General features: G+C 68.8%; 108 protein-coding genes, 3 tRNA genes, 1 other RNA gene and 1 pseudogene (1 of these 113 running past the window's edge). 56 read left to right on the top strand and 57 right to left on the bottom strand.

Going from position 1 to position 111,344, the window contains the following annotated elements; genetic code table 11:
- The 3 genes in view from ACFXJ8_RS29250 to ACFXJ8_RS29240 are tightly spaced (each overlapping or abutting the next) and all read right to left on the bottom strand, a layout consistent with a single transcriptional unit that may run on beyond the window.
- Positions 1 to 870 carry the 5' portion of a VWA domain-containing protein gene (locus tag ACFXJ8_RS29250; protein ID WP_379647180.1) on the bottom strand. Its footprint begins 357 nt before the window's first position, so 870 of the gene's 1,227 nt are visible here — the first part of the coding sequence; it begins with the start codon at positions 868 to 870; the stop codon falls past the left edge of the window.
- The gene (locus ACFXJ8_RS29245; RefSeq protein WP_379647179.1) at positions 867 to 2,135 is read right to left on the bottom strand and encodes a hypothetical protein; all 1,269 of its coding nucleotides are present in this window, start codon (positions 2,133 to 2,135) and stop codon (positions 867 to 869) included. Before ACFXJ8_RS29245 ends, ACFXJ8_RS29250 begins: the two co-directional genes overlap by 4 nt.
- Entirely contained in the window at positions 2,135 to 2,527 is a 393-nt protein-coding gene (locus tag ACFXJ8_RS29240) for a hypothetical protein (RefSeq protein ID WP_379647178.1), read from the bottom strand. Before ACFXJ8_RS29240 ends, ACFXJ8_RS29245 begins: the two co-directional genes overlap by 1 nt.
- Before the next feature lie 202 nt (positions 2,528 to 2,729).
- Between ACFXJ8_RS29240 and ACFXJ8_RS29235 the strand changes: the two genes are divergently transcribed.
- Positions 2,730 to 3,971 (top strand): aminotransferase class V-fold PLP-dependent enzyme, encoded by a 1,242-nt coding sequence (locus ACFXJ8_RS29235; protein ID WP_379647177.1) that lies wholly within the window; start codon positions 2,730 to 2,732, stop codon positions 3,969 to 3,971.
- On the opposite strand, the gene ACFXJ8_RS29230 is transcribed toward ACFXJ8_RS29235, so the two are convergent.
- The 6 genes from ACFXJ8_RS29230 to ACFXJ8_RS29205 all read right to left on the bottom strand — a co-directional run bounded on the left by ACFXJ8_RS29230 (position 3,941) and on the right by ACFXJ8_RS29205 (position 11,145).
- A complete protein-coding gene (locus ACFXJ8_RS29230; RefSeq protein ID WP_379647176.1) occupies positions 3,941 to 4,567 on the bottom strand; it encodes a class I SAM-dependent methyltransferase in 627 nt (208 codons plus the stop codon). The two genes, ACFXJ8_RS29235 and ACFXJ8_RS29230, sit on opposite strands and share 31 nt — an antisense overlap.
- 12 nt (positions 4,568 to 4,579) lie before the next feature.
- On the bottom strand, positions 4,580 to 5,701 hold the full coding sequence (locus tag ACFXJ8_RS29225; protein WP_379647175.1) for a PP2C family protein-serine/threonine phosphatase: 1,122 nt from the start codon (positions 5,699 to 5,701) through the stop codon (positions 4,580 to 4,582).
- Between the two features lie 182 nt (positions 5,702 to 5,883).
- On the bottom strand, positions 5,884 to 7,413 hold the full coding sequence (locus ACFXJ8_RS29220) for a M28 family peptidase (protein WP_379647174.1): 1,530 nt from the start codon (positions 7,411 to 7,413) through the stop codon (positions 5,884 to 5,886).
- A 141-nt stretch (positions 7,414 to 7,554) separates the two neighbouring features.
- The gene (locus ACFXJ8_RS29215) at positions 7,555 to 9,057 is read right to left on the bottom strand and encodes a M28 family metallopeptidase (protein WP_379647173.1); all 1,503 of its coding nucleotides are present in this window, start codon (positions 9,055 to 9,057) and stop codon (positions 7,555 to 7,557) included.
- Between the two features lie 93 nt (positions 9,058 to 9,150).
- A complete protein-coding gene (locus tag ACFXJ8_RS29210) occupies positions 9,151 to 10,590 on the bottom strand; it encodes a basic amino acid/polyamine antiporter (RefSeq protein ID WP_379647172.1) in 1,440 nt (479 codons plus the stop codon).
- An 87-nt stretch (positions 10,591 to 10,677) separates the two neighbouring features.
- The gene (locus ACFXJ8_RS29205) at positions 10,678 to 11,145 is read right to left on the bottom strand and encodes a hypothetical protein (RefSeq protein ID WP_379647171.1); all 468 of its coding nucleotides are present in this window, start codon (positions 11,143 to 11,145) and stop codon (positions 10,678 to 10,680) included.
- Positions 11,146 to 11,409: 264 nt separating this feature from the next.
- On the opposite strand from ACFXJ8_RS29205, the gene ACFXJ8_RS29200 reads away from it, so the two are divergent.
- Positions 11,410 to 12,639, top strand: coding sequence for a PP2C family protein-serine/threonine phosphatase (locus tag ACFXJ8_RS29200; RefSeq protein ID WP_379647170.1), 1,230 nt, complete (start codon positions 11,410 to 11,412; stop codon positions 12,637 to 12,639).
- Positions 12,640 to 12,674: 35 nt separating this feature from the next.
- Here the strand turns inward: ACFXJ8_RS29200 and ACFXJ8_RS29195 are convergent, their stop codons facing one another.
- Both ACFXJ8_RS29195 and ACFXJ8_RS29190 read right to left on the bottom strand, forming a co-directional pair.
- Positions 12,675 to 13,163, bottom strand: a complete 489-nt coding sequence (locus ACFXJ8_RS29195; RefSeq protein WP_379647169.1) for a hypothetical protein — start codon at positions 13,161 to 13,163, stop codon at positions 12,675 to 12,677.
- 23 nt (positions 13,164 to 13,186) lie between these two features.
- Positions 13,187 to 14,047, bottom strand: a complete 861-nt coding sequence (locus ACFXJ8_RS29190; RefSeq protein ID WP_379647168.1) for a serine/threonine-protein kinase — start codon at positions 14,045 to 14,047, stop codon at positions 13,187 to 13,189.
- Between the two features lie 118 nt (positions 14,048 to 14,165).
- On the opposite strand from ACFXJ8_RS29190, the gene ACFXJ8_RS29185 reads away from it, so the two are divergent.
- Genes ACFXJ8_RS29185 through ACFXJ8_RS29175 form a run of 3 tightly spaced genes read left to right on the top strand, consistent with a single transcriptional unit; the run spans position 14,166 to position 16,754 of the window.
- A complete protein-coding gene (locus ACFXJ8_RS29185) occupies positions 14,166 to 15,227 on the top strand; it encodes a hypothetical protein (RefSeq protein WP_379647167.1) in 1,062 nt (353 codons plus the stop codon).
- A complete protein-coding gene (locus tag ACFXJ8_RS29180) occupies positions 15,211 to 16,389 on the top strand; it encodes a hypothetical protein (RefSeq protein WP_379647166.1) in 1,179 nt (392 codons plus the stop codon). The genes ACFXJ8_RS29185 and ACFXJ8_RS29180 overlap by 17 nt, the downstream gene beginning before the upstream one ends.
- The gene (locus ACFXJ8_RS29175) at positions 16,386 to 16,754 is read left to right on the top strand and encodes a hypothetical protein (protein ID WP_379647165.1); all 369 of its coding nucleotides are present in this window, start codon (positions 16,386 to 16,388) and stop codon (positions 16,752 to 16,754) included. Before ACFXJ8_RS29180 ends, ACFXJ8_RS29175 begins: the two co-directional genes overlap by 4 nt.
- 98 nt (positions 16,755 to 16,852) lie before the next feature.
- On the opposite strand, the gene ACFXJ8_RS29170 is transcribed toward ACFXJ8_RS29175, so the two are convergent.
- The 9 genes from ACFXJ8_RS29170 to dnaA form a co-directional block, all read right to left on the bottom strand.
- Positions 16,853 to 16,926 (bottom strand) — tRNA-Ile (locus tag ACFXJ8_RS29170).
- 115 nt (positions 16,927 to 17,041) lie between these two features.
- Positions 17,042 to 17,650, bottom strand: coding sequence for a DUF3566 domain-containing protein (locus ACFXJ8_RS29165; protein WP_379647164.1), 609 nt, complete (start codon positions 17,648 to 17,650; stop codon positions 17,042 to 17,044).
- A gap of 3 nt (positions 17,651 to 17,653) precedes the next feature.
- Complete coding sequence (gyrA, locus tag ACFXJ8_RS29160) at positions 17,654 to 20,155, bottom strand: DNA gyrase subunit A (RefSeq protein ID WP_379647163.1); 2,502 nt, start codon at positions 20,153 to 20,155, stop codon at positions 17,654 to 17,656.
- 33 nt (positions 20,156 to 20,188) lie between these two features.
- A complete protein-coding gene (gyrB, locus tag ACFXJ8_RS29155; RefSeq protein WP_379647195.1) occupies positions 20,189 to 22,111 on the bottom strand; it encodes a DNA topoisomerase (ATP-hydrolyzing) subunit B in 1,923 nt (640 codons plus the stop codon).
- A 326-nt stretch (positions 22,112 to 22,437) separates the two neighbouring features.
- A complete protein-coding gene (locus ACFXJ8_RS29150) occupies positions 22,438 to 22,935 on the bottom strand; it encodes a DUF721 domain-containing protein (protein ID WP_379647162.1) in 498 nt (165 codons plus the stop codon).
- Entirely contained in the window at positions 22,925 to 24,157 is a 1,233-nt protein-coding gene (gene recF / locus ACFXJ8_RS29145) for a DNA replication/repair protein RecF (RefSeq protein WP_379647161.1), read from the bottom strand. The genes ACFXJ8_RS29150 and recF overlap by 11 nt, the downstream gene beginning before the upstream one ends.
- Positions 24,158 to 24,292: 135 nt before the next feature.
- A complete protein-coding gene (gnd, locus tag ACFXJ8_RS29140) occupies positions 24,293 to 25,234 on the bottom strand; it encodes a phosphogluconate dehydrogenase (NAD(+)-dependent, decarboxylating) (protein WP_379647160.1) in 942 nt (313 codons plus the stop codon).
- Positions 25,235 to 25,279: 45 nt separating this feature from the next.
- On the bottom strand, positions 25,280 to 26,419 hold the full coding sequence (gene dnaN / locus ACFXJ8_RS29135) for a DNA polymerase III subunit beta (RefSeq protein ID WP_379647159.1): 1,140 nt from the start codon (positions 26,417 to 26,419) through the stop codon (positions 25,280 to 25,282).
- A gap of 521 nt (positions 26,420 to 26,940) precedes the next feature.
- A complete protein-coding gene (gene dnaA / locus ACFXJ8_RS29130; RefSeq protein ID WP_379647158.1) occupies positions 26,941 to 28,458 on the bottom strand; it encodes a chromosomal replication initiator protein DnaA in 1,518 nt (505 codons plus the stop codon).
- A 435-nt stretch (positions 28,459 to 28,893) separates the two neighbouring features.
- Between dnaA and rpmH the strand changes: the two genes are divergently transcribed.
- The 8 genes from rpmH to ACFXJ8_RS29090 all read left to right on the top strand — a co-directional run bounded on the left by rpmH (position 28,894) and on the right by ACFXJ8_RS29090 (position 35,432).
- Positions 28,894 to 29,031 (top strand): 50S ribosomal protein L34, encoded by a 138-nt coding sequence (gene rpmH, locus ACFXJ8_RS29125; RefSeq protein WP_043614899.1) that lies wholly within the window; start codon positions 28,894 to 28,896, stop codon positions 29,029 to 29,031.
- A 65-nt stretch (positions 29,032 to 29,096) separates the two neighbouring features.
- Positions 29,097 to 29,444: a ribonuclease P protein component gene (rnpA, locus tag ACFXJ8_RS29120; protein WP_379647157.1), complete on the top strand. Its 348-nt coding sequence runs from the start codon at positions 29,097 to 29,099 to the stop codon at positions 29,442 to 29,444.
- Positions 29,441 to 29,719: a membrane protein insertion efficiency factor YidD gene (gene yidD, locus ACFXJ8_RS29115; RefSeq protein ID WP_358132836.1), complete on the top strand. Its 279-nt coding sequence runs from the start codon at positions 29,441 to 29,443 to the stop codon at positions 29,717 to 29,719. Before rnpA ends, yidD begins: the two co-directional genes overlap by 4 nt.
- A 4-nt stretch (positions 29,720 to 29,723) precedes the next feature.
- Positions 29,724 to 30,680 carry a membrane protein insertase YidC gene (gene yidC / locus ACFXJ8_RS29110; RefSeq protein ID WP_379647156.1) on the top strand — a complete coding sequence of 319 codons (957 nt, stop codon included), beginning with the start codon at positions 29,724 to 29,726 and terminating at the stop codon, positions 30,678 to 30,680.
- Positions 30,681 to 30,712: 32 nt separating this feature from the next.
- Complete coding sequence (locus ACFXJ8_RS29105) at positions 30,713 to 31,201, top strand: protein jag (protein ID WP_379647194.1); 489 nt, start codon at positions 30,713 to 30,715, stop codon at positions 31,199 to 31,201.
- 220 nt (positions 31,202 to 31,421) lie between these two features.
- On the top strand, positions 31,422 to 32,096 hold the full coding sequence (rsmG, locus tag ACFXJ8_RS29100; protein WP_379647155.1) for a 16S rRNA (guanine(527)-N(7))-methyltransferase RsmG: 675 nt from the start codon (positions 31,422 to 31,424) through the stop codon (positions 32,094 to 32,096).
- A gap of 137 nt (positions 32,097 to 32,233) precedes the next feature.
- Complete coding sequence (locus ACFXJ8_RS29095) at positions 32,234 to 33,157, top strand: ParA family protein (RefSeq protein WP_379647154.1); 924 nt, start codon at positions 32,234 to 32,236, stop codon at positions 33,155 to 33,157.
- A gap of 1,303 nt (positions 33,158 to 34,460) precedes the next feature.
- Positions 34,461 to 35,432 (top strand): ParB/RepB/Spo0J family partition protein, encoded by a 972-nt coding sequence (locus tag ACFXJ8_RS29090; RefSeq protein WP_379647153.1) that lies wholly within the window; start codon positions 34,461 to 34,463, stop codon positions 35,430 to 35,432.
- Between the two features lie 752 nt (positions 35,433 to 36,184).
- On the opposite strand, the gene ACFXJ8_RS29085 is transcribed toward ACFXJ8_RS29090, so the two are convergent.
- Positions 36,185 to 37,147 (bottom strand): D-alanine--D-alanine ligase, encoded by a 963-nt coding sequence (locus ACFXJ8_RS29085; protein WP_379647152.1) that lies wholly within the window; start codon positions 37,145 to 37,147, stop codon positions 36,185 to 36,187.
- Between the two features lie 920 nt (positions 37,148 to 38,067).
- Positions 38,068 to 39,300 carry a PLP-dependent aminotransferase family protein gene (locus tag ACFXJ8_RS29080; protein WP_379647193.1) on the bottom strand — a complete coding sequence of 411 codons (1,233 nt, stop codon included), beginning with the start codon at positions 39,298 to 39,300 and terminating at the stop codon, positions 38,068 to 38,070.
- Between the two features lie 262 nt (positions 39,301 to 39,562).
- Between ACFXJ8_RS29080 and ACFXJ8_RS29075 the strand changes: the two genes are divergently transcribed.
- Entirely contained in the window at positions 39,563 to 40,180 is a 618-nt protein-coding gene (locus ACFXJ8_RS29075) for a GNAT family N-acetyltransferase (RefSeq protein ID WP_379647151.1), read from the top strand.
- A gap of 534 nt (positions 40,181 to 40,714) precedes the next feature.
- Here the strand turns inward: ACFXJ8_RS29075 and trxA are convergent.
- The 8 genes from trxA to ACFXJ8_RS29035 all read right to left on the bottom strand — a co-directional run bounded on the left by trxA (position 40,715) and on the right by ACFXJ8_RS29035 (position 49,463).
- Positions 40,715 to 41,029, bottom strand: coding sequence for a thioredoxin (gene trxA / locus ACFXJ8_RS29070; protein WP_312895737.1), 315 nt, complete (start codon positions 41,027 to 41,029; stop codon positions 40,715 to 40,717).
- Positions 41,030 to 41,043: 14 nt separating this feature from the next.
- On the bottom strand, positions 41,044 to 41,976 hold the full coding sequence (gene trxB, locus ACFXJ8_RS29065) for a thioredoxin-disulfide reductase (protein ID WP_379647150.1): 933 nt from the start codon (positions 41,974 to 41,976) through the stop codon (positions 41,044 to 41,046).
- 114 nt (positions 41,977 to 42,090) lie between these two features.
- Entirely contained in the window at positions 42,091 to 42,927 is an 837-nt protein-coding gene (locus ACFXJ8_RS29060) for an anti-sigma factor family protein (RefSeq protein ID WP_379647149.1), read from the bottom strand.
- Positions 42,917 to 43,528, bottom strand: a complete 612-nt coding sequence (gene sigM, locus ACFXJ8_RS29055) for an RNA polymerase sigma factor SigM (protein WP_354919254.1) — start codon at positions 43,526 to 43,528, stop codon at positions 42,917 to 42,919. Before sigM ends, ACFXJ8_RS29060 begins: the two co-directional genes overlap by 11 nt.
- 5 nt (positions 43,529 to 43,533) lie before the next feature.
- Positions 43,534 to 45,018 carry a protein kinase family protein gene (locus ACFXJ8_RS29050; protein WP_379647148.1) on the bottom strand — a complete coding sequence of 495 codons (1,485 nt, stop codon included), beginning with the start codon at positions 45,016 to 45,018 and terminating at the stop codon, positions 43,534 to 43,536.
- Between the two features lie 152 nt (positions 45,019 to 45,170).
- Positions 45,171 to 46,778 (bottom strand): murein biosynthesis integral membrane protein MurJ, encoded by a 1,608-nt coding sequence (murJ, locus tag ACFXJ8_RS29045; protein WP_379647147.1) that lies wholly within the window; start codon positions 46,776 to 46,778, stop codon positions 45,171 to 45,173.
- A complete protein-coding gene (locus tag ACFXJ8_RS29040) occupies positions 46,775 to 48,895 on the bottom strand; it encodes a DUF6049 family protein (RefSeq protein ID WP_379647146.1) in 2,121 nt (706 codons plus the stop codon). Before ACFXJ8_RS29040 ends, murJ begins: the two co-directional genes overlap by 4 nt.
- A 46-nt stretch (positions 48,896 to 48,941) precedes the next feature.
- On the bottom strand, positions 48,942 to 49,463 hold the full coding sequence (locus ACFXJ8_RS29035) for a YbaK/EbsC family protein (RefSeq protein ID WP_379647145.1): 522 nt from the start codon (positions 49,461 to 49,463) through the stop codon (positions 48,942 to 48,944).
- Positions 49,464 to 49,573: 110 nt separating this feature from the next.
- On the opposite strand from ACFXJ8_RS29035, the gene ACFXJ8_RS29030 reads away from it, so the two are divergent.
- On the top strand, positions 49,574 to 50,977 hold the full coding sequence (locus tag ACFXJ8_RS29030) for a CCA tRNA nucleotidyltransferase (RefSeq protein ID WP_379647144.1): 1,404 nt from the start codon (positions 49,574 to 49,576) through the stop codon (positions 50,975 to 50,977).
- Here the strand turns inward: ACFXJ8_RS29030 and ACFXJ8_RS29025 are convergent.
- Positions 50,974 to 52,260, bottom strand: a complete 1,287-nt coding sequence (locus ACFXJ8_RS29025) for an MFS transporter (RefSeq protein WP_379647143.1) — start codon at positions 52,258 to 52,260, stop codon at positions 50,974 to 50,976. The genes ACFXJ8_RS29030 and ACFXJ8_RS29025 overlap by 4 nt on opposite strands.
- Positions 52,261 to 52,358: 98 nt before the next feature.
- Between ACFXJ8_RS29025 and idi the strand changes: the two genes are divergently transcribed.
- On the top strand, positions 52,359 to 52,970 hold the full coding sequence (gene idi, locus ACFXJ8_RS29020; protein ID WP_379647142.1) for an isopentenyl-diphosphate Delta-isomerase: 612 nt from the start codon (positions 52,359 to 52,361) through the stop codon (positions 52,968 to 52,970).
- A 275-nt stretch (positions 52,971 to 53,245) separates the two neighbouring features.
- Here idi and ACFXJ8_RS29015 read toward each other — a convergent pair whose 3' ends face one another.
- Both ACFXJ8_RS29015 and ACFXJ8_RS29010 read right to left on the bottom strand, forming a co-directional pair.
- Positions 53,246 to 54,325 (bottom strand): inositol-3-phosphate synthase, encoded by a 1,080-nt coding sequence (locus ACFXJ8_RS29015; RefSeq protein WP_379647141.1) that lies wholly within the window; start codon positions 54,323 to 54,325, stop codon positions 53,246 to 53,248.
- Between the two features lie 13 nt (positions 54,326 to 54,338).
- The gene (locus tag ACFXJ8_RS29010) at positions 54,339 to 54,914 is read right to left on the bottom strand and encodes a helix-turn-helix transcriptional regulator (RefSeq protein WP_379647140.1); all 576 of its coding nucleotides are present in this window, start codon (positions 54,912 to 54,914) and stop codon (positions 54,339 to 54,341) included.
- A gap of 133 nt (positions 54,915 to 55,047) precedes the next feature.
- On the opposite strand from ACFXJ8_RS29010, the gene ACFXJ8_RS29005 reads away from it, so the two are divergent.
- The 4 genes from ACFXJ8_RS29005 (at position 55,048) to ACFXJ8_RS28990 (ending at position 60,463) form a co-directional block, all read left to right on the top strand.
- A complete protein-coding gene (locus tag ACFXJ8_RS29005) occupies positions 55,048 to 55,434 on the top strand; it encodes a DUF5318 family protein (RefSeq protein WP_379647139.1) in 387 nt (128 codons plus the stop codon).
- 141 nt (positions 55,435 to 55,575) lie between these two features.
- Positions 55,576 to 58,122: a transglycosylase domain-containing protein gene (locus tag ACFXJ8_RS29000; RefSeq protein WP_379647138.1), complete on the top strand. Its 2,547-nt coding sequence runs from the start codon at positions 55,576 to 55,578 to the stop codon at positions 58,120 to 58,122.
- Entirely contained in the window at positions 58,119 to 59,420 is a 1,302-nt protein-coding gene (locus ACFXJ8_RS28995) for a glycosyltransferase family 87 protein (protein ID WP_379647137.1), read from the top strand. The genes ACFXJ8_RS29000 and ACFXJ8_RS28995 overlap by 4 nt, the downstream gene beginning before the upstream one ends.
- The gene (locus ACFXJ8_RS28990; RefSeq protein WP_379647136.1) at positions 59,417 to 60,463 is read left to right on the top strand and encodes a mannosyltransferase family protein; all 1,047 of its coding nucleotides are present in this window, start codon (positions 59,417 to 59,419) and stop codon (positions 60,461 to 60,463) included. Before ACFXJ8_RS28995 ends, ACFXJ8_RS28990 begins: the two co-directional genes overlap by 4 nt.
- A 63-nt stretch (positions 60,464 to 60,526) precedes the next feature.
- On the opposite strand, the gene ACFXJ8_RS28985 is transcribed toward ACFXJ8_RS28990, so the two are convergent.
- A complete protein-coding gene (locus tag ACFXJ8_RS28985) occupies positions 60,527 to 61,270 on the bottom strand; it encodes a deoxyribonuclease IV (RefSeq protein ID WP_379647135.1) in 744 nt (247 codons plus the stop codon).
- 76 nt (positions 61,271 to 61,346) lie between these two features.
- Between ACFXJ8_RS28985 and ACFXJ8_RS28980 the strand changes: the two genes are divergently transcribed.
- Positions 61,347 to 61,523: a hypothetical protein gene (locus tag ACFXJ8_RS28980; RefSeq protein WP_379647134.1), complete on the top strand. Its 177-nt coding sequence runs from the start codon at positions 61,347 to 61,349 to the stop codon at positions 61,521 to 61,523.
- Between the two features lie 115 nt (positions 61,524 to 61,638).
- On the opposite strand, the gene ACFXJ8_RS28975 is transcribed toward ACFXJ8_RS28980, so the two are convergent.
- Positions 61,639 to 61,950: a hypothetical protein gene (locus tag ACFXJ8_RS28975; protein WP_379647133.1), complete on the bottom strand. Its 312-nt coding sequence runs from the start codon at positions 61,948 to 61,950 to the stop codon at positions 61,639 to 61,641.
- A gap of 187 nt (positions 61,951 to 62,137) precedes the next feature.
- On the opposite strand from ACFXJ8_RS28975, the gene rpsF reads away from it, so the two are divergent.
- The 7 genes from rpsF to ACFXJ8_RS28940 all read left to right on the top strand — a co-directional run bounded on the left by rpsF (position 62,138) and on the right by ACFXJ8_RS28940 (position 66,596).
- On the top strand, positions 62,138 to 62,428 hold the full coding sequence (gene rpsF / locus ACFXJ8_RS28970) for a 30S ribosomal protein S6 (protein WP_379572850.1): 291 nt from the start codon (positions 62,138 to 62,140) through the stop codon (positions 62,426 to 62,428).
- An 80-nt stretch (positions 62,429 to 62,508) separates the two neighbouring features.
- Positions 62,509 to 63,075 (top strand): single-stranded DNA-binding protein, encoded by a 567-nt coding sequence (locus tag ACFXJ8_RS28965; protein WP_379647132.1) that lies wholly within the window; start codon positions 62,509 to 62,511, stop codon positions 63,073 to 63,075.
- Between the two features lie 112 nt (positions 63,076 to 63,187).
- Complete coding sequence (gene rpsR, locus ACFXJ8_RS28960) at positions 63,188 to 63,424, top strand: 30S ribosomal protein S18 (RefSeq protein WP_020543048.1); 237 nt, start codon at positions 63,188 to 63,190, stop codon at positions 63,422 to 63,424.
- A 13-nt stretch (positions 63,425 to 63,437) separates the two neighbouring features.
- Positions 63,438 to 63,884, top strand: a complete 447-nt coding sequence (gene rplI, locus ACFXJ8_RS28955; RefSeq protein ID WP_379647131.1) for a 50S ribosomal protein L9 — start codon at positions 63,438 to 63,440, stop codon at positions 63,882 to 63,884.
- A 260-nt stretch (positions 63,885 to 64,144) separates the two neighbouring features.
- Complete coding sequence (locus tag ACFXJ8_RS28950) at positions 64,145 to 65,011, top strand: ABC transporter substrate-binding protein (protein ID WP_379647130.1); 867 nt, start codon at positions 64,145 to 64,147, stop codon at positions 65,009 to 65,011.
- Positions 65,011 to 65,856: an amino acid ABC transporter permease gene (locus ACFXJ8_RS28945; RefSeq protein WP_379647129.1), complete on the top strand. Its 846-nt coding sequence runs from the start codon at positions 65,011 to 65,013 to the stop codon at positions 65,854 to 65,856. Before ACFXJ8_RS28950 ends, ACFXJ8_RS28945 begins: the two co-directional genes overlap by 1 nt.
- Positions 65,853 to 66,596 carry an amino acid ABC transporter ATP-binding protein gene (locus ACFXJ8_RS28940; RefSeq protein WP_379647128.1) on the top strand — a complete coding sequence of 248 codons (744 nt, stop codon included), beginning with the start codon at positions 65,853 to 65,855 and terminating at the stop codon, positions 66,594 to 66,596. Before ACFXJ8_RS28945 ends, ACFXJ8_RS28940 begins: the two co-directional genes overlap by 4 nt.
- 17 nt (positions 66,597 to 66,613) lie before the next feature.
- Here ACFXJ8_RS28940 and ACFXJ8_RS28935 read toward each other — a convergent pair whose 3' ends face one another.
- Together ACFXJ8_RS28935 and ACFXJ8_RS28930 are read right to left on the bottom strand one after the other, a co-directional pair.
- Positions 66,614 to 68,062, bottom strand: coding sequence for an amino acid permease (locus tag ACFXJ8_RS28935; protein ID WP_379647127.1), 1,449 nt, complete (start codon positions 68,060 to 68,062; stop codon positions 66,614 to 66,616).
- An 85-nt stretch (positions 68,063 to 68,147) separates the two neighbouring features.
- Complete coding sequence (locus tag ACFXJ8_RS28930; RefSeq protein ID WP_379647126.1) at positions 68,148 to 69,443, bottom strand: MATE family efflux transporter; 1,296 nt, start codon at positions 69,441 to 69,443, stop codon at positions 68,148 to 68,150.
- Between the two features lie 302 nt (positions 69,444 to 69,745).
- Here ACFXJ8_RS28930 and dnaB point away from each other — a divergent pair, with 302 nt between their 5' ends.
- Positions 69,746 to 72,256, top strand: a complete 2,511-nt coding sequence (gene dnaB / locus ACFXJ8_RS28925; RefSeq protein WP_379647192.1) for a replicative DNA helicase — start codon at positions 69,746 to 69,748, stop codon at positions 72,254 to 72,256.
- Between the two features lie 508 nt (positions 72,257 to 72,764).
- On the opposite strand, the gene ACFXJ8_RS28920 is transcribed toward dnaB, so the two are convergent.
- The gene (locus ACFXJ8_RS28920; protein WP_379647125.1) at positions 72,765 to 73,661 is read right to left on the bottom strand and encodes a family 16 glycosylhydrolase; all 897 of its coding nucleotides are present in this window, start codon (positions 73,659 to 73,661) and stop codon (positions 72,765 to 72,767) included.
- Positions 73,662 to 74,120: 459 nt separating this feature from the next.
- On the opposite strand from ACFXJ8_RS28920, the gene ACFXJ8_RS28915 reads away from it, so the two are divergent.
- Complete coding sequence (locus ACFXJ8_RS28915; RefSeq protein WP_379647124.1) at positions 74,121 to 74,846, top strand: HAD family hydrolase; 726 nt, start codon at positions 74,121 to 74,123, stop codon at positions 74,844 to 74,846.
- A 33-nt stretch (positions 74,847 to 74,879) separates the two neighbouring features.
- Here ACFXJ8_RS28915 and soxR read toward each other — a convergent pair whose 3' ends face one another.
- Both soxR and ACFXJ8_RS28905 read right to left on the bottom strand, forming a co-directional pair.
- Positions 74,880 to 75,356 carry a redox-sensitive transcriptional activator SoxR gene (gene soxR / locus ACFXJ8_RS28910; protein WP_379647123.1) on the bottom strand — a complete coding sequence of 159 codons (477 nt, stop codon included), beginning with the start codon at positions 75,354 to 75,356 and terminating at the stop codon, positions 74,880 to 74,882.
- Positions 75,353 to 76,069, bottom strand: coding sequence for a metallophosphoesterase (locus tag ACFXJ8_RS28905; protein WP_379647122.1), 717 nt, complete (start codon positions 76,067 to 76,069; stop codon positions 75,353 to 75,355). Before ACFXJ8_RS28905 ends, soxR begins: the two co-directional genes overlap by 4 nt.
- A 27-nt stretch (positions 76,070 to 76,096) precedes the next feature.
- On the opposite strand from ACFXJ8_RS28905, the gene ACFXJ8_RS28900 reads away from it, so the two are divergent.
- Entirely contained in the window at positions 76,097 to 76,993 is an 897-nt protein-coding gene (locus ACFXJ8_RS28900) for an SMP-30/gluconolactonase/LRE family protein (protein WP_379647121.1), read from the top strand.
- On the opposite strand, the gene ACFXJ8_RS28895 is transcribed toward ACFXJ8_RS28900, so the two are convergent.
- Both ACFXJ8_RS28895 and ACFXJ8_RS28890 read right to left on the bottom strand, forming a co-directional pair.
- Entirely contained in the window at positions 76,971 to 77,645 is a 675-nt protein-coding gene (locus ACFXJ8_RS28895) for an ABC transporter permease (RefSeq protein ID WP_379647120.1), read from the bottom strand. The two genes, ACFXJ8_RS28900 and ACFXJ8_RS28895, sit on opposite strands and share 23 nt — an antisense overlap.
- Positions 77,642 to 78,547, bottom strand: coding sequence for an ABC transporter ATP-binding protein (locus ACFXJ8_RS28890; RefSeq protein ID WP_379647119.1), 906 nt, complete (start codon positions 78,545 to 78,547; stop codon positions 77,642 to 77,644). The genes ACFXJ8_RS28895 and ACFXJ8_RS28890 overlap by 4 nt, the downstream gene beginning before the upstream one ends.
- A 109-nt stretch (positions 78,548 to 78,656) precedes the next feature.
- On the opposite strand from ACFXJ8_RS28890, the gene ACFXJ8_RS28885 reads away from it, so the two are divergent.
- Together ACFXJ8_RS28885 and ACFXJ8_RS28880 are read left to right on the top strand one after the other, a co-directional pair.
- Positions 78,657 to 80,066, top strand: coding sequence for a sensor histidine kinase (locus ACFXJ8_RS28885; RefSeq protein WP_379647118.1), 1,410 nt, complete (start codon positions 78,657 to 78,659; stop codon positions 80,064 to 80,066).
- Positions 80,060 to 80,719 (top strand): response regulator, encoded by a 660-nt coding sequence (locus tag ACFXJ8_RS28880; RefSeq protein WP_379647117.1) that lies wholly within the window; start codon positions 80,060 to 80,062, stop codon positions 80,717 to 80,719. Before ACFXJ8_RS28885 ends, ACFXJ8_RS28880 begins: the two co-directional genes overlap by 7 nt.
- On the opposite strand, the gene ACFXJ8_RS28875 is transcribed toward ACFXJ8_RS28880, so the two are convergent.
- Positions 80,716 to 81,180, bottom strand: coding sequence for a hypothetical protein (locus ACFXJ8_RS28875; RefSeq protein WP_379647116.1), 465 nt, complete (start codon positions 81,178 to 81,180; stop codon positions 80,716 to 80,718). The two genes, ACFXJ8_RS28880 and ACFXJ8_RS28875, sit on opposite strands and share 4 nt — an antisense overlap.
- Before the next feature lie 219 nt (positions 81,181 to 81,399).
- Between ACFXJ8_RS28875 and dnaN (ACFXJ8_RS28870) the strand changes: the two genes are divergently transcribed.
- A complete protein-coding gene (dnaN, locus tag ACFXJ8_RS28870; protein WP_379647115.1) occupies positions 81,400 to 82,497 on the top strand; it encodes a DNA polymerase III subunit beta in 1,098 nt (365 codons plus the stop codon).
- Between the two features lie 534 nt (positions 82,498 to 83,031).
- Here the strand turns inward: dnaN (ACFXJ8_RS28870) and ACFXJ8_RS28865 are convergent.
- The 7 genes from ACFXJ8_RS28865 to upp all read right to left on the bottom strand — a co-directional run bounded on the left by ACFXJ8_RS28865 (position 83,032) and on the right by upp (position 88,397).
- On the bottom strand, positions 83,032 to 84,084 hold the full coding sequence (locus ACFXJ8_RS28865; RefSeq protein ID WP_379647114.1) for an IS110 family transposase: 1,053 nt from the start codon (positions 84,082 to 84,084) through the stop codon (positions 83,032 to 83,034).
- Between the two features lie 322 nt (positions 84,085 to 84,406).
- A complete protein-coding gene (locus tag ACFXJ8_RS28860; protein ID WP_379647113.1) occupies positions 84,407 to 85,090 on the bottom strand; it encodes a FadR/GntR family transcriptional regulator in 684 nt (227 codons plus the stop codon).
- A 104-nt stretch (positions 85,091 to 85,194) separates the two neighbouring features.
- Positions 85,195 to 86,529: a helix-turn-helix domain-containing protein gene (locus tag ACFXJ8_RS28855; protein WP_379647112.1), complete on the bottom strand. Its 1,335-nt coding sequence runs from the start codon at positions 86,527 to 86,529 to the stop codon at positions 85,195 to 85,197.
- A gap of 96 nt (positions 86,530 to 86,625) precedes the next feature.
- Positions 86,626 to 87,156 carry a PH domain-containing protein gene (locus tag ACFXJ8_RS28850; protein ID WP_192778731.1) on the bottom strand — a complete coding sequence of 177 codons (531 nt, stop codon included), beginning with the start codon at positions 87,154 to 87,156 and terminating at the stop codon, positions 86,626 to 86,628.
- Positions 87,153 to 87,311, bottom strand: a complete 159-nt coding sequence (locus tag ACFXJ8_RS28845; protein WP_354919137.1) for a hypothetical protein — start codon at positions 87,309 to 87,311, stop codon at positions 87,153 to 87,155. The genes ACFXJ8_RS28850 and ACFXJ8_RS28845 overlap by 4 nt, the downstream gene beginning before the upstream one ends.
- Before the next feature lie 111 nt (positions 87,312 to 87,422).
- A complete protein-coding gene (locus ACFXJ8_RS28840) occupies positions 87,423 to 87,638 on the bottom strand; it encodes a hypothetical protein (protein ID WP_379572881.1) in 216 nt (71 codons plus the stop codon).
- A gap of 120 nt (positions 87,639 to 87,758) precedes the next feature.
- Positions 87,759 to 88,397, bottom strand: coding sequence for a uracil phosphoribosyltransferase (upp, locus tag ACFXJ8_RS28835; protein ID WP_379647111.1), 639 nt, complete (start codon positions 88,395 to 88,397; stop codon positions 87,759 to 87,761).
- A 152-nt stretch (positions 88,398 to 88,549) separates the two neighbouring features.
- Between upp and ACFXJ8_RS28830 the strand changes: the two genes are divergently transcribed.
- From ACFXJ8_RS28830 to ACFXJ8_RS28810, 5 genes are all read left to right on the top strand, one after another.
- Positions 88,550 to 89,059 (top strand): tRNA adenosine deaminase-associated protein, encoded by a 510-nt coding sequence (locus ACFXJ8_RS28830; protein WP_379647110.1) that lies wholly within the window; start codon positions 88,550 to 88,552, stop codon positions 89,057 to 89,059.
- Positions 89,060 to 89,076: 17 nt separating this feature from the next.
- Positions 89,077 to 89,556 carry a tRNA adenosine deaminase-associated protein gene (locus ACFXJ8_RS28825; RefSeq protein WP_379647109.1) on the top strand — a complete coding sequence of 160 codons (480 nt, stop codon included), beginning with the start codon at positions 89,077 to 89,079 and terminating at the stop codon, positions 89,554 to 89,556.
- Between the two features lie 17 nt (positions 89,557 to 89,573).
- A complete protein-coding gene (tadA, locus tag ACFXJ8_RS28820) occupies positions 89,574 to 90,011 on the top strand; it encodes a tRNA adenosine(34) deaminase TadA (RefSeq protein ID WP_379647191.1) in 438 nt (145 codons plus the stop codon).
- A gap of 10 nt (positions 90,012 to 90,021) precedes the next feature.
- Positions 90,022 to 90,111: transfer RNA gene (locus tag ACFXJ8_RS28815), tRNA-Ser, on the top strand.
- A gap of 72 nt (positions 90,112 to 90,183) precedes the next feature.
- Positions 90,184 to 90,411 carry a hypothetical protein gene (locus tag ACFXJ8_RS28810; protein ID WP_379647108.1) on the top strand — a complete coding sequence of 76 codons (228 nt, stop codon included), beginning with the start codon at positions 90,184 to 90,186 and terminating at the stop codon, positions 90,409 to 90,411.
- 60 nt (positions 90,412 to 90,471) lie between these two features.
- Here ACFXJ8_RS28810 and ACFXJ8_RS28805 read toward each other — a convergent pair whose 3' ends face one another.
- From ACFXJ8_RS28805 to ACFXJ8_RS28795, 3 genes are read right to left on the bottom strand one after another with little or no spacing between them, the layout of a single operon-like run.
- A complete protein-coding gene (locus tag ACFXJ8_RS28805) occupies positions 90,472 to 90,768 on the bottom strand; it encodes a type II toxin-antitoxin system VapB family antitoxin (protein WP_354919110.1) in 297 nt (98 codons plus the stop codon).
- Between the two features lie 46 nt (positions 90,769 to 90,814).
- Positions 90,815 to 91,678 carry a neutral zinc metallopeptidase gene (locus tag ACFXJ8_RS28800; protein ID WP_379647107.1) on the bottom strand — a complete coding sequence of 288 codons (864 nt, stop codon included), beginning with the start codon at positions 91,676 to 91,678 and terminating at the stop codon, positions 90,815 to 90,817.
- A 32-nt stretch (positions 91,679 to 91,710) separates the two neighbouring features.
- Positions 91,711 to 92,655 (bottom strand): neutral zinc metallopeptidase, encoded by a 945-nt coding sequence (locus ACFXJ8_RS28795; RefSeq protein ID WP_379647106.1) that lies wholly within the window; start codon positions 92,653 to 92,655, stop codon positions 91,711 to 91,713.
- A gap of 60 nt (positions 92,656 to 92,715) precedes the next feature.
- Here ACFXJ8_RS28795 and ACFXJ8_RS28790 point away from each other — a divergent pair, with 60 nt between their 5' ends.
- Positions 92,716 to 93,357 carry a LysE family translocator gene (locus ACFXJ8_RS28790; RefSeq protein ID WP_379647105.1) on the top strand — a complete coding sequence of 214 codons (642 nt, stop codon included), beginning with the start codon at positions 92,716 to 92,718 and terminating at the stop codon, positions 93,355 to 93,357.
- Positions 93,358 to 93,360: 3 nt separating this feature from the next.
- Here the strand turns inward: ACFXJ8_RS28790 and ACFXJ8_RS28785 are convergent, their stop codons facing one another.
- Positions 93,361 to 93,849, bottom strand: coding sequence for a hypothetical protein (locus tag ACFXJ8_RS28785; RefSeq protein WP_379647104.1), 489 nt, complete (start codon positions 93,847 to 93,849; stop codon positions 93,361 to 93,363).
- A 104-nt stretch (positions 93,850 to 93,953) separates the two neighbouring features.
- Here ACFXJ8_RS28785 and ACFXJ8_RS28780 point away from each other — a divergent pair, with 104 nt between their 5' ends.
- The 4 genes from ACFXJ8_RS28780 (at position 93,954) to ACFXJ8_RS28765 (ending at position 96,034) form a co-directional block, all read left to right on the top strand.
- Positions 93,954 to 94,724, top strand: coding sequence for a DUF6461 domain-containing protein (locus ACFXJ8_RS28780; RefSeq protein WP_379647103.1), 771 nt, complete (start codon positions 93,954 to 93,956; stop codon positions 94,722 to 94,724).
- 245 nt (positions 94,725 to 94,969) lie between these two features.
- Complete coding sequence (locus tag ACFXJ8_RS28775) at positions 94,970 to 95,428, top strand: hypothetical protein (protein WP_379647102.1); 459 nt, start codon at positions 94,970 to 94,972, stop codon at positions 95,426 to 95,428.
- Between the two features lie 40 nt (positions 95,429 to 95,468).
- On the top strand, positions 95,469 to 95,750 hold the full coding sequence (locus ACFXJ8_RS28770; protein WP_379647101.1) for a type II toxin-antitoxin system Phd/YefM family antitoxin: 282 nt from the start codon (positions 95,469 to 95,471) through the stop codon (positions 95,748 to 95,750).
- 5 nt (positions 95,751 to 95,755) lie between these two features.
- Positions 95,756 to 96,034, top strand: a complete 279-nt coding sequence (locus ACFXJ8_RS28765) for a type II toxin-antitoxin system RelE/ParE family toxin (protein ID WP_379647100.1) — start codon at positions 95,756 to 95,758, stop codon at positions 96,032 to 96,034.
- 119 nt (positions 96,035 to 96,153) lie between these two features.
- Here ACFXJ8_RS28765 and ACFXJ8_RS28760 read toward each other — a convergent pair.
- Positions 96,154 to 96,241, bottom strand: a tRNA-Ser gene (locus ACFXJ8_RS28760).
- A gap of 83 nt (positions 96,242 to 96,324) precedes the next feature.
- On the opposite strand from ACFXJ8_RS28760, the gene ffs reads away from it, so the two are divergent.
- Together ffs and ACFXJ8_RS28750 are read left to right on the top strand one after the other, a co-directional pair.
- Positions 96,325 to 96,420: signal recognition particle sRNA small type (ffs, locus tag ACFXJ8_RS28755), an RNA gene on the top strand.
- A gap of 31 nt (positions 96,421 to 96,451) precedes the next feature.
- Positions 96,452 to 98,584 (top strand): annotated as a pseudogene (locus tag ACFXJ8_RS28750) (DNA polymerase III subunit gamma and tau); the annotation flags it as partial.
- A gap of 1,267 nt (positions 98,585 to 99,851) precedes the next feature.
- Here ACFXJ8_RS28750 and ACFXJ8_RS28745 read toward each other — a convergent pair.
- Positions 99,852 to 101,231 (bottom strand): GAF domain-containing protein, encoded by a 1,380-nt coding sequence (locus ACFXJ8_RS28745; RefSeq protein ID WP_379647099.1) that lies wholly within the window; start codon positions 101,229 to 101,231, stop codon positions 99,852 to 99,854.
- A 376-nt stretch (positions 101,232 to 101,607) separates the two neighbouring features.
- Between ACFXJ8_RS28745 and ACFXJ8_RS28740 the strand changes: the two genes are divergently transcribed.
- The 5 genes from ACFXJ8_RS28740 to ACFXJ8_RS28720 all read left to right on the top strand — a co-directional run bounded on the left by ACFXJ8_RS28740 (position 101,608) and on the right by ACFXJ8_RS28720 (position 105,508).
- Positions 101,608 to 101,958, top strand: coding sequence for a YbaB/EbfC family nucleoid-associated protein (locus ACFXJ8_RS28740; RefSeq protein ID WP_379572898.1), 351 nt, complete (start codon positions 101,608 to 101,610; stop codon positions 101,956 to 101,958).
- Positions 101,959 to 101,961: 3 nt separating this feature from the next.
- Positions 101,962 to 102,561, top strand: a complete 600-nt coding sequence (recR, locus tag ACFXJ8_RS28735) for a recombination mediator RecR (RefSeq protein ID WP_379647098.1) — start codon at positions 101,962 to 101,964, stop codon at positions 102,559 to 102,561.
- Positions 102,554 to 103,084 (top strand): DUF5063 domain-containing protein, encoded by a 531-nt coding sequence (locus ACFXJ8_RS28730; protein ID WP_379647097.1) that lies wholly within the window; start codon positions 102,554 to 102,556, stop codon positions 103,082 to 103,084. Before recR ends, ACFXJ8_RS28730 begins: the two co-directional genes overlap by 8 nt.
- Before the next feature lie 94 nt (positions 103,085 to 103,178).
- Entirely contained in the window at positions 103,179 to 104,453 is a 1,275-nt protein-coding gene (locus ACFXJ8_RS28725) for an aspartate kinase (RefSeq protein ID WP_379647096.1), read from the top strand.
- A complete protein-coding gene (locus ACFXJ8_RS28720) occupies positions 104,450 to 105,508 on the top strand; it encodes an aspartate-semialdehyde dehydrogenase (RefSeq protein ID WP_379647095.1) in 1,059 nt (352 codons plus the stop codon). The genes ACFXJ8_RS28725 and ACFXJ8_RS28720 overlap by 4 nt, the downstream gene beginning before the upstream one ends.
- 473 nt (positions 105,509 to 105,981) lie before the next feature.
- Here the strand turns inward: ACFXJ8_RS28720 and ACFXJ8_RS28715 are convergent, their stop codons facing one another.
- Positions 105,982 to 106,455 (bottom strand): hypothetical protein, encoded by a 474-nt coding sequence (locus tag ACFXJ8_RS28715; RefSeq protein ID WP_379647094.1) that lies wholly within the window; start codon positions 106,453 to 106,455, stop codon positions 105,982 to 105,984.
- Between the two features lie 16 nt (positions 106,456 to 106,471).
- Between ACFXJ8_RS28715 and ACFXJ8_RS28710 the strand changes: the two genes are divergently transcribed.
- From ACFXJ8_RS28710 to ACFXJ8_RS28690, 5 genes are all read left to right on the top strand, one after another.
- A complete protein-coding gene (locus ACFXJ8_RS28710; RefSeq protein WP_379647093.1) occupies positions 106,472 to 106,633 on the top strand; it encodes a hypothetical protein in 162 nt (53 codons plus the stop codon).
- Positions 106,634 to 106,845: 212 nt separating this feature from the next.
- Positions 106,846 to 107,514, top strand: a complete 669-nt coding sequence (locus ACFXJ8_RS28705) for a TetR family transcriptional regulator (RefSeq protein ID WP_379647092.1) — start codon at positions 106,846 to 106,848, stop codon at positions 107,512 to 107,514.
- A 930-nt stretch (positions 107,515 to 108,444) separates the two neighbouring features.
- Positions 108,445 to 109,395: an LLM class F420-dependent oxidoreductase gene (locus tag ACFXJ8_RS28700; protein WP_379647091.1), complete on the top strand. Its 951-nt coding sequence runs from the start codon at positions 108,445 to 108,447 to the stop codon at positions 109,393 to 109,395.
- A 282-nt stretch (positions 109,396 to 109,677) separates the two neighbouring features.
- On the top strand, positions 109,678 to 110,820 hold the full coding sequence (locus tag ACFXJ8_RS28695) for an amidase (RefSeq protein ID WP_379647090.1): 1,143 nt from the start codon (positions 109,678 to 109,680) through the stop codon (positions 110,818 to 110,820).
- Between the two features lie 67 nt (positions 110,821 to 110,887).
- Positions 110,888 to 111,232 carry a YkvA family protein gene (locus ACFXJ8_RS28690; protein WP_379647089.1) on the top strand — a complete coding sequence of 115 codons (345 nt, stop codon included), beginning with the start codon at positions 110,888 to 110,890 and terminating at the stop codon, positions 111,230 to 111,232.
- Positions 111,233 to 111,344 lie beyond the last annotated feature (112 nt).

Genomic DNA, 111,344 nt, shown 5'->3' with positions numbered 1-111,344 from the left:
GGTGTCGTAGGCGACCAGGTGGACGTCCACCTTCGGCAGCCCGGCGAAGATCGAGGCGAGGATCGTGCAGTTGACCATCGCGTCGACCATCGAGCCCGACTGGTCGACCACCACGATCATCTTCGCGGGTGTCGTCCTCTTGGCCGTGTGCTTGTAGAACAGGCGGTCGACGTACAGCCGCTCGTCGTCCGGGCTCCAGTTGGTGAGGTTCTTCCAGATCGTGCGCTCGATGTCGAGGTTGCGGAAGACGCGCTTGGGCGGCACCGACCTGTCGATCGTGCCCGTGCTGGTCTTCTCGACCTGGGTGCGCAGCACCTGCGCCACCTCGTCGACGAACCTGCGGATCAGCGCCTTGGCGTTGGCGAGCGCGACCCCCGACAGGTTGGCCTTGTCGCGCAGCAGCTGCTCGATGAGCGACATGCTCGGCGTGAGCTGCTTGGCCAGGTTGGGGTCGTTCAGCACCTCCCTGAGGTGCATGCGCTTGACCAGGTCGGCTTCGATCTGGCCGAGCTGGCCCGCCTCGTCGCCGATCACCTGCTGGTAGCAGGCCGCGTCCTTCTTCCACGAGGCGAGCTGGGTGGCGGTGACCGTACCGGAGCCGGTGTTGAAGACGTTGAGCAGCAGCTTGCTGACCAGGGCCGCCTTGCGGACGCTGTCCAGGTCGTGGAGGTTGTCGAGCTGGTCGCGCAGCTCGGGGAAGCGCTGCACGAGGTTGTCGATCGAGATCGACGGGTCGAGCAGCGCGGTGGGCAGCCCGAGGTCGTCCACGATGGCGACGCTCGACGACTCGAGCGAGGGCTGCTCCTCGGGCTCGAACACCCTCGCGAGCAGCCGCCAGTAGAGGACCTGCCTTCTGTTCTCGTCGCTCATTTGCGCAGCAGCCGTCCCGCTCGTTCCCTGAGCACGGTCACGGCGTCGCCCGCCTTGACGGCCTTGGGGCTGAGCGCCAGCTCGGCGTTGTGCGGGAACTTCTTGCCCTTCTGCACCGCGAGCGGCTGCAGGATCCAGCGCCCGCCGTCCCAGCGCATGAGCCCGACGCACGCCGTGGCGCCCGCGGCCAGCTCGGCGGTGACCGGTCCGGCGGTGGTCACGCCCTCGATGACGTAGTCGGTGAGATTGCCCTCGACCAGCACCGGCTCGGCGATGCGCACGGGATGCCGCTCCAGCGGCGCCACACCGGGCGCGACCGCCTCCGGCAGCACCACCCTGGCCGTCACGAACGGGTCGGCGACCTCCCCCAGGGTGACCCTGTCCTCCTGCCACACCAGGTCGCCGCCGCTCAGCAGCGTCAGGTCCCTGACCTCGACGGCACGCTGCTCGGCCAGCGCCTTCAGCAGCATCGGGTACCCGCTGAGCAGCGGCCAGAGCGCGAGCCCGACGATCGTGTCGACCTTGGCGACGACCACGCTGGTGCGTACCAGCAGGTTGCGCCCCTGCGTCTCGAGCACCCCGTGGACCTGCACCTGTACGGCGGTGCCGTGCTCCTGCACCTCGACGCCGAGGATCAGCAGCCGCCCCGACACCTCCTCGGCCGCGGCCTCGGGCCAGCCGCCCTGCGACAGCAGCAGGGCCCGCGACCACAGGTCGGCCCACCGCCGCGCGGGCACGCGATCCATCGCCGCGACGGGAGAGGAGGCGCTCAGCTCGGCGGCCAGCCCGTCGAGCAGGACGGCCAGGCGGCGCGTGGCGGAATCGCCGAGCAGGCCCTCGACGAGCTGGGAGGAGGCGGAGACCAGGTCGTGGTCGACACCGCGCCATCCGGTGATCGCCAGCTCGCTCAGCCACGACCGGCAGCTCTCGTTCGCCTTCGAGGCGCCCTCGCCGGCGACATAAGGGGCGCGCGTACGGCCCAGCGCGGTGTCGAGCTGGTCGAGCAGCGCGTCGTGGACCGCGCCGAGCAGCGCGGACCTGCCGCCTGCCAGCGCCGCCAGGTGCTCCTCGGCGACGGAGCCGGCGGCGATCTTCTCACTCGCCTCGGCCACGCGCGGGCCGATCGGCGTCGTGGCGAGCGCGCCCGCCAGCGCCTTCAGCCGCTCTCCTCCTGACCGCGCGAGCCCGTGCGTCAGGGCCTCGTCGAGCCCGGTCACGACCTCGAGGGTCTCTTCGACTCCCTGCGGGGGAGCGTCCAGTCGCATCAACGGAACCAATGCATCTCGGGGACGGGCGTGACGGACTCCGGCACTTCCAGGTAGGCCAGGTGGCGCAGGAAGCGGCTGAAGACCATGGCCGCCGGAGCGGGCTCGTGCTGGCCGTCCAGCTTGTTGATCAGGCGCTCACCCTCGGCGACCTCGACGCGCAGGTATCTGGCGACCCGGTCGAGGCCGTACTGCACGATCGCCTCGTCGACGAGTGCGTTCAGGTGCTTGCAGGGCGAGCCGTAGAGGCCGCCGCAAGGGCGGTTGTTGTTGGTGCTGCAGTTGAAGTGGTGGGTCGTCGCCGCGATCGACGAGACGTACACCCGCGCGATGTCGGACCCGCTCGACACCACGCCCTGCAGCCGCCCGTCCGCCAGTTCGACGAAGGGCACCTTGGCTAGTTTGCGCGGTTGGACGGGCGGAACCACTCGTACCGCGCTGCGTTCTTCCCACGCGGGACTGTCCGCGTTCACGACCTCGACCTCCGGCCTTGTCGGCTTGTGGGCGATCAGTGATCCGAGAACCTACCCCATCCGTCCGACATTTCCGGACAAGATCACAAAAGCGGTAATGCTACTCTAGAACATGAGAGATATGGAAAGCGCTTCTGTGCGAGCCGGAGAATCGCTTCTCGACCTCGCGGCGCTGAGAGCCGACACGCCGGGGTGCGAGAAGGTCGTCCACTTCAACAACGCCGGCTGCGGCCTGCTGGCCCGCCCCGTCCTCCAGGCCATGCTGGACCACCTGCACCTGGAGGCGACGATCGGCGGCTACGAGGCGTCGGCCGCCATGGCCGAGCAGGTCCGCGACTTCTACGCGGCCATCGCCGACCTCATCGGCTGCCGCCCGGAGAACATCGCCTTCGCCGGAAGCGCCACGCACGCCTACACCAAGGCGCTGTCGGCGATCCCCTTCGTTGCAGACGACGTCATCCTCACCACCCGCAACGACTTCATCTCCAACCAGATCGCCTTCATGGCGCTGCGCAGGCGCTTCGGCGTCACGGTCGTGCACGCCCCCGACCACGCCGACGGCAGCGGCGTCGATGTCGAGGCGATGGCCGCGCTCATGCGGCAGCACCGTCCCAGGCTGGTGGCCGTCACCCACGTGCCCACCAACTCCGGTCTCGTCCAGCCGATCGCCGAGATCGGCCGCCACTGCCGCGAGCTCGGCCTGCTCTACCTCGTCGACGCCTGCCAGTCGGTCGGCCAGTACCCGATCGACGTCGAGGAGATCGGCTGCGACGTGCTCACCGCCACCTGCCGCAAGTTCCTGCGCGGGCCGCGCGGCTCGGGCTTCCTCTACGTCTCTGACCGGGTCCTGCGCGAGGGCTACGAGCCGCTGTTCATCGACATGTACGGCGCGCGCTGGGTCGAGGCCGACCGCTACCAGCCGGTCGACACCGCCGCCCGCTTCGAGGAATGGGAGTTCCCGTACTCCACCCTGCTCGGGTGCGCGGCCGCCGCCCGCTACGCGCTGGCCGTCGGCCTCGAACCCATCTCCCTGCGCACGCCCACCCTCGGCGCGCGGCTGCGCGAACGCCTGGCCGCCATCCCCGGCGTCCGCACCCTCGACGGCGGGCCGAGCCCCGCCGCGCTGGTCACCTTCGAGATCAAGGGGTGGCGGCCGCAGCCGTTCAAGCAGGCGATGGACGCGCGCGGCATCAACTCGGCGCTCAGCTTCCGCGAGTTCGCCCAGTACGACTTCGTGGACAAGGACGTCGAGTGGGCGCTGCGCCTGTCGCCCCACTACTACAACACCGAGGAGGAGGTCGACACCGTGGCGGCGGCGGTCGCCGAGCTGGCTCACTCCGGTTTCAGCACGGCTCTGACGTAGTACAGCAGGGGCGGCAGCGTGCCCCTGGCGTCGATGTCGAAGCCCGCCTGGGGGATCAGCTCGTCGAGCAGTTCCTCCGGCCGGTGCACCACGCCGTGGCGCGCGCAGAACCTGGCGACCAGGTCGCCGAGGCGGCCGGTCGGCGGGCGGAACTCGACGATGAGCAGCCTGCCGCCCGGCCGCAGCACCCTTGCCATCTCCCGTACGGCCTCGCCGCGCGCGTCGACGGGCATGTGGTGCACGGCCAGGCTGGAGACGACGATGTCGAAGGAGGCGTCGGGCAGATCGAGCGCCTGGCCCTCGCCCACCACGTAGGAGCAGTTGCCGGGCGCGCGCTCCATGGCGTACCCGATCATCTGCGGCGACGGGTCGACGCCCGTCACCTGACCGGTGGGGCCGATCAGCGGGGAGAGGATCCGGCTCAGGTAGCCGGTGCCGCAGCCGACGTCCAGCACCCTGTCGCCCGGACGAGCGCCCGACAGCGCCCCGATCCGCGTGAAGATCTCCCTGCGCCGCCCCAGGAAGGCGACGGACGACAGCAGCTCGTAGGAACGGGGGTGGTCGATCGTTCCCCCTGCGTGGGCGTGCTTCAGCATATGGACTCCCCGTCATCCCAGTAGTGGGGCCGCGGTCCGGCCCAACCTCATGAGGTCCCTTCCCCCGGACTGGCGCAGCAGCAGCATGGCCGCGTCATCGTGCAGCGGGGCGGCGACGTGCGCGACCAGGTCGAGGCGCAGCGCCTCGAGCGCCGCCTCCGGGTTGTCGTTCTTCAGCAGGAAGGCCCGCTCGGCCAGCGGGTAGAACCTGCCCTCGGGGTCGCGCGCCTCGATGACCCCGTCGGTGTAGAGCAGCATCTGGTCGCCAGGGCGGAACCGGATCCGGTGCGGCACGGGGCCCTCGACGTCGAGCGTCCCCATGCCGAGCGGCGGCGCGGTCTCCTCGGGTTCGGCGAAGCTGACCCGGCCGTCGGCGTGCAGGATCAGCGGCGCCGGATGACCGTAGTTCAGCAGCGTCATCGCGCCCACACCCGTGGCCTCCAGCAGGACGGCGGTGACGAAGTCCTCGCCTTCGAGCCGCCTGTTGAGCGCCTTCTCCAGCCGGCTGCTGACCCCCAGCAGGTCGGGCTCGTCATGGGCGGCCTCACGGAAGACCGACAGCACCAGGGCCGCGGTGTCCACCGCCTCCAGGCCCTTGCCCTGCACGTCGCCGACGATGACCCTGACGCCCGCCGACCCCGTCACGACGTCGTACAGATCGCCGCCGATGTGCGCGTCGGCCGCGGCCGAGGTGTAGGAGACCGCGATGCGCAGGTGTCCCGCCCGGCGTGGCACCGGACGCATCAGCACCCGCTGCGCCACCTCGGCCACCGAGCGCACGTTGGCCAGTTCGCGTTCGCGCCGCTGCCTGCCCACCGTGGCGACCAGGCTCGCCGCGGTGACACCCGTGATGACCAGCAGGCTCTGGAAGCTCTGGCGGGTTCCGATGAGGTCGTCGTAGGCGCCCAGCACCAGGGAGAGCATCAGCGCGATCGCGCCGATGACCGCGGTGCGCCTGACGGTTCCCACGAGGCTGGCGAAGGCGGGGCCGAGCGCCAGCAGCGAAAGGAAGCCGAGCTCGGTGCCCGGCATCAGCTCGACCGCCGTCACCATCGCGATCATGACGTACGGCAGCGCGGCCATGATCAGGTGTGCTGTGCGATTGCTCGCCGCACCTTCCCCTGGTCCTGCCATTCCGCGCCTCCCGAACCCCTGGCCACCCTCCACTCAACCGCCGACCGTTGCAACAAGCGACAAAGAGAGCGGAAAGCCCACCGCGTATCAAGCAGGAACTACCCGGTCAGAATGGCGATACGCCGGTGTCGATTTCCGACGCCGCCCCCGTTGAGGCAGGGGCGGCGCCGGGTCGGGTCGGGTTACTGCTGGGTTACCTTGACGTCGTCGACGCCCGCCTCCACCAGGCTCGCCCCCGAGGCGTCGGCCGCCTCGAACACCACGCGCACGGTCTGCCCCGCGAACGCCGAGATGTCCGCGGTGGACGCCCCCCACCCGCCGTCACGGTCCGAAGCGGCTCCGAGCTGCTGGAACACCGTGCTGGTCGTGTCGCCCACGATCTTCACCCGGAAGAAGTCGGCGTTGGAGGCGTTGCTGCCGTGCGCCAGGTACCACGAGAACGACAGCCGCAGCACGCCGCTGGACGGCATCGTGACCGGAGGCGACTGGATCGAGGTGACGCCCCCGTCGATGTCGTAAGCGCCCGCGCTCGAGCCCGCCAGCCGTCCGGTGACCAGGTCGTTGACGCCGCTGACCGTGGTGCCGACCTGCTTGGTCCCGCTGGAGGTGGTGGCCTGCGGGTCACCGCGCTCCCAGAGGCCGGTGGTGGCGGTGTCGGTGCCGTTCGGGTTGGCGGTCCAGCCCGTGTCCGTCTCGAAGTCGTCGGACCACACGGTCACCGGGGGTACGGCCGTGGCGATCGTCCACACGGCGTAGGCCACCGCGTCGGCGTTGCGGTCCAGCGCCGTGTCGTTGATGTTCGCCGTGGTGTCGCACGAGCGGTGGTAGCAGGGATCGAAGGCCTGCCCCGCCGTACCGCCCCACAGCTGGGCCTGGGAGCTGGACTTGATGCCCTCGGCGCCGGTGAAGGTGCCGCCGGCGGGGATGCCGCGGGAGATGAACGGCCCGTAGTCCGAGCGGCCGTCGAAGTCGGTGCCTCTGGTGGGCACGCCGATCGAGGCGAAGTAGTCCTGCAGCGTCCGCTCCAGCTCGGCCGAGCCCGTCGGACCAGGGCCAGAGCCGACGCCGTCGGAGTTGTCGCCGTCGTAGACGAAGTAGCCGGCGTTGGACGAGCCGACCATGTCGAAGTTCAGGTACCCCTTGATCTTGGCTCGGTCGGCGGTCGACAGGTTGGTGACGTAGTGCTGCGAGCCGCGCAGCCCGAGCTCCTCGGCGCCCCACCAGGCGAACCGCAGGTGCTTGGCCGGCTGTAACGCCTGCCGCGACACCTCAAGCGCCGCCTCCAGGATCGAGGCGCTGCCCGAGCCGTTGTCGTTGATGCCGGGGCCCGCCGTCACGCTGTCGAGGTGCGCGCCGACCATGAGGATGTCGTCGGGGTTGCCGCCCGGCCAGTCGGCGATGACGTTGTAGCCGGTCGCCCCGTTGTAGGTGAACGACTGCAGGACGGTCTGGAACCCGGCCGCGTCGAGCTGGGCCTTGACGTAGTTGGCCGAGGCCAGGTAGCCGGGCCGGCCGTGGGCGCGGTTGCCGCCGTTGCTGGAGGCGATGGACTGCAGCTGGCTGAGGTGGGCCTTCACGTTGGCCAGCGAGAGGTTCGGCGGCGCCAGCCGTACGGCCTGGGCCGAGGTGAGGGAGGCGGCTGAGGCGGGCGAGGTGAGAGGAGCGGCGGCCAGCGCGAGCGCGGCGGCCACGACCAGGATGCGGGATTTCATCGGTTCCTCCGTGGGGGGCGGACAGAGGGTGCGATGGAGGAAGGGCGGTCCTGTGGGAGACCGCCCTTCCCCACGGGCGAGGCCAGCTCGTCCTCACGGTGAGGTCAGCTCGTGGTGAGGTCAGCCCGCCTCACGGTTCGGTCAGCTCGCGGAGCTGCCCGTGGCCACCTGTACGGCGGCGCGGGCCGACACGGCCGCCGCCCTGTCAGGGATGTCACGCGTGTCGAAGGCGTAACGTGCGACGGAGTCGGCGATCGCGTCGGCGTTGACGTCCAGCGCGGTCAGGTTGATGTTGCCGATGCCGTCGCAGGCCGCGTGGTAGCAGACGTCGTAGGCGACGCCCGCCGTACCGCCGAACATGGCCGCCTCCTCGGCGGTCTTGAGGCCCTCGGCGCCGGTGAAGATGCCGCCGGACGGGATGCCGACCGCGATGAACGGGCCGTAGTCGGAGCGGCCGTCGAAGTCCGTGCCGACGGTGGACAGGCTGCGGCTGGTGAAGAAGGCCTTCAGCTGCTGCTCGATCTCGGCCGATCCCGGCGGGCCCGCGGGGGAGCCGGTGTTGTCGGAGTCGTCACCGTCGTACAGCTTGTAGGCGTAGTTGGGCGAGCCGACCATGTCGAAGTTCAGGTAGAGCTTGATCCGGTCGCGCTGCTCCTGAGACAGCTTCTCGACGTACTGGTCGGAGCCGAGCAGACCGATCTCCTCCGCGGCCCAGAAGGCGAAACGCACCTTGTTGCGCACGGGGAAGTACTTCATCCGCAGGGCGGTCTCCAGGATGGCGGCCGATCCGGAGCCGTTGTCGTTGATGCCGGGGCCCTCGGGCACGCCGTCGAGGTGCGCGCCGACCATGACGACGTCGTCGGGGTCGCCGAACCTGGACTCGGCGATCACGTTCTCGTCGGTGCCGAGGACGAGGTTGGAGTCGACCTTGAGGCGGACGCTGGCGTCGGGCGTAGCGGCCAGGGCGTTACCGACGGCGAAGTCGGCGAAGACCATCGGCACCCCCGCCCGCCATTCGCCGATGTCGAGGGGGAAGGCCTCGGTCCTGCCCGGCTGGCCCTCGTTGAAGACGATGATCCCGGAGGCGCCCGCGACGCCCGCGTTGCGGATCTTGGTGGCGAACGCGCAGGTGCCGCGCTGGATGAGCGCGATCCGGCCGGCGACGAAGCCCGAGAAGTCGGACATCTCGCAGCCGCTCGTCGAGGTCGGCGTCGGGGTGGGCGGCAGCGTCAGGTCCACGCCCTGGACCTGCGCGGTGACGTCGCCCGCAGGCGAGGGCTGGAAGGTGTAGAAGTCCTCGTTCGGCACGTAGGAGCCCAGCACCGGCGGAGTGTTCTCCGACCAGCTCTCGACGTAGTTGATCGGCTGGAGCGTGACCTTGTAGCCGGCCTTGCGGAGCTTGTCGGCCACGTAGTCGCGGGAGGCGTCGTAGCCGGCGCTTCCGGCGGCGCGGTTGCCGCCGTTGGCGGTGGCGATGGCCTGGAAGGCGTCCAGGTGCTTCTTGACGTTGGCGCCCTTGACCTGCTTGACCAGCAGCTTGGCGAAGGCGTCGGACACCGGGCTTGCTTCGGCGGGGGTGGCGAAAGAAAGGGGTAAGGCGAGGACGGCGGCCACGGTGATGGCCTTGCGGAAGGGTACGCGCATCGAGGCTCCTTTTGGGGACCAGACGTGAGCAAGATCCCCCGAGCTCACGCTTTCTGGAACGTACCTCTTTTCCCGATACGCGCCTAGAGTCCCTCAGATGGTGATCAAGCCCGAGGCGAGCCCGGCGACGCCGACGACCGCGCCCACCAGGACCACGACGAACAGCACCAGTTCGGCAGGAGAGAAGACCCGCCTGCCGTGCTCGCGCCGCGTGATGACGAACAGGATCATTCCGGGCGCGTAGATGATGCACGACAGCAGCAGGAACGTCAGCCCCGCCGCGAAGATCAGAAAAGCCGTGTAGACGACGGCGAGCGCCGCCACCAGCAGGTCCTTGCCCGGCCCTCTGCTCGCCTCGCCTTCCCACCCGCCGGCGAGCCTGAGCGCGTACCCCGCCGCCAGCAGGTACGGCACCAGCGACAGCGAGCTGCACAGCTTGAGCGTGAAGGCGAAGGCGTCGTCGGAGAACAGCGTCACGGCCAGCACGGCGGTGATGAGCACGCTGGTCATCACCAGCGCGGCCACCGGCACCCCCTCGCGGTTCTCGCGCTTGAGGAAGGCCGGCATGTCGTCGTCCCGCGCGGCGACGAACAGCACCTCGGCCGCCATGAGTGTCCAGGCCAGGTAGGCGCCCAGAACCGAGACGATGAGCCCGACGCCGATGAACACCGAACCCCACGGCCCGACCACCGCTTCCAGCACCCCGGCCATGGACGGCTGGCGCAGCTCGGCCAACTCCGCCTTGGGCAGCACGCCGTACGACAGGACGGAGACCGAGGCGAACAGCGCGAGCACGCTGAGGAAGCCGAGCACGGTCGCCCTTCCCACGTCCTCCCTCCGACGCGCGTACCGGGAGTAGACGCTGGCGCCCTCGACCCCGAGGAAGACGAAGACGGTGACCAGCATGGTCGCCTTGACCTGCCCGAACAGCGCACCGGCCGACGGCGCGTCGCCGCCCCACAGGTTGGCCGAGAACACCCCGCCGCGCAGGGCCACCGCGATGATCACGACGAACAGCAGGATCGGCACCAGCTTCGCGACCGTCACGATCCTGTTGATCGCGGCGGCCTCTTTCACACCGCGCATGATCATGAAATGGAACGCCCAGACGCCGACCACCGAGGCGGCCACCGCCAGGAGCGTGTTGCCCTCGCCGAAGCCTGGCACGACCGTGCCGAGCGTCGACTTGATCAGCACCCAGTAGGAGACGTTGCCCACGCAGGCGCTGGCCCAGTAGCCGAAGGCGGAGAAGAATCCGGGGAACTCGCCGAAGCCCGCCTTGGCGTACGCGTAGACGCCCGCGTTGAGGTCGGGTTTGCGGATGGCGAGCGTCTGGAAGACGAAGGCGAGCATGAGCATGCCCACGCCCGCGATCGTCCAGGCGATGACCGCCCCCCACACGCCTGTGGCCTGGGCGAAGTTGCGCGGCAGCGAGAAGACGCCCGCGCCGACCATGGAGCCGACCACCATCGCGGTCAGCGTCGGCAACGGCAGCTTGCGTGCGGCCGCGGTGGTCGCGGTATCAGTAGTCACCGTGGAATCCCCCGATTGGCCTCAAGAGGGGAGAAAAGCCGCAGTTCGCATCATTCCCACTGCGGTCGGCGCGTCAAACGTCGCAGGTCAGCGCCGCGTTGACGCCATGATCCAGTTGGTGATCCAGGTCTCGCCGCCGTCGACCGAGAACGCCTGCTCCCAGCGGGCGGACCGCTCGGTGATGTCCGACCAGATGAAGCGCACCCTGATGTCCCGGCCCGCGTGGGTGTCGTCCCCGTAGAACTCTCCCCTGCCGCCGGAGAACCTGCCGACGACCGGCGGGGTCAGCTTGCCCGTACGGCTGCTGGCCCAGTAGAGGGACCACTCCTCGGTCTCGGGGTCGAACAGCCGCAGGGTGAGGCCGCTGGAGCCCTTCGTCGGGAACTCGATCTCGTCGAAGTTCGCTCCGCCGCCGAAGTGCCTGGAGGCGTGGCTGACGGCGGGGAACTCCTCCCACTCGGTCGCCTCCTTCAACAGGCACGACTCCTCGAGGAAGTCCGTCCTGCGCCTGTTGACGATGTCCCATGTGCCGGTGTGGAAGTCGAAGTCGTTCATGCGATGGACGGTAGGGCGAGTCCACTGTCACCTCATGTCAGTGGAAATCCAGAAGTTCGGCACCCTCGCCGCCCCCGCAGCCCGACTCGCGGGTCTCAGCTCGCGTGGCCCGGGTGCGCATGAACTCGGCCCGCGGCCCCCAGCGCACGCGGTCCCCGGCTCGCGTGGACCCACCCCGCCTGCCGGGACCGGGCTCGGGGGCCTGGGCTCGCGGCGAGGCCACAATGGGTATGTGGCAGATGACTGCCGAGCGAAGGTGCCGCCATGAACGATTCCACCGGAATCGAGGACATGCTGACCGGATTGCTCCAGGCCAGCCACCTGACGGCGCTGGAGCAACTGCCCTCTCTCGTGAGCCTGCACGCCGCCCGCGCCGGGCTGGACCCCGTGCTGATCTACCTGGCCGATCTGCAGCAGAGCGTGATGCGCCTGCTGACCGGACACGGCGAGAGCGCGGGCGAGCACGCCGGGCCGTACCCGGCCGAGCTCGCCATCGACGCCACGCTGGCGGGGCGAGCCTTCCAGGAGGTCCGCATCCTGGCCAGGGCCGCTCCCGACCACGGCACGACCGAGTGGTGGGTGCCCATCCTGGACGGCACCGAGCGGTTGGGCGTCCTGCGGATCGGCATCCCCGAAGGCCGCAAGGAGGCCCAGGAGGCCATGCGGCCCCTGGCGTCACTGGTGGCGCTCCTGGTGGTCAGCCATCGCGCGCACAGCGACTCCTTCTCCCGGCTGGTGCGCTCGCGCCCGATGAACGTCGCCGCCGAGATGCAGTGGCGGCTCATGCCGCCGCTGACGTTCGCCACCCACCGGGTGACCGTGAGCGCCGTGATGGAGCCCGCCTACGAGGTCGGCGGTGACGCCTTCGACTACGCCATCGCCGGCGACACCCTCCACCTGGCCGTCTTCGACGCCATGGGCCACGACGTCTCGGCCGGGTTGACCGCCAACCTGGCCATGGCCGCCTGCCGTAACCACCGCCGCCACGACCTGCCGCCGACCGCCAACACCGAGGCGATCGAGCGCGTCCTGATCGAGGAGTTCGGGCGCAGCACCCGCTTCGTGACCGCGATCATCGCCGACCTGAACCTCATCACCGGCGCGCTCCGCTGGGTCAACCGCGGCCACCACCCGCCCATCATCATCCGCGGCGGACGCTGGGCTGTCACGCTCGACTGCCCGCCAGCCCACCCCATGGGCCTCGACCTCGGGCTTCCCATCGTCGTGTGCCGTGGACAGCTCGAACCGGGCGACCGGCTGCTGCTGTACACCGACGGCATCATCGAGGCGGGCGCCCGCGAGGGACGGGAGTTCGGCATGGAGAGGTTCGTGGACTTCATCATCCGCCACAACAGCGCCGACCTCCCGGTGCCCGAGACTCTCCGTCGCCTGATCAAGAGCATCCTGACCTACCGGGACGGCCGGCTCGACGACGACGCCACGGTCCTGCTCGCCGAGTGGTACGGCCCCGCCGACCGCCGCCTCAACCTCTAGCGACCGGCCGTAGGCCCCAGGGCGGATCTCCACGCTCATCTTCTCGTGAGATGGAGTGACACGTCGCGAAACTCGGCCGTGGGTCCTTCCGCCAGCGTCCGTACAGCTCTGCCGTTCAGATCCAGCATCATCACCTTGGTCGTGGAGCCCTCGGTAACGGTGGCCATGACGTGACGCCGGTCCAGCCAGCCGTTGAAGACGGAGTTGCCGGGAAGGCGGACGGTGCCCTTCTGCACGCCGGTCGTCGCGTCCCAGAAGCAGATCTCGCGCGCGGCGGCGGGACAGGTCGTGCTGAGCACCGTGCCGAGCGCGGTGTGCGCGGCGTCGGTCCCGGTCAGGTCGCCGATAGCGGTGAAAGTCCGCAGCAGACTGCCGTCCAGATCGTGCGTCCGGACCGAACCGTCAGGTCCTTGCCCCACCACGGTCTTGCCATCAGCACCCCACACAAAGGTGGCGGAACCATCGCCGCTCACCCTCGTGACCTTGGCTGATTTGGTGGATGGGCCCACGATCACGAAGCCCACAACGCGGTCTCGCTCGAAGGCGGTCAGCAATAGGCCGCGCCCGTCAGGCGACCAGCGGGGGTCAAGGGTGGTTGTCGGACCGGGGGCGTGGCGGGCGCGATCAGCCCGCTCAGGTACGACGTCTGCCCCACCAGACGGAGCAGGACCTCGCTCGCCGTCGGCCGCATGTGGGGGTCCTTGGCCAGGCACGCCGCGAGCAGGCCGTGCAACTCGCCCAGATCGGGCAGGTCGGGATCGCCGCCGGTGATGCGGTCGACCGTCGCGGGCAACGACCCGCCGTCGAAAGGCGACCGGCCCGACGCCGCGAACACCAGGGTCGCCGCCCAGGAGAAGACATCCGCGGGCGGCTCGGCCGCTCCTCCGCGCAGCCGCTCCGGTGCGGTGTAGGCGGGGCTGACCACCTTGAGGGTGGCGGTCGTCGCCTGCGACAGCGCCCGCGCCACGCCCACATTGATCACGCGAGGCCCATCGGGGCCGAGCACCACGTTGCCGGGCCTGATGTCGCCGTGCACGAATCCCGCCTGGTGGAGGGCGACCAGCGACGTGATCGTGCCTGCTGCGAGCCGGTACAGCGTCACCCCGTCGAACGTCCCGCCGACCTGCTCCAGCGTCGGTCCTTCGACGAACTCGCTGACGACGTAGGCCCGATCGTCCAGCACACCGGTCTCGAGGATCTGCGCGGTACTGACCGCGGACACCGCCCGGAGGGGTTCGACCTCGCTCAGGAACCGGTCCCGATCCAGTTCTGCCGGAAGCAGACTGACCACCACGGTCTGCGCGGAAGCGGACTGCCCGACGAGCACGTTCTCGCTGAGCCGTCCGGTCAGACGGAACCCGCCTACCTCGACAGGATCGCCACGCTGTAACCCCGTGATCTTCGGCATGCCATTGATCTACCCCTCTGACCGGCGCCCGCACAAGGTTTCGGCACGGCTTGCTTCAGGGTCCCATGGGGGAGGTCCCCGATTCCCCTGGAGATCATCATCACGTACTGTCCCATGCGTGCTTACGACGAATAGAGGAATCAGCGGATTACTCGCCGACTCCGGGGAAGCGCGCCCTCGGGTCAGTTACCGCACCGATCTGGTCACCGCGCTCCTGGGGGTCTGGTTCGGCATCGGACTGATGATCGACGCCTGGGCGCACAGCAACCTCGCGGAGTTGGAGACCTTCTTCACTCCGTGGCATGCGGCCTTCTACTCCGGCTTCGCCGCGGTCTCCGGCTGGATCATGTGGCAGGTCCTGCGCAATGTCCGCACCGGACGCAGGGGTGTGGCCGCGGTGCCGGTGGGCTACCTGGCCGGGCTGCTGGCCATCCCCGGCTTCGCCCTCTTCGGCCTGGCCGACATGACCTGGCACACCGTCCTGGGCATCGAGCAGAACATCGACATCCTGTTCAGCCCGTCACACCTGGGCCTGGTGGCCACGATGGCGCTGATCATCTCCACTCCGGTGCGTTCCGCGTGGTCCGGGTTGGGCACGCGGCCCACGCTGGGACAACTGGTCCCCGCGCTGATCTCGCTGGCCTTCGCCACCACGCTGGTCTCGCTCTTCCTTTCGTACGGCGACGCCCTCCAGTGGTCCGCCGAGGGGATCGTGCGGGTCTTCTCCGACGTCGAAGGAGGCGCTGCCGGCGATCTGGCCAGTTCCATGGTGATCACCAACGTGGTGCTGCTCGCCCCGGCGCTGCTGCTGGCTCGCCGCTGGGAGCTGCCCTTCGGCGCGATCACCCTGCTGTACGCCGTGATCGTGCTGATGCCGGGCGCCCAGGAGCAGTTCGAGAACGTGTCCACGCTGCTGTCGATCGTGGCCGGCGGCCTGGTCGCCGATCTGCTGATCCGCTGGCTGCGGCCCTCGGCCTCGCGGCGGGGTGCGTTCTGGGCCTTCGCCGCGCTGTCCGCCCTGGCCACCTGGACGATCTACGTCCTGACGGCCTCGGCGATTTCGGGCCTGCCTGCCGTACCGGAGCTCTGGACGGGCGCGCCCATCGTGGCCGGGCTGATCGGACTGCTGCTGGGCGTGCTGTTCCTCCCCAACAACGTGCGGCATGAAGCGGCTGCTTAGTCTCGTCGTCGTCCTGCTGGTCATCCTCGCTGCCCCCGCCTCCGCGCACACCGTCATGGCCGGGTCGGACATGCGCTTCGCCCAGAGCATCGGCGGCAGCGAGCTGACCGTGGTGATCAAGGCGACCAAGCGGGTGCCGGGAACGCTGGCGATCTCCGCCGAGCGCTACGACGGGCCGGGGGTGCCGCTGGCCCTTGAGCTGCGCTCGGCCGAGGACGGCAGCACGGTACGCGGCGACCTTTCCGTCGGCGGTACGGCGCGGCTCCGCGTCACGCGGGCCGGGCCGTACGAGCTGACCCTGCGTGCCGGGGACGAGATCAGCGTGGTGCCCTTCCGCGTGCTGGTCGCGCGAGGCGCCGCGTGGGAGCTGCTGATCTACGGCGGACTCTTCGTGGCGGCGGTACTGCTGGTCGGCGGGCTGCTCACCGGGCGGCTGGGGCGCGGGCTGACGTTCGCCGCGGCGTTGGCCGTGGGCATGGCGGCGACGCTCGTGGTCGCCGAGCCGTACCTGCCGCAGCCGCAGCCGGACGGGGCCGCGCCCACCGCCGACGGCCTCGGCCGGCCGTACGTCCAGGCCCGCGTCACCACCACCCCGCCGCAGCCGATCGCCGGACGCGACTTCACTCTCCGGCTCCAACTCGTCGACGGGTCCACCGGCCGGCCGGTGGACGATCTGGTGGTCCATCACGAGGCGCTCGCCCACGTGGTGGTGACCAGTCAGGACGCGAGGTATTTCCGCCATGTCCACCCCCGGCGGGTCGCACCCGGCCTGCTCGAGGTACGGCTGCGCGCCGACATAGCGGGCAGAATGCTGGTCTGGGCGGAGCTCGAACGCGTCGACTCCGGCGGTCAACTCGTCCCTGCCACCTTCGAGGTGAGCGGGCGCGAGGTGAGCGGGCAAACCCCCACACCGGCCACCAACCTGACAGCGGTCGCCGGACGACCCACCACGATCAAGCTGGAGGAGCAGACCCGGCCCTGGCTGGGCATGCCCGGCCATCTGATCGTCAGGGACGCCGCCGGATCCTTCCTCGGCCACGTCCACGCCACCGGGCGACAGTTCACCTTCACCTTCCCGGAGCCCGGCCGCTACCACGCCTGGGTGCAGTACGCCACCAGTGAGGACATCGTGACCCGCCCCTACCTTGTCAACGTCTCATGAAATATCGGGTCATCGCCTTCGTTGCCCTGGTCGCGGCGGTCATCGCCTTCTTCGTGATCAACCGCTCGACAGGCGGTACGGCGACCGCGACCGCCGCCGGACACCACTACACGGTCACCGTGACCGCCGGGCCCACCGTCGAGGTCACCGTCGGGACGAACCAGGCCACCAGCGTGGTCCTGACCGCCGCCATGCCCTCCATGGGCCACGCCCTCCCCGAAGCCGCCCTGACCCGGGTCGGCCCCGGCGTCTACCGCGCCGCCGAGGACCTGTTCCCCATGGCCGGGATATGGGAACTCACGCTCCGCCTGACCGGCGAGGCAGGCGATGAGACCTTGACCGTGGCTCTGCCGATCATCAACTGATCGACAACAGGTCGACCCGCTCCCGGGGCCGCCCACAAAGTCCCCACAAATGACCAAAAGGCCAGTTCCACGATGGTGGAATCTGGCCTTCGTATGTGTGGGGCTACCAGGACTTGAACCTGGGACCTCTTCCTTATCAGGGAAGCGCTCTAACCGTCTGAGCTATAGCCCCGCGCACAAAGAACGTTATCGCATCCGCCAGGCGGAGGCGAACCGGTCGTTCGCACGAAGAAAGCTTACCGTGTCCCGGGCGCTGCTCGCGCCGCGTCCGGGACACGGCAAGGAAACTACTCGGCCTCGCTGAACGTCACTTCGACGCCGCCCACCAGGTCGGCGGCGATGTTGTAGATGACGGCACCCAACGTCGACAGCGCCGTGATCAGCACGACGTTGACCGCGCCGATCAGCGCGGTGTAGCCGAGGATCCGCACCGGCTCGAACCAGGAGGAGATGTCGAAGCTCCCCGAGGTCTGCCCGTCGGCCTGGGTCAACTGGTTGACCGTCTGGACGATCGAGTCGAAGACCCCGATGGCCGACAGCACGCCGTACAGGACGGCGACCGCGACGAACAGGACCACGAAGCAGACCAGGGAGACGACGAAGCTGAACTTCATCGCCGACCACGGTTCGACGCGCCGCAGCACCAGGTGCGCCTTGCGCGGCAGCCTGGAGGCCGCGGCCGCCTTCTTCTTCGGCAGTTCGACGGCCGGCGGCGGGGCCTCGGAGGTCAGCGACGACGGACGGATGCGGACCGTCTCGTTGTGCTGCTGCTCCTCCTCGGCCTGGGTCTCGTCCTTGGTGAGGTCAAGGACTTCTGTCTCGTTGGGCTTGGCGGGCTTCTTCTGCCCGTTCTCCCGAGACGACGTCGTCTTCGCGGAACCGCCCTGGGCGTTCATGGACTACTCTCCTCCCCCGTCTTCCTCAGCTTCCACCGAAGTCTCCATCGACTCGGCGTTCCGAGCGAGGGCCACGACGCTGTCGCCTTCGGCGAGATTCATCAGGCGAACTCCCATGGTCTGACGGCCAGACTGCTTGATCTCCCCGGCACTCGTCCGGATCACTCCGCCGTTGGACGTGATCGCGAAGACCTCGTCCTCCGGGTTGACCATGGCGGCTCCGACCAGCTTGCCACGAGAGGTGACAATCTTCGCAGTCAGCACGCCCTTGCCGCCACGTCCCTGTACCGGGTATTGCTCAACGGGTGTCCGTTTCGCGTACCCGCCCTCGGTGGCGATAAGCACGTCCTCACCATCCGCCATGCGATTCATGGCGAGAAGTTCGTCACCTTCTAGGAATCTCATGCCGATAACACCACTGGTGGCCCTCCCCATGGGCCGCAGCGCGTCGTCGGTCGCGGTGAAGCGGATGGACTGCGCGCCCTTGGAGACGAGCAGCAGGTCGTCCTCCTCGGAGACCAGGCGGGCGGCGATCACCTCGTCGTCCTCGCGGAGGTTGATCGCGATCAGGCCGCCGGACCTGGGGGAGTCGTACTCGGCCAGCCTGGTCTTCTTGACCAGGCCGCTGCGGGTGGCCAGCACGAGGTACGGCGCGACGGCGTAGTCACGCAGGTCGAGGACCTCCATGACCGTCTCGTCCGGCTGCATGGCCAGCAGGTTGGCCAGGTGCAGCCCGCGCGCGTCGCGCCCCGACTCGGGCAGCTCGTAGGCCTTGACCCGGTAGACGCGGCCCTTGTTGGTGAAGAACAGCAGCCAGTGGTGGGTCGTGGTGACGAAGAAGTGGTCGACGATGTCGTCCTGGCGCAGCTGCGCCCCCCGCACGCCCTTGCCGCCGCGCTTCTGCGCCCGGTATAGGTCGGTCTTGGTGCGCTTGGCGTAGCCGCCGCGGGTGATCGTCACGACGATCTCGTCCTCGGCGATGAGGTCCTCGATCGACATGTCGCCGTCGTAGGCGATGATCTCGGTGCGCCGGTCGTCGCCGTACTTCGCGACGATCTCCGACAGCTCCTCGTTGATGATCTCCCGCTGCCGGGCCTGGCTGGCCAGGATCGCGTTGTACTCGGCGATCTGGGTCATCAGGTGGTCGAACTCGTCCTGGATCGCCTGGCGCTCCAGGGCGGCCAGCTTGCGCAGCTGCATGTCGAGGATGGCCTGGGCCTGGACCTCGTCGATGTCGAGCAGCGCCATCAGGCCGCCCTGCGCCTCGGCGGCCGAGGGCGAGCGCCTGATCAGCGCGATGACCTCGTCCATCCGCTCCAGGGCCTTGAGCAGGCCGCGCAGGACGTGGGCGCGCTCCTCGGCCTTGCGCAGCAGGTAGCGGGTCCTGCGGACGATGACCTCGATCTGGTGCGCCACGTAGTAGCGGATGAACTGGTCGAGGCGCAGCGTGCGCGGCACGCCGTCGACCAGCGCCAGCATGTTGGCGCCGAAGGTGTCCTGCAGCTGGGTGTGCTTGTAGAGGTTGTTCAGCACGACCTTGGCGACGGCGTCGCGCTTGAGCACGATCACCAGTCGCTGGCCGACACGCGAGGAGGACTCGTCGCGGACGTCGGCGATGCCGGTGAGCTTGCCCTCACGGACCAGCTCGGCGATCTTGAGCGCCAGGTTGTCCGGGTTGACCTGGTAGGGCAGCTCGGTGACCACCAGCGACTGGCGGCCCTTGCCGTCCTCCTCTACCTCGACGACGGCCCGCATGGTGATGGAGCCGCGGCCGGTGCGGTAGGCGTCCTCGATGCCGCGGCGGCCGACGATCAGCCCGCGGGTCGGGAAGTCGGGACCCTTGACCAGGCCGATGGACGCCTCGAGCAGCTCCTCGTCGGTGGCCTCGGGGTTCTCCAGGTACCACTTGACCGCCGAGGCGACCTCGCGCAGGTTGTGCGGCGGGATGTTGGTGGCCATGCCCACCGCGATGCCGCCCGAGCCGTTGACGAGCAGCTGCGGGATGCGCGCGGGCAGGACGTCGGGCTCCTGCGACTTGCCGTCGTAGTTGGGTCTGAAGTCGACGGTGTCCTTGTCGATGTCGCGCAGCATCTCCATGGCGATGGGCGCGAGCTTGCACTCGGTGTAGCGCATCGCCGCCGCGGGGTCGTTACCGGGCGAGCCGAAGTTGCCCTGCCCGTCGACCATCGGGTAGCGCAGCGACCAGGGCTGCGCCAGCCGTACGAGCGCGTCGTAGATGGAGGTGTCGCCGTGCGGGTGGTAGGTGCCCATGACGTCACCGACGACGCGGGCGCACTTGAAGTAGCCGCGGTCGGGACGGTAGCCACCGTCGTACATGGCGTAGAGCACCCGGCGGTGCACGGGCTTGAATCCGTCGCGGACGTCGGGCAGCGCACGGGACACGATGACGGACATCGCGTAGTCCATGTAGCTGCGCTGCATCTCGGACTGGATGTCCACGGGCTCGATGCGCTCAGCCGGGGGAGTGGTGTTCACTTCCGTCACAGGTGATGATCCTTTTTTCTGGTACGGCTGCCGCTATACGTCGAGGAAGCGGACGTCACGCGCGTTGCGGATGATGAAGTCGCGCCTCGCCTCGACGTCTTCGCCCATGAGCACGCTGAACAGGTCGTCGGCCTGCGCGGCGTCGTCGAGAGTGACCAGGCGCAGCAGCCGCGTCGCGGGGTTCATCGTGGTCTCCCACAGCTGGCCGGCGTTCATCTCGCCCAGACCCTTGAAGCGCTGGACGTTGTCGCGCGGGCGCGGGTCGGGCTTACCGGCCGCGATCCCCTCGGCGATGACCGCGTCACGCTCGGAGTCGGAGTAGGCGTAGGAGGCGTCGTCGCCCTTGCGGTCCCACTTGATCTTGTAGAGCGGCGGGCACGACAGGTAGACGTGGCCCGCCTCGATCAGCGGCCGCATGAAGCGGAACAGCAGCGTCAGCAGCAGCGTGTTGATGTGCTGGCCGTCGACGTCGGCGTCGGCCATCAGGATCACCTTGTGGTAGCGCAGCTTGGCGATGTCGAACTCGTCGTGCACGCCGGTGCCGAGCGCGGTGATCAGCGCCTGGACCTCGTTGTTCTTCAGGACCTTGTCGATCCTGGCCTTCTCCACGTTGAGGATCTTGCCGCGGATGGGCAGGATCGCCTGGAAGCGGGAGTCGCGGCCGCCCTTGGCCGAGCCGCCGGCCGAGTCGCCCTCGACGATGAACAGCTCGCACTTGTCCGGCTCGTTCCACTGGCAGTCGGCCAACTTGCCGGGAAGGCCGCTGCCGGACTCCAGCAGCGACTTGCGCCTGGTCAGGTCGCGGGCCTGGCGGGCGGCGAGGCGCGCGCGTGAGGCCTGCAGCGACTTGTTGATGATGTCCTTGGCCTCGCCGGGGTTGCGCTCGAACCAGTCGCGCAAGTGGTCGTTGCAGGCCTTCTGCACGAAGGACTTGGCCTCGGTGTTGCCCAGCTTGGTCTTGGTCTGGCCCTCGAACTGCGGGTCGGCCAGCTTCACCGAGACGATCGCGGTCAGGCCCTCGCGGACGTCCTCGCCGGAGAGGTTGTCGTCCTTGCCCTCCTTGAGGAACTTCTGCTCGCGCGCGTAGCGGTTGACGATGGACGTCAGGGCCGCGCGGAAGCCCTCCTCGTGGGTGCCGCCCTCGGCCGTGTTGATCGTGTTGGCGAAGGTGTAGACCGACTCGGAGTAGGAGTTGTTCCACTGCATGGCGATCTCGACGGAGATGCCCGCACCGTGGGCCTCGAAGTCGATGACCGACGCGTGGGCCGGCTCCTTCTTGGAGTTGAGGTGCGTGACGAAGTCGGACAGGCCGCCCTCGTAGTGGTAGTGGACCTTGTGGACCTCGCCGTTGATGTGGTCGGGCCGCTCGTCGGTCAGCGTGATCGTCAGGCCCTTGTTGAGGAAGGCCATCTCCTGGAAGCGGCGCGAGAGCGTCTCGAAGTTCCACGTCGTGGTCTCGAAGATCCCCGGGTCGGCCCAGAAGGTGATCGACGTGCCGGTCTCGTCGGTGCCCTCGCCCTGGGCCAGCGGGGCCACGGGCTTGGACATCTCGAAGCGCTGGCGGTGGACGTGACCGTTCTGCTTGACGACGACGTCCATGGCTGTGGACAACGCGTTGACCACCGCGGAGCCGACGCCGTGCAGGCCGCCGGAGACCGCGTAGGACTTGCCGTCGAACTTGCCGCCCGCGTGGAGCGTGGTCAGCACCAGCTCGACCGCGGAGACCTTTTCCACAGGGTGGATGCCGGTGGGGATGCCCCGCCCGTTGTCGACGACGCGCACGCCGTTGTCGGCGAGCAGGGTGACGTCGATGCGGTCGGCGTGGCCTGCCAGGGCCTCGTCGACGGAGTTGTCCACGATCTCGTAGACAAGATGGTGCAGACCGCGCTCACCGGTCGATCCGATATACATACCCGGGCGCTTGCGGACCGCCTCAAGCCCTTCGAGTACGGTGATTGAGCTAGCGTCGTAGGACAAGTGCGAAATCCTCCTGCCGCGGACACGCGGCGGGGAAGGCGACAACCGCCAGCTGCCCCTACCGTGCCCGTCACCGTCGTGAGTGCCCCGATGCGCGGTCACCCAGGGGAGTCGGCTCGCATGCCGCGGGTGACACGCAAGCGGACGTGTCCGGAATCCGCTTTCAGTCTACCGGCTCTGGCGGCCGAAGGTGGCATTGAACGCGCCTGTGATGCCCTGTCGCTCGTTTTCCCCCCTGGCAAGCATCCCCCCTCTTGGATGCGGGCCTCTCGCTTCTATGGCCCTCTGATCGCCTGGCGGGGGATTTACCCGTACGTGTCGCCGGGCCCGCGACTGCCGGTCACCCGCAGCCCTCCGGACGGCCTCGGCGCGTTCTGCGGCCCTCTGACCTTGACCTTCTTGACCGTGCCCTCGCCGAGCTCCTCGTTCATCCTGCGGATCAGCGTGCGGGCCAGCAGCCGGACCTGGGTCGCCCACGCCGTCGAGTCGGCGGCGATGAGCACCTCTCCGTCCTCGAAGTGCTCCGGTTTGGTGTGCGCGGCCAGATCGGTGCCGACGATTTCCGGCCACCGGCCGAAGACGCCGCCCACCGCCGCCGAGCGCTCCCAGCCGCGCGCGGCCAGCAGATCGTTGATCGCCCTGCCGAACAGCTGCGGGTCGCTCGCGTCGCGCTGCGCCGCCGCCCTGCGCCGCGGCTCGCGGCGCGGCAGCTGCCCCCTCCTGGCCGCGTCGGCCTTGGCCTGGGCGAGCTTCTCCCTGGCCAGCGCCGCCCCACGGGCGGTCGGGTTGTCGTCATCTGACACGGGTCACGCTCCCCCCTGCTACGTCGAATCTGGAACCGGTCAGCTCACTCGGCACGTCGTCGGCCACCGCGGCGGTGATCAGCACCTGCTCGGCGGGCGCGACGATCTCGGCCAGCCTGCGCCTGCGCTGGCTGTCGAGCTCGGCGAAGACGTCGTCGAGGATCAGGACGGGATCGCCGCCGTCGGCGCGCAGCAGGTCGTAGGCGGCCAGCCGGAGCGACAGCGCGAACGACCACGACTCGCCGTGGCTGGCGTAGCCGCGCGCGGGCAGGTCGCCGAGACCGAGAACGAGGTCGTCGCGGTGCGGGCCGACGAGGGTGACGCCGCGATCGAGCTCCGCCTGCCGGACTTCGAGCAGCCGCTCTCTCAACCTCGACTCGAGACTTATCCCCAGGCCTGTGGATAACGTCTGGGCATCGGAAGATCCGGCCCCACCGGCGTCTTCGTCCTCCACGCCATCCCCGCCTGTGGACAACGTGCTCCGATAAGCGAGCTTCGCGGGAGCGCTTGTGGGCGCCAGCGAAGCATAGGCGGAGGCGACCAGTGGCCGCAGCGCTTCGATCAGATCGAGTCTGGCTCGCAGGAGCTCCGCGCCGTGCCGCGCGAGGTGGGCGTCCCACACCTCCAGCGTGCTGAGCACGTCTCCGGCGCCCGCCGCGGCGAAGGAGGCCTCACTGTCGGCCCTGCGCGCCCCACCGCGCCCACGGCGCGCCTGAGCGGCCGTACGCAGCAGGGCGCCGCGCTGCTTCAGCACCCGGTCGTAGTCGGCCCTGACGCCCGCGTAGCGCGGCGCACGGGCCACCAGGAGGTCGTCGAGGAAGCGCCGGCGCTCGGACGGGTCGCCCTTGACGAGCGCGAGGTCTTCGGGAGCGAACAGCACCGTGCGCAGCAAGCCGAGGACGTCGCGGGGGCGGGAGACGGGAGAGCGGTTGAGCCTGGCCCTGTTGGCCCTGCCAGGGTTGATCTCCAGCTCGATCAGCGCGCGCCTGTCATCCCTGTGGACGGCGCAGCGGATGATCGCCCTGGAGGCGCCCTGCCGTACGAGAGGGGCATCGTTGGCGACCCGGTGGCTGGAGTGCGTCGCCACGTAGCCCATGGCCTCGACGAGGTTGGTCTTGCCCTGGCCGTTGGGCCCCACGAACGCCGTGACGCCCGGCTCGAGGCCGAGCTCCACGGAGGCGTAGGACCGGAAGTCGGTCAGCGACAGATGGGCGACATGCACCCCACGAAGGTTAGTGGGCCACACCGACCGCTGGGGTCACCGCCGTGAACCCCTGTGGAAAACCGGTATGGCCCGTCCGCACCCTGTGGACGGCGGGCCGCCAGCGCCCGCGAGCACCCTGTGGACAACCGCAGGCTACTGAGCTTCCTTCGGCGGGACGACGTCGGCGCCGGGGGAGTCGGCACCCTTCTCGTGCGCGCCCGCCGCCGAGGTGACCGCGTGGCCGCCGAACTGGTTGCGCAGCGCCGCGACCATCTTCATCGCCGGCGAGTCGTCCTGCCGTGAGGCGAACCTCGCGTAGAGCGCGGCCGTGATCACTGGCAGCGGGACCGCGTGGTCCACCGCCGCCTGGACGGTCCACCGGCCCTCGCCCGAGTCCTGTGCGTAACCCTTGAGCTTGTCGAGGTGCTCGTCGTCGTCGAGCGCCCGCACCAGCAGGTCGAGCAGCCACGACCTGATCACCGTGCCGGTGCGCCAGCTGGCGAAGGAGCCGGGGACGTCCTTGACGATGTCGGAGGCCTCCAGCAGCTCCCAGCCCTCGGCGTAGGCCTGCATCATGCCGTACTCGATGCCGTTGTGGACCATCTTCGCGAAGTGGCCCGCGCCGACGTCGCCCGCGTGGACGAAGCCGTCCTCGCCCTCGGGCTTGAGCGTCTGGAAGACCGGCATCAGCCGGTCGACGTGGGCCTTGTCGCCGCCGCACATGAGCGCGTAGCCGTTCTCCAGGCCCCACACGCCGCCGCTGACGCCGCAGTCGACGAAGCCGATGTCGTGCGCCTTGAGCTCCTCGGCATGGCGCTGGTCGTCCACATAGTGTGAATTACCGCCGTCGATGACGATGTCGTCCGGCTCGAGCAGCTCGCCGAGCGCGTTGACGGTCTGCTGGGTGGGGCCACCCGCAGGCACCATGACCCACACCGCGCGGGGCGCTTCGAGGCGCTCGACGAGCTCCTTGAGGCTGGCGACGTCGCTCACCTCAGGGTCGCGGTCGTAGCCGACCACCTCGTGGCCGCCGCGGCGCAGGCGCTCGGCCATGTTGCCGCCCATCTTGCCGAGCCCGACCATGCCGATCTGCATGTTGATAACCCCCTAGTCAGGCTTCCATCATCGCCGATGGCTTGGTCAGCTGGACAAGCGGATGGGCATGATCAGGTAACGGTAGTCAGGCGTGCCACCGTCGTCCACAGGCTTGCCGCCAGTGAGGATAGCGGGCTTGGTCGAGGTGGTCATCTGCAGCCTGGCCACGTCCGAGTCGATCGCGCCGAGGCCCTCCAGCAAAAACTGGTGGTTGAAGGCGATGTTCATCTCCTCGCCCTCGTAGTCGACCGGCAGCACCTCGACGGCCTGCGCCTCGTCGCCGCTGCCCGCCTCCAGGACGACCTCGCCGCCGCGGAATGCCAGCCGTACCGGCGTGTTGCGCTCGGCGACCAGCGCCACGCGCTTGACGGCCTCGACGAACGGGCCTGTGGACAGATCCGCCTTCGCCGAGAACTCCGTCGGCAGCAGCGAGCGGTACTTGGGGAACTCGGGGTCGAGCAGGCGCGTGGTGGTGCGCCGGCCCGCGCTGGAGAAGCCGATCATGCCCTCGCCGGTGCCGCCGGCGGAGCTGAGCGCGATCTCGACCTCGGCGCCGGTGGATCCCAGCGCCTTGGCGGTGTCGGCGAGCGTCTTTCCGGGGATCATCGCGATCGCCGAGAAGTCGGGCTGCCCCGGCTGCCACTTCAGCTCCCGTACGGCCAGGCGGTACCTGTCGGTGGCCGCGAGGGTCACCGTGTCGCCCTCGATCTCCATCCGCACACCCGTGAGCATCGGCAGCGTGTCGTCCCTGCCCGCGGCGACGGCGACCTGGCCGACGGCGGAGGCGAACACGTCGCTGCCCACCCGGCCGGCCGCCGGCGGCATCGCGGGCAGGGACGGGTAGTCCTCCACAGGCATGGTCAGCAGTGTGAATCGAGCACTGCCACAGGTGACGACCGCCTTGGCGCCGTCCACCACGAAGTCCACAGGCTGTGCGGGAAGCGCGCGGGTGATCTCGGCGAGCAGCTTGCCCGAGACGAGCACCACCCCCGCCTCACCGGTCTGCGGCTCCAGCGTCACCTCCGCCGAGACCTCGTAGTCGAAGCCCGAGAGCTTCAACTGGCCCGCGTCGGTGACTTCCATGCGCATGCCTGCCAGGACGGGCACGGACGGGCGCGCAGGGAGGCTGCGCGCCGTCCATGCGACCGCCTCAGCGAGCACATCGCGCTCGATCCGGAACATCACGGAGATCAGCCTCCTGCTTGGTCGTCGCTGCTTGTCGAGTGTCACTCTCCCGCACCTGAGCTCCGGGAGAACCCCTCTATGGGTCTTTGAATTTCTTAGTTAGAACTAGAGGAAGTCATCTTCATAGGGGCTGTGGATACTGTGGATAACCAGTGTTTCCGCAGCTCATCACAGGAATCTTTATCCACTTGTCCTGTGGGCGAAGCCTGGGGACAACTTCGCCGGCTGTGGACGACGATCCGTTGCCCACAGGCCGTCCACAGATCGGGGGGTGTTCATCCACCGGTTATCCACAAGGTTTCAACAGGTTATCCACGGGTCAGGAGGGGCGATCTGGAGCTCCCGTTTCCATTGTTCACAGGGCGTCCACAGGTTACCCACAAGTTGTCCCCAGGTTGTCCCCAACATGTCCCCAGCTTTGTCCACAAGCGTTCCGGGCGGTGTGCCCGGGTTTGTAGCTTCCATTTTTCGTCGAGAGGCCGTCTGAGCTGGTCCACAGGGTTATCCACAGGCTGTGCAAATCAAATGGTGGATGTCTGCTTGATGCGCATTGTCAGCTCGTTGACCTGGTTGTACATAGATCGGCGCTCGGCGATAAGCGACCGTATCTTGCGTTCTGCGTGCATCACCGTGGTGTGGTCGCGGCCGCCGAACTGCTGACCGATCTTGGGCAGCGACAGGTCGGTCAGCTCCCTGGCGAGGTACATCGCGATCTGGCGAGCGCTCACCAGCGCCCTGCTGCGCGAGCTTCCACACAGGTCGTCGATCGAGATGCCGAAGTACTCGGCCGTCTTCGCCATGATCGTCGCGATCGTGATCTCCGAGCTCGCGTCGGTGGTGATCAGGTCCTTCAGCACCACCTCGGCCAGCTGGAGATCCACACCCTGCCGGTTGAGGCTGGCGAACGCGGTGACCCTGATCAGCGCCCCCTCGAGCTCACGGATGTTGGTGGAGATCCGGCTGGCGATGTACTCGAGCACCTCGGGCGGCGCGGCCAGGCCCTCCTGTATGGCCTTCTTCCTGAGGATCGCGATGCGCGTCTCCAGCTCGGGCGGCTGGACGTCGGTGATCAGCCCCCACTCGAACCTGTTGCGCAGCCGGTCCTCCAGGGTGATCAGCTGCTTGGGCGCCCGGTCGCTGGAGATGACGATCTGCTTGTTGGCGTTGTGGAGGGTGTTGAAGGTGTGGAAGAACTCCTCCTGCGTCTGCTCCTTGCCCTCCAGGAACTGGATGTCGTCCACAAGCAGGATGTCGATCGCGCGATAGCGGCTGCGGAAGCCGTCGGCCTTGTGGTCGCGGATGCTGTTGATGAAGTCGTTGGTGAACTCCTCGGAGCTCACGTACCTCACCCGCGCGCCGTCGTAGAGCGACTGGGCGTAGTGGCCGATCGCGTGCAGCAGGTGGGTTTTCCCCAGGCCCGAGTCGCCGTAGATGAACAGCGGGTTGTACGCCTTGGCGGGCGCCTCGGCCACCGCGACCGCCGCGGCGTGCGCGAAGCGGTTGCTGGCGCCGATGACGAACGTCTCGAAGGTGTACTTCTGGTTCAGCCGCGCAGGCTCGCTCGGCTTGGTGCTCTTGGCCTCCCACCTGTTCTGTGGAGGCTCGGGCTGCTCCTGTGGATAATCGGTGGATATCTGCGAGGCCTCGGGCGGCGCGGCGAAGAAGAGAGAGGGCTCCGAGCCCTGGTAGGCGGGCTGTGCGTAACCTTGCACAGGCTCGGAAGCCTGGGGAAAACTCGGTGCCGCAGCCTGTGGATGAGTCTCGCCCATCGGCTGGTCGGGGGTGGTCGTGTCGATCATCACGGCCACGCGCACCGGCCTGCCGAGCTCGTGGGAGAGCGCGTGGCTCACCGGCGTGCGCAGCTTGCCCTCGATCAGGTCCTTGAGGAACTCGTTGGGGACGCCGAGCACGATCGTGTCGCCCGCCATGGCGATCGGCCGGACCATCGCCAGCCAGGTTCGCTGCTGGATCGGCAGGTTGTCGTTGAGGAAGTTGGCCAGCGCCTGGGCCCATACCGTCCCGAGCTCGTCCCCGTCCATGGTGTGGCTTCCCCTTCGTCGTTCATCCACAGGCGGCGACCGCCACGGCCGCGGATCGCGCGTTCTGTCCACAGGGTGTGGCTCGTGCGATCTCCCGGGGTCATCCACAGGAGATCCACAAGTTATGCACAGAGTGATCCCGCTGTCACGGCGGGATTCTTGGAGTTGTGCACACCTGTGGGTAAGTCGTTGTCCACAGCCTAGTGGCACCCGGGAGCACTGACTGTGGACCTGTGGATGCCTGTGGAAAAGTCCCCTGTGGATACGTGGAAAACTCCGCCGGTTTGACCTGGAGAGCGCCTGGCCCGTAACGTACGACGGTCGGCTTGTCACGTGACGGCTTTTGCATGCCCTCGCGAGCTCGGCAGGCCAGCCATGTGTGTCACGCGCTCTCGCTTCCAGGCGGGGGCGCACTTTCAAGCCTGGAGCCCACTCGTGAGCAAGCGTACTTTCCAGCCGAACAACCGTCGCCGCGCGAAGACCCACGGCTTCCGGCTGCGTATGCGCACCCGGGCCGGCCGCGCGATCCTCGCCGCTCGTCGCCGCAAGGGCCGCGAGAAGCTGTCGGCCTGACGGTCGTCCTGTCCCAGCTTGTTCGCCCGCCGGCGCTGTTCGTCGGCGGGCGATAGGCGTCTGACGTGTTGTCACGAGAGTCCCGCATGCGGCGGGGTGAAGATTTCTCAGCCGCGGTCAAACGAGGGGCCCGCGCCGGCCGTCCCACCCTCGTCCTGCATCTGAAGGTCGCGGGCGACGGACCACCGCTGGTCGGTTTCGTGGTCAGCAAGGCCGTGGGCGGCGCTGTCGTGCGCAACAAGGTCAAGCGGCGGCTTCGACACCTGATGCGGGACCGTATAGTGCGGCTGCCGCGAGGTAGCCTGCTTGTGGTACGCGCTAATCCACCTGCCGCGTCCGTGCGACACGAGCGCCTTGCCGCCGAACTCGATGCCGCGCTGGATCGTTTGTCAAGGCGAGAACAACAACGATGACGGAGCAGACGCAAGGGGTGCCGAGCCTCCCAGCTCGGATTCTCATCGCCCCGATCCGGTTCTATCGGGCGTTCATCAGCCCGATGCTGGGTCCGCGTTGCCGTTTCTACCCCTCATGCAGTGCTTATGGGCTTGAGGCGATAGCCGTACATGGTGCTCTGCGCGGCATATGGCTGACTGTCCGGCGTATCGGGCGTTGCCACCCATTCCATCCCGGAGGTTTTGACCCGGTGCCCCCACGCCCGGTTCCGTCCGACGAAACGCAAGGGAGCTAGCTCGGTGGAGCTGTCCTGGCTTAACTGGCTCTACACAGCCATCGCCCAAGTCCTCACCTGGATTCACCAGGCCTACAGCACCGTGCTCGACCCGAACAGCGGGCTGACCTGGGCGCTGACCCTCATCACGATCACGGTCTTCATGCGACTGCTGATCTTCCCCCTCTTCCTCAAGCAGATGCGTTCCTCGCGCAAGATGCAGGAGCTCGCGCCGAAGGTGCAGGAGCTGCGCAAGCGCTACAAGAACGACAAGCAGCGCATGAACGAAGAGGTCATGAACCTCTACCGGGGCCAGGGCGCCAACCCCCTCGGCGGCTGCCTGCCCGTCGTCGCGCAGTTCCCCATCTTCATCTCCATGTTCACCGTGCTCAACGCCATGGCCCACGGTGAGATCAAGTTCGGGATGACGAAGGAGTTCGTCGACAGCGCCCGAGCCGCCCACATCTTCGGCGCGCCGCTGCCCGCCAACTTCTGGATGAGCTCGGAGCAGATCGCGTCGTTCGACGCGGGCGTCGTCCAGACCAAGATCGTGCTGGCGATCTTCGTGGCGATCAGCTCCCTCACCACGTTCCTCACCGTCAGGCAGAGCGTCACCCGCTCCATCCAGCAGATGCCCGACAACCCCATGGCGTCGCAGCAGAAGATCCTGATGTACATCTCTCCGCTGTTCGCCTTCTTCAGCCTCAACTTCCCGCTGGGCCTGATCTTCTACTGGGTCACCACCAACGTGTGGACGCTCGGCCAGCAGCACTGGTTCTACGCGCGCCACCCCATGCCCGAGTACGACGCCAAGGGCAACGTGATCCCCGTCAAGCCCAAGCCCGGCCTGCTGTCCAAGGTGCGCAAGAGCTCGGCCGTCGCCGAGGAAGAGGCGCCGCCCGCGCCCCCGGAGCCCAAGGTCATTCGACGGCAGCCGACCAAGCAGACCCGCAGCAAGCGCACGGGTAGCAAGAAGTCTTGATCCTCAACCACGAGCACGAAAGAGAGGCCGACGTGACCGAGGCCGAGCAGGAGAAGGCTCCGGATCTTGCCGCGCTTGAGCAGGAAGGCGAGATCGCGGCCGACTACGTCGAGGGGCTGCTCGACATCGCCGACATCGACGGCGACATCGACATGGACGTCGAAGGCGACCGCGCGCTGGTCTCCGTCGTCGGCGTGAAGGGCACCGACCTCGTCGGCCCCGGCGGCGAGATCCTCGAGGCGCTCCAGGAGCTCACCAGGCTGGCCGTCCACCGGCAGACGGGGGAGCGCTCGCGGCTCATGCTCGACGTCTCCGGCTACCGGGAGAAGCGCAGGGCCGAGCTCAGCAAGCTTGGCACCGAGGTCGCCGAAACCGTCAGGCGCAACGGCGAGCCGAAGTCGCTCCACCCGATGACGCCTTTCGAGCGCAAGATCGTGCACGACGCGGTGGCGGCGGCCGGGCTGCGCAGCGAGTCCGAGGGCGAGGAGCCCAACCGTTTCGTCGTGGTCCTGCCCGCCTGACCCTTCATCGGGTACGGCAGCCTTGGGTACGGCATGTGCCAACGTCAGGCCGTCGGCTCCTTCGGGGCTGGCGGCCTTTCGTTTGAGATCACGCCTCCCGCTGAGATCACGGCTTCGACGCCCAGGCCGGAGAAACCGCTGAGGACGGCTAGTCTTCGTGCATGTCGGCCCTCCGCCGTACCACCAAGAACACGCACATTCAGGAAAGGCCACCGGATCAGTGAGCGACGAGCTGACGGCTCCACCGCAGATAGCGCGCGAGGTGTTCGCCGGCGACGCCTGGGACAGGGCGCGGCAGTTCGCGGAGCTGCTGGCCGGCCCAGGAGTCGTGCGCGGCCTGCTCGGCCCGCGCGAGGTGCCTAGGATCTGGGACCGGCACCTGCTCAACTGCGCGGTGGTCGCCGAGGCCGTCCCCGAGAACGTCCGCCTGGTCGACATCGGCTCGGGTGCCGGGCTGCCGGGCCTGGTCCTGGCGATCGTACGGCAGGACCTCTCGGTCACCCTGCTGGAGCCGCTGCTCCGCCGTACCGTCTTCCTTGAGGAGTGCGTCGCCGCGCTCAAGCTCGACAACGTCGAGGTGCTGCGCGGACGCGCCGAGGAGCTGGTCGGCAAGCGCGAGTTCGACGTCGCCTGCGCCCGCGCGGTGGCCCCGCTCGACCGGCTGCTCAAGTGGTCGATGCCGCTCCTGCGTGAGGGCGGCGAGCTGATCGCGATGAAGGGGGAGCGGGCCGCGGAGGAACTCGCCGAGGCCGAAGCCCAATTGCGGGTCAGCGGGGCCCGGACGGCCGAACTGATCTCGGTCGGGCACGGTAAGGTCGAGCCGCCTGCAACTTTGGTCCGCGTGGTCGCGGGTCCCGCACCAGAGCCAGCGGGTCGCCGCCGACGAAAGAGGTGACGGTTGTGCCAGGCACGACCAGTGGACTCGGTTGGCCGGGTGAACCCGGTCCCGAAAGCCCAGCGGGTGTCGGCTGGCCGGAATTGGGCGTGTCGCGGCACCGGATGACGGGCAGCACCCGGCCGCTGGTTGAAAGGATGGCCATCGTGACCCAGACCCCCCTTAACCCCGGCGATTCGCCGCTGGTACGAGAGGCACTCAGCTCCGTGGTTTCACGTGAAACATCTGCGACCCAGACGGCGGACGCCTCCACATCGGGCGAGGGCTCCTGGCCGCGCCCGGCCAAGTGCCGCATCATCGCCGTCGCCAACCAGAAGGGTGGCGTCGGCAAGACCACGACGTCGGTGAACCTCGCCGCTGCTCTTTCGATGAACGGCGAGCGCGTTCTTGTCGTCGACCTCGACCCCCAGGGCAACGCGTCCACCGCCCTTGCCACCGAGCACCGCGGTGATGTCCCTGACGTGTACCAGGTGCTCGTCGACGACCTTCCGATGGCGGACATCGTCAAGGAAGTGCCCGACATGCCGGGCCTGTATTGCGCTCCAGCGACCATTGATTTGGCGGGGGCGGAGATCGAGCTCGTCTCGCTGGTGGCCCGCGAGGCGCGGCTACGGCGGGCGCTGATGGCCTTTGACGCGGTGGAGCTCGACTACATCATCATCGACTGCCCGCCGTCGCTGGGACTGCTGACGGTCAACGCGCTCGTGGCGGCGGATGAGGTGCTGATCCCGATCCAGTGCGAGTACTACGCGCTCGAGGGGTTGGGGCAACTGCTCAGGAACGTCGACCTGATCAAGGCGCATCTGAACCCGACGCTCAACCTGTCGACGATCGTGCTCACGATGTACGACGGGCGGACCCGGTTGGCTTCGCAGGTGGCGGACGAAGTGCGGGCGCATTTCGGGGACACGGTGCTGAACACGGTGATCCCCCGGAGCGTGCGACTGTCGGAGGCGCCCAGCTATGGGCAGTCGGTGATGACGTACGACCCGGGGTCCAGCGGGGCGATGGCTTACATGGACGCTGCGCGAGAGATCGCTTTTCGCGCTGTGAGCGTCTGACGGATTGAGCCGACAGGGGAGTCCTCCACCACCGGGGCTCTCCTCACCGTCCCACCCGCGCACCCACTGCCTCCATTTACCCCGCCTCCACCCATCGCCCCACCACTCGCCGCGCCTCCACTCGCCGCGCCTCCACCCGGCCCGCCTCACTCCACCCGATCCGCCTCCACCCATGCCCCACCGCCCATGCCCCACCGTCCATCGCCAGTGCGGTGCCCACGAACCTTCGCCGGGCCGGTGTGGGTCGTCAACCTCGGCACTCCCCAAGCCCGGCGCCGGCGCACGTCAGCGGACACCGCACCAGGCGCCCGCAACACCGGCCCGCACTGCGCGCCGTTCACGGCCCCCATCGTCGGGGCCCGTGACACCGGTCCTCATCTCCCATGACCCGCCGCTGCGGAGCCCCACCGCCCAAGGCCCGCACCGCCCACCGGCCACGGTCCGCACCGGCCACGGTCCGCACCGCCCTCGGTCCGCACCGCCCTCGGTCCGCACCGCCTACGGTCCACGGCCGCACGCGGTCCACACCGCCCACGGTCCACACCGCCCACGGTCCACACCGCCTACGGTCCACGGCCCGCACGCGAGGTACCGCCCCACCTGCCGTTGGTATCACCGCCCCGGCGCTCCGGCTCATGACGTCCCCAGGGCGCTGGGACCCCTCCTGCCCGCCATCCTTCTTCGACCGGCCATCGGACATCGCATTCCCCAGCAGCACCACCCAGCCATGACCCACGACCGACCCTGCGGGCACGGCCCACCGCCAACCCTGACTCTGGGGGACCGGTCCTCCGCCAGCCCATGGCCGGTTCGCCCATGACCCGCCGCCAGCCCATGGCTCTCGGCTGACGGGCCGCACCCCTAGCCCCTCGCCCCTCGGCTCACCGCCAGCCCATGGCAGTTCCGACGGGCTCACCGTCACCCACCCACGGTGGCCGCCGCCCGACTCGGCTGCGCCTCATGGCGCCCGGCATCGGCTCGGCCGTGGCTCCGATGCCCAGCCGGATATGGGTGCTGGTACGGGGATCGGCGCTAGAACGGGCATCGCCCCCGCACGCCGATTGCGCGCGCCGACCCGCGAAGAGGAAAGAACGACGACCCCATTCCGCCTGATCGCCCCAATCGCGCCTTCGCCCCGGCCAATTCTTCACCCGCGCCACATCTTTGTGGCTTTCCGGTTCCGGTTCGGGCGGGATGTGGCAAACCCGACCGAACTGCGTGTGGCGAGCGGGCACCCCGATGCGCTCTCGACGGTAACCTCTCCAGAAGTAACAGGGAGCGGCCGGGTGGATGAGGAGACGCAGTGAGTCAGCAGCGGCGGGGACTGGGAAAGGGACTCGGGGCGCTCATCCCGACCGGCCCGATCGTTGACGGCACTGGGGCGGTGTCTCCAGCGGCTGGTGCCGGTTCACCTCAGGAAGGAGGCCTTCAGCCCATCGCCGGCGCGTACTTCAAGGAGATCGCCCTCAAGGCCATCACCCCGAACCCTCGCCAGCCTCGCGAGGTGTTCGACGAGGACCGCCTGGACGAGCTTGCCGCGTCGATCAAGGAGGTCGGCCTCCTCCAGCCGATCGTGGTGCGGTCCGTAGGCGGCGGTGCCTACGAGCTCATCATGGGTGAGCGCAGATGGCGTGCCTGCCACCTTGCCGGGCTCGACCCCGTCCCTGCGATCGTGCGCAACACCCAGGACGACGACCTCCTCCGCGACGCGCTCATCGAGAACCTCCAGCGCGAGCAACTCAACCCCCTGGAAGAGGCGGCCGCCTACCAGCAGCTCCTCGACGACTTCGGTGCCACCCACGAGCAGCTCGCTCAGCGCGTCGGCCGTTCCCGCCCTCACATCACCAATACCCTCCGCCTCCTCAACCTTCCTACCGACGTCCAGGTGAGGGTTGCCGCCGGACTCATCAGCGCCGGACATGCTCGCGCCCTGCTCACCCTGGATGACCCGCGTGCCATGGAGTACCTCGCGAAGCGCATCGTCGCCGAGGGTCTCTCCGTCAGGACGGTGGAAGAGATCGTCGCAACCGGCGGCGCAAAGGCGGCCGGTGCCGAACCCCGTGCCCGTACGGCGAAGCGCCCCTCGATGCCGGGACTCGTTCGCCTGGCGGACCGCCTTTCCGACCACTTCGAGACCAAGGTGAAGGTGGACCAGGGCCGCAGGAAGGGCCGGATCATCGTGGAGTTCGCCACGATCGACGACCTGGAGCGCATCATCAGCGCGATGGCCCCCGAGGCGGCACACGCCATGAGAGAGGGAGACGCGGAGAGCTAATCCGCTCTCGCGTTTCACGTGAAACACGGAAGGCCCTTCAGAAGGCGGGACGCCGGGCTGCCCGAGCTCAACGCGATGATGGCGGGCCCCCGTTCCACGTAAAACCACAGAAGGCTCGCTGCAGCGCCCCCCGTTTCACGTGAAACCGAAGCCGGCCTGCGGAAGACCCCCTCTTGTTTCACGTGAAACGGGGGAGCGAGGTTGAGCGGCCTCCCGTTCGCGTGAAACGGGAGAGCGAGGGCGAGCGGCCTCCCGTTCGCATGAAGACCACCGGAGGTTCGCTGCGCTTCCGGTTTCACGTGAAACCGGAAGCGGCCTGCGGGAGCACCCTCCCGTTTCACGTGAAACGAGAGAGCTGGGGAACGGTCTGCTGAGTGGGTGTCCTCCTGGCCGCCTACCTCCGCACCAGAGCACCTCCCTCGACGACGGCCACTACCCCCAAGGCCGCCCCAGTTCATGGACGCCCGCAGTGGCCACCACATGAGGCCCCTCGTGCCCGGGTCTCCCGCGCTGGCGCCAATCTCGACGCATGCCGTTTCACGTGAAACAGGGCCCAGCGGCGCGGCGGCGCGGCGGCAGAGGTGGCGGCGGTGCGGGTAGCGGTGGCCAAGGGAGGTCGGACAAGCGAAGAACGTGTGAGCCGGTTGCCCGATCGTGAGTGCGTCGGGCGGTGCGGCTGCTGAGCCTCCTCGGTCGCCTACTGGACGACGGCCATCTGCTTAGTCGTCAGCAGGAGGCCCGGGAGAGAGGGCTCAGGAGTTGGGAGTGGCGCGGTGGGCGGCGCGTTCGAGGAGGGTTCGGCAGAGCACGCCGAGGTCCTGTCCCGCGGCCTCGACCGCCATCGGGAGCAGTGATGTCTCCGTCATGCCGGGCGCGACGTTCACTTCCAGGAAGTGGGGGAGTCCGTCGGCATCGACAATGAGATCCGTGCGGGACACGTCTCGCAGGCCGAGTGCCGTGTGCGCGGTGACCGCCATTTCGGCGCAGGCGGCCGCGGCCTCAGGGGAGAGGCGGGCGGGGGCGAAGAACTCGGTGTGTCCGGCGGTGTAGCGGGCGGCGTAGTCGTACACACCCTCGTCCGGGACGATCTCGACCGGAGGGAGCGCCACGGGTCCATCGCCGAGGTCGACGACGGAGACGGACACCTCGACGCCGTCGATGTAGCGTTCGATCAGCGCCGTGTCACCGTAGGCGAAGCAGCCGACCATCGCGGCGGGAAGCTCCTCGGCGGTGCGCACGAACGACGCGCCCAGAGCGGAGCCGCCTCGTGCGGGCTTGACGAACAGCGGAAGGCCCAGATGATCGACGATGCGTGCCAGGACGGCTGAGGCGCCGAGGTCGTGGAACGTCTCCTTGGGGAGAGTGACCGATTCTGGCGTGCGCAGCCCTACCGAACGGACGACCGCCTTCGCCGTCGGCTTGTCGAAGGCGACGCGGCAGGCGTCGGGGTCCGCGCCGACGTAGGGGACGCCGAGGAGTTCGAGCACCGAACGGATCGCGCCGTCCTCGCCCGCGCCGCCGTGAAGCGTGACGAACACCGCGTCGGGACGGTCGGCCAGCACGGCGGGGACGAGGGAAGCGTCGGTGTCTCGGGTTTCGACGTCGATGCCCGTCGAACGGAGGACCTCGCTCACCCGCCGCCCGGAGCGGAGCGAGACCTCCCGCTCGTAGGACAGTCCGCCGGCAAGCACGAGCACGTGACTCAGGTCGCTCATCAAAATCCCTCCGCAGATCGCCGGCGTCGCACGATGTTCCACCGTACCCGCCCGGCCTGCCTCCCACCGACCCAGCTCACCACCTTCCCCGGCGCGCCGCCGGTGTGTGCGCGGCGGCGGGGCCGGGGCGAAGGCTCGGGGTCCCGAGTCCGGGGTGGCAGGTCCGGGTGCCGCGGGGCGGCGGGTCCGGGGTGGCAGGTTTAGAGGGGTGCCGGGTCCGGGGTGGTGCGGGGCGGCGGGTTCGGGGTTCAGTCTGTACGGCACGCCGTTCCACGCGCCTCCGTGGTCACCGGTGGCCGCCCGTCCAAGGGACGCTCCTCGTGCGCAGGTGGCAGGCCGCCGCAACGGCGAAGGAGATCGGGGGAGCTGCCAAGCGTGATGCGTTCAAGGCGATGTGCCCAGGAAGGAAGTGCATGGGGAGAAGGCGCCTTGGGAGGGTGCGGTCGGCCGTCGGGAGCCGGGAACGCGTTTCCGTGAGGGGTCGTGAGCGGGATCGGCGCATCGGGAGCCCTGAGGTCGCCCTCGGGAGAATGGCTCTCCTGGAAGAATGTGAAACGGCCGACACACCAATCGGAGTGCCGGCCGTTCGTCATCCAGGCGTGGCGCGAGCCGTCCCAAGTTCGGGAGTGGTGCATGCAGGCCGGTCCAAGCTAAGGCGTGGTGCAGGCTGATCCAAGCTCAGGCGCGGCCCAGGCTGATCCAAGCTCGGGCGCGGCCCAGACCGTATCCAAACCCGTGCCGTCCCAGGCTCAGGCGTGGCGTGGTGCATGTCGACCCGACCCATGCCGTCCCAAGCTCGGGTGTGGCGCAGGCCGTTCCAAGCTCAGGCGCGACCCAGGCCGTATCCAAACCGTGCCGTCCCAGGCTCAGGTGTGGCGCGAGCCGGTCCGACCGCGGGCCGTACCACATTGGAAGGGGCCTCAGGCCAGGTCGGGGCCTGGGGTGTCGACGCCGTGGAGGGTGGGGCCGGAGCCGGTGCCGAACGTGTCGCGCAGCTGGATCTCCTGCTCGATCACCCCGGCGAGCCGTCGCACGCCCTCCCTGATCCGGTTCGGCTTCGGGTAGCAGAACGACAGGCGCATGTGCCTGGCCCCGCTCCCGTCCGAGAAGAACCCGGTGCCGGGCACGAACGCCACCCGTTCGGCCACCGCGCGCGGCAGGATCGCCTTGGAGTCGAGCCCTTCGGGAAGGGTCGCCCAGACGAAGAACCCGCCTCCCGGGCGGGTCCAGGTGACGCCGGGCGGCATCAGCGATTCCAGCGACGTGAGCATGGCGTCGCGGCGCTCCCTGTAGAGCTCGCGGAACGCCTTGATCTGCTCGCGCCACGGCTGGGTCGCGAGGTACTGGCCGACGGCGAGTTGGGTGAACGCCGAGTGGGACAGGACGGCCGACTCCATCGCCAGCACGAGCTTGTCGCGGATGGCGTGGGGGGCCAGGGCCCAGCCGACGCGGAAGCCGGGGGCGAGCGTCTTGGAGAACGAGCCGAGGTACACGACGCCGTCGGGGTGGTCGGCGCGGAGGGTCCGCATGGGTTCGCCGTCGAACCCGAGCAGGCCGTACGGGTTGTCCTCGACGATCAGGATTCCGGCCCGCTGGCAGATGTCGAGCACCTGCTGGCGGCGGGCCACGTTGAGGGTGACGCCGCCCGGGTTGTGGAAGGTCGGGATCGTGTAAAGGAACTTGATGCGGCTTCCCGCGGCGCGCAACGCGTAGATGGTCTGCGCGAGCGATTCGGGGATGAGCCCCTGGTCATCCATAGCGATATGGACAACTTTCGCCTGATATGCGGCAAATGTCCCGAGGGCGCCGACGTACGAGGGACCCTCGGCGAGCACGACGTCGCCCGGATCGATGAAGATACGCGTGATCAGGTCGAGCGCCTGCTGCGAGCCGACGGTGGCCACGACGTCGTCGGGGCTGGCCTCGATGCCTTCGAGCCGCATGACCTCGCAGATCTGCTCGCGCAGGTGCGGGTCGCCCTGGGCCGAGCCGTACTGGAGAGCGACGGGCCCGCGGCGGGCGACCAGGTCGGAGACCAGCTCGCCCACGACGTCGAGGGGAAGGGCCGTGACGTACGGCATGCCGCCGGCGAGCGAGACCACCTCGGGCCTCGACGCGACGGCGAAGAGAGCTCGAATCTCGGAGGCGACCATCCCGGTAGCTCGTGCCGCGTACCGATCGACATAGGCGTCGATGCGCGACCCTTGGGTCACGGGCGTCCGACCGTGATCCGTCTCTTCTTCCGTCACGGTCCACCTCCTAGGTGTCAAATGGGGGCTGAGAGACCAGAGTACGTCAAAGGCATGACCCGCCCGCGACCGGGAGAGCCCTCTGGAGAATGCGCCTCTGAGCTACGATGCCAGCTGGGGACGCGGTATTCGCGGGCTTTTCCGCCGAGCAACGATTGGGGCAGAGTTGTCGCGTCGGCTGGCCAACATCACTCTGGACAACCTGGACGATCTGCCGCGCCGGTGCCGGCAGTGCGTCTTCTGGGAGCTCGATCCTGTCAGCGGCGAGCGGGCGGTGAAGACGGGCGACCCGGGGCTGGAGAAAGAGGCCTGGATCTCCGGCACGCTGCTCGAATGGGGCGGCTGCGGCAAGATCGTCTATGTCGACGGGGTGCCTGCCGGATTCGTCGTCTACAGCCCGCCGCTGTACAGCCCGCGGTCGGTGGCCTTCCCGACGTCGCCGGTCAGCGCGGACGCCGTGCTGTTGATGACCGCGCACATCATCCCCGAGTTCTCGGGCGGCGGGCTGGGGCGGATGCTCATCCAGGGGGTCGCCAAGGACCTGACGCGGCGCGGTGTGCGGGCGATCGAGGCGTTCGGCGACCTGAAGTGGGAGGAGCCGAGCTGCGTGGTGCCCGCCGAGTACCTGCTGTCGGTGGGGTTCAAGACGGTTCGGCCGCATCTGCGGTATCCGCGGCTGCGGCTGGAGCTGAAGACGGCCGTCTCGTGGCGTGAGGACGTCGAGGTGGCCCTCGAACGCCTCCTCGGCTCCATGACCCCCGAGCGTGCCCTCCGCCCCGTCTAGGCCCCTTCTCGTACGGCACAGCGAGGGTTGCCGTCCAGACCCGTCAAGAGCCTTCTCCTGTACGGCACAGCGAGGCCAAGCGCCACCCATGGCGCGGGGCCGGGGGCTATCCAGGGATACGCGTCACCGAGCGCGCGGGGCTGGGGTGCGTAACGGCGAAACGCCGGGCGACGGCTTCGGCACCTGGCCCTGACCGTCTGAGCGAGGTTCTCCCACAAAAGCCCGGCCCTGACCGTCTGAGCGGGGTTCTCCCACAATGGCGCGGCCCCGACCGTCCGAACGCGTTCTCCGGAAAGGCGCGCCCCCGACCGTCCGCGCGAGTTCTCCAGGAAAGCGCAACCGCGACCATCCGATGCGGGCTGAGGTTCTCCAGGAAGGGGCGGCCCCGACCGCAACCGTGGTTCCGGTCGTCGGATGCGGGCTGGTGTTCTTCCGGAACGGCGCGGCCCCGCCGTACCCGAAGGTCCGGGGGATCCCACAGGAAAGCGCAAGGCCCCAAGGGCGGAGCCCCCGGGGCCTGGTGAAGAGCGGCGGTTAGATGATGCCGTCGAGCTCGCGCAGCAGCATGGCCTTCGGCTTGGCGCCGATGATCTGCTTGACGACCTCTCCGCCCTTGTAGACGTTCATCGTTGGGATCTGGAGCACACCGTAGTCGCGCGGAACGTTCGGGTTCTCGTCGATGTTCAGCTTGACGATCTCCAGCTTGTCCCCGTACTCCTTCGAGATCTCCTCGAGGATCGGCGCGACCTGGCGGCACGGGCCGCACCACTCCGCCCAGAAGTCGACAAGGACAGGCTTGTCGTTCTTGAGGACGTCCGCCTCGAACGAGGCGTCGGTGACTGCCTTCACAGTGGGCTCCTTCGTTAGTTCTCGTTGCTTGCGAGCCAGCGCTCGGAGTCGAGCGACGCCGAGCACCCGGTGCCCGCCGCCGTGATGGCCTGCCGGTAGGTGTGGTCGACCACGTCTCCGGCGGCGAACACGCCGGCGATGTTGGTCGCGGTCGACGGCGAGGCGACCTGGATGTACCCCTCGTCGTCGAGGTCGATCTGACCCTTGACCAGGTCGGTGCGCGGGTCGTGGCCGATCGCGATGAACAGGCCGTCGGTGGCCAGCTCGCATTCCTCGCCCGTCTTGAGGTTGCGCAGCGTGACCGCGGTCACCTTGTCGTCGCCGAGCACGTCGGTGACCTCGGAGTCCCAGACGAAGCGGATCTTCTCGTTGGCGAAGGCGCGCTCCTGCATGATCTTGCTGGCGCGCAGCTCGTCGCGGCGGTGGACGACCGTCACCATGCGCGCGAAGCGGGTGAGGAAGGTGGCCTCCTCCATGGCGGTGTCGCCGCCGCCGACGACCACGATGTCCTTGTTGCGGAAGAAGAACCCGTCGCAGGTCGCGCACCAGGAGACGCCGTGTCCCGACAGCCGCTTCTCGTTCACCAGGCCGAGCTCGCGGTAGCCGGAGCCCATGGAGAGGATGACCGACTTGGCGTAGTAGGTGTCGGTGTGGGTCTTGACGACCTTGGGGTTGGCCTCCAGGTCGACCTCGACCACGTCGTCGGCCACCAGCTCGGCGCCGAAGCGCTCGGCCTGCTTGCGCAGGTTGTCCATCAGGTCGGGGCCCATGATGCCGTCGGGGAAGCCGGGGAAGTTCTCCACGTCGGTGGTGTTCATGAGGGCGCCGCCGGCGGTGACCGATCCCTCGAAGACCAGCGGCTTGAGTTCGGCGCGCGCGGAGTAGACGGCCGCGGTATACCCGGCGGGACCCGAACCGATGATGATGACATTCCGGACGTCGCTCAACGCTCCACGCCTTCCTAATCTGTTTGCCAGTGGCGTCAACAGATACTAGGCGTCTGTGATTCCCGCTCGTTCACATAGCAGAAGGGCCCGCCGTAGCGGGCCCTTCTCTTGGAGCTAGTTCCAGCTGCCCAATGTGGGCTTGACGATGTTCTTGCACTTGAACGGGTCGACCACGTCGACCCTGACGCGCTGGTCGACCTTGTCCTTCCAGGAGGCGATGATCAGCGCCTCCTGGCCGTTGAACTCGCTCTGGTCGACCATGAAGGGCTTGAGCTTGCTCCGGTTGGAGACCTTGCTGACGCAGGCGGTCACCTTGGAGTCAACGCCGCCGCCCTCAGCAGCGGGCGCGGGGGCGAAGAAGACCCGAAGCGGCTGCTTGAGGTCGTCGGCGCTCCAGTTGTAGTCCGTGTCCGTCACGACGTAGCCGAGGCTCGACTTGGACGGCTGCGGCTGGGCCATGACGTTCTTCTCCACCGGCGCCGCCGGAGATCCGCCGCCCGTCAGGAGGCTCGTCCCGACCGCTGCCGTGCCGACCACGACGGCCGCCGCCGCCGCGGCCACAGCGGGCATCGCCCATCTGCGCCGCCGCGTGGAGCGCCGCTGTCGCGCCGGGACGACGCTGCCGTCGTCGGCGACGACGCCCAGCCGTACGGGCTCGGGCTGCACCTCCCGGGTCAGCTCATCCCAGTCGGGACTTTCCACGAGGCCGACACGGCCTCCGGAAGCCTCACGAGCAAGGGCCTGGTCGATTCGCATCGCGACACCCATCGGCATGGCCGGGGTGGGAGTCGCCGCGAGCACCTCGCGAACCGCGGCCAGGTCGGCCAGGAGCTCCCCGCAGGGGTCGCATAGCGCGAGATGCGCGCGTACCTGTTCGGCCGTGGCAGCGTCCAAGAGACCCTCGGCCAGCTCTGCCAAGATCTCAAGATCGTAGTGCGTGTCACCCGTCACGAAGTTCTGCTCCCTTCGCGGATGAGACGCGAGTCAGGTCGGTTCGGTTCCGCAGATGCGAAAGAATAGGGGCAAGTTTCGCGCGACCGCGCGCGCAGCGGCTCTTGACCGTGCCGCTGGGCACGGACAGCACCTGAGCTGCGTCTTCGACGGAGTAGCCCATCATGTCGACGAGGACGAGCGCGGCTCGCTGGTCGGCGGGCAGGAGTTTGAGGGCAGCCGAAACCTCCATGGAGACTTCGCGTTCGCCGGTCTGGTCGGGCATCGGGGTGTCGCGTTCGGCCGCCTCGATCAGCTCGTCGTCGGCGACGGGCCGGACCGACTTTCGGCGCATCCGGTCGAGGCAGGCGTTGACCACGATGCGGTGCAGCCAGGTGGTGACGGCCGCCTCGCCGCGGAAGCTGTGGGCTTTGCGGTAGGCGGAGACGAACGCGTCCTGTACGGCGTCAGCCGCCTCGTCAGGGTCGCCGAGCGTGCGCAGCGCGACCGCCCACATGCGATCTCTGTGCCTTTTGACTATTTCGCTGAACGCATGCTGATCCCCGTCGAGGTGCCGGGTGAGCAGCTCGGCGTCAGAGGGTGGCTCGGGTGGGGAATTCACAAGGTTTATGCCGTTCCGGGGGAATACACCACTACGTCATAGATGGTGCCATGAAACTTCCCGCCGTCCGCGGGAAGTCTCGTAAACCAGATCAAAACGTACTGACCGGTTGCGGGTTTGTCCGGCGTCAGCGTCACCTTGCCGGAGGCGTCCTTCTGCTTGCCGACTGTCTTGAGCGCGCTCAGGTCGGCGGAGTCGCCGACCTTCAGCTCGATGTCGGCTCCAGGGGTGTCGGGAAGCGTCGCGATCACGTCGGCGATCTTCGTCGGCTTGCCCATGTCGAGCAGCAGCCCCACGCCCGGCTTGAGGTTGCCCAGCGTCGCGCTGACGTAGTTGGTGGTCTTCCAGAAGGTGTCGGGCTTGCCGTCGATGGCGTCCTTGGCCAGTTCGGGGTGCTCGGCGCGGTCGTCGCCGAGCGGGTCGAAGCCCGTGGCCGCCGACGGCTTGACGATCTGCGGCTCCGCGGTCGCCGACGGCGGCGCCGAGCTCTCCGCGACCGGCTGCTGGCCGGGGTTGCCGAGCTTGCGGCCGAGCGTCCACGCGCCGACGCCGACCGCCGCGATCACCAGGAGCACCACGAACGTCATCAGCGCCCTGTTGAGGGTGCTCGGCGGCTTCGGCTGCGGCGGGATGTAGAGGTGCTGCCGGGTGTCGAGCCCCTCGGAGCGGGAGGCCACGGCGGGGGCGGGCGGGGGCGGGGGAGCCGGGGTGTAGGGGATGGGCAGCGGCCTGGCGACGTCGCCGAGCGCCTCGGCCACCTCGGCGGGGGTGGCCAGCGCGCTCTGGCCCCTGCGCGACTCGGGCAGCACGGCCCGGCAGGTGATGGTGTCGAGGTAGCCGGGCACGCCCGCGGTCACCTGGCGCGGGGTGCAGAAGTGGCCGTCGTCCATGGGAGCGGCGGGCAGGCCGCCCTCCTCCTCGTCGCCCGGCCAGTGTCCGGTCAGGCCGGCGTAGAGCAGGCGGCCGAGCCCCTCGGCGTCGTCGAGCGCGGGATCGTCGGTGGTGAGCCCGGCGAGCGCGGCGTCGACGGCGACACCGAGGACCTTGACCGTGTTGCCGGTGGTCCAGATCAGGTTGCCGGGGCGCAGGCACAGGTGGTGGAGGTCGTGCTCGTGGGCGTGGGCCAGCGCCTCGGCCGCCTCGGCGACCAGCGCCGCGGCGCGTTCGGGCTCCAGCGGGCCGCCGGCCAGCAGGTCGGCGAGGGAGTCGCCGGTGACCCACTCGCTCACCACGTAGGCGAGGTCGTCGTCTTCGGCCGCGTCGAAGACCTGGGTCAGCCGGGGGTCGGTGAGCCTGCTCGCGGCGCGCGCGGCCGTCACCACTTCGGTGACACGGGGAAAGTCGGAGTCGAAGGTGTGCACCGCGACAGGGCGAGCGAGGATCTCGTCGATGGCCTTCCAGAGAGTGGCGCCCTCCGACTCGCTGACACGGTCTTCAAGGCGGAAACGCTCCGCGAGGCGGGTGCCTGGCTCTACCGCTGAGGCGCTCATGACTCGATCACCTGCGTGGCGTCACACCACGCGGGCACGCAATGCCGGGTGGATCCGCCCACGCCCCTCCTGCTTCCACTTTGCCGCCTGTTGCCACGTGTTGCACGTGTCGGGGCACCATGGTAGTGCCGCGCCCGTTCCTCCCGCGCTCCTTAACGGCCTACCCGCCCCGCCACCATTCCAACGATCGAGTTGACCTCGGGGATACGCATCTTGTGCGCGACCACCAGATACAGGGCGCCGCCAAGACCGCCGCCGACGGCCAGAATGATCAGCGAAGTGATCACCCCGAGGGCGCCGAAGGCCTGCTGGACCCCCCAGACGGCTGCGAGCGCGAGCACCGCCGTCGGCAGCGCGGCGACGTACATCCTGGTCAGCGCCGAACCGACGGCCCAGCCGCCCAGCCCCTGCACGCGCCGGCTGGCCATCATCCAGGCCGCCGTCGCGCCGACCGTGTACGCCACAGCGTAGGCGAAGGCCAGCCCCATGACGACGTACGCCGGGGGGAGCACGAAGGCGGCCACGAGCATGAGCACCGCGTTGACCGCCGTGGTGCCCGCACCCACGAACACCGGCGTGCGGGTGTCGCCGAAGCTGTAGAACACCCGCAGCAGCAGTTGGAAGACCGCGAACGGCACCAGCGCCAGGCCGAAGACCTGCAGCACGTTGCCGATGTAGATGGCGTTCTCCGGTGAGGAGGCGCCGTGGCCGAAGATCAGCACGGTGATCGCGGGGCCGAGCACCATGAGCAGGAGCGAGATCGGCACCATGACGGAGGCGACCAGCCGTACCCCCGAGCCGAACTCGGCGCGCACCTCGTCGAGCCTGCCTTCGCCCGCCGACCTGCTCATCCTCGGCAGCATGGCGGTGATGACCGAGACGCCGATGATGCCGTAGGGCAGCTGGAAGAGCTGGAAGGCGAAGTTGTACGGCGCGAGCCCGTGGTCCCTGACCGCCGCCCCCGCCGCGGTGGCCAGGTTCGTGGTGAGGACGAGGCCGAGCTGGGTGACCACGACGTAGCCGATCGTCCAGATGCCGGCTCTGCCCATCTCGCCGAGCCTGGCGTTGCGCAGGTCGAAGCGCGGGCGGAAGGTGAACCCGGCCCGCCTGAGCGCGACGATCAGCACGACGGCCTGGGCCACGATGCCCGCCGTGGTGCCGAGGCCGAGCAGCGCCAGGTCGGTTTCGGTGACCTTCGAGATGTCGCCCTTGCCGGTGCTGACCCCGATGTAGGCCAGCAGGACGCCGATGACGACCACGTTGTTCAGGACGGGCGCCCACATCGGGGCGGCGAACCTGTCCCTGGTGTTGAGGATGGCGCCCGCGATGGCGCCGACGCCGAAGAAGGCGAGCTGCGGCAGGATGAACCTGGCCAGCGAGACCGCGACCGCGAACTCCTGGGAGCCCGGCCGCCAGTCGGTGTAGAGGTCGATGAGCTGCGGGGCGATCAGCACGGCGATCACCGCCACGACCACGAGCGCGACCGTCGACAGCGTGAGCAGCCGCTGCTCGTAGGCCCGGCCGCCGTCGGGGTCCTGCTGCTGGGCTCGCACGATCATCGGCACGACCACGCTGCTCAGCACGCCGAGGATGAGCAGGTCGAGGATGCTGTAGGGGATGGTGTAGGCGGCCTGGTAGGCGTCGCCCATCAGGCCGAGGCCGATCGCGGCGGCCAGGATGATCGTACGGACGAAGCCCGTGACCCTGGACACCATCGTGCCCGCGGCCATGATCGCGCTGGCTCGCAGAATGCGGCTCATACGTGCTCGTTCTCCCTAGGCTTGGCCGTCTTCGCCATCCGCCGCTGCGACCTGCGCCGCAGCAGGCGCATCACCACGGCCGCCAGCATCACCGACAGCGCCGCCCCGACGATCACCAGCGCGATGCCCGTGTAGCCGGTGGCCTGGATCGTCAGCTTGGTGGGCTTCTGGTACTTCCTGCCGTCCAGGGTGCGCAGCTGGATGGTCACCAGCGAGTCGCCGCTGGCCTTGACCCGCATCTGCACCGGGATCGTGCCGCTCTGCAGCGGCCCGATGTCGAGCCGCTGGGGCTTGCCGTCGCCGACGATCTCCAGCTTGTCGCGGGAGTCGGAGGTGACCTGCACGGTCAGCGAGACGGCCTCGTCGCGCTCGTTCTTCACGCTGACCGGGATCTGGCCCTCCTCACCGGCCAGCGGGCGCGGCCGCGACGCCGAACCGGTGATGTAGACGTCGGCCAGGCTCTCGCCGACCTTGGCGTCGACCTGCTTGACCGCCCTGGCGCCGGTGCCCGTCTTCTTTCGCCAGGCCGACGAGGTCAGCCGCAGCACCGCCGTGTCGAAGACGGAGCGCAGGTGCTCGGCGGTGACGGCCGAGGTGAGCTCAGCCTTGGCGGCGACCCGCTTCACCGACCCGAGGTACTTCTTGCTCAGCTCGGCCTTGCGGTCGTCGTCGGTGTAGACGAGCCCCGCGTGCGGCACCGACGCCTTGCTCGGCTTGATCGAGTCGAGCGGCACGCTGGTGAGCCACGGCAGGCCCGCGGCCGTCTTCAGCAGGTTGGTGACGTGCGTCGGGTTGGGGTTCCAGCGGCGGGCGGGCGCGACGACGAGCGACTTGGGTACGGTGACCCCCGGCTCACCGGCGATCATCGCCGTCTCGGCCACGAACCGCTGCTTCTGCAGGGTGGACGAGCCCGGCACACCCTTCTCGAGCTCCAGCGTACGGCTCAGCACCGGTTCGGCGACGAGCGCCTTGACCGGGCCGGAGACGCTGTCGATCGTCGTGGCGGCGTCGGGCGTGGCGGTCATGAACGTGGCGCCGGCCGGGTTCGTGGTCGAGGTCGCGCCGGGGGACAGGCTGCCGGCGTCGAGCAGGACGGTGGTGACCTTGCCGACCGTCAGCAGGTCGAGCGCGTCGTCGTCGATCTTGCCTTCGGCGGGCCAGGCCATCGTGATCGGCAGGTCGCGCTTGAGCAGTTCCTTGGCCTTGGCGGCGCCGATCGAGATCGCCTTGGCGGTTGCCTCGTCGAGCCCCTGGTGGGCCAGCGCGGTGACGTCGGGGTCCGCGTACGGCGTGGCCACCACCTGCTGATTGGCCAGGGCCGTACGGAGGAGGTCGAGCCACTGGCCCGCGCTGACGTCGGCGGGACGCTTGATCTTGCCGCCGGACTTGGGGTCGACCCAGTACTCGGCCCTGCTCATCGCCCGGACGTCGTCGAGCAGCGCCGGGTCGACGAACCACGTGACGTTCTTCGGCTGGGACCTGGCGATGCGCAGCAGGTCGGCGAGGCGGCCGTTGCCCAGCAGGGAGGTGCGCAGGTTGTCGTCGACGAAGGTGCCGTCGTCGCCGCGGCGCGGCTGGTCGATGATGGGCAGCGCGAACGCGATCTTGTTCTTGGTCAGCTTGGCGTCGGGCGGCGCGTAGGTCAGGAAGGTGCGGACGTTGGCGACGGGCACGCCGAGGTTCAGCACCTCGACGCCCAGCGGGTAGACGCCGAACCTGGACAGGTTCAGCGCCATGGGCGTGGTGGTCAGCTCGAAGGTGGCGGAGGCGCCGGCGGCCACCGGGGGCAGGGGTCTCTGGGAGTGGTTGGCGGCGTAGTCGGAGACGAAGCCGCCCGCCACGTACTCCTCCATGGCCGCCCTGCTGGTCAGCTGCTGCCTGGACGGGCGCAGCCGCATGAGCACGTTGCCGAGGGGCGTCGCGCCGGCGTTGGTCAGCTTGCCGGTGACCTTGATCTGGTCGGTGGGCTTGCGCGGCACATCCGGCGTGATCGACTCGATCGTCAGCCTGACCTGCTGCGCCGTGACGGTGACGGCAGCCGTGCTCGCCGGTGTCACGACCATGGCGGTGAGCAACGCGGCGATGAGGACGGAGAGCAGCGTGGCCTTACGGATCACGCGTCTGCCCGTGGAGGAGTTCGACGCACGCCGCCATGGTACGGGCTCAGTGCCCGAGCGCGACCGCCTCACGAGTTCCCCTGCGCCGGATCAGGCCAAGGTCCACGGTCTTCCCGCGGACGAGTCGTAGCAGGTCGAGGGCGTGCAGCCGGAGGGCCGTATGCCGCTCGCCCGTCGGTGTGAAGACGAGGCCGCCATCGGTGGGCATTCGCCTGTCGACAAGGACAAACAATTCGAGAGGGAGCAGAAGCGGACAGACCAACCCGGCCGCGTAGTCGGTGGCCGCGTTGACCGCGAAGGCGGGGGCGGGAACGACGGTCCCCGACCCGAGGAGCAGGCTGACCGCATGCGCGGTGGGAAGGTCGGCGACCGTGGAGACCACGGCGACCGCCTCGCGGTCCCGCCTGGCCTGGCGCTCGAACACCGTCACGGCCACGCACCGCTCGGGGGCGGCCGAGATCGTCGCAGGCAGTTCCTCCGCGCACGTCATGGGGCGCGGAAGGCGTACGATCTCATGATGGACCTGGTGTGCGAGGAGCCAGCGGTGGATCGCGAGGGCGTCCTTCATATATACGCTCCTTGCCTCGTTCCATGGGCCCCCGACGGTCTCTGACCGACGGTAACCCGGACCCGGTGTGGCTCGGGGGATATGTTCCGCAATAGAAGGACCTACCCAGCTTGTCCGACTCAATAGAGATCTCCCGCAAAATCGCTCCGGTCGCCAACGAACTCGGCGAACTCTTCGCCGCTCGCGGGCACGAGCTCGCCCTGGTGGGCGGGTCGGTCCGCGACATCCTGCTGGGCCGTAACGGCAACGACCTCGACCTGACGACCGACGCTCGCCCCGAACGGGTGCTGGAGATCGTCAGAGACTGGGCCGACTCGGTCTGGACGATCGGCATCGACTTCGGCACCGTCGGCGTGCGCAAGGGCGGCTGGCTGCTGGAGATCACCACCTACCGCAGCGAGTCCTACGACCCGAAGTCGCGCAAGCCCGAGGTCATGTACGGCGACACGCTCGAGGCCGACTTGGAGCGCCGCGACTTCGCCATCAACGCGATGGCGGTACGGCTGCCCGGCCACGAGTTCGTCGACCCCTACGGCGGCAGGCGCGACCTGGCGGCCAGGACACTGCGCACGCCCGGCACGCCCGAGCAGTCCTTCGACGACGACCCGCTGCGCATGCTGCGCGCCGCCCGCTTCGCCGCCCAGCTCGGCTTCGCTGTGGCGCCCGAGGCCGTGGCGGCGATGACCGCGATGAGCGAGCGCATCGAGATCGTCTCGGCCGAGCGCATCCGCGACGAGCTCGACAAGCTGGTCTGCGGCACCTACCCGCGCGAGGGCCTGCGCCTGCTCGTCGAGACGGGCCTGGCCGCCCACGTGCTGCCCGAGTTGCCCAAGCTCCGCCTGGAGATCGACGAGCACCACCGCCACAAGGACGTCTACGAGCACTCGCTGATCGTGCTGGAGCAAGCCATCGCCCAGGAGGAGGACGGCAAGGCCGACCGCATCCTGCGCTGGTCGGCGCTCATGCACGACATCGGCAAGCCCAAGACGCGCCGCCACGAGCCTGGCGGCAGGGTCTCCTTCCACCACCACGAGGTGGTCGGCGCCCAGCTGACCAAGAAGCGGATGGCGGAGCTGAAGTTCCCCAAGGACGTCGTCTCCGACGTCTCCCGCCTGGTCGAGCTGCACCTGCGCTTCCACGGGTACGGCACCGGCGAGTGGACCGACAGCGCGGTGCGCCGCTACGTGCGCGACGCCGGCCCCCTGCTCGACCGCCTCCACAAGCTGACCAGGGCCGACTGCACCACGCGCAACAGGCGCAAGGCGCAGATCCTCTCGCGCACCTACGACCAGCTCGAGGAGCGCATCGAGCGGCTCGCCGAGGAAGAGGAGCTGGCCAAGATCAGGCCCGAGCTCGACGGCAACGAGATCCAGCGCATCCTCGGCGTCGGCCCTGGCCCGATGGTCGGCAAGGCCTACAAGTTCCTGCTGGAGCTGCGCCTCGACAAGGGCGTCATCGGCAAGGAGGCCGCCACCGAGGCGCTGCTGGAGTGGGTCGGCGAGAGCGGAGCCTAGAGGGAGGAGGGGGCGCGCGTCGGCGTGACGGCCCGGTAGACCACCGCGCCGAGCACGTAGCCGATCGCGATGATCGCGACGGCGACGAACGACTTGCCGTTCGCCGGCAGGATCGCCGCCGACAGCGCCGCCGCCAGCACGTACATGCCGTTGAACAGCATGTCGTAGATCGAGAAGGCCCGGCCGAGGTAGGCGTCCTCGACGTCGCGCTGGACGCTGGTGTCGGCGCAGATCTTGACGCTCTGGCCGGTCACGCCCAGCACGAAGCCGCCGATCCACAGCCCCCACGGCTGGAACGGGATGATCAGGATCGCGCTCAGCACGCCCGCGGTGACCAGCATGATCGGCACCCAGCGCTCGATGGGGAAGCGCTCGGTCGCCCACGGGGTGATGATCACCGCGAGGAAGTAGCCGAAGCCCGAGGTCACCAGCACGATGCTGATGCCCTTCAGCGCGGCGTCGGCGTCGCCGTCGGTGAAGTAGTAGCGGTAGAGGATGATGCCCATCGCCGTCGCCATGCCGTACATGAAGCGGTGGGTGGCCATCGCGCCCATCGCGGCGGCGGCGGCGCGGTGGTGGATCAGGTGCCTGGCGCCGTCGACCAGACCGCTGACCACGTTGCGCAGGGCCTCGCGGGCCTGCGGGCGGTCGGGGTCGTAGGAGGGGCCGAGCAGGTCGCGGTACATGGTGCGGGCGATCAGCGCGCTCAGCCCGAACACCACGCCCGAGGTGACGAGCAGCAGCGCGGTGCCGCCGGGGCCCGCGCCGAACCCCCAGCGCAGCACGATGCCGAAGCCCGCGCCGATGAAGGTGACCACCGTGCCGGAGGTCGGCGTGACCGCGTTGGCCATCATCAGCTGGTCCCTCGGCACCACGTGCGGCAGCGAGGCGCCCAGTGCGGCCAGGAAGAACCTGTTGACGCCGAGCACGCCGAGCGCCGCCGCGTAGAAGTACTCGTCGGGCAGGCCGGCCGCGACGAACCCCGCCGCGACCAGCAGCAGCCCGGCGCGCACGATCGGCGCGACGACCAGGATCTGCCGTCGCGACCAGCGGTCGATGAAGACGCCCACGAACGGGCCGAGCACGCTGTACGGCAGCAGCAGCACCGCCAGGCCGACGGCCACCTGGAAGGCGGTGGTCTGCTTCTCCGGGCTGAAGAACGCGAAACCCGCGACGCCGAACTGGAAGATCCCGTCGGAGAACTGCGAGACCAGCCGGGTGCAGAACAACCGTCTGAAGTCGCGACCCTTCAGGACCGTACGGAGATCGGCGGCATAAGACACGACGCCAGCCTAGCCGTCACCCCACGTGCCTGAGATGGGTGCGATGACATGCGCAAAAGTGTTCCAGGGGACCGTCATGATCACGTACGCTACAGTCTGTGACTCCTGACGAACTCGTGGTGTTGGTCGACGGCGACGGCAACGCGATCGGCGCCGCGCCCAAGACGTCGGTGCACGGCCCCGACACGCCACTTCACCTGGCCTTCTCCAGCTACGTCTTCGACGAGGCCGGCAGGGTGCTGCTGTCCAGGCGTGCCTCGCACAAGGTCACCTGGCCTGACGTGTGGACCAACAGCTGCTGCGGCCACCCGCTGCCGGGCGAGCCGCTCGGCGACGCGGTGGTGCGCAGGCTCTCCTACGAGCTCGGTCTGACAGTCGACCGCGTCGACCTGATGCTGCCCCACTTCTCCTACCGGGCGGTCATGGGCAACGGCATCGTGGAGCACGAGCTGTGCCCGGTCTACCGGGTGCTGGTCACGGCTCCCGTCCGCCCGAACCCCGACGAGGTGGGGGAGGTGCTGTGGATGCCGTGGAAGGAGTTCACGGCGGGCGTCATGTCGGGGCTGCTGGCGATCTCACCGTGGTGCCGCGACCAGGTGCCCCAGCTCGACGACCTCGGCGCCGACCCGTTGTCGTGGACCCCGGCCAGCGTCGCCGACCTGCCTCCCGCCGCGCGCGGGCCCTTCCAGGACCCGCCAGATCTTTGGTGAGGCTTATGTGGGCGCGCGTCAATCATCCTGTACGGCAAGCCAACGTAAGCACCACCCGAGGCGCGTGGTGGGCCTCCCTCCAGGGAAACGCTCACCGAGCGCGCATGGCCGGGCGCCGTTACGGCGCGGCGTCGGAGTGATTCACGTGAAACCACGGAAGAACGCCGACGTCTCGCCGTTGGAGAGGGGACCCCGTGCCGCTGGAGTAGCGCACGGAGACAGACCTCAGCCACGACGAGACGTCGGCGCTTACGTCGGCTTGCCGTACCGGATGACTAGCGGTCGACTTCGCCGCGGATGAACTTCTCGACGTAGTCGCGCGCCTCGTCGTCGGAGTACTGCTCCGGCGGCGACTTCATGAAGTAGGAGCTCGCCGACAGGATCGGCCCCGCGATCCCCCGGTCGAGGGCGATCTTCGCCGCGCGGACCGCGTCGATGATGATGCCGGCCGAGTTGGGCGAGTCCCACACCTCGAGCTTGTACTCCAGGTTCAGCGGGGTGTCGCCGAACGAGCGGCCCTCCAGGCGGACGTAGGCCCACTTGCGGTCGTCGAGCCACGGCACGTGGTCGGACGGGCCGATGTGCACGTCGGCCTTGGCCATCTCGTGCGGGATCTGCGAGGTGACGGACTGCGTCTTGGAGATCTTCTTCGACTGGAGTCGCTTGCGCTCCAGCATGTTCATGAAGTCCATGTTGCCGCCGAAGTTGAGCTGGTACGTGCGCAGCAGCTCGACCCCGCGGTCCTCGAACAGCTTGGCCATCACGCGGTGCGTGATAGTGGCGCCGACCTGCGACTTGATGTCGTCGCCGACGATCGGCACGCCCGCCTCGGTGAACTTCTCCGCCCACTCGGGGTCGGAGGCGATGAAGACCGGCAGCGCGTTCACGAAGCCCACCTTGGCGTCGATCGCGCACTGGGCGTAGAAGCGGTCGGCCTCCTCCGAGCCCACCGGCAGGTAGGACACCAGGACGTCGACCTGGGCGTCCTTCAGCACCTGCACGACGTCGACGGGCTTCTCGTCGGACTCCTCGATGATCTCACGGTAGAACTCGCCGAGACCGTCGAAGGTGTGGCCGCGCTGGACGATGACTCCCGTCGGCGGCACATCGGTGATCTTGATGGTGTTGTTCTCGCTGGCGACGATCGCCTCGGACAGGTCGCGGCCGACCTTCTTGGCGTCCACGTCGAAAGCGGCGACGAACTCGATGTCGCCCACGTGGTAGTCACCGAACGTGACGTGCATCAGACCCGGCACTCGTGTGTCCGGGTCGGCGTCCTTGTAGTAGTGAACGCCCTGAATCAGCGACGTCGCGCAGTTGCCGACACCGACAACGGCTACGCGTACCGAACCCATCGCACTCGCTCCCTTACTCATCTGATGACGTATCTTTCGAGGGCTCTTGCGAGGCCCTGCGTTCTGTTGCGATCAGCTCATTGAGCCAGCGCACCTCGCGTTCGACCCCTTCGAGGCCGTGACGCTGAAGCTCCAGCGTGTAGCTGTCCAAGCGCTCCCTCGTGCGGGCCAGCGCGGTGCGGACGCTGTCGAGACGTTCTTCCAGGCGGCTGCGGCGCCCTTCGAGGATGCGCAGCCGTACCTCGGCCTCGGTGTGCCTGAAGAAGGCGAAGTGGACGCCGAAGCTCTCGTCCTCCCACGCCGACGGGCCGGCCTGGGTGAGCAGATCCTGCAGCCGCTCCTTGCCGTCTGCTGTGAGTTTGTAGACGATCTTCGATCGTCCGCCCACCGCTTCCGTCGGGTGTTCCTCCGCGATGAGCCCCTGCTCCAGCAGTGACTTCAGGCACGGGTACAGCGAGCCGTAGGAGAAGGCCCTGAACATTCCCAGCAGCGCGTTGAGCCGTTTGCGCAGCTCGTAGCCGTGGAGCGGGGTCTCGTGCAGCGACCCGAGCACGGCGAGTTCCAGGACTCTGCCCTGTCCGCTGGCCACGGGAACCGCCTCCTCTCGCGTCGATGTATCGACTCGATACATCCCGAGGATACGTCGTATCGCTATATCGCTGCAATTAACGGATTCTTCAAGAGGTTGGGGGCAATCGGTAAAAAGCCGTAGTCTGGCGCGCATGTGGTCACAGCGAGGGGTGGTGGACTACGGACTTGCGAAGCGGGCGGCGGTGCGCTCGCTTCGTTCCGGGCGTGCCTCCACCCGTGATGTCTGTGACGCACAGCCGTATCTCCTTCGCGCGGCACGGCACTTCGGCGAGCCGACCGAACGCCCCTGCCCGGTGTGCGAGCGAGAGAACGTCACCAACGTGACCTATGTCTACGGGGATTCGTTGGGGCGACATGCCGGTCGTGCAAAGGCCACGTCAGAGATCCTCGAGATGGCCCATGATTACGAGGAGTTCCGGGTCTACGTGGTCGAGGTCTGTCAAGGTTGTTCCTGGAACCACCTGACCGTCTCCTATGTCCTTGGCAACGGGCCACCCGACACCGTCGGCACCACCTGAAACGAGGACGGCGCCCGCCGTGCTAGACGACGACGATGCGAGGACGTGTTGAGTAACAGCAGCTACAGCCCTGAGCCGACCGGACGCGGACAGCGCTCGGAAGGGGCGGCTCGCCAGGGAAGGCGCCGTCGCTCGAGTTCTGTGCCCGCTTCGCAGCCGCCGCAAACCGGTTGGGCCGCCGACCGCCGCCCCGAGGCGGCCTTCGAGCAGACCGGCGCCATGGACGCCCAGCCGCCGGCTCCCTCCAGGCCGTCGGGGCCGCAGCAGATGCCACAGCGGACCGCGCAGTACCCGACCGGCGGACCGCCGACGTCGACGCGCAGGCGCAGCGCTGAGGAGACGATGGTGGGCGGGGCGGGGCCCCGCCGTTCCCGTGGCGGCCGCGGCCCGGGCGGCCCCGAGGGCCCCGGCCGTGGCGGTGGCGGCGGCGGCGAAGGCTCCGGCAAGGGCGGCCGCGGGTGGAAGCGGTTCATCCCGAACTGGAAGATCGTCATGGCCGGCATGGTCGTGGTGGCGGCCGGCCTGTTCGGCATGGTCTGGGTCGCCTACGCGAACATGCCGTTGCCCACGGTTGCGCAGAACGACGCGACGGCGCAGGCGAGCGTCATCTACTACAACGACAGCAAGACCGAGATCGCCCGCTGGGGCACCCCCAGGAAGATCGTCGACCTCGCCGAGGTCAACGACGCGGTGAAGGACGCGACGATCGCCATCGAGAACCCGGAGTTCTACGAAGACTCCGGCATCTCCATCCGCGGCATGTTCCGTTCCGTGTACATGACCGTGACGGGGCAGCAGGTCCAGGGCGCCTCCACCATCACCCAGCAGATGGCCCGTAACTACTACGAGGGCCTCAGCCAGGAGCAGACGGTCCAGCGGAAGATCAAGGAGATCTTCGTCGCCGTAAAGATCAACAAGAGTTATCCGAAGGAGCGGATCCTCAAGGACTACCTCAACACGATCAACTATGGACGGGCGTACGGTATCGAGGCGGCGGCCGACGCCTACTTCAGCACCAGGAAAAAGCCGAAGAACGCCAAGAACCTCACCGTGTCGGAGGCCGCCTACCTGGCGGCGCGTATCCAGCAGCCCAACTGGAAGATCGACGACCCCGCGCTGAAGTACCGGTGGAACGACGTCATCAAGAAGATGGCGGAGCACTTCCCGGAGAAGTACGGCAACCTGCCCTCGACCGCCAAGTTCCCCAAGGTGCAGCCGGACAGCGAGAAGAACGATCTGGCGGGGCTCAAGGGCTACATGGTCGAGGAGGTGCTGAAGGAGCTCGGGAAGCACGGCTACACCAAGGACATGATCGGCTCCGGCGGCTACGAGATCGTCTCGACCTTCGACAGAAGGCTGATGCTGGAGGCCAAGAAGGCCGCCGAGGGTGTCCTGTCCCGGATGAACAGCGAATTCCACGCGGGTCTCGCCACCGTCGACAACAAGACCGGCAGGGTGCTGGCCTTCTACGGCGGCAAGGACTTCGTGACCGACCCGTGGAACGAGGCGTTCGACTCCTACAAGCAGGCGGCCTCGGCGTTCAAGCCCTACGTGCTGGCCGCCTGGCTCGACGCGGGTTACAGCCTCAGCAGTCTCGTTCCGGGAAACGAGACCGTGCCCAAGGAGATCCCCGGTCAGCAGGACGGCGGTTACCGCAACAGCCACAACGTCGGCGTGGCCGTGGACGTCGTCAAGGCCACTGCCCAATCTGTCAACACCGCCTACGTCTCCATGGCCTACAAGCTTCCCGGCAAACTCGAGGACGTGCAGCGGATCGTCGAGGAGGCCGGTCTCGGCGCGAAGCGGATGCAAGCCGACATCAACGACCACTCGTACGGTTTCTCGATCGGCTCGGCGCTCGTGTCGCCCGTCGAGCAGGCGGCGGGTTACTCCATCTTCGCCAACGCCGGCCAGCACATCGACTACCACGTGGTCCAGAAGATGACCGACCCCAACAAACTGGTCGTCGTGCGTGAGACGCAGCCGCCCAGGAAGGTGATCTCGGCTGAGGCGGCCGCCGACGCCACCTACGCCATGGAAGCCGTGCTCAAGAACGGCACCGCCGGAGGAAAGGGCCTCGGCAGCCGCCCCGCCGCCGGCAAGACCGGCACCAACAACAACGAGAAGGAAGCCTGGTTCGTCGGCTACACCCCGCAGATCACCACGGCGGTCGGCTTCTACCGCGAGGTGTGCAAGACCAAGTCAGGCAAGGTCGTCCCGCCCAAGCATTCCCACTGCCCGGCGACCGACGGCAAGAAGAACAGCAAGTACGACGGGATCAAGAGGGTCTACAGCACGGCCTTCGAGGCGCCGCTCGGCTTCGAGGGCGCGGGCCCGCCCACCGAGATGTGGCGCGCGTTCATGCTCGCGGCGCACGAGGGCAAGCCGGTTGTGCCGTTCCCCGGCCGTGCCAACATCGGCCAGCCGGAGAACATCGTCGAGAAGCCCAAGCCCACCCCCACGCCGACGCCCGACAACCCGTTCGGCACGCCTGAAGACCCGTGGGGCGACGAGACCGGTAACGACTGCGGTCTGCTCGGCTGCGGCGAAGAGGACAACGACGGGCTGCCCGAGGACGGCACCACCGAGGCCGACAGGCTCGGCGACGTCGGCACCGGCGAGGACCCGATGGGCGGCGGCGCCATGGTGCCTGATCCCATGGGATCCACCAGGCGCGACGACGAATGACCCGGCTGTTCGCCACGGCACGGGCGGCCGTGCCGTACCTGCCCCTGGGGTTGTTCGCGGCCCTGGGGGCGATCCTCGCCTACGTCTGGAAGCTGCCCTGCAGGACGGGCGGCTGGAACAACTCCATCCAGACGTATGCGAACGCCTGCTACACCGACATCTACCCGCTCTTCTTCGACCGGCAGCTGCACACGCAGAACCCCTACTTCGCGGACGTGCCGTTCGACAAGCAGGTGGAGTACCCCGTCGTGCTCGGCGAGGTCATGCAGGTCATCACCTGGCTGGTGCGCTGGATGTCGCCCCATGAGGCGACGCAGGCGGTGCGCTTCTACGACATCACGGTGATCCTGCTCGGCGTCTCCCTCGTGGTCGGCGTGCTGCTGATGGCCGCCGTGGCCGGGCCCACGCGCAGGTGGGACGCGGCCTGGTACGCGCTGGCCCCCGCCGTGATCCTCGCCGCCTACGTCAACTGGGACCTCATCGCCGGCGCCCTGTCCATGGGCTTCCTGCTGGCGTGGGCGCGCGGCCGTCAGGTGCTCGCGGGCGTGCTGCTCGGCCTGGCGATCGCGACCAAGTTCTACCCGCTGATGTTCGTCGGCGCGCTGTTCCTGCTGACGGTGCGCACGTGGAAGTGGCGGCCGTTCCTCGTCTCGATGGGGTCGGCGGCGGCCGCCTGGCTCGTCGTCAACGTGCCCTTCATGGTGCTGGCCTGGGAAGGCTGGCGGCGCTTCTACGTCTTCTCGCAGGAGCGCGGCGTCGACTGGGGCTCGCCCTGGCTGTTCTTCGAGCGCAAGGGCTGGCCCATCCTCGGCGACATGGACCCGAGCCTGCTCGGCATGATCTCGCTCGCCCTGCTGTGCCTGGGCATCGCGGTGCTGACCGTGCTGGCGCCGCAGCGGCCCCGCCTGGCGCAGATCTGCTTCCTGGCACTGGCCGCGTTCATGATGACGAACAAGGTGTGGTCGCCGCAGTTCGTGCTGTGGCTGGTGCCGTTCGCCGTGCTGGCCAGGCCGAACTGGAAGCCGATCGCGCTGTGGCAGGTCGCCGAGGTGTGGTACTTCTTCGCGATCTGGCTCTACCTGCTCTACCAGGACGAGTCGAGCAAACATCTGGGCATCGGAGACAACGTCTACTTCACCGCCGTCTGGGGCCGCGTCATCACGATCCTCATCATGATGGCGTTCGTGGTGCGCGACATCCTCCGTCCCGACAAGGACCTGGTACGGCAGGCGGGCGTCGACGACCAGATCGGCGGCGTCTTCGACCGGGCCCCTGACAGGTTCTCGCTCGCCCGATGAAGGCGCTGGGGATCTGGGTCGCCTCCCGTCTCGGACTCCTGCTCGTCACCCTGATGGGCGCGTCGTGGCTGGTCGGCGCGGGCAGCTACCTCAGCAGGTGGAAGCAGTGGGACGCGGGCCTGTTCGTGACCATCGCCAGGTACGGCTACGCCGGCGACCCCTCGGTCCCGCCCGATCCAGGGCTGCCCGCGTTCTTTCCCGGAATGCCCGCCATGCTCAGGCTCGTCCACCTGGTGGTGTCCGACTGGGCGCTGTGCGGGCTGCTGATCTCGCTGGTCGCGGGCGGCGTGGCGGCGATGGCGCTGGCGCGGCTGGCGGAGTTCGAGGGCGGCTCGGGCAGCGCGGCGGTGCTGGCGATGGTGCTGTTCCCGACGGCGGTCTTCCTGGCCGCGGGCTACAGCGAGGCGCTGTTCCTCGCGCTGGCGATCCCCGCGTGGCTGGCGGCGCGCAGGAGACAGTGGGCCGCGGCGGCACTGCTGGCCGCGGGGGCGTCTGCCGTACGCATCACCGGGTTGTTCCTGGCGATCGCGCTGATCGTCGAGTTCGCGCTCAGTAGGCCGCGGTGGCGGGAACTGCCGTGGCTGGCCGTTCCGTTCGTGCCGCTGATCGCCTACTCGTGGTACCTGCACGGCCGTACCGGCGACTGGCTCGCCTGGAAGCACGCGCAGGAGGCGGGGTGGGGCAGGGAGATGGTGTGGCCGTGGGAGGCGTGGCGGACCACGTGGAACTCGGCGATGGGCGCCGACGACTTCGCCGTCGCCTTCCGCATGGAGATCGTAGGCGCCGTGGTCGCCGTGGCGGTGCTGGTGTGGCTGCTCGTGCGGCGCCGGTGGAGCGAGTTCGTCTACTGCGGGCTGCAGGCGGGCGCGCTGCTGCTGTCGGCCTACTACCTGTCGGTGCCGCGCTCGCTGCTGCTGTGGTTCCCGCTGTGGGTGCTGCTCTCCCGGCTGTCGACCCAGTGGATCATCGCGTACGGCCTGCTCCTCGGCCCGCTGATGGTGCTGAACGCCCTGCGGTTCCTCACCGGCGCCTGGGCGGGCTGAAATCTTTACCCGCTTCCGTCGGAAAGTAATCCATGGAAGTTATCCACAGGCTGTGGGCAACCTTCACAGGTTCTTGCGGAGGAAGGCGATGTCCTCGGCCTGACCTGCGAACGGCGTCTCCACGATGATCGGCGCCGCCGCCTTGCGGCACACCTCGAGAATCAGCTCGGAGTCGATCTGACCCTGCCCGAGGTTGGCGTGCCGGTCGGCGCCCGAGTCGAACGGGTCGCGCGAGTCGTTGCAGTGGACCAGGTCGATGCGGCCGGTGATGGCCTTGACCCGCTCCACGACGTCGATCAGTTCCTCGCCGCCTGCGTGGGCGTGGCAGGTGTCGAGGCAGAAGCCCACGTCGAACCCGTCGAGCGCCTCCCACAGCCGGGCGATGCGGTCGAGCCTGCGGGCGATGGCGTTGCCGCCGCCCGCGGTGTTCTCGATGAGCACGGGGATGGGGCACTCCATCCGCTCGAACACCTTGCGCCAGTTGTCGAACCCGATCTGCGGGTCCTCGTCCTTGTTGAGGTGGCCGCCGTGGACGATCAGGCCCTTGGCGCCGAGGCCCGCGGCCGCCTTGAGGTGCTGCTCCAGCAGCTTGCGGCTGGGGATCCTGATCCGGTTGTTGGTCGTCGCCACGTTGATCAGGTAGGGCGCGTGGATGTAGATGTCGACGCCCTCGACGGGCTTGTCCGGCAGCACCGGGGCCTTGTAGCCCTGCGGGTCGCCGAGGAAGAACTGCACGATCTCCGCGTCGCGTTCGGCCGCGTGGGCGGCGGGATCGTCCTGGTCGACATGAGCTCCGATGCGCACCATGCCCCCCAGGTTATCTGTTTGGCGTGGACGCATCCGGGCAGTTGGGGCGCAGCCCCCCGATCGCAAGGAGCGCGAGATGACTCGCTACCGCTTAGGCAGTTTCGTCTTCCTGATCTATGTCCTCGTCGGGCTCTACGTCGCCTGGATCTACGACTACATCACCCCCGCCCTGTTGAAGGACGTCGCCGAGGCGCTGCTGGCCACGTTCCTGTGGTTCGTCCTCCTGCTGGGCGGCGACCTCCACCTGGGCTGACACGCCGCGTGGGCGGCCGTTTCGCGGCTCCAGGCTCCACGACGACGGCCGCCCCCTCGTCGGCGGGCGACCACAGAAGGTGTCTTTAGGGATGAATCGCGCTGCCCAGCGCCGCTTATGGGATGAATCCGCCGCGCGCGATGCCCAGCGCCGCGCCCACGAAGGACGCCACGATCCCCACGATGTTCAGCGCCCGCTCGGGCGTCGTCGCCGAGATGTACTGCGAGTAGAGGCCGACCCCGAACCCGAGCGCACCCGCCCACGACGAGACCACGTGACCGCCGGGGAAGAAGGTCGCCCCGAACGCGACGAGGCCCAACACCACCGTCACTACGGACATCATGTTCTCGATCGGATGCGAGCGGCCGTCGCTGTTGAGCGTCAGCCTGAACCTGTCGTTCTCGCCGGGACGAAGCACGTGTGGCATGGCTACCACCCCCTCATCAGTAAAGGGGTTCCCATCCGTGAGCGGCTGGTAACCTGAACAGGCTGCGTTGTGCTGGGTCACCCGCCGCCGGATCGCCGAAAGGGGCGATTCCGGTGAAAACGTCAGCGTCCTCCTGTCACGGCAGAGTGTCGTGACCGCAAAAGTCCAGAGGAGGTTGGAGTCCATCATGCGTCGTTACGAAGTAATGGTGATCCTGGACCCTTCGCTCGATGAGCGCACTGTGGCGCCGTCCCTCGACCAGTTCCTCGCCGTCGTCCGCAACGACGGTGGCACCGTGGAGAAGGTCGACGTGTGGGGCCGCCGTCGTCTCGCCTACGACATCGACAAGAAGTCGGAAGGCATCTACGCCGTCATCGACCTGTCCGCCGAGCCGGCCACGGTCAAGGAGCTCGACCGCCAGATGAACCTCAACGAGGGCATCATGCGGACCAAGGTTCTCCGCCCGGACGTGCACTAAGCAGCTCGCACTCCCGATTTTCTGTCGGGGGCGAGCCGTAGTCTGAGCCGTAACCCAAGAGTTGAGGAAGGGCTCCAGCCATGGCAGCAGGCGACACCGTCATCACCATCGTCGGCAACCTTGTCAACGATCCTGAGCTGCGCTTCACCCCTACGGGGCAAGCCGTGGCCCAGTTCCGCGTCGCGTCCACTCCGCGGTTCATGGACCGCCAGACCAACGAGTGGAAGGACGGCGAAAGCCTCTTCCTGACCTGCAACGTGTGGCGTCAGGCGGCCGAAAACGTCGCCGAGTCGCTGCAGCGCGGCATGCGGGTCATCGTTCAGGGGCGGCTCAAGCAACGGTCTTACGAGACCAAGGAAGGCGAGAAGCGCACGGTCTACGAGGTCGAGGTCGACGAGATCGGCCCGTCTCTCCGTAACGCCACCGCCAAGGTCAACCGCACCTCCCGTCAGGGCGGTGGCGGCGGCTTCGGCGGCGGTCCCGCCGATGACCCGTGGGCCTCGGCCACGCCCGCCCCGCCCCAGGGCGGCGGCGGCTTCGGCGGTGGCGGTGGCGGCGGCAACCAGGGTGGCGGCTTCGGCGGCCAGCAGGGTGGCGGCGGCTTCGGCGGCGGCGGCGGCGACTTCAGCGACGAGCCTCCCTTCTAATCCGAAGAGCCCGTTCGCGGGCTCTTCACGGTCGGGCCGCGAGGCCTGACCACCTGTCAACAAGCCCGAGTCCATTCCCGCTTCACGGCGGGGCTCTGAAAGGAGCACCACGATGGCTAAGCCGGCACTGCGCAAGCCCAAGAAGAAGGTTTGCCTGTTCTGCCACGACAAGATCTCCTACGTCGACTACAAGGACACGGCGCTGCTTCGGAAGTTCATCTCCGACCGCGGCAAGATCCGTGCGCGCCGGGTGACGGGCAACTGCACCCAGCACCAGCGCGACGTGGCGACCGCGATCAAGAACGCCCGTGAGGTGGCTCTGCTGCCCTACACGAGCACCGCGCGCTAAGGAGGCTTGCGACATGAAGCTCATCCTCACCACCGAGGTCTCCGGCCTCGGCGCCCCCGGCGACATCGTCGAGGTCAAGGACGGCTACGGCCGCAACTACCTCGTGCCCCGCGGCTACGCGCTCCTGTGGACGCGCGGCGGCGAGAAGCAGATCGCTTCGATCAAGAAGGCGCGCGACGCCCGCGAGATCCGCGACCTGGGCACCGCCAAGGAGATCGCCGGCCAGCTCGGCGCCCTCAAGGTCAAGCTGACCACGCGCGCCGGCGAGTCCGGCCGCCTGTTCGGCTCGATCACCACCGGTGACATCGCCGACGCGGTCAAGAAGGCCGGGGGCCCGACCCTCGACCGCCGCCGCATCGAGATCGTCAACGCGATCAAGAGCGTCGGCTCCCACAAGGTCAGCGTCAAGCTGCACCCCGAGGTTTCCGCCTCCGTCGACGTCGAGGTCGTCGCCGGCTAAGCGGCCACTTCACGACCGAAGCCCCCGCAGGGTTCTCCCCGCGGGGGCTTCGCCGTTCCACGGCCCTTTGCACGGCCCTTTGCACGGCCCAGCCACCGCCCCCAGACCTCCGCCCGCCGGACCGCTCCCGCCGGATCACGCCGCCGGGCCGTCAAGCGCCCGGCCGGTGCGCTGAGAGCCGCACATATGGGGCCGAACTGATCCTCCATTAGGGCCGCGTACAATTTGCACGTTCATTCAAATGACGTGGAGGCTCACCCATGGTCCGCCCTTCGATGCTGCTCGCGCTCGGTGCGCTGGCGACGGCCGCTGTGGCGTGCGCGCCCGCCGACAACACCGCGAGTACGGCCGCGCCGACCGCCGCCGCCTCCACCGCCTGCACGAAGGACCAGCTCAAGCTGATCAACGCAGGCAAGCTGACCATCGGCACCGACAAGCCCGCCTACGAGCCGTGGTTCAAGGGCGACGACCCCGCCAACGGCCAGGGCTTCGAGAGCGCGGTCGCCTACGCCGTCGCCGGCGAGATGGGCTTCGACCGCGACGAGGTGCAGTGGTCGACGATCAAGTTCGACACGGCTTTCGCCCCCGGCGCGAAGAAGTTCGACTTCGACATCAACCAGGTCTCGATCACTCCGCAGCGGGCCGGCGCGGTCGACTTCAGCAAGGGCTACTACACGGTCAAGCAGGCCGTCGTCGCGCTCAAGGGCTCCAAGGTCGCCGGTGCCACGACTCTCGACGCGCTCAAGGACGTCAAGATCGGCGTGCAGGTCGGCACGACCGCGTTCAGCGCGGTGCAGCAGGTGGTGCGCCCCTCGAGCCTGCCCAAGGTCTACAACGAGCAGATCGACGCGGTCAACGCGCTGAAGAACGGCCAGGTCGACGCCCTCGTGGTCGACCTGCCGACCGCCTTCTACGTGACCGCCGCCCAGGTCGACAACTCCGCGATCGTCGGCCAGTTCAGCGCCACGGGCGCGGAGCCGGAGGAGTTCGGCCTGGTCATGGAGAAGGGCAGCCCGCTGAAGTCCTGCGTGGACAAGGCGATCGAGGCGCTGAAGTCCAAGGGTGAGCTGGCCAAGATCGAGCAGCAGTGGCTCGGCGAGGCGGCTGGTGCTCCCGAGCTGAAGTGATGGCGGAAACCACCTGGGTCAAGAGCGACAGGCAACGTGAACGCGAGCGGGTGCGCGCCAGGCGCGCCCGCCGTTCGGCGTCCACGGCCACCGTCTCGACGATCGTGTTCCTGGTGCTCGTGGTCTGGGTGGTCACGAACGCCCCCGGCTGGGACCGGGTGCAGGACACCTTCTTCAACCCCGAGCAGTTCGTCAAAGCGCTGCCCGACGTGCTCGACGGGTTCCTGGTCAACGTCAAGATCTTCCTGATCGCCGAGCCGTTGATCCTCATCGTCGGGCTGCTGGTGGCGCTGGCGCGCGGGCTGACGGCGCCGGTGTTCTTCCCGCTGCGCTGCCTGGCCATCGCCTACACCGACATCTTCCGCGGCGTCCCGACGATCCTGCTGGTCTACCTCGTCGGGTTCGGCCTGCCCGCGCTGCGGCTGCAGGGCATCCCCTCGGACGAGGCGACGCTCGGCATCATCGCGCTGACGCTCTCCTACGGCGCCTACGTGGCGGAGGTGTTCCGCTCCGGCATCGAGTCGGTCCATCCGAGCCAGGTGGCCGCGGCCCGCTCGCTCGGGCTCTCCCAGGGCAAGACGATGCGGTTCGTGGTGCTGCCACAGGCGGTGCGCAGGGTCATCCCGCCGCTACTGAACGACTTCGTGTCGCTGCAGAAGGACACCGCGCTGGTGGCGACGATCGGTGCGATCGAGGCGCTGCGGCAGGCGCAGATCCACGCCTCCAGCACCTTCAACTACACGCCCTACCTGGTGGCCGCGTTGCTGTTCATCCTGCTCACGATCCCGATGGCGCGCTTCACCGACTATCTGGCCGCCCGTTCGCAGCGCAGGAGGGGCCGATGAGCGTGCTCAGCCTCGAAGGGGTGTGGAAGAGCTACCACGACCACGCCGTCCTGCGCGGGATCGACCTGGAGGTGGCCCCGCACGAGGTGGTCTGCCTCATCGGCGCCTCGGGTTCGGGCAAGTCGACCCTGCTGCGTACGGTCAACCTGCTCGAGACCGTCGACGACGGGGTCATCACGCTCGACGGTCAGGAGATCACCGACCCTCGCGTGGACGTCGACGGCGTGCGCAAGCGCATGGGCATCGTCTTCCAGGCGTTCAACCTGTTCCCGCACATGAGCGTGCTCGACAACATCACGCTCGCTCCTCGCCAGGTGCACAAGGTGGCCAGGAAGCAGGCGGAGGAGCAGGCGCGCGAGCTGCTGGCCAGGTTCGGTCTGGCGCAGAGGGCGGGAGCCTTTCCCGACCAGCTCTCGGGCGGGCAGCAGCAGCGGGTGGCCATCATCCGCGCGCTGGCCACGCAGCCCAGGCTGATGCTGCTCGACGAGGTCACCTCCGCGCTCGACCCCGAGCTGGTCACCGAGGTGCTCGGCATCATCAGGGAGCTCAAGGGCGCGGGCATGACGATGGTCCTGACGACGCACGAGATGAGCTTCTGCAGGGACATCGCCGACACGGTCTGCTTCCTGGACGGGGGTGTGCTGCTCGAACGCGGCAGCCCTGAGCAGATCTTCACCGATCCTCAGCATCTTCGCACGCGCGACTTCCTGCGCAGCGTGATCGAGTCGGGCCGCTTCTGACGGTGTCAGCTGCGATGTCAGCGCCGGTGCCGGCCGCGTCCCGAGGCGGCGTGCGCGGCGGGGGCCAGGAGGCTGCGGCGCCTGCCGTACGCGAGATAGACCAGGACTCCCACCGCCATCCACGCCGCGAACGACAGCCACGTCTGCACGCTGAGGTTGACCATCAGCCACAGCGTGGCCAGCACCGACAGCGCGGGCAGCAGCGGTGACAGCGGCACGCTGAACTCGCGGGGAGTGCCGGGCATCCGGCGGCGCAGCGCGATCACGCCCACCGCCACCGCGAGGAACGCGAACAGCGTGCCGATCACCACCAGCTGCTCCAGCATCAGCACCGGCGCGAGCTCGGCCAGCAGGATCGCGGCCACTCCGATCACCAGCGTCACCCTGGAAGGGGTGTGGTATCGCCGGCTGACCGTCGCCAGCCGGCGCGGCAGCAGCCCGTCGCGCGCCATCGCGAACATGATGCGCGTCTGCCCCGCGATCAGCACCAGGATCACGGTCGTCAGCCCGAGAACGGCGCCGATGTTGATCACGTGCACCATCGCGTTCTCACCCACGGCCGCGAACGCCGCCGCCAGCGGCGCCGACTCGGAGATCCGCGTGTACGGCACCATGCCGACCATCACCACCGCCACCGCGATGTAGAGCACGGTGGCGATCACCAGGCTGCGGATCATGCCCTTCGGTACGGCACGCGGCGCGTCCAGCGTCTCCTCCGAGGCGGTGGCCACGATGTCGAAGCCGATGTAGGCGAACGCGATCGCGGGCGCCGCCGCGAACACCCCGAACCACCCGAAGCTGCCCGTCGGCCCCACGACCAGCCCCAGCAGCGTGTCGGACGGCCCCGGCGACGGCTGGTGCGGCGCGATGAACCCGCCCAGGTTGGCCGCGTCGAAGTGGAGCGCCCCGAAGACGATCACCGCGCCGACGGCCAGCAGCTTGGCCACGACGATCACCCACAGCGCGCGCAGCCCGATCCTGGCACTCACCGCGACGGTCGCGGTCAGCACGGCGAGGATGAACGCGGTCAGCACGCCGGACGGCATCGGCAGGCTCAGCCCGAAGTCGGCGAGCGTCTGCTCCGCGTACAGCGCCCACACCTGCGCCACGACCGCCGCCGCGAGCTGCATCTCCAGCACCAGCGCCCACCCGACCACCCACGCCCAGACCTCGCCGAACAGGACGTAGGTGAAGGTGTAGGCGCTGCCGGAGGCGGGGATCGCCGAGGCCAGCTCGGCGTAACAGAGCGCGGCCAGCAGCGAGGCGATCCCGGCGATCATGAAAGAGAGGATCACGCCAGGGCCGGCCGTGGTGGCCGCCTGGCGGCCCGCGACGCTGAAGATGCCGGCGCCGATCATCACGCCCAGACCGAGAACCACCAGGTCGGCAGGCCGGTAGAGCCGGTGGAGGCTGTGCCTTGCACCGGTGCGCAGGCCGAGGGCCGCGGACAGGGGGAGGCGGCGCACGTCTTTGTACCTATCGCCTAGGAGAAGGCTCCCACCTTGCAAGTCGTGGACCGTGCCAGGCAAGCACGGTCCGGTTGACGAGTGGTCAACCTCCGGTAACTAGCCACCGCGTGCCGTACGCGCGGCCACCGAGCGTGACCAAACGGGCGATCATCCACACGCCGAGCGCCAGCCAGAGCACCACCAGGTCGCCCGCGACGAGCGCCACCGGCAGGTAGGCGAGCGTCGTCCACACCCCCGCCCACGCCAGGTAACGCTGGTCGCCCGCGCCGATGAGGACGCCGTCGAGCACGAACACGATGCCCGAGATCGGCTGGAACAGCGCCACCACCCACAGCACCGCGAGCAGTTCGGCGGTCACCTGTGGATCGGCGTCGAAGACGCCGGGGAAGAACGGCCGGCCCGCGACGACGAGCAGGCCGAGCAGGACGCCCGACCACAGCCCCCACCACACCATGCGCCGGGTGGCGGCCCTGGTGCCCTCGGCGTCGCCCGCGCCGAGCGAGCGCCCGGTGATGGCCTGCCCGGCGATCGCGATGGCGTCGAGGGCGAGGGCCAGCAGTGTCCACAGCTGGGTGACGATGGCGTGCGCGGCCAGTTCGGCGGTGCCCAGCCTGGTCGCCACCGCCGTGGCGACGAGCAGCACGATGCGCAGGCAGACGGTCCTGATCAGGAGGGCGACGCCGGCCGTACCGGCCTGCTTGATGCCCGACAGGCCGGGCGCGAGCGACACGCCCGCGCGGCGCGCGCCCTGGACGACGACCCGCAGATAGACGGCGGCGCCGATGGTCTGCGCGAGTACGGTGCCCCAGGCCGAGCCCGCGATGCCCCAGTCCAGGCCGAGCACGAACCAGGCGTTGAGCACGGCGTTCAGCGCGAACGAGCCGATCGCCACGACGAGCGGCGTCCTGGTGTCCTGCATTCCGCGCAGCACGCCGGTGCCGGCGAGCACGACGAGCATGGCGGGGGTGCCGAGCAAGCTGATCCGCAGGTAGGTGACGGCCTCGGCGGACTGGCCCGGTGCGGCCCCGAACAGCTCGACGATCGCGGGCGACAGCGGCCAGCAGATCACGATCAGCGCGACGCCGATGGCGAAGGCCAGCCACATCCCGTCCACGCCGCCGCGCATCGCGCGGGTGTGGTTGCCCGCGCCGATCTGCCTGGCGACGGAGGCGGTGGTGCCGTAGGCGAGGAACACGCAGAGGTAGACGAGCGTCGACAGCACGGTGCCCGCCACGCCGAGCGCGCCGACCGCCGTGGTGCCCAGCCCGTGGCCCACGATCGCGTAGTCGGCGATCAGAAACAGCGGCTCGGCGACCAGCGATCCGAACGCGGGCAGCGCCAGGCGCAGAATCTCCCGATCCTGGCGAGTAATGAGCATTGAGCAATTATGCCCCTTACGTAATGATCCTTTGGCGTGTCGCGCCAACTTTCTTTCCTCCACAGGCAGTGGACAATGTTTTCCCAGGTCAGAGCGGTTTTCCACAACTCGGCTCAGAGTTATCCACAGTCTCGTCCACAGGAGTTGGGCTTCATCCACCGGTTCCTGCACAGGTTGACCACAGGGTTGTCCACAGGCTGCGTTGCCGTACCGTCTATCGACGGGCGAAACTGTCAGCCCGGTCGACTACAAGTGGGGGTGGTGCGACCGCCTGCTAGGTGTTTCGAGGGGGCGCGGTGACCATGGAAGACGAAGAGCCGGGCGGTGGCGGGCCGGGCTTCGAGCGCACCCCACCGAGCAACATCGAGGCGGAGCAGTCCGTCCTGGGCGGCATGCTGCTGTCCAAGGACGCCATCGCCGACGTCGTCGAGATCATCAGGTCCGACGACTTCTACCGCCCCGCGCACCAGATGATCTACGAGGTCGTCACCGACCTCTACGGCAGGGGCGAGCCCGCCGACGCCGTCACCGTCTTCGACGAGCTGCAGAAGCGCGGCGAGATGGCCAGAGTGGGCGGCGCCGCCTACCTCCACACGCTGACCGCCGTCGTCCCCACCGCCGCCAACGCCGGCTACTACGCCAAGATCGTGCGGGAGCAGGCCATCCTGCGCCGCCTCATCGAGGCCGGCACCCGCATCGTCTCCTTCGGGTACGGCGGGCAGAACGAAGAGGTCGACGACCTCGTCGACCGGGCCCAGGCGGAGATCTACAAGGTCACCGAGCGCCGCACGTCCGAAGACTACGCGCCGCTGTCCGACATCATGCCCGGCGCGCTCGACGAGCTGGAGGCGATCGGCTCCCGCGGCGGCCAGATGGTCGGCGTCCCGACCGGCTTCCAGGACCTCGACTCCCTCACCAACGGCCTCCACCCCGGCCAGATGATCGTCGTCGCCGCCCGCCCCGCCATCGGCAAGGCGCTGGCGCTCGACACCCCACTGCCCACGCCCACCGGATGGACGAGCATGGGCGAGGTCCGCGTGGGCGACTACCTCATCGGCGCGGACGGCAGGCCGACCAAGGTCGTCGCGGCCACCGACGTCATGGTGGACAGGCCCTGCTACGAGGTCGAGTTCAGCGACGGCACCGTCATCGTCGCGGACGCGCAGCACCAGTGGCGGACGAGCACCAGGGCGAGCCGCCGCCCCGCACCGAAACGCACGGCGTACCGGCACGACGACTCGGTACGCCGCGTGCGCGCCGCGTGCGACGCGGCCTCTGCGCAGCCCGAGCGACTCATCACTCTCGCCGCTCCCACGGCGCGGCGCCACGTGGGGCAGGCGGGCATGGTCGGCCGGGTGCCGGTCTATCCGGCCGCGCAACTGCTCGGCGCGCTTGACGCGGCCACGACTGCGACGCACAAAGGTGTCCACACCACGGAAGAGATCGCGGCCTCGCTGCGCTGCGCATCGCTCGACGGGCGGCCGAACCACGCGGTCGAGGTCGCCGGAGCCTTCCAACTGGAGGAGCAGGACCTGCCGCTGCCGCCGTACGCGCTCGGGATCTGGCTGGGCGACGGCCACAGCGCAGCGGCACGGCTCACCACAGCGGACGCGGAGATCATCGCTCACCTCGAAGCCGAAGGTCTGCGGATCGTCCCCTCGAACCTCCATATGGAGCTCCCCGCGTTGCGGGGCATGGGGGTGCTGAACGACAAGCACGTCCCCATGCGCTACCTGAGGGCGTCCGAACGGCAACGCCGCGACCTCCTCGCGGGCCTGCTCGACTCCCACGGCACGGTTGACGAGGACGGCCGGATCCGGTTCGCCGTCGCCGACCGGCGACTGGCCGAGGGCGTTCTCGAGCTCGTCCTCGGTCTCGGTTACCAGGCGACCATGCGGACGAAGCAGGTCCACGGCCGGGCCACCTGCGTGATCGACTTCATGACCGCCGACAAGGTCTTCCGGCTGCCCCGCAAGGCGGCCAGGCTGGTCGGCACCGCGCACCCGAAGACCCGCGCCCGCTACATCGTCGACGTTCGGCCCATCCCGTCGGTGCCCGTGCGCTGTGTGGAAGTCGACAACGACGATCACATGTACCTTGCCGGGAAGTCCTGCGTTCCCACGCACAACAGCACGCTGGGGCTGGACTTCGCGAGGTCGGCGGCGATCAAGCATGGAATGACGACCGTCGTCTTCTCGCTGGAGATGTCCCGCAACGAGATCACCATGCGACTGCTGTCGGCCGAGGCGCGGGTGGCGCTCCACGCGATGCGCTCCGGCATGATGAACGACGACGACTGGACCAGGCTCGCCCGCCGGATGAGCGAGGTGGCCGAGGCGCCGCTGTTCATCGACGACTCGCCCAACATGTCGATGATGGAGATCAGGGCCAAGTGCCGCCGCCTGAAGCAGCGCAACGACCTGCGGTTCGTCATCATCGACTACCTCCAGCTGATGAGCTCGCCGAAGAAGACGGAGTCCCGGCAGAACGAGGTGTCGGAGATCTCGCGGTCGATCAAGCTGCTGGCCAAGGAGCTCGAGGTGCCGGTGATCGCGATCTCCCAGCTCAACCGTGGCCCCGAACAGCGCACCGACAAGCGCCCCGCGGTCAGCGACCTTCGCGAATCTGGATCTATCGAACAAGATGCGGACATGGTGATCCTGCTGCATCGTGAGGACGCCTACGAGCGGGAGTCGCCCAGGGCGGGTGAGGCGGACCTCATAGTGGCGAAGCACCGTAACGGCCCGACCGCGACCGTCACCGTCGCCTTCCAGGGCCACTACAGCCGCTTCGTGGACATGGCCCAGCACTAGACACGCGCGGAGTTGGTCCGCCGGTCGCGCCTCTGGTTCATCCGTCTGGCGTAGATCGTGCGCGAAACGCGTGATCGATCTGGCAGTGGAACCGCGGTCTGCCCATTCGCCCTGCCCTGTTGATCAGTTTGGTTGATCGGTGGCGATCAACCGACGCCTGGCGATGATTGGCCGTCGAGCACATCGCCGGCATGGGAGGGAGCAGGCGTGCAGAGGATGTCTGCGGCAGCGACACCCACTCGGGTGGGAAGAAATCGAGTTCACCTTCCTGCACCCGCAGGGGTTCCTGGAAGCCGTCCGGTGATCCACAAGACACGCCGCTAAGGCCTGTTCGGGGTTCGGATCATGAGATTTCCCTGCGCAGCGCTGCGCTGCCCTGCCCAACCGCGCCTACCTGCGCAGACGCGGCATCCGGGCAGTCATCCCGGAGAAGAGGGACCGGGCAGCTAACCGCAAGGCTCACGCGGAGGCCGCCCCGTCCACCACGGCTTCGATACCTGGGGACGCGTCACCAGGCGCGCGTGCGACCGACCCACACGTTGCGAGCGCGGAAATAGGTATTGCCAGCAGGACCCGGTTGCTCATTCCAGCCAGGACCGCCAGGCTCGATTCCGGAAGCCCAGGAGCCCATCTGCAGATTGATGATGAGCCACTGCGGGACACCGGCCCAGCCGACTCCCCGGTGGGTCGCCTTCCAGATCCCGTCAAAGTAGTAGTCGAGCATGACGTCGTTGCCCTGCTTGTACATCCAGACGCGGTACTTGTGCCAGGCATCGGGGTTATGGCCGCTGATCCGCTCCCGCTCGACGATCTCATCGCCGCTGTCGTTCTTGTTCCAGGTGTTGAAAAGGTTCGTGGAATCCCCCACGTATTCCAGGATGTCGCTCTCCGGCGGCCAGGCCGGCCAGGTTCCGGTGGTCCAGAATGCGGGCCAGATGCCCTGCCCGGTCTGCGTGCGGAACTCGCCCTCGATGTCGTACTCGGGGAACTGGTCGTTGACGAGGATCTGCTCCTTGGCGTGGATGGCGCCTGAGCGGTACCACAGCGGAGCGTTCGGCGCGTGCGGGCTGTTCCCGTCCGGCTCAGCCAGCCGGGTCGCCGTCAGGGTCAGCACGCCCTGAGCGAGAGAGACCTGGCTGGAGTGCATCCTGGCGGCGCCATTGTGGGTGTCGGCGTTGCCGTCCCAGGGGTAGAGATAGTTCCACTCCTGGTTGAAGGCCGAGGAACTGCTGAAGGAGGACTTCTCGATGATGTTCTCCCACGAGGCTCCGGTACGGCGGGTGCGGTTGGCGGCTAACGATGTGGCGTGTGCCTCGGTGGGGACGGCGGAAAGCCCTAGGGACAGTCCGCCAACGGCCGCCGCCGAGGCCAGAAGCTGACGCCGATTGATTCCTTGTTCGGACATGTTCTTCCCTTCTTCGATCCCTGAAGTCGTCAGTTACCAGTGGGCGAGGTGAGGCCGATCGCGGGGAGGCGCAGGGGTAGCGCCGGCCTCCTTGAGCACGAGGGCCGGCTTGTCGTGGGGCCGATCCGTAAGGGGGCTCGATGAGGGCCTCCACAGGGAGTGCCGGGTCCGGCGGTACCGGGTGGATTGCCCGCCGTCAAAGCTTCGGCAGCCGGCGACTCGGTAGTGGTGCGGCCAATGCCACGCGAGGGTGTCCTCTTCCAGTGCGCTGGCGTTCGCCGGCTTTGCTGCAAGCGGTCCTCATCTAAGTGAATGATCACGGTTGGGCGGGAACAGTATGCCGGACGGGCCGCGACCGGTGGGGGTGATACACGGCCTTCAACGCGCCGGATCCGCGGGTCATGCCCTTCCTCGGGCGTCAGGTAGCGTGCAGGCTGGGCCGATTTCCGGTGGTGACAAGTGGCTGACCTGATCCGTGGTGTGTTGTTCGACATCGACGACACCCTCTTCGACTACACCAGCGCCGAGCGGGCCGGTCTGCTCGGGACGCTGGAGGCCGAGGGGCTGCTGGAGGCATTCCCCTCGCCCGAGGAGGCGGTGGCGCTGTGGCGGGAAATCATGGAGGAGGAGTACACCAGGTTCCTCGTCGGTGAGCTGACCTTCGAGGAGCAGCGGCTCGTGCGGGTCAGCAGGTTCCTCGGGCGGGCGGTCCCCGAGGAGGAGGCGTCGGCGTGGTACGCGGGCTACGCGGCGCTCATGAACGCCGCGTGGGCGGCCTTCCCCGACGCGGCTCCCGTGCTGGAGGCGCTCGCGCCGCGTTACCGGCTGGGCGTGGTGTCCAACTCGACGCTGTCGCACCAGCTCGACAAGCTGACCGCCCTCGGGCTGCTCGGTCACTTCGGGGCGGCGGCGATCGTGTGTTCCAGCGAGTACGGCAAGGCGAAGCCGTACCCGGGGATCTTCCTGGAGGGATGCGCCCGGCTCGGCCTGTCGCCTGAGCAGGTCGCGTACGTGGGCGACAAGTACGACGTCGACGCGCTCGGGGCGCGGGAGGCGGGGCTGCGCCCGTTCTGGCTCGACCGGGCGGGCGGCGGGACGCGCCCGGAGGCGGGGGTGACGGTCATCGGCTCGCTGGAGGAGCTGATGGCGGCCCTGGAAGCGCCCAGCCCGCGCGGCTCGGGATGAGGCCAACTCGAGGTCCGGCGGAAGCGGCCGGAATCAGCCGCAACAGGCGGGCGGACGCAGGTGGGTGTCGATGCGCCTGGCGCCGGGACCGTCGTCGCCGAGCTGGTCGCGCGGGTTGGCCAGCACGCACCTGTCGAGCGACAGGCAGCCGCAGCCGATGCAGTCGGTGAGGTCGTCGCGCAGCCGCAGCAGCTGCTCGATGCGGTCGTCCAGCTCGGCCCGCCAGGTGGCCGACAGGCGGGCCCAGTCGGCGCGGTTGGGCGTGCGTTCCTCGGGCAGCTCGGCCAGTGCCTCCTTGATCGTTTTCAGCGGGATGCCGATGCGCTGGGCCAGCCGTACGAAGGCGACCCTGCGGAGGGTGTCGCGGGTGTAGCGGCGCTGGTTGCCGGTGGTGCGGCGGCTGGCGATGAGGCCCTTGGCCTCGTAGAAGTGAAGGGCCGACACGGCGACGCCGCTGCGCTCGGACAGCTGGCCGACCGTCAGCTCCTTCGCGTTCCACGGCGCGGTCACGTCGTCACCGGGCGGAAGTGGGTGACCAGCCTGCCCTCGTCGAAGACGTGCAGGGCGAAGGCGGGCGGCAGGTCGTAGCTGACGAGGGCGTCGCTCTCAAAGGGCGTCAGCAGGGTGGACAGCACGCCGGGGGCCACGATCAGCGGACGTCCGGCGAAGGTGGTCGCCACGCCCGTGTGGGCGTGTCCGGCGAGGACGGCGACGACGTGCGGGTGCCGGTCGAGGAGCGCGGCCAGCCGTTCGGGCTCCTGGAGGCGGATGTCGTCGACGTACGGCGCGCCCAGCGCCACGGCCGGGTGGTGCATACCGACGAAGGCGGGCACGTCGGGCCGTTCGGACAGGACCTCGTCCAGCCACGCGATGGTCTCGTCGGCCAGGTGGCCGTCGTCCCTGCCCGGGATGCTGGAGTCGGCCAGCGCGATCGTGGCGCCGTCGAGCCGCAGTACCTGGTTGGCCGGGCCGATGATCTTCTCGAACTCGGGGACGGAGTCGTGGTTGCCCGGGCAGACGATCAGCGGGATCGGCGAGCGCAGCAGGTCGCGTGCCGTTTCGTACTCCTCGACGAGGGCGTGGTCGGCGATGTCGCCGGTGACCAGGATCGCGTCGAGCCGTCCGGTGAAGGACAGGAGGTGACGCATGACGAGTGCGGTCCGCTCGACGCTCTGGTCGGATCCGCCGATGTGGATGTCGCTTATGTGCGCGAATACCTGCATCGCCCAAGCGTAACTACCATCGGGATCGTGAACACGATTCAGGCTGAGTTCGAGGTCCTCGACGAGCGCTTCACCGGCGTCGGCGGCGACGAACGGATAGAGATCCTGCACACCGGAACCCGGTGGGCGGAGGGCCCCTGCTACTTTCCCGCGGGCCGCTACCTGGTCTGGAGCGACATCCCCAACGACAGGATGTTGCGCTGGGACGAGCAGTCCGGCCACGTCGGCACCTTCCGCCAGCCCTCGGGCTACGTCAACGGCAACACCCGCGACTGCCAGGGCCGGCTGCTGTCCTGCGAGCAGGGCAACCGCAGGGTCACCCGCACCGAGCACGACGGTTCGATCACCGTCGTCGCCGACCGGTGGGAGGGCAGGCGGTTCAACAGCCCGAACGACGTGGTCGTGAAGTCGGACGGGTCGATCTGGTTCACCGACCCGCCGTACGGCATCACCAGCGACTACGAGGGTCACCGGGCCGAGCAGGAGATGGACGGCTGCTATGTCTACCGCGTCGATCCCGACAGCGGCGAGGTGAGCCGAGTGGCCGACGGGTTCGAGCGGCCGAACGGGCTGGCGTTCAACGCCGACGAGAGCCTGCTGTACGTCGTCGACACCAGGCGCAGGCACCTGCGCGTCTTCGACGTCCACGTCGACGGCACGCTGTCAGGTGGCAAGGTGCTGGCCGAGGGCACCTCCGACGGCATCAGGCTCGACGACGCGGGCCGGATCTGGGCGGCGGGCGACGCCGGCGTGCTCTGCTTCGACCCCGACGGCACGCTCATCGGCAGGCTGGCGATCCCGGAGAAGGTCTCGAACCTGACCTTCGGCGGGCTGAAGCGCAACTGGCTGTTCATCACCGCCTCCACCTCGCTCTACGCGCTCATGACCAACGTCAGGGGTCTCATTCCCAGCGGAACACCCTGACGGCGAGCCCCCCGAACACCACCAGCCCCGCCGCCAGCACCAGCAGGTGGGGCAGGTGCGGCGCCTGTCCCGCCCACGTGGCGCCCAGCGCCTGGGCGAAGGGCCCGGCCACCGTGTAGTCGCCGATCACCCGCACGATCTCGGGCAGGTGCTCGCGCGGCACCCACAGGCCCGCCACGAACATCAGGGGGAACATCACCGCCGACCCGATGATCGGCGCGATCTTCCCGTTGGGCGCCATCGCCGCGATCACCAGCCCCATCGCCATCAGCGCCGCCGCGCCGAGCAGGAACACCAGCACGAACCCGGCCAGGTTGCGCGGCACTCCGGGCCCGAAGGCGACCAGCAGCGAGGTGGACACCACGGCGACCACCAGGTTGATCACCAGTTGGACGGCCAGCATGCGCAGAGGAGAGACGGGCGTGGTCGACATCCTGCGCAGCACGCCTTGGTCCCGGTAGGTGGCCAGCACCCCCGGCAGCACGTTGAACGACAGCGTCAGCATCGAGAGCATGACCATCATCGCGGGGAAGGCGGGCCCCGCGACTCCGCCGAGGGCCAGCAGCAGCGCCAGCGGCAGCCCGATCGTGAACAGCATCGACCAGCCGTCCCGCAGGTGCAGCTTCGTCTCGACCAGCAGGATCTTGCTCATACCAGGCTCCTTCCGGTGAGCTTGAGGAAGACGTCCTCGAGCGTCGCCTGCTCGATGCGCAGGTCGGTGGGGATGATCTGCTTCTCGGCCAGCGCGAGCGTGACCGCGGGCGCCAGGTTGCCCGAGCCGGTGACCGTGATCTGCTCGCCGTTCCTGAGAACCCCTGTGACCTCGGGTACGGCAAGCAGCAGCGGGTCGTCGACCGGCGCCGACGGCCTGAACCTGACCCGCTGCGCGGCCTCGACCTGGCCGATCAGCGCGTTCGGCGAGTCGAGCGCGACGACCCGTCCCGCGGAGATCAGCGCGACCCTGTCGCAGAGCCGTTCCGCCTCCTCCATGAAGTGCGTGACCAGCACGATCGTGACGCCTTCCGCCCTGACGCGCTCGATCAGGTCCCAGGTGTCCCTGCGGGCCTGCGGGTCGAGCCCCGTGGTCAGCTCGTCGAGTACGGCCACGCGCGGCCTGCCGACCAGGGCGAGCGCGACCGACAGCCGCTGCCGCTGGCCGCCGGAGAGCTTGGCGAAGGCCGTGTCCCGTTTGTCGGACAGGCCCACCGTGTCGAGCAGTTCCCGCCAGTCGGCCGGGTCGGGGTAGAAGGACGCGAACAGCTCCAGCGCCTCCCACACCTTGATCTTGTCGGGGAGCGCGGCGCTCTGCAGTTGGGCGCCGAGCAGGCGGCGGACGGCGTCGCGTTCGCGGACGGGGTCGTGACCGCCCACCCTGATCGTGCCGCTGGAAGGGGCGCGCAGGCCGGCGACGCATTCGACGGCGGTGGTCTTGCCCGCGCCGTTGGGGCCGAGCACGCCGAAGATCTCACCTTCGTCCACGGCGAACGACACGTCGTCCACCGCTACGTGCTCTCGGTAGCGTTTGTGGAGGTTCGTCACCTCGATGACCTTCATGGCCCCAACGCTAGGAACCAGGTGATCAGCCGATAAGACGGCTGGACGCACGATAGGGGTGGGGCTAGGTACAGTGTGCGTCCGGCCCCGAATCCCGCAGACTATGGGCATGTTGCGCAGAAACCTGGGGTTGCTCGCGCTGGTGGCCGTCGAGGTGCCGCTGGCGCTGCTGTCGATGCTCATGCTGCTCGGCTCGTTCGCCCTGGGTCTGGTCCCGTTCTTCCCGCCCACGGTCATGCTGGTCAGGCGCGTCACGCAGCTCGCCAGGCGGACGCTCGACATCGACGTGCCGTACCACCCTGAGCCGCCGCCGCCCGTGCCGCAGGCCGACGGCTGGTACCGCTCGGACCGCACGCTCTACAAGACGCCGCGGGTGCCCAGGTGGAACGACCGGTGGAAGTGGATGTTCGGCGACCCCGCCACCTGGCGCGACTTCGTGTGGCTGCTGTTCGACCCGGTGGTGAAGCTGGCGCTGGCCGTACCGCTGCTGCTGTTCCCCTCCGCGGCGCACCGCGTTTACGGGCAGTGGGCGGCGCTGCTGCTCGCGCCGACGGCCAAGAGCCGGCTGGCCGGCCAGGTGAAGCGGCTGTCGGAAGCCCGCACGACCACGGTCGACTCGCAGGCCGCCGAGATGCGCAGGATCGAACGCGACCTGCACGACGGCGCGCAGGCGCGGCTCGTCGCGCTCGGCATGACGCTCGGCGCGGTCGAGGAGCTGGTCAAGACCAACCCGACGGCGGCCATGGCGCTGCTGGCCAAGGCGCGCGAGGCGTCCGCCGAGGCGCTGTCCGAGCTGCGCGGGGTGGTGCGCGGCATCCACCCGCCCGTCCTGGCCGAACGCGGGCTCGGCGACGCGGTGAAGGCGCTGGCCCTCGACAGCCCGCTGCACGTGGAGGTGCAGGTCGACCTGCCGGTACGGCTGGACACGCCGGTCGAGACCGCGCTGTACTTCGCGATCAGCGAGCTGCTGTCCAACGCGGCCAGGCACTCCGACGCCGATCGCGTCACCGTCGACATCAGCCACTCCGAACGCGACGTGACGGTCATGGTGTGGGACGACGGCGGCGGCGGCGCCGACCCCTCGCGCGGCAGCGGCCTGAACGGCATCGAGCGCCGCCTGGCCGCCTTCGACGGCGTCATGGCGCTGTCCAGCCCGCCGGGCGGGCCCACCACCGTGGCCATCTCGGTGCCGCTGGTCCTGCCTGAGGAGTACGGCAAGCCGAAGGTCCGCATGCCGAAGTGGCAGCTGACGGTCGTGGCGCTGTGCTGGGGCCTGGCCTGGTGCCCGCTGTTTCCCCAGGGTCTGGTCACGGCCTTCATGAAGATCATCGGCTTCGAGCACAAGTCGTGGTTCCTCGCGCTGTACCTGGACGAACCCTGGCAGTGGCCGGTGATCATCGGCATGATCCTGCTGGGCATGCTCATGTACGGCGTGGCCCTCTACCTGCCGGTGCGCCACAACAGGGAACGCTGGATGGATGAGGCCCACCCGCGCCGCCCCTGGTTCGCCTCGTGCTGACCCGTGTCCTGGTCGCCGAGGACCTCTACCTGCTCAGGGAGGGCCTGGTGCACCTGCTCCAGGCCCACGGCTTCACCGTCGTCGCCGCCGTGGACGACGGCCCCTCGCTGCAGCGGGCGCTGGTCGAGCTGCGCCCCGACGTCTCCGTGGTCGACGTACGGCTGCCGCCCACCCTCACCGACGAGGGCCTGCAGGCCGCGCTTGAGGCCCGCAAGCAGATCCCCGGCCTGCCCGTCCTCGTGCTGTCGCAGCACGTCGAGCAGCTGTACGCCAGGGAGTTGCTGGCCGACGGGTCGGGCGGCGTCGGCTACCTGCTGAAGGACAGGGTGTTCAACGCCGAGCAGTTCGTCGACGCCGTGCGCAGGGTCGCCGAGGGCGGCACCGCGATGGACCCCGAGGTGATCGCCAAGCTGCTGGCGAGCAGGGCCAGGCACGAGCCGCTCAGCAGGCTCACGCCGCGCGAGCGGGAGGTGCTGGGGGCGATGGCCGAGGGCAGATCGAACGCGGCCATCGCCCAGCGGCTCTACCTGAGCGAGAGCGCCGTGGGCAAGCACACGGCGTCCATCTTCGCCAAGCTCGACCTCGTCCCCTCCGACGACGACAACAGGAGGGTGCTGGCCGTGCTGGCCTATCTCAACGCGGCCAGGCGTTAGCCGCAGTTGCCATAGCTGCTGCGACCGCCGTGCGCGGAGGTGGCGTCCTGGCGGGTGTCGAAGGTGAAGCCGGAGTACGCCACGCACTTGCCCGCCGCCTTGCGGACGACGGCAGCGTAGTACTTGTAGCCCCTCTCGTCCTTGTGCGTGCCGCCACCTTCGATGCGGAGCGTGGCGTTCGTGCGGGTCGACGTGCCGGCGAACGCCGTCTTGATGGTGGCGACGCAGTTGGTGCCGCGGCTGCCGTTCCACATCAGCTGGACGTAGCCGAAGGTGTCGCCGAAAGGCGTCTTCAGCGTCCTGCGGCCGTCGGTCGCGTTGGTCCAGCCGCCGTAGCCCGCCGTCTCGGCGCAGGCGGCTTCGGGGGAGTACGGGGCCGCCGCGGCGGACGCCGGGCTGGCCACGAACACCCCGGCGCACAGAGTGGCGGACAGGACAAGGGCCTTGACTGGCTTACGCACGCGTTGTTTCCCTTCGCAAAGCGAACAGCATGCGGATCATTATGCGCCTCGCTTACCCACGGCAACCGGCCGAGTCAGGGGTGGCGTCCTCTCGGGCGGTTGTGTGGGCTTTTCGGGCGTGGTGCGTTCGAGCTGCGACGAGGTGATCGCACACGGTCGGGTTTGTCGGTGCCACCGGATACCGTTTGGTGAGAAACCGGCGACGAAGGGATGGCTCAGGTGAAGTTCCGGGTTAACCGCGATGTGCTGGCTGACGCGGTGGCGTGGGCGGCCCGAGTCCTCCCCACCCGTCCCTCCGCGCCCGTTCTGTCCGGCCTCCTGCTCGAAGCGGGCGACGAGCTGAGCCTGTCCGCCTTCGACTACGACGTCTCCGCGCAGGCCCGCATCGACGCCGAGATCGACGAGCCCGGCCAGGTGCTGATCCCCGGCAGGCTGCTCGCCGAGATCAGCCGCAGTCTGCCGCACGAGCCGGTCCAGATCGTCACCGACGGCGCGGAGGCCGTGCTGACCTGTGGCAGCGCCGAGTTCGGCCTGGTGACGATGCCCGTCGAAGACTTCCCCACGCTGCCCCAGATGCCGCCGGCCATCGGCGCGGTCGGCGGCGGCGTGTTCGCCAGCGCGGTCGGCCAGGTCGCGCCCGCCGCCAGCCGCGACGACACGCTGCCCATGCTGACCGGCATCAGGGTCGACATCGCCGGCGACTCCGTGGCCATGGCGGCCACCGACCGCTACCGCATCGGCGCCCGCGACTTCACCTGGCGTCCCGTCCAGCCCGACGTCAACGTCTCGGCCATGGTGCCCGCCAGGGTGCTGGTCGAGGTGGCCAAGTCGCTGCGCGGCGGCGAGGTGTCGATCGCGATGGGCGACGGGGTGGCGGGCTTCGAGAGCGTGGGCCGCAGCACCACCGTGCGACTGCTCGACGAGCAGTTCATCGACTACCGCACGCGCCTGACGGCCGACTGGCCGCTCCGCGCCGACGTGCGCGTGGGCCCGTTCGTGGAGGCGATCAAGCGGGTGGCGCTCGTGGCCGAGCGCAACACCCGCGTCAAGCTGACGTTCACGCAGGGGCAGGTGCTCATCCAGGCGGGCGGCGGCGACGTGGGGCGCGGGGCCGAGGTCGTCGAGTGCGACCTGCGCGGCGACGACATCCAGATCGCCTTCCAGTCGCAGTTCCTGCTCGACGGGCTGACGGGCATCGAGACGGAGCTGGCGCGTATCAACATGGAGTCCCCGACCAGGCCCGCCATGATCACCGACGTCCCCGGCGACGCCGACCCCTCCTTCCGCTACCTCGTCATGTCCCTCCGCCTGGCGTGACCAGATGGTTGTGCGCCCGGCTGGCCCTCGCCGCCAGGCGTGCGTGAGGTCTCCTTCTGTACGGCAAGCCGCGTCAAGCCCACCCTCCGCACGTGGCCGGCGTCTCTCCATCCCTGAAGGAGCGGGGTTGGTCAAGCGGTGAGGGTTTGCCCCGTTTTCCGGCGCCTGGCGGATGGCTTCGGGCATGCCGGGGAGCCGGTCGGGTCATGGTGGAGCGCCCGGAGGCGGAGCCGAGGACGAACGACCGTGACGCGACCGGTGAGGCCGGCAGATCATAGGAGTCCCGCCGGGGGTCGGGTATGGGGTTGTGGGTGCGCGCCTCAAAGGCAGTCTCGGCAGGTGGCAGGCCCGGCGGCTGCGTCCATCCCTTCGTTTCCTGTCCCGGCTGGCTGCCGGGCGGGCATGAGGCTGATGCGCTGGTGAGCGGCGGGATCAATCAGAGACACGCTCGCGCCACCGGGGTGGGGAGCAGGAAAGACGGCGATCTCGCGCCGGTCACCGGCCACCGTGGTGGTCCGGAAGCCGGAAGGGGGCTCATGCGGCCTGCTCGGTGTGGGCGGGCGGTCGCGTCAGGCGGCGGATGTGGCCGTCGCGCAGGCCGTAGAAGAGCAGGGTGAGCAGTTCGCGGGCGGTGGCGACCTTGGCGATGCCGCGGGCTTGTTTGCCGCGGTGGGCGATGATCGCCTGCTTGAACTGGCCGGTCCATGACGTCTTCGGGACGCGTTGGACGGCTTCGACCAGAGCCCAGCGCAGGATCGGCGAGCCCTGTTTGGTGATGTGCCCGCGTTTGACGGTGGTGTCGGATTCGCGGTGCTTGGGGGTGAGCCCGGCCCAGGAACACAGCTGCCCGGGGCGTTTGAAGCGGGTGATGTCGCCGATCTCGGCTACGATGATCGCGGCGGTGATCGGGCCGATCCCGTCGCAGGCCTGGATGGCGTGATAGCCGGGCTGGTCGGCCAGGCGGGCGGCGATGGCCACCTCGGCCAAGGTGATCTCGCTGTCGAAGGTGTCGATGAGGCGCAGCAGCGATTCCAGCCGGCCCTGATAGGGCTGACTCAGGTGCAGCGCGGTCAGCCAGGCCCGGCCGCCGATGCCGAAGATGTCCTTGTAGGTGGTGGCGATGCCGTGCTTGGCCAGCAGCGCGTGCACCTGGTCCTTGCACGAGGTGCGCAACTTCACCAGTTTGATCCGGTAGCGGGTCAGCTCTCGCAGCCGGCGCACATGTTCTGGCGCGATCCATGCTTCGGGCAGCCGGTTCATCCGGAGCAGGTCGGCCAGATCGGCCGCGTCCCGCATGTCGTTTTTGACTCGTCGGTGGGTGAAGCTCGTGACTCCCAGTGGGTGGGCCAGATGCACCTCGGCACCCGCCTGCTGGAGCACGTCGGCGGCCCAGTACCAGCCGTAGGTGGCCTCCAGCACGACCTGCGGGCTGTCACCGGCCCGGGCCATGACCGCCCGCAACGCCTGCGGGCTGTTGTCGATCCGTTCGGTCCACAGTCGCTGCCCATCGCAGGTCATGGACACCAGCACGCTGCGTTGACGATGCAGATCCATTCCCACGATCTGGCGACCGTCGTAGTCTTCCATCACGGGCCTCCCTCGTCCGTGAGGACCTTTGGTGTGAACAACCACGAGTGTCCATCCAGGACCCGCAGTCGTCACGAGAGCGGAGGCCCCGCTCCTTCATGACATCAGGAAGACGGCCGACGAGCGCGCGGGGCTGAGGTGCCAGACGACGAAATCGATGGCGTGGCGGCTTCGTGTCGGAGCGCGCGTGGGTTTGCGGGCGACGTGACGGCGAGGGCCGGAGTCCTGCTGGCGTATGCGTGAAAGACGGACGGCCACCGAGTGACTTCGGTGGCCGTGGTGTGGCTTGCCGTACAGACTTAAGGCAGTCCGGAGGCGCCGGCTACACGTCGGTGAGGGCGATGAGGATGTGCTCCATGCACGCGTGGCCCGCGCGCTCGGCCGCTGCCGCGTCGCCCGCCGCGATGGCGCGGGCGATCGCGTCGTGCGGGATGTAGCTGCTGTTGAGCGCGTCCATCGACGTGCCCGCCGCCGTGATGCTGGCCCGCAGCGCCGCCGAGAAGTCCTCGTACAGGTCGATCAGCACGAGGTTGTGCGTGGCGTGCACGACGGCCATGTGGAAGAAAAGGTCGGCCTCGACGAAGGCCTCGGGGTCGCCCGCCTCCCACGCCCTGTCGCGGTCGGCCAGACGCGCCTCGATGACCTTGATGTCGTCGTCGGTGCGCCTGGTGGCGGCCAGGCGGGCCGACTCGACTTCGAGTGCGCGCCTGACCTCCAGGATCTCCAGCTGCTCGGCCTGCCTCAGCCGGCGCAGCATCGCTCCCGACAGCTCGCTGGTCGCCCTGACGTAGGTGCCGTCGCCCTGCCTGCATTCGAGCAGCCCCGCGTGGGTGAGCGCGCGCACGGCTTCACGCACCGTGTTGCGGCCCACCCCGAGCTGCTCGGCGAGCACGGTCTCCGTGGGGATCTTGCCGTTAATCTGCCACGACCCTGAGGTGATCTGCTCTTTGAGCTGATCGATCACCTGGTCGACGAGCGAGGCCCGCTGCGCCGTACGCAGACTCACAGTCCGCCTCCTCCGGGGAAACCAATCATCCTATGAGTCAATGACTGGTCGACCCTAATTATTCCAGACGTGAAAACACAAATCTGGAGCTCCCGGAGTTCTTTTCAGCGGGAAAGTGGCGCGTCGACTCGCACTCCTGCCATAGCGGAACGAACTCCTGCGGCTTCGAGGGCTCTACGATACGCCGCGGTCTGTTCTTCCCTGAGCCCGGCCCTGCCGTACAGGTCACCCAGCTCACGCCAGCACCTGGCCGCCTTCCTGTCGATGCCGTACGGCGGGGCGTGGAGCGCGTCGAGGAGCAGTCGCGCCGAGCGGAGGTGCTCGGCGGCGTCGCTGCCACCCGCGAGGGCGGCGTCGGCCAGCAGCAGATGGGCCACCGCAGGGACCGTTCCCGGAACGTTACGCAGCAGGCCGAGCGCGTTCTCGCCGAGCTCGCGCGCACCGGCGACGTCACCGGCGCCGAGCTTGACCCGGCCGTGCACGATCATGCTCTCGGCATGGTCGGCGACGGTGTCGGGGAAGGCGGACAGGATCCTGCTCGCGCTCGTGGCGAACTCCTCCGCCTCCACGGCCGGGGCGAGCCCGAGCCGGGCCCACGCCATGGCCACCTGCCCGAGCCGTACCGCCAGACGAGCGGAGCGACCTGCGGCGATGGCGTCGTCGGCCAGCCGTACGGCCAGCGCGGAGTCTTCCCCGGCCGCCGCCACGATGCTCGCCTTCCACAGCGCGTGGATCTCAGCGGAACGGTCCACAACCTCAGGCGCGCCCGTCGTGACGAGCACGTGCCGGACGTAGGTGAGCTCGGGCGACGGCTCCGATCGCGTCTCGACGAGCGCCGCGGCCAGCTCCACCGCCAGCTCGCCCTGGGTGACGGCCAGCCGCGAGGCCTGGGTGAACGCCGCGGTGCCCAGGTCACGGGCGCGCAGGCGGTCGCCGGCGAGGTGGTAGCAGCGCGCCAGCGCGACGGTCAGCGGCAGGTCGGCAAGGCGTTCGGGATGAGCGGCTGCCTCCCTACGCAGCCGCTCATAAGCCTCGACAGCCGGTCCGAGCCTGCCCTGTGCCTCGAGCGCGCGCGCCCTGCCGAGCCTGGCGTGCGCGGCGAGCATCGCGTTCTCCTCGCCGGCCGCCTTGATGATCTCGGTGAAGCGCTCGGCGGCCACGTTCGGATCGCCGTGGCGCAGCTCGAGCTCGGCGTGACGAAGGCCGAGCTCCGTGTCGATGCGCTGCCGAGGTTCGATCCCGTGAAGGAGGAACTCGGTGGTGCATCCCAGGCGCTCGGCCAGGAGTCTGGCCACAACGGGAGTCGGCGTGCGCTTGCCCGACTCGATGAGTGAGACATAACTGTCCGACAGGTCGGGCCCGGCCAGCTGGGCCTGAGACATCCGCCTGTTCAGCCGCAGTCCTCGGACGCGGTCACCGATGTTTCCCTGACTCGGCATCTCATCTCTCAGGGCGGGGAAGGGTCAATGTGTCGCAATGATTGCATGAAGCGACCGAATCGGGTATCCCCACCCGAGAAATCTCTTCACAGAGGGTTAATCGTCCCCTTCGTCCTTGCTCGGGAAAAGCATCTGACAGACCTCGAGATAAAGGGTCTCCGGATACGGGATGTACTCGACCGTTGACAGAGCCTGGTCCTGACCTGCCGACTCCAGGATGAACTCCCCGTAACCGAGCATGCGTCCGAGCAACGAGCGCTGGAAGCTCATGTCGGTGACCTTCTGTAGCGGCATCATCGCGACTTTGCGCGTGATGAGGCCCGTGGTGAGCAACATCCGTTTCGAGGTCACCACGAAGTAGTCGACCGACCACTCGGCGACTTTCCACACAAAACGGATCAACAACAGCAGCCACAGCCACCACACGACGACCAAGGCGGTGCCGCCGCCCTGGTCGCCGAAGAACTTGCTGAGCAGCCCAGCGATGATCAGGCCGCCGAAGACCTCGGCGACAGGGCGAAGCAGCACGGCCGGGTGTCGCCGTACCATGATGACCTGGTGTTCGTGGGGGAGTAGGTAGCGGTTGACCGACGACGGAGCAGAGTCCCCGTGGGTCACAAGTCTCATGCGAGGCTGTTGAAGAATTGAGCTAGCGAGTCGGCCGCGTTGAACACCGTGTCGAACGCGCCTCGCACGGCGTCCGCCGCGTCGGTTGGTCGTGCGAAGAGGTAGTACGCAACGAATGCGATACCACCATAGGTGAGGACCTTTTTGACCTGCACTGTCGCCTCCACTACCACGTGCCCACTACACCCGCCGTATACATTACCCAGCCGGGTGGCTCGGTAAAGCGCAACGGCAGCCTTAAGCGTCGCGGGGTTTATTGATCTTGATTAGCCCCGCTCGCTCGCCACGAGCGCCAGGACGTGAAGGTGCTTGCGAGCGATCCGTTCGACCAGGCCCGGATGGGCATAGCCGGTGACCTCGAGTGCGCCGTAGTGTGCCGCTTCGACGCAGCGCGTGACCGTGCTCGCGGAATGGACTCCCGCGAACTCGTCGCGAAGGGCCGATTCGACCTCCGCATAGGGACTCGTGGTTGGCTCGCTCATGGTGCTCCCCGACGTGCGCCTCTCGGAAGGAGGCGCTTAAGAGATGCCTTCGTTACTCTTCGTACCCACACAACCACAGTATGTAACGAAGTGGGGAGCGTTGACGCGGGAAAGAGTGGATCAGACCACGCCGTAGAGGCGGTCGCCCGCGTCGCCGAGGCCGGGGACGATGTAGCCGTTCTCGTTCAGCCGCTCGTCGAGGGCGGCGGTCACGACCCTGATCGGCTTGCCGGAGTCGGCGAAGACCTTGTCCATGTAGGCCAGGCCCTCGGGGGCGGCCAGCAGGCACAGCGCGGTCACGTCGACCGCGCCCCTGTCGAAGAGGAACTGGATCGCCGCCGCCAGCGTGCCGCCCGTGGCCAGCATCGGGTCCACCACGTAGCACTGGCGTCCCGACAGGTCGTCGGGCAGGCGGGTGGCGTACGTCTCGGCCTGCAGCGTCGACTCGTTGCGGATCATGCCGAGGAAGCCGACCTCGGCGGTGGGAAGCAGCCTCGTCATGCCGTCGAGCATGCCGAGCCCCGCCCTGAGGATGGGCACGACCAGCGGGTACGGCTTGGCCAGCCGTACCCCGTGGGCGGGGGCCACCGGAGTCTGGACGGTCACGTCCGTGACCCGGACGTCGCGCGTGGCCTCGTACGCCAGGAGGGTCACCAGCTCGTCCGCCAGCCGCCGGAAAGTGGGCGAATCGGTACGGACATCCCGCAGCGTGGTCAACTTGTGCGCGACGAGGGGGTGATCGACGACGAGGGTCTCCATAACGGACAACGCTATCTTGTGTGGAAGGTACCGGCACGTCGCGTACTTGGATTTGATCACAATTTGGTCGGACGGCCCTACGCTCGGTGGACGGTTCTGAAACCATTGGAGCTCGTAGAGGCCGTGCTGGCGGTCGGGTGGGGAGCACGACGATGACAGACGAAGATGCGCTCGACTTCGCCATCGTGGTCTATCGCGAGGACGAGTGCTGGGAGGCCGAACTGCTCCCTGTCGCGCTCACCTCTGATCTCCACGGTCTCATCCACGCGCTGAAGCAGCAGCCGAGCGAGAGCGGAACCATCGGCCTGGTGGCCGTGGGCGACGAGTTCTTCGTGGCGTTGCGGGTGCTGGGCGACAGGGTCGACGTCTTCCTGTCCGACATCGCCGCCTCGTGGGACTACCCGCTGGCGCGGCAGGTGCTCGAGTACCTCGACGTCCCCGTGCCCGACGAGGACGAGATGGAGGAGATCCTCCAGGACGAGGACACGGCCCTGCCCGCGGGCGATTTGTCGATCTTTGTGGACCTCGGGTTGGACGAGATGGAGCTGGGCATCCTCTCGGGTGACATCGACCTTCACCCCGAGGACATGCTGTCCAGCATCGCCGCGCGGCTCGGCTTCTCCGAGCCGTTCGAGCGGGCCATCGACTCGGTCTTCGGCTGAATCTCGGGAGCAGTGGCATGCCCTCCAGCGCCATCTTCTCGGCAGCGTTCGTCAGGACACCCGAAGGGTGGAGCGGAGCCGAGATCGATCTGAGCGACGCCGAGATCGTCGACGACCTCGGCGACGCCGTACAGGAGACACTGAGGCTGAGCGGCGACGAGCTGGCGCTGCTGTGCGTCGAGGTGGAGGACGAGTGGTTCGCCATCGCCCGCTACCGGGGCGAGGAGGAGCCGCGGGTGTTCCTGTCCGACGCGCAGGCGGGCCTTTCCGACACGCTGGGTGAGCTGTTCGCCGAGTTCGCCGGCGTCGCGCCCGAGAAGGACAACCCCGCGCTCGGCGTACGGCCGGCGGGCGACTTCGAGCTGCTAAGCGACTTCGGAGTGACCAAGGAAGAGCTGATCGAGCTGAGCATGGAGGAAGGCGTGCTGCCCGCCGACATCCTCTCGGTCATCGCCGAGCGCCTCGCCTTCGCCGACGAGCTCGACAGGCTGCGGTGAGCCCCTGGGACGGGGCCATGCGGCTGGCGCTCGCCGAGGCGGCCGCGGCCGCCGCCAGGGGCGAGGTCCCCGTCGGCGCGGTGGTGCTCGGCCCTTCCCACGAGGTGCTGGCACGGGCGGGCAACGACCGCGAGGCGAGCGCCGACCCGACCGCGCACGCCGAGGTGCTGGCCCTGCGCGCCGCCGCGGCCTCGCTCGGCACGTGGCGGCTCGGCGGCTGCACGCTCGTGGTCACGCTCGAACCCTGCACGATGTGCGCGGGCGCGGCGGTGCTGTCCAGGGTGGACAGGATCGTGTACGGCGCGGTCGACGCCAAGGGCGGCGCGGTCGGGTCGCTGTGGGACGTGGTGCGCGATCGCCGGCTCAACCATCGACCCGAGGTGATCATGGGGGTGCTGGAGGAGGAGTGTGCGTCGGCGCTTAAGGAGTTCTTCGGCACTCGGCGGATCCGGTAAGCTCGTGCGCGGTGGTGTCGCCTAGTGGCCGAGGGCGCACGCCTCGAAAGCGTGTGATGGGGCAACTCATCCGTGGGTTCAAATCCCACCACCACCGCCACAGCAAAGGGCCGTTGATCGTTACCGATCGGCGGCCCTTTGCCATGGGGACGAGTAGTAGTAGTAGTGGTGCGTGGTCGACTTTCTTCGCACGATCAGGCGGAAGATCCACCAGGGCAACCATACGAACAGCCCCCACAGCCCGCACGTGCAGATCGTCAGGACGAAGTGCGCCGCGTGGGTCGGCGCGCTCAGCCCGCGCCGTTTGGTGACCGACCTCACGTACTGCGTTCTTGGGGGCGGGCAGACGGGCACGGGCACCACGATCTGGACGTATCCGGGACCATGGGGCGGCGGTTGAGATGGGTAGCCCATGGCGAACCCCCAGAGGACAAGGGCCCCCGAGCTGCCTTCCCGAGTGTCAGGAGGGCAGTTCGAGGACCCGGGCGTGGAGGATCGACCGCTGGTGGAGCGCCGCGCGCAGGGCGCGGTGCAGGCCGTCCTCGAGGTAGAGCTCGCCCTGCCACTGCACCACGTGCGGGAACAGGTCGCCATAGAAGGTCGAGTCAGCGGCGAGCAGCGAGTGCAGGTCGAGCATGGCCTTGGTGGTGACCAGCGAGTCGAGCCGGACCTGCCGAGGCGGGATCTGCGCCCACTCGCGATTGCTCAGACCGTGTTCTGGATATGGGCGACCGTCGCCGACCAACTTAAAAATCACCCCATCGATTTTAGAAGAGATTCGCGAGATTCGCCTTCTTCGCAGGTCAGATGCCCTTTCGGAAGGTGTTGCACTGGTCAGGAGAGCCCGTCTCGTAGCCGGTGGTGAACCAGGTGACCCGCTGCCGCGCGGTGCCGTGGGTGAACGCCTCCGGGTCGATCATGCCCTGGGTCCGCTCCTGGATCCGGTCGTCGCCCACCGCCGCGGCCGCGTCCAGCGCCTGCTGGATGTCGGACCGGGTGAAGGGCCGCTCGTAGAACCCGGTCTCCACGGCGTGCTTGGCCCAGACGCCCGCGTAGCAGTCGGCCTGCAGCTCCAGCTTCACCGAGCCGCTGTCGGCGCCCTGCCTGTCCTGGCCGATGCGGCCCAACTGGCCCGCCAGGTACTGCACGTGGTGACCGTACTCATGGGCGATCACATAAGCCTGCGCGAACGGCCCGCCTTCCGCGCCGAACCGCGACTGGAGCAGATCGAAGAAGCTCAGGTCGAGGTAGACCTGCTGGTCACGCGGGCAGTAGAACGGGCCCACCGAGGAGTCCGCCGCGCCGCACCCGGTGTTCGTCGCCTGGGCGAACAGGACCGTCTTGGCCTGCTGGTAGTAGTAGTCGTCGAGGCCGTCCCAGTACTCCTGGATGCTGTTGACGACGCCGACGACCCTGCACTTTTCCGACTGGTCGGCGTCCGCGCCTGTCCTGCACTCCTCGGACAGGTTCGTGGTGGGCTGTATGCCCTCGGGATCGTTGCCGGTGATGTTGCCGGGGTTGATCCCGAAGACGAGGGCCGCGATCAGCGCGATGATGCCGGTGATCCCGCCGCCCACGGCGAGCCCGCCGCCGGGGATACGACTGCGGCCGCCGCTGCGCTCCTCGACCTGTGAGGCGTCGAGGTTGGCCTGGTCACGGAAATCCATTCACCCCCACTGCCCTCCAGCGGATGGATCAGTCAGATCCCGCCGGTGAAGGTGTCGCAGCGGCCGGGGCTGCCGCTCTCGTAGCCGATGCTGAACCACTTCTCGCGCTGCTCGGAGGTGCCGTGGGTGAAGGCGTCCGGCTGGACCATGCCGGTGGTGCGGCGCTGGATGCGGTCGTCGCCGACGGCCGCCGCGGCGCTCAGCGCCTCGTCGATCTCGGCCTGGCTGAAGGGCTGGGTGTAGAAGCCGGTGCGCACCGCGTTGTTGGCCCACACGCCGGCGTAGCAGTCGGCCTGCAGTTCCAGGCGTACGGCTCCGCTGGTGGCGCCGCGCCGGTCGTTGCCGAGCCTGGCCATGGTGCCCAGGAGGCCCTGGACGTGGTGACCGTACTCGTGGGCGATCACATAGGCCTGGGCGAACGGCCCGCCCTTCGCGCCGAAGTCGCGCTGGAGGGTGTCGAAGAACGACAGGTCCAGATACACCTTCTTGTCGCCGGGGCAGTAGAACGGGCCCACCGCCGCGTCGGCCCGGCCGCAGGCGGTGTTGACGGCGTACGAGAACAGCACGGTCTTGGCCGGGGAGTAGGTGTGGCCCCGCTCGGCGAAGGCCTGCCTCCAGTAGGCCTGGATGCTGTTGACGGTGCCGACGATGCGGCAGTCCTCCGACTGGTCGGCGTCCGCGCCGGTCTTGCAGCGAGAGGCCAGGTTCCCGGTCGGCGCGCCCTGCGGCGAGGGCAGCGACTGCTGGGGGGCGGGCTGGGGCTGCTGTTCGTCGCCGGAGAGGTTCGTAGGAATGATCTGGAAGAGGAACAGCGCGGCGATGCCTATCAGCAGGAGCAGGCAGCCGCCGCCCTTGCCGCCGATCGGCAGCGCGCAGCCGCCGGGCATCATGCCCCCGCCCCCGCGCGGCCTGGGGCCCGAGGCTCTGGCGTCCTCGACCTGCGAGGGATCGAGTTGGGCATCGTCGTCGAACTGCATGCGGATGCCCTTCCCTGGCCATTGGTCAAATACGCTCCGTAATCGGGCAAAATGGCGCACATGATGGGTGGACTTATCGGGATTGCACTCGTTTCTCTTGGCATGGTGCTGACGCCGGGACCGAACATGATCTACCTGGTCTCACGCTCCATCACCCAGGGCCGGCGCGCGGGCCTCATCTCACTGACGGGTGTGGCGCTCGGCTTCACGATCTACCTGACCGCCACCTGTCTCGGCCTTACCGCGATCTTCGCGCTGGTGCCCGCGGCGTACACGGGACTGAAGCTGGCCGGCGCGGCCTACCTCGGCTGGCTGGCGTGGAAGGCCCTCAAACCGGGTGGTGCATCCGTCTTCGAGACCCAGGAACTGGAGCAGGCCTCGCCGCGCAGGCTGTTCTCGATGGGGTTGCTGACCTGCCTGCTCAACCCGAAGATCGCGATCCTCTACATGTCGCTGCTGCCGCAGTTCATCGACCCGCACGCGGGCAACGTCCTGCTCCAGAGCCTCGCGCTCGGCTCGGTCCAGATCGCCGTCGGGACCACCGTGAACGGCCTGATCGCCATCTCCGCGGGCACCCTGGCCACGTTCCTGGCCACCCGGCCGCTGTGGGTGCGCCTCCAGCGTTACTTCATGGGCACCGTACTGGGCGGCATGGCGATCCACCTGGCCACCGACCGCTCCCGCGCCCTGGTGGCCACCTGACGTTTACTTCGGCACCGGCTTCGCCCTCGTGACCTCCGCTGACGCCGCGGTGATGAACTCTTCGACCGCCTCACGCACGTCGTCGCCTCGTCGGGTCAGAGCGGACCTGCCCTCGGCATCGTGCATGTCGGCGACGAGGATCATGGCGTTCTCCGCGAGGCGCGTGATCTCGGAATCGTCGGCCAGAAGGCGCACCCGATAGAGAGAGTGCCATGATGCCGCGCGAAGTCGGTACGACGTCGCCTTGGCCTCCTCGTAGGTTGTGTCCTCCTTGCCCTCGAACCCCTGCAAGGCCCGGGTGTACTGGGCGGAGCGGAATTCCAGCACGGTCCCGGCGAACCCGCTGTAGACCGTCATGCGTTCCTCTCGGAGGCGCGCGGAGATCGTGAACTGTTCGGCTCGCTGTGTGGCTCTCTGCTGGAAGAGGTAGGTGACGAGGGAACCCAGTAAGGTTCCGCCGATCGCGAAGAGCCCGGCAAGGACGGCTTCCATGGGCTCAGTTGATCACAGTCGAGAGGTCGGCGCGGAGACCTTTGGTCGGTACGTTCACTTCCATGCCGGTCTCTCCACAGCGTGTGTCGCACATCCTCTTCTCCATGGAGCTGAGCCGGCGCATCCGTGAATGGGGACGGGCTCAGGGACTAGGCGTCAGCGACCGGGGCCTTATCGCCTCCCACGTCATCGACGCCTTCTTCGCGGCCAACCCCGACGCCCTCGCGGCAGCGGACCGGATCGAGCTGGTTCGCGCCACCGTCCGGGAACCTGACGGACGCGCCACCCCCGACGACTACGCCTGGCAGGACGACCTGTGGGCACTAGGCCCCATCTACACGCTCACCTTCGTCCAGCATCCGGATGAGCGTGAGGTTCTGCGCAGGTTCGGGGTGGCGCCACAGGACATCGGGCCGCTCACCGACGACGACGTGGACGAGCGTCTCCAAGCGACGGATGGCCACGGCGACCTCGTCAGGGCGGTCGATCTCGGAGAGTGGACCGTCGCGGTGGAGAAATACGGCTGGCAGGGGCTGCGTCCCGAGGTGCTCCTGGAGCTGTCGCGGGACGGCGGGCGGGTCATCGTGGTCAGCCGCCATGACTACGCCAACCACCACTTCGCCTACGCCGCCGACGGCCAGGTCCTCACGTCCTTCAACCCGGAGTTCCCCGGCAACCGTGAGGGCGTCGCCCCTGACCATCTCGACGAGCATCTGCGTGAGCTCGGCATCGATCCCGCGGCCGACGACCAGATCGACAACCACCTTCCCGCCGCTCTGGCCCTGGTCTCCCGGATCAGCGGTGCCGTACTGACTCCCGCCCATCTCAGCAAACCGCTCCCCGGCGGCCGTGTCACCGCCCCGTTCTGGGGCTGACCGCCCCAGTCGCCCGGTACGGCGGGCCGGTCGGTCGTCACCGTGTCGCTGCTCCTAGGAGGGCGTATCTGACCCGTCAGGTCGTTCCCGCCTTTCAAAGATGGAAGCCGTTCGGGTCCGCTCTTGCCCCGGGCGGCGGTGATCACCGGACCGGAACAGGCAGGACATGGCGGAGGCCGGGCGGGTCCGGCATCATCAAGCCCGGCACCTGTCCAGCGAGAAGCTCTCGAGGAACTGAGGGTGGAATGAAGCTCCTGACCGCCGTCGTGGCCATCATCGGCTCCGTCGCCTTACTGGTCGCCTTGGCCATCGGCGTGCCGGTCGCCGCGTTCCTTCTCACCTACGGCTGCCACGAGAACGAAGACCGGCTGGCCGTGTCCCTGTCCGCGCACGGCATCTTCGACAACCGCCCCTCCGGCGCCCAGCCGTACGGCGAACGGAAGACAAGCTGCGAGGAGGACGACCGGATCGTGGACGTCCAACAGATCTACCGCCTTCCAGCGGGCCGGAACGACGTGCTCGACTTCTACCGCGAGGTCGCCGCCAGGGACGGATGGAAGCCCTCCGCCGAGGACGACGCCAATGGACTCTGCTCGACCAAGGCCATCGACGGCGAGGACGTCGCACTGTCGGTGTGGCTGAACGGGTCGGGCACGTTCTCTGTGAGTCTGAGCTCGTCCGTAGAGGACGGCGGCTGGTGCTGAGGGCCTGATGTTGTAGATGTACATCTGATACATTTATTGCATGAGCGACCCGGTGATTGCATCCATGGCCGAAGTCCGCAGCCACCTTGCGGATGTCATCGATCGCGCTCGTCGCGACGAGACCCCGACGATCATCACGCGACGCGGCAAGCAGGAAGCTGTTGTGATCGACATTATTGAGTATCGACGTTTGAGCCAGTTGGCGGAGCAGGTGGAGGACTCATGGCTCAACCGATTGGCAGACGAGGCGGAATCCGAAGGCTCTGAGGGATCGATCTCCCTCGAAGAGATGGCCGCCATGCTTCGCGCGCACCACGCCTGACCCCGATGGGCTACGTCACGCGGTTCACCCCGCACGCCCAGCGGGACATGCTCAAGATCCCTCGCACCGACGCTCTGCGGATCCTCCATCGCCTCACCGAACTTCAGAAGGCGCTGGATGAAGGCGACACCACGGGCTTCGACATAAAGGCCCTCCAGGGGCACAGCTCGCGGTGGCGACTCAGGGTCGGAGACTACCGGGCCGTGTACACGATCGAGGACGGTCTGTTGATCGTATGGGTCATGGTCGTTGGCAATCGCCGCGACGTCTACCGCAACCTGTAGGCCTGGCACTGAGGTCTTCGGCGGGACGCTGGCAAGTCGACACGGAGCCATGGGGGCATTCCGCCGAGGTCTGAAAGCCAGAAGGGGTGTGCCGTGATCACGGCACACCCCTTCTGGACTGGCGGAGGATGGGGGATTTGAACCCCCGATAGGTTGCCCTATACACGCTTTCCAAGCGTGCGCCCTCGGCCACTAGGCGAATCCTCCGTCGAGAAGCTTACCGGACTCTTCCTAGTGAAGAGACCACGATTTAGCGGGAGCGAGCACTGCCGTACGGGGCTAGACTGTCCAAGGACCCCTCGCGCGGCGTCATCCTGTGAACCTCCCCAGGGCCGGAAGGCAGCAAGGATAAGCGGGCTCTGGCGGGTGTGCGAGGGGTCTCTTCGTTGGAAGCCCCCTCGCAGGCGGGATGGTCGCATGAGTCTTGCGCTTTACCGCAAGTACCGGCCCGGAACCTTCGCCGAGGTCAAGGGTCAGGAGCACGTCACCGACCCGTTGCGGCAGGCGCTGCGCACCGGCCGGATCAACCACGCCTACCTCTTCAGCGGCCCCCGAGGGTGTGGCAAGACCTCCAGCGCCCGCATCCTGGCCCGCTCGCTCAACTGCGAAAAGGGCCCGACGCCCGACCCCTGCGGCGAGTGCGAGTCGTGTGTGGCGCTCGCCCCGACGGGCCCAGGACACCTCGACGTCATCGAGATCGACGCCGCTTCCCACGGTGGTGTGGACGACGCGCGTGACCTGCGTGAGCGGGCCTTCTTCGCCCCCGTCTCGGCACGCTTCAAGATCTACATCATCGACGAGGCGCACATGGTGACCCGCGAGGGTTTCAACGCGCTGCTCAAGCTCGTCGAGGAGCCTCCGCCGCACCTGAAGTTCATTTTCGCGACGACCGAGCCGGAAAAGGTCATCGGCACGATCAAGTCGCGTACCCACCACTACCCGTTCAGGCTGATGCCGCCCGCGACGCTCAAGGCGTTGATGGAGGAGATCCTCACCTCCGAGAGCGTTCCGTTCGAGCCGGCGGCGCTGCCGATGGTCGTGCGCGCGGGCGCGGGCTCGGCTCGTGACTCGCTGTCGATCCTCGACCAGCTTCTCGCGGGCGCCGAGGACGACGGCATCACGTACGCCAAGGCCGTCTCCCTGCTCGGCTACACCGACGGTGACCTGCTCGACGAGGTGGTCGACGCCTTCGCCGGGCGTGACGGCGCGGCGGTGTTCCAGACCGTCAACAGGGTCATCGAGGGCGGTCACGACCCCAGAAGGTTCGCCGCCGACCTGCTCGAACGCTTCCGTGACCTGGTCATCCTCGCCAACGTTCCCGAGGCGGCCACCAGCGGGCTGCTCGACCGTCCCGCCGACGAGCTCGACCGCCTGGTCGCCCAGGCCGCGTCCATGGGGCCCGCCGAGCTGACCCGCGCGGCCGAGATCTTCAACGCGGGCCTCACCGAGATGCGCGGCGCGACCTCGCCGCGGTTGCTGCTGGAGCTGATGTGCGCGCGGGTGCTGCTGCCCGGCGCCGCGCAGGGCGAGGCGGCCCTCCTCACCCGTCTCGAACGGCTGGAGCGCGGCGGAGTCGTCGCCCAGATCGCCGCCCGTTCCACATCGTCATCCGGTACGGCAGGCGGCCCCGCGGGCGGTGCCCCGGCGGCCGACTACGGCCGTGCCGGCGGCGCTGCGGGCGTCGACCACGGTCGGCCCGGTGGCGCTGGGGGCGACATTTCCGGAATGCCGGGCGGTGCGACCGCTGCGATGCCCGCGTCCGGGCCTGCATCCGTTGGCCACGGCGATGGCGCTCGTGGTGCCGACGCTCGTGGTGTCGATGCGCACGCGGCCGATGCGCATGGGGTCCCCGCGTCCGGCGCCTCCACGGGTGGCAGCGCTTCCGGTGACCACGCAGGGGGCGGCGCGGCTTCCAGCGGAGGCGCATCCGGCGGGACTGCTTCCGGCTGGGCCGCCTCCGGAGGGGCTGCTGGCGGGGCTGCTTCCGGTGAAGCCGCTTCCGGGGGGGATGCCGACTGGCCTGAGCCCGCTCGGCCTGGTGCGCCGGCGCCGCAGCCACAGCCGGAGCCGGTCCAGCACGCTCCTGCCCAGGCGCCCGGACCGACGTCTGGCGGCGGGGGCTCGATCCAGCAGCATTGGCCTGCCGTCCTGGCCGCGCTGAAGAAGCGCAGCATCGTCGTCTGGGCGAACGTCAACACCAACGCCCAGGTCGTCGGCGTCGAGGGCAACCTGGTCACGCTCGGATTCACCCAGGTCGGCGCGATGAAGAACTTCACCGGTGGCGGCAAGGACGCCGTCGTGGCCGGCGCGCTCGGCGACGTGCTGGGCGGCACCTGGCGGGTCGAAGCCGTGGTCGGCGGCTCGCCCGTCCCTCAGGGCGGTCGCGCTCCCCAGCCGGCACCCCGTGCTCCCCAGCCCGGCCCGTCACCCCAAGGCGGCGCCTCCGTTCAGAGTGGCCCGCCCGCACAGGGTGGCCCCTCCGTTCAGGGCGGCCCCTCCGCACAGGATGGCCCGCCCGCACAGGGTGGTCAGCCTCCTCAGGGTGGCCCGTCCATTCAGGGCGGCGCGTCCGCTCAGGGGGGTGCGTCTGCTCACGGTGGTCAGCCTCCTCAGGGTGGCGCGTCCGCTCAGGGTGGCGCGTCCGCTCAGGGTGGCGCGTCCGCTCAGGGCGGCGCGTCCGCTCAGGGTGGCGCGTCCGCTCCGGAAGGGGCGTCCGCTCAGGGCGGCGCGTCCGCTCCGGGAGGGGCGTCCGCTCAGGGCGGCGTGTCCGCTCAGGGTGGTCAGCCTCTTCAAGGTGGTCCGGCCGATCAGGGTGGCCCGGGTTCTGCGGGCGGCCAAGGTGCCCCTGGTGGGCCTGTCGCTTCGGCGGGTGGCGGCTGGGATGCCCCGGGCTCGGCGGGTGGTTCCGCACCGGCGGAGGGGTCGGCGGCACAGGGCGGCCCCGGCGGCGGTCCTGGGGGCGGCGCTCACGGTGGCGGCGCGGGCGAGGCCACGGGCGGCGCGGCCGCTGGGCCGGGTGGCGAGGCGTCCCCGAGCGGGGGGAACGGCGCGGCGGGTGATGCGTCGCGGGATCCCGGACAGGCTTCCTACGGGGGGGCGGCCGGTGGCGAAGGTCAGGGCGGGGAGCGGCTGACGACTGACGAGTCGTGGCCGCAGGCACCCGATGACCAGGATTACGGCACGCCGCCTATGCCGAGTCCCACGCAGGCGACCAGCCGTACACCCAGTCCAGGGCTGGCGGCGGCGAGATCGGCGGCCAAGGCGGCCGCGCAGGCGGGTCCGCGCGCGCCATCACTCCGTCAGGGCGGCGGCAACGCGGGCGGCTGGCCCGACGCGATCCCGGGGCGGAACCGTGGCCCCGAGTCCGACGATGTCGATCCGCTCAACGACGCCGACGCGGATGTGGACGAGCTCGGCGGCATGGCCCTGCTGCAGCGCGAGCTCGGCGCCCAGATGATCGGCGAGATCGACCACACCTGACCGGCCATCGCACGCTAGCCCTCACCGGGGTAAGCGTGCCGATCACCTGAAGGGCCGCTGTGCGTGGAGGCACGAGCGGTGGGTGGCCCGATGTGGTGCCGATCACCTGAAGGGACCCTGTGCGTGGAGGCGCGACCGGTGGGTGGTCCGATGTGGTGGTGACCGTCTGACGGATTGCTGTGTGTCGAGGCACGGTCGGTGGGCGGCCCGATTGTGGTGGTGAGCGTCTGGCGGGCTGCTGTGTGCCGGAGCTCGCGGGCCGGGCTTCGATGGTGGCGGGCTGCTGTGTTTCGAGGCACTGCGTTTCGAGGCACTGCCGATGGGCCTCGCGCCTGGGTCAGGGGGACAGGCGGGCGCGGGCGGCGGCGGCGCGGTGGTCGGTGAACGGCAGGGTGGCGGCCACGCGTTCGAGGATCTGGAAGTCGTCGCGCCCGTTGGCCGTCTGCGCATAAGCCCACAGGTCATCAGCGGAGCCGCAGGTGAGCAGCCTCGTGCGGACCTGCACTTCAAGCTCGTCACGCGCGCACCTGATCTCGGGCGACTCCGAGCGGGGCAGCAGCGGCCCCGTGTAGGCGCGGGCGATCGCGGAGGCGTCGCCACCCGCGAGGAGCCGTCGTAGTTCGAGGAAGTCCGCGACGACGGGCGCCATCAGCCGGTACGGCTTGGCCGCCACGGCCCCGCCGAGCTGGATCCGCAGCCGGTAGATCTCGGCGCGGATGGTCGCCGGGTTGCCGTCGTCGCCGTAGAGGTAATAGGACAGTTGCTCGGCGGTAAGGCCCCTCGCGTACAGGGCGAGCAGCGTCAGGATCTCGGCGTGACGCAGCGAGAGCGGCAGGGACCGGTCACCGTACCGGACGGTGGGCTGGCCGTCGCCGAGGAACGTGAGGCGCAGCGGCAGCGGCTCGGACAGCTCGGCGGGACGCAGCAGGAACCCGTCGAAGAACGGTTCGAGGATCCCGGCGGGGCAGCTGGTGGAGCCGGGTTCGGGCAGGTGGATGCGGGCGCCGAGCAGGTTCGCGGGATCGCCGGACAGGACCCGCCCCGTGGCGGCGATCAGGACGCCGGAGCGCGGGGGCAGCCGGTCGTAGCGGCGGCGCAGGCGCTCGTCGCGTTCGTACATCCGCAGCGCGAGCTGAGCCTCGGCGAGTTTGGCCGTGGTGGCGACCAGCGCGACGGTGGCGGGGTGCAGGCTGCGGGTGGTGCCGCTGACGTCGACGCAGCCGAGGACGGTGTCGGTGTCGGGGTCGATGATCGGCGCCGAGCTGCACGACCAGCAGTGGAGCACGCGCAGCAGGTGCTCCTGCGAGTAGACGTGGACGGGCTTGCGGGTGGTCAGCGCGGTGCCGATGCCGTTCGTGCCGACCGAGGTCTCCGACCAGTGGTGTCCGTCGGCGAGGCCGACGAGGTCGGCGCGGCGCATGGTGCCGTGGTCGCCGTCGCGCCACAGGACGCCGCCATCGGCGTCCGTCACGATCATGATGTGCTCGGACTCGTCGGCCATCTGCTTCAGGCTGTGGGCGAGCATCGGCAGCAGGGGTTGAAGGGGGTGCGCCGTGCGGACGTCCTTGATGAGGGAGCCGTCGTAGACCAGCGGCGCCGCGGGGCTCTCCGGATCGACGCCGGCTTCCAACGACCGCTGCCAGGAGGCGTTGATCAGCTGGCGAGGCGCTCCCACCCCTGTTTCCAGGATCCGGCGAAGCCGCAGACCGTAACTCATTGGCCACTCCAGGTAGTCAAGCTGTACGGCGAAGCATCGTGCTATCCCCTCCTTCACGCAAGCCTTTCGGGGGATTGCTCAGGGTGATTGATCGCTCGCAACGTGTGTGCAACGTTGTGCTCGCTACTGTTCCTCGCAGTCACGCTGGCGTGGTGCGGCCGCTCCTGTCGGCGTGATGGCCGGGTCCCGGACGCTGGAGGGGGGCTGGGACCCGGCCATGACGGCGCGACCGCCCATAAAGGCCGTCCAAAAAGGCCGTCCACAACGGCGACCGTCCACAAAGTCGAAACGCTTGCGCCTGCCAGTACATGTCGGCGCTCAGACACCGTAGGCTCGTGACAGTTACGGACGCGGAGCCGACGAGGAGCGCACGAAGGTGAACCCAGGGGATGTCAACCTGCAGCAGCTGCTGGAGCAGGCTCAGCTCATGCAGCAGCAGCTCGTGAGCGCCCAGCAGGAGCTCAACGACGCGCAGATCGAGGGCTCGGCCGGGGGCGGCCTCGTCACGGCCGTCGTCAACGGATCCGGCGAGCTGCTCGAGCTGAAGATCAATCCGAGTGTCGTCGACGCCGACGACCCGCAGGACACCGCCGACACGATCGCCGATCTGGTCATCGCGGCCGTTCGCGACGCCGTGCGCGCGGCGGCCGACCTGCAGCAGGAGAAGCTCGGCCCGCTGGCCCAGGGGCTCGGCGGCGGCGGTCTCGGCCAGCTTCCAGGGTTCTAGGCCATGTACGAAGGGGTCGTACAGAACCTGATCGACGAGCTGGGCATGCTCCCAGGCGTCGGTCCCAAGAGCGCGCAGCGGATCGCCTTCCACCTGCTGGCGGCCGATCCCGTCGACGTCAAGCGACTGGCCCACGCGCTGCTCGAGGTCAAGGAGAAGGTCCGGTTCTGCCGCGTCTGCGGCAACGTCGCCTCGGAGGAGGAGTGCCGGATCTGCCGCGACGCGCGGCGCGACCCCCAGGTGATCTGCGTGGTGGAGGAGTCGAAGGACGTCGTCGCGATCGAGAAGACGCGCGAGTTCCGCGGCACCTACCACGTGCTCGGCGGGGCGATCAGCCCGATCGACGGCATCGGCCCCGACGACCTGCGCATTCGGGAGCTGATGGCCCGCCTGGCCGACGGCCGGGTGACCGAGCTCATCCTCGCCACCGATCCCAACCTCGAGGGGGAGGCGACGGCGACCTATCTCGCCCGCCTGGTCAAGCCCATGGGCGTGAAGGTGACACGACTGGCCAGCGGCCTGCCTGTTGGCGGTGATCTCGAGTACGCCGACGAGGTCACCCTGGGCCGCGCTTTTGAAGGACGGAGGCTCCTGGATGTCTGATCAGTGGAGCGTTCTCGCCGACGAGATCGCAGGGCACGCGCAGAACTATCTGGACGGCCTGACCAGGGTGGCGGGAGGTGAGGGCGGCGACGCCATCTGGTCGCTGCTCCTTGTCGAGGTCGCCCAGGTGAGCCTGGCCGGCGCCCAACTCGGCGCCAGCCAGGACGTCATCCTGTCCGGCAACTGGGAGCCGCCGTTGAGCGAGGATCCCGACGTTGACGGCGTCCGTACGGCGCTGGCCGAGCGGCTGGAGGCGGTCGACGACTACGCCGAGGTGTTCGACCCCTACAAGGACACCTCCGTCACGCCGTACCGGTTGTCCGACGACCTGACGGCCGTGGCCGCCGACCTCATCCACGGCCTGCGCCACTATCACGCGGGGCGGCCGCTCGAGGCGTTGTGGTGGTGGCAGTACTCCTACTTCAACACGTGGGGCAACCACGCGGGCGCGGCCATGCGCGCACTTCAGGCCCTTGCCGCGCACTCGCGTCTTGACGTGGCCGACGAGGCGTTGTCCACCTAAGTCCGCCTGGTTGTCCACATAGTGGTCTGTACCTCCGGGTGCATGAGACGCCGCCAGTAGACTGGCAGCTCACAGTCCAGACTGGGAGACTCTCGTGGCGCTCGTTGTGCAAAAGTACGGTGGTTCATCCGTCGCCGACGCGTCCTGCATCAAGCGGGTCGCGCAGCGGATCGTCGCGACGAAAAAAGCCGGCAACGATGTGGTCGTGGCCGTCTCCGCGATGGGCGACACGACGGACGAGCTGCTCGATCTGGCCGAGCAGGTGTCGCCGCTGCCTCCGGGCCGCGAGCTCGACATGCTGCTGACCGCGGGTGAGCGCATCTCGATGGCCCTGCTGGCGATGGCGATCGCCAACCTGGGCCACGAGGCACGCTCGTTCACCGGCTCGCAGGCGGGCGTGATCACTGACTCCACACACGGCAAGGCACGCATCATCGACGTGTCGCCCGGCCGCATCAGGGAGGCCCTCGACCAGGGCCACATCGCGATCGTGGCAGGTTTCCAGGGCGTCTCGCAGGACACCAAGGACATCACCACGCTGGGCCGTGGCGGCACCGACACCACGGCGGTCGCGCTCGCGGCGGCGTTGGAAGCCGACGTGTGCGAAATCTACACGGACGTGGACGGGGTGTTCACCGCCGATCCGCGCATTGTGCCGCAGGCACGGCAGATCCCCAGGATCTCCTACGAGGAGATGATGGAGATGGCCGCCTGCGGGGCGAAAATCCTGCACCTGCGCAGTGTCGAGTACGCTCGCAGGTTCAACCTGCCGATCCACGTGCGCAGCTCTTTCAGCACCAAAGAAGGCACGTGGGTCATGGCCGACCCTTACACCGAAGGAACCGAGATGGAGCAGCCGATCATCTCCGGCGTCGCGCACGACCGGAGCGAGGCCAAGATCACCGTTGTCGGGGTCCCCGACAAGGTCGGAGAGGCTGCCGCCATCTTCAAAACGCTGTCCGAAGCCGAGATCAACATCGACATGATCGTGCAGAACGTCTCGGCTGCCGCGACCGGTCGCACCGACATCTCCTTCACGCTTCCCGCGACGGACAGCCAGACCGCGGTCACCTCGCTCAAGCGCATCCAGGACCAGATCGGGTTCGAGTCGCTGCAGTACGACGACCAGATCGGCAAGGTGTCGCTGATCGGTGCGGGCATGCGCTCGCACCCCGGCGTCACCGCGACCTTCTTCGCCGCGATCGCGGACGCGGGGGTCAACATCGAGATGATCTCCACCTCGGAGATTCGCATCTCGGTCATCGTGGGTCAGGACGGCGTCGACGCGGCCGTGGCCGCGGCGCACCGCGCGTTCGACCTCGACTCGGACCAGGTCGAAGCAGTGGTGTACGGAGGTAGCGGACGATGAGCAGGCCCACCCTTGCCCTGATCGGGGCGACCGGTGCCGTGGGCACCGTGATGCGCGAACTGGTCTCGACCAGGGAGGACATCTGGGGCGAGATCCGTCTCGTCGCCTCCGCCCGCAGCGCGGGCAAGGTCCTCCAGGTGCGCGGCGAGGACGTCGTCGTGCAGGCGCTCGCGCCCGAGGTGTTCGACGGCGTCGACATCGCCATCTTCGACGTCCCCGACGAGGTGTCGGCCGAATGGGTGCCGATCGCCGCGCAGCGGGGCGCGATCGCGATCGACAAGTCGGGCACGTTCCGGATGGACCCCGACGTCCCGCTGGTCGTTCCCGAGGTGAACCCGCTCGACGCCCGCACCAGGCCGCGCAACATCATCTCGACGCCCAACTGCACCACGCTGTCGATGATGGCCGCGATCGGCGCGCTGCACGCCGAGTACACGCTCAAGGAGCTCGTCGTCGCCTCCTACCAGGCGGTGTCGGGCGCGGGCGTGGCCGGCCCCGCGCGGCTGTACGACGAGGTCGAGGCGCTGGCCGGCGACCGCACCATCGGCCAGGCGGCCGGCGACGTGCGCAAGGCGCTGGCCAACAAGCTCGACGCCGACTCGCCGTTCCCGGCGCCGATCGCGTTCAACGTGGTGCCGTGGGCGGGCTCCTACAAGGACGGCGGCTGGGCCTCGGAGGAGCTGAAGCTGCGCAACGAGTCGCGCAAGATCCTCGGCATCCCCGGCCTGAAGGTGTCGGCGACCTGCGTGCGGGTGCCGGTCGTGACCACGCACTCGCTGGCGGTCCACGCCAGGTTCGAGCGCGAGATCACGGTGGCCGACGCGCACCGCATTCTGGAGGCGGCGCCGACGGTCGTCCTGATGGACGACCCGGCCAACGGCGTCTGGCCGACGCCGGTGGACGTGGTGGGCACCGACCCGACCTACATCGGGCGCATCCGGCAGGCGGTCGACTTCCCGAACACGCTCGACATGTTCGTGTGCGGCGACAACCTGCGCAAGGGCGCGGCCCTGAACGCGGCGGAGATCGCCGAACTGGTCGCCGCGGAGTTCTGACCGACTCCCTCAGGAACCCTCCGACCGCCCGGTCGGGGGGTTCCTGTCTTCATGGGGCCGGTGCTCTGGTCCTTTCCGGGGGTCCGTCTCCGTGCGCTTCCGGTCTTCGTCTGTACGGCAAGCCGTGCCACGCGCCTGCGTGGTCACCGGCCGATGACCGTCCAAGGGACGCTCCTCGTGCGCCCCCCTGCCCGCCGCAACGGACCCGTTGACGAGCCCTTGGTGACGGGCGTCCCGAAACGAGCAGCCGTGATGCACTTCCCGCAACGGGCAGCCGTGATGGGCTTTCCGTTGCGGGTCGCCGTGACGGGCTTCCTGTGACGGGCTTCCCGTGACGGGCCCCTGTGATGGGTTCCCGTGACGGGCGCCGTTGCGGCGGGGGCCGGAGTCCTGCTGGGCGGCGCGCCTTCGACGGACGGGACCACGCGCCCACGGAGGCGCCAGGCCGGCTTGCCGTACAGGATGAAAGAACGTCAGCGGAACAGGATGTCCCAGTGGTCGGACTCGCTGGCGAAGACGGTGCCCGTGTCCGACCGGTACAGGGCGGCCCCGTCGGAGCGCACGCCCGCCCGATCGTAGGTGTCGGTGATGTACTGGTCGATGCACCGGTTGTGGCGGATGTCCAGCTTGTAGCCCGCCCCGTGGCTGTAGCGGCCGGGCGCGTGTCCCGTCTCGGTGCCTCCCGTGACCACGATCTTGCAGCCGCTGTTCCTCTTCAGGTCGATCGCCCCCGTGACCGTGGCGGATCTGACGGCCTGCAGCGACGTGCAGACGCGGTTGTTCTTGTCGGTGCAGTTGCCACTGGACTTCCAGCGCAGGCCCGCCGACGACAGCCTGTCCATGGCGAACGTGTGCGAGACGCGCACTGTCGTGCGCGGCATGGCGCGCGACAGGTCGACCTTCGGTTGTTCGGTCGCCCCCGTGTACCAGTGGGCGACTCTGATCACGCTTTGCAGTTCATAGGTGCTGATGATCGGCGGTCGCGCCTCGACGACGTCCTGCTCGACGGTCGAGGCAGGCCGCACCGGAGCAGCCGAAGCCGCGGATGACAGTGCGATGATGCAGGTCTGTATGGCGATGAGCGCGGCGATGGAGAGCCGCACCAACCAACGTATCCACATGTGATGGCCTTTTCGCGGAGTTGCCCTTCCGCCTGATGTCATCAATGCCACGCTTCGGCGCAGATGATCCCTCGTCGGAGGCGATCTTTACCCTGTGGCGGCGATCATCGGGCGGCTCCATGACCACGCCGCGGACCGACTTGAGGAGGAGCGCATTCATCCCAGGCCTGAACTGAAGGCAGAGGCTTTCTCCGGACCTTCGGTAAAGTGACGAGCGTGTCCGAACCGCGAACCCGAGGGTCGGAGAGCACCCGGGAGCTCATTGTCGAGACGGCCCTGCGCCTGTTCAGGGAACGCGGTTTCGAGGCGACCACGATGCGGGCCATCGCGACGGAGGCGGGGGTCTCCGTCGGCAACGCCTACTACTACTTCGCCTCCAAGGACGAGCTGGTGCAGGCGTACTACGACCGTGCCCAGATCGAGCACGAGGAGGCCTGCCGGGAGCTGCTGGCCACCGAGCGCTCGTTCGCGGCCCGGTTGGAGGGCGTGCTCAGGGAGTGGGTACGGGTGTCGGCGCCGTACCACGAGTTCGCGGTGAAGTTCTTCAAGCACGCCGCCGAGCCCACCAACCCGCTCAGCCCGTTCAGCGCCCAGTCGACGCCCGCCCGCGAGGCGTCCATCGCCATCTACCGGCAGGTCGTCGAGGGCTCACGCGACCGCATGGACGCCGAGCTGCGCGAGGAACTGCCCGAGCTGTTGTGGCTGATGTCCATGGGCATCGTCCTGTACTGGGTGCACGACACCTCGCCCGGGTGCGCACGCACCTACCGGCTCATCGAGGTGAGCGTGCCGCTCGTCGACCGGCTGGTCGGGCTGTCCCACCTGCCCGGCCTGCGCGGTATCACGAAGGACTTCATCGCGGCGGTCCACGAGCTCAGGGCCTGACCCCGCCGGCGGCGCCGGGGCGTGGCCGCAGGTTCTTCAGCGGCCTCCTCGGCTCGGTCACCCAGAGTGGGGCTGAGCGGCCGTCGCGATCGGCGGCGGGAGGTCGGTCGTGCGAGCCTCGGCCGGACGTGGGGGCATCGCCGGTGGCAGGGCTGCGGCCGGGCTCGGTGGGGTCGCTGGTGGAAGGGCTGCGATTGGGCGCCTGGGCATCGCTGGGGGAAGGGCTGCGGCCGAGCTCGATGGGATCGCTGGTGGAAGGGCCGCTGTGCGCGGTGGGATCGCTCGGGGAAGGGTCGCGGCTGGGTGTTGGGAAATCGCCGGTAGGAGCGCGGCGGTGGGGTGGGTGGCGTTCGGCGGTTGGAGTCCTGCTGGCTGGGTCGGGGCTGGGCGGGTGGTGAGGGCTGGTTGGGGGCCTGCGGTCGGCCGGGTGGGGACGGCTGGCTGAAGGGCGACGGTGGGGTGGGTCAGGGGAGCCGGTCGCGCGGTCGTGGATGGAGCGGGGGCCAGGCCGCCGGAAGCTGGGGCGGGGTTGAGGGCAGGGATGGGGGCCGGGGCGGGGGCTGGGGTTGGCTCGGGTGGAGGGGCGGGCGTGGGCGCGGGCGGGGGTGCGGAGGTGAGCCCTGGCGGGGGCGGCGGTGTGGGTCTGGCGGGTACGGCCGGCCGTACCGGAGTCGGCACCACGCAGAAGATCGGCGCGCGCACGAGCAGGAACTGGCAGGGCGGAGGAGGGGTCGCGGCGGCCCACGGGCCCATTGTGACCAAGGGCATGCTCAACGCCGTTGCGAAAGCCGCCCGCTCTCGTCGTCTCACGGTGCCTGTTCTAGCACGTCAGGGCCTTGCTGGCAGGAACAGGAACGATCCGCGTGGCGGCATACCGTCTGGTTGGTATGGTCCTGTGTGACGACCCGAACCCCCGCAGAGAGGCCGGCGATGACCCAGAACTGGGGCATGACGATTCCCTTCTTCGACCGCTCCCTGGCCGGCTCCAAGGAGCTGATCGCCGACCTGCCGGGGCTCGGCTACACCGACATCTGGTCGGCCGAGGTCAACGGCGCGGACGCGTTCGTGCCGCTGGCGATGGCGGCGGAGTGGGCGCCCGGGGCCAGGCTGGGCACCGCGATCGTGCCGGTGTTCACCCGTGGGCCCGGCCTGCTGGCCCAGTCGGCGGCGACGCTGGCCGACCTGGCGCCGGGACGGTTCGTGCTCGGCATCGGGTCCTCGTCACCGGCGATCGTGGAGCGGTGGAACGCCGTCGAGTTCGGCAAGCCGTACGCCAGGACGCGTGACACCCTGCGCTTCCTCAGGAAGGCGCTGGCGGGGGAGAAGGTGTCGGAGCGGTACGAGACCTTCGAGGTGAAGGGCTTCAAGCTGGAACGCGCGCCCGAGCAGGCGCCGAAGATCGTGCTGGCGGCGCTGCGGCCGAGGATGCTCCATCTGGCCGCTGCCGAGGCGGACGGCGCGATCACCAACTGGCTGTCCCCCGAGGACGTACGGCGGGTGCGGGCCGAGATCGGCTCCTCGACCGAGCTGATCGCGCGGATCTTCGTCTGCGTGAGTGAGGACGCCGACAAGGTGCGCGAGCTGGGCAGGTGGATGCTGGCGAGCTACCTGACCGTGCCCGCGTATGCGGCCTTCCACGACTGGCTGGGCCGGGCCGACGTGCTGCGGCCGATGCACGAGGCGTGGGCGGCGGGAGATCGTCAGGCGGCGCTCAAGGCCATCCCCGACGAGGTGGTGGACGCGCTGATCGTCCATGGTGACGCGGAGACGTGCAGGGCGAGGGTGCGGGAGTACGTCGACAACGGGCTCGACACACCGATCCTCGCGCCCGTCCCCGGCGACCTGCCGATCCCCGACGCGGTCCGCGCCCTGGCCCCCTGACCTGCCCGACCGGCCGTCCCTGGCAGGTGGTTCCGGATTGAAGGCCGGGGTCCGCGCCGGCGGGGCGCGGGAGGGTCCGCGCGGGCGTGGGCGTGGCGAAAGGGGAAATGCCGGGGATCCGCGCGCGCGAGGGCGTGGGGAGAGAGCGAAACGCTGGGGTCTGCGCGGGCGAGCGCGGATGCCGGGGTTCTGTGCGGGAGAGGGGGGATCTCGGGGTTCCCTGCGGGCGGCGGTCGGGAGAGGGTGAAGGGCGGCGAGGTTCGTGGCGGGAAGGAGACGTGCGTGGACGAGGTCCTGAGGCTGGACGCGGTCGGGCAGGCGCAGGCCGTACGCGAGGGGAGGGTCGCTCCCAGGGAGCTGGTCGAGGCCGCCATAGCGAAGATCAGGGCGCACGACGACGAGCTCAACGCGATCGTGCACCCGAGGTTCGAGCGGGCGCTGGCCGAGCTGGACGACCTCCCGGAAGGCGCGCCGTTCCGCGGGGTGCCGATCCTGGTGAAGGACCTCGGCTGGGCGCAGGCGGGCGAGCCGTACAACGCGGGGTCGGCCACGCTCGACGGCGTGGAGGTGGCCGCCGACGCGCACGCGGTGACCCGCCTGTGTGAGGCGGGTTTCGTGATCCTGGGGCGGACGAGCACGCCCGAGTTCGGCACGACGATCACGACCGAGCCCGCGGCGTACGGGCCTACCCGCAACCCGTACGATCTCGCCTACTCGGCGGGCGGCTCCAGCGGAGGGTCGGCGGCGGCGGTCGCGGCGGGCCTGGTCGCGGTGGCGACGGCCAGCGACGGCGGCGGCTCGATCAGGATCCCGGCCGGTCAGTGCGGGCTCGTGGGGCTCAAGCCGACGAAGGGCCGCTCCAGCCAGGGTCCCGCGCAGGGCGAGGGAGGAGAGCTGGCCCGAGGCGCTCGGCGAGGCGGAGTTCGCCGCCCACTTCGGGGCGATCGTGGCCGCCAACGTGGCGCCGAGCTGGAGAGCATCGGCAGGTGGCGCGGCAAGCCGGTGGAGCTGTCGGAGCTGGAGCCGCGCAACCGCGCGATGGCCGAGGCGGGGCGCAGGCGCGGCGCGGTCGACCACATCCTCGCGCTGCAGTGGATCGACGGCTACCGGCGCCGGATGGCCTCCTGGTGGAGCGGCCACGACGTGCTGCTCACGCCCACGCTCGGCGTCCCGCCGTACCCGCTGGGGTGGTTGCCGCCCGGCGATCTGAGCACCTCGTTCGGGCGGACGGGGCCCGCCGTCGCCTTCACCTCGCCGTTCAACGCGACGGGGCAGCCGGCGATCTCGCTGCCCCTGTACCGGACTGCCGAGGGGCTGCCCGTCGGCGTGCAACTGGTCGCCGCGGCCGGCAGGGAGGACCTTCTGGTACGGCTGGCCGCCCAGATCGAGCGCGCGCACCCGTTCGAGCACTCGGCGCTGCGTTAGAGAACCAAGGCGTTAGGGAACCAACGCGGCGGGTATTGCGTTATATCGCGAAGAGGAGGTAGCTCGCATGGTGAAGGCATCGAGGGCCGCTGCGGCCTGGAAGACCTATCGCGAGGTCAGCAAGCCCGGCACGCCCGGTGTGATGGCCAGGGTCAGGGCGATCCCCCGCCTCATCGGCGGCGTGATGCGCGGCGACTACGCGGGCATGGGCAAGGGCAAGCTCGCCATGATGGCGCTCGGCCTCGTCTACATCGTCTCGCCGGTCGACCTCGTCCCCGACTTCCTGGTGCTCCTCGGCGTCGCCGACGACTTCGGCGTGTTCCTGTGGCTGATGGCCTCGATGCTCGGCGAGAGCGGACGGTACGTCGAGTGGGAGCGCAAGCAGCTCATCGGGCGAGTCGAGCGGCCCTAGGGCGTGTTTCATAAGCAGGTCAGCCAGTCGTTGATGATGGCGATCTGGACGGTGGCCTCGTAGCGTACGGCGAGCTTGTCGTACCTGGTCGCGACGGCACGGTGGCGTTTGA

It is taken from the genome of Nonomuraea sp. NPDC059194, from assembly GCF_042754765.1.
In the GTDB taxonomy this organism is placed as follows: Bacteria; Actinomycetota; Actinomycetes; order Streptosporangiales; family Streptosporangiaceae; genus Nonomuraea.
Note: the sequence above shows the minus strand (reverse complement) of the source record. Positions and strands in the feature narration are given on the sequence as shown.

Excerpts from the sequence above, each read along its gene's own strand:
- ACFXJ8_RS29220 (WP_379647174.1), bottom strand. The coding sequence starts at position 7,413 with ATGAAATCCCGCATCCTGGTCGTGGCCGCCGCGCTCGCGCTGGCCGCC.
- rpsR (WP_020543048.1), top strand. The coding sequence starts at position 63,188 with ATGGCTAAGCCGGCACTGCGCAAGCCCAAGAAGAAGGTTTGCCTGTTC.
- ACFXJ8_RS28985 (WP_379647135.1), bottom strand. The coding sequence starts at position 61,270 with ATGGTGCGCATCGGAGCTCATGTCGACCAGGACGATCCCGCCGCCCAC.
- ACFXJ8_RS28700 (WP_379647091.1), top strand. The coding sequence starts at position 108,445 with ATGACCCAGAACTGGGGCATGACGATTCCCTTCTTCGACCGCTCCCTG.
- ACFXJ8_RS28930 (WP_379647126.1), bottom strand. The coding sequence starts at position 69,443 with ATGCTCATTACTCGCCAGGATCGGGAGATTCTGCGCCTGGCGCTGCCC.
- ACFXJ8_RS29085 (WP_379647152.1), bottom strand. The coding sequence starts at position 37,147 with ATGAGCGACCTGAGTCACGTGCTCGTGCTTGCCGGCGGACTGTCCTAC.
- ACFXJ8_RS28745 (WP_379647099.1), bottom strand. The coding sequence starts at position 101,231 with ATGAGTTACGGTCTGCGGCTTCGCCGGATCCTGGAAACAGGGGTGGGA.
- ACFXJ8_RS29080 (WP_379647193.1), bottom strand. The coding sequence starts at position 39,300 with ATGGTCGCCTCCGAGATTCGAGCTCTCTTCGCCGTCGCGTCGAGGCCC.
- ACFXJ8_RS28975 (WP_379647133.1), bottom strand. The coding sequence starts at position 61,950 with ATGCCACACGTGCTTCGTCCCGGCGAGAACGACAGGTTCAGGCTGACG.
- ACFXJ8_RS29190 (WP_379647168.1), bottom strand. The coding sequence starts at position 14,047 with ATGCCGAAGATCACGGGGTTACAGCGTGGCGATCCTGTCGAGGTAGGC.
- ACFXJ8_RS28830 (WP_379647110.1), top strand. The coding sequence starts at position 88,550 with ATGACAGACGAAGATGCGCTCGACTTCGCCATCGTGGTCTATCGCGAG.
- ACFXJ8_RS28905 (WP_379647122.1), bottom strand. The coding sequence starts at position 76,069 with ATGCAGGTATTCGCGCACATAAGCGACATCCACATCGGCGGATCCGAC.
- ACFXJ8_RS29175 (WP_379647165.1), top strand. The coding sequence starts at position 16,386 with ATGAAATATCGGGTCATCGCCTTCGTTGCCCTGGTCGCGGCGGTCATC.
- ACFXJ8_RS29245 (WP_379647179.1), bottom strand. The coding sequence starts at position 2,135 with ATGCGACTGGACGCTCCCCCGCAGGGAGTCGAAGAGACCCTCGAGGTC.
- ACFXJ8_RS28890 (WP_379647119.1), bottom strand. The coding sequence starts at position 78,547 with ATGAAGGTCATCGAGGTGACGAACCTCCACAAACGCTACCGAGAGCAC.
- dnaB (WP_379647192.1), top strand. The coding sequence starts at position 69,746 with ATGGAAGACGAAGAGCCGGGCGGTGGCGGGCCGGGCTTCGAGCGCACC.
- ACFXJ8_RS28800 (WP_379647107.1), bottom strand. The coding sequence starts at position 91,678 with ATGGATTTCCGTGACCAGGCCAACCTCGACGCCTCACAGGTCGAGGAG.
- ACFXJ8_RS28865 (WP_379647114.1), bottom strand. The coding sequence starts at position 84,084 with ATGGAAGACTACGACGGTCGCCAGATCGTGGGAATGGATCTGCATCGT.
- ACFXJ8_RS28980 (WP_379647134.1), top strand. The coding sequence starts at position 61,347 with ATGACTCGCTACCGCTTAGGCAGTTTCGTCTTCCTGATCTATGTCCTC.
- ACFXJ8_RS28990 (WP_379647136.1), top strand. The coding sequence starts at position 59,417 with ATGAAGGCGCTGGGGATCTGGGTCGCCTCCCGTCTCGGACTCCTGCTC.
- ACFXJ8_RS28795 (WP_379647106.1), bottom strand. The coding sequence starts at position 92,655 with ATGCAGTTCGACGACGATGCCCAACTCGATCCCTCGCAGGTCGAGGAC.
- upp (WP_379647111.1), bottom strand. The coding sequence starts at position 88,397 with ATGGAGACCCTCGTCGTCGATCACCCCCTCGTCGCGCACAAGTTGACC.
- ACFXJ8_RS29225 (WP_379647175.1), bottom strand. The coding sequence starts at position 5,701 with ATGGCAGGACCAGGGGAAGGTGCGGCGAGCAATCGCACAGCACACCTG.
- ACFXJ8_RS29200 (WP_379647170.1), top strand. The coding sequence starts at position 11,410 with ATGAACGATTCCACCGGAATCGAGGACATGCTGACCGGATTGCTCCAG.
- ACFXJ8_RS28855 (WP_379647112.1), bottom strand. The coding sequence starts at position 86,529 with ATGCCGAGTCAGGGAAACATCGGTGACCGCGTCCGAGGACTGCGGCTG.
- gnd (WP_379647160.1), bottom strand. The coding sequence starts at position 25,234 with ATGCAGATCGGCATGGTCGGGCTCGGCAAGATGGGCGGCAACATGGCC.
- ACFXJ8_RS29005 (WP_379647139.1), top strand. The coding sequence starts at position 55,048 with ATGTGGTCACAGCGAGGGGTGGTGGACTACGGACTTGCGAAGCGGGCG.
- ACFXJ8_RS28850 (WP_192778731.1), bottom strand. The coding sequence starts at position 87,156 with ATGAGACTTGTGACCCACGGGGACTCTGCTCCGTCGTCGGTCAACCGC.
- recR (WP_379647098.1), top strand. The coding sequence starts at position 101,962 with ATGTACGAAGGGGTCGTACAGAACCTGATCGACGAGCTGGGCATGCTC.
- ACFXJ8_RS29215 (WP_379647173.1), bottom strand. The coding sequence starts at position 9,057 with ATGCGCGTACCCTTCCGCAAGGCCATCACCGTGGCCGCCGTCCTCGCC.
- yidD (WP_358132836.1), top strand. The coding sequence starts at position 29,441 with ATGACGGAGCAGACGCAAGGGGTGCCGAGCCTCCCAGCTCGGATTCTC.
- ACFXJ8_RS28770 (WP_379647101.1), top strand. The coding sequence starts at position 95,469 with ATGAGCGACCCGGTGATTGCATCCATGGCCGAAGTCCGCAGCCACCTT.
- ACFXJ8_RS28920 (WP_379647125.1), bottom strand. The coding sequence starts at position 73,661 with ATGTCCGAACAAGGAATCAATCGGCGTCAGCTTCTGGCCTCGGCGGCG.
- ACFXJ8_RS28765 (WP_379647100.1), top strand. The coding sequence starts at position 95,756 with ATGGGCTACGTCACGCGGTTCACCCCGCACGCCCAGCGGGACATGCTC.
- ACFXJ8_RS28825 (WP_379647109.1), top strand. The coding sequence starts at position 89,077 with ATGCCCTCCAGCGCCATCTTCTCGGCAGCGTTCGTCAGGACACCCGAA.
- ACFXJ8_RS28690 (WP_379647089.1), top strand. The coding sequence starts at position 110,888 with ATGGTGAAGGCATCGAGGGCCGCTGCGGCCTGGAAGACCTATCGCGAG.
- tadA (WP_379647191.1), top strand. The coding sequence starts at position 89,574 with ATGCGGCTGGCGCTCGCCGAGGCGGCCGCGGCCGCCGCCAGGGGCGAG.
- ACFXJ8_RS28730 (WP_379647097.1), top strand. The coding sequence starts at position 102,554 with ATGTCTGATCAGTGGAGCGTTCTCGCCGACGAGATCGCAGGGCACGCG.
- murJ (WP_379647147.1), bottom strand. The coding sequence starts at position 46,778 with ATGAGCCGCATTCTGCGAGCCAGCGCGATCATGGCCGCGGGCACGATG.
- ACFXJ8_RS29230 (WP_379647176.1), bottom strand. The coding sequence starts at position 4,567 with ATGCTGAAGCACGCCCACGCAGGGGGAACGATCGACCACCCCCGTTCC.
- ACFXJ8_RS29180 (WP_379647166.1), top strand. The coding sequence starts at position 15,211 with ATGAAGCGGCTGCTTAGTCTCGTCGTCGTCCTGCTGGTCATCCTCGCT.
- ACFXJ8_RS29050 (WP_379647148.1), bottom strand. The coding sequence starts at position 45,018 with ATGAGCGCCTCAGCGGTAGAGCCAGGCACCCGCCTCGCGGAGCGTTTC.
- ACFXJ8_RS28780 (WP_379647103.1), top strand. The coding sequence starts at position 93,954 with ATGGAGCTGAGCCGGCGCATCCGTGAATGGGGACGGGCTCAGGGACTA.
- ACFXJ8_RS29165 (WP_379647164.1), bottom strand. The coding sequence starts at position 17,650 with ATGAACGCCCAGGGCGGTTCCGCGAAGACGACGTCGTCTCGGGAGAAC.
- ACFXJ8_RS29015 (WP_379647141.1), bottom strand. The coding sequence starts at position 54,325 with ATGGGTTCGGTACGCGTAGCCGTTGTCGGTGTCGGCAACTGCGCGACG.
- ACFXJ8_RS29035 (WP_379647145.1), bottom strand. The coding sequence starts at position 49,463 with ATGAAGGACGCCCTCGCGATCCACCGCTGGCTCCTCGCACACCAGGTC.
- ACFXJ8_RS28885 (WP_379647118.1), top strand. The coding sequence starts at position 78,657 with ATGTTGCGCAGAAACCTGGGGTTGCTCGCGCTGGTGGCCGTCGAGGTG.
- rpsF (WP_379572850.1), top strand. The coding sequence starts at position 62,138 with ATGCGTCGTTACGAAGTAATGGTGATCCTGGACCCTTCGCTCGATGAG.
- ACFXJ8_RS29205 (WP_379647171.1), bottom strand. The coding sequence starts at position 11,145 with ATGAACGACTTCGACTTCCACACCGGCACATGGGACATCGTCAACAGG.
- ACFXJ8_RS28995 (WP_379647137.1), top strand. The coding sequence starts at position 58,119 with ATGACCCGGCTGTTCGCCACGGCACGGGCGGCCGTGCCGTACCTGCCC.
- ACFXJ8_RS29235 (WP_379647177.1), top strand. The coding sequence starts at position 2,730 with ATGGAAAGCGCTTCTGTGCGAGCCGGAGAATCGCTTCTCGACCTCGCG.
- ACFXJ8_RS28965 (WP_379647132.1), top strand. The coding sequence starts at position 62,509 with ATGGCAGCAGGCGACACCGTCATCACCATCGTCGGCAACCTTGTCAAC.
- ACFXJ8_RS29095 (WP_379647154.1), top strand. The coding sequence starts at position 32,234 with ATGGCCATCGTGACCCAGACCCCCCTTAACCCCGGCGATTCGCCGCTG.
- ACFXJ8_RS28895 (WP_379647120.1), bottom strand. The coding sequence starts at position 77,645 with ATGAGCAAGATCCTGCTGGTCGAGACGAAGCTGCACCTGCGGGACGGC.
- ACFXJ8_RS28720 (WP_379647095.1), top strand. The coding sequence starts at position 104,450 with ATGAGCAGGCCCACCCTTGCCCTGATCGGGGCGACCGGTGCCGTGGGC.
- ACFXJ8_RS28945 (WP_379647129.1), top strand. The coding sequence starts at position 65,011 with ATGGCGGAAACCACCTGGGTCAAGAGCGACAGGCAACGTGAACGCGAG.
- ACFXJ8_RS28790 (WP_379647105.1), top strand. The coding sequence starts at position 92,716 with ATGATGGGTGGACTTATCGGGATTGCACTCGTTTCTCTTGGCATGGTG.
- ACFXJ8_RS28785 (WP_379647104.1), bottom strand. The coding sequence starts at position 93,849 with ATGGAAGCCGTCCTTGCCGGGCTCTTCGCGATCGGCGGAACCTTACTG.
- ACFXJ8_RS28840 (WP_379572881.1), bottom strand. The coding sequence starts at position 87,638 with ATGAGCGAGCCAACCACGAGTCCCTATGCGGAGGTCGAATCGGCCCTT.
- ACFXJ8_RS28950 (WP_379647130.1), top strand. The coding sequence starts at position 64,145 with ATGGTCCGCCCTTCGATGCTGCTCGCGCTCGGTGCGCTGGCGACGGCC.
- ACFXJ8_RS28775 (WP_379647102.1), top strand. The coding sequence starts at position 94,970 with ATGAAGCTCCTGACCGCCGTCGTGGCCATCATCGGCTCCGTCGCCTTA.
- dnaA (WP_379647158.1), bottom strand. The coding sequence starts at position 28,458 with ATGGACGGGGACGAGCTCGGGACGGTATGGGCCCAGGCGCTGGCCAAC.
- ACFXJ8_RS28940 (WP_379647128.1), top strand. The coding sequence starts at position 65,853 with ATGAGCGTGCTCAGCCTCGAAGGGGTGTGGAAGAGCTACCACGACCAC.
- rplI (WP_379647131.1), top strand. The coding sequence starts at position 63,438 with ATGAAGCTCATCCTCACCACCGAGGTCTCCGGCCTCGGCGCCCCCGGC.